Here is a 107,987-nt window from a genome sequence, read left to right as displayed (position 1 = left end):
AAGTATGTGTGCAGTGAATCGACGATGTACCGACTGCTCCATTGCGCCCAGCAGATGGGCCATCGCCGCCTGGAGCGTGTGCCGCGCAAGGTGAGCAAGCCGCGCGCATTGGTCGCTACCGAGCCCGATCAAGTCTATTGTTGGGACATTACCTATTTGCCCACTCAGGTGCGAGGAATGCATTTCTACCTCTACCTTTTTGTGGATATCTTCAGCCGAAAAATTGTCGGCTGGCAGGTATTTGATTGTGAGAGCGCACAGCTGGCCGCCGATTTGCTTCGTGATATCTGCGAGCGCCAATGCATTCCCGAAGGGCAGCTCACGGTGCATTCAGACAATGGCTCGCCGATGAAGGGTGAGACCATGCTGGCGACAATGTGGCGCTTGGGTATCACGCCTTCGCGCAGTCGGCCCTCAGTCAGCAATGACAACCCCTACTCGGAATCGCTGTTCCGAACTCTCAAGTTCCGCCCGCAGCTACCTCTGGGGCCCTTTACCGACATCTTGCATGCGCGCCGCTGGGTGACAGATTTGGTCCATTGGTACAACACCGAGCACAGGCACAGCGCCATTCGTTTTGTAACCCCAACTCAGCGCCACGCAGGGCTTGACGGGCCAATGCTTGCAAAGCGCGAGGATGTTTACGCTGCTGCACGACAGGCCAATCCGAACCGATGGTCCGCAACTGCACGCAATTGGCACCCGGTCAACGAAGTCCACCTCAATCCCCATACCCCTAAACCCACGGAGAATAAAAACTTACGAAAACCAGCCTGAACCACCAAAATAAATGCGACAACTAGCTTGAAAACGGCCGGTTCACGCTATGCGTTGTCTGATCGTTTGGCGTTTTCCAAAAGCAAGACAAACACCCTGATCGCGGGATTGTTGGATGTTGGCATGCTGCAAGAGTCTGGTTTGCGCAGATCAACGGGAGGTCGCCCTCCAGAAACGCTCACCTTCAGCCCTGAGCTGGGTGTCTTGATTGGGGTGGACTTGGGGGCTACCAGCATGGACCTTGCCATACTGCGCCCCGACCTCAGCGTTCTGGCGCGACACACCGAGGCCGCCGATGTACGTGCCGGACCAGGCGTGGTGTTGGCGCGTTTACGCCTGCTTCTAAGGCAACTGCTGGCCCAGTGTGGCTACAACGAAAAGCAGGTCATAGCGATCGGCATGGGGGTGCCTGGCCCTGTTGATTTTGAAAGTGCACAGTTGGTTGATCCACCTCTGATGCCTGAATGGGACAGCTTCTCGATTCGCGACTATCTACGTGAGGAATACAACGCCATTGCATTTGTAGATAACGACGTCAACCTGATGGCGTTGGGAGAACTTTGGCGTTTGCAAGGTGGGTTGCAAAACTTCCTGGTCATTAAGGTAGGCACAGGCATTGGTTGCGGCATCGTCTGCCATGGTGAGGTGCATCGCGGTGCCAATGGTTCGGCTGGTGACGTAGGTCATATTTGTGTCGACGTTGACGGCCCGCGCTGCCACTGCGGCAAGCTGGGGTGTTTGGAGGTGATGGCCGCGGCTCCGGCCATCGTGCGCTTGGCCACACAAGCAGCGACCTCAGGCGAAAGCGCTTTGCTCGCAGCCTCACTAGAAGCCAATGGTCTGCTCACGCCGGAGCTGGTGGGGCAGGCTAGCCGCAACGGCGACGCTGCGGCCAACCGCATCATTCAGGAATCGGGCAACCATATCGGGCAAATGCTGGCCTCAGTGGTGAACTTCTTCAACCCCTCGCACGTGTTCATCGGCGGGGGGCTGACGCGCTTGGGGCCACAGTTGCTGGCTTCGGTGCGGCAAAGCGTGTACCAACGTTCGCTTGCCCTGTCTACACGGCACCTGGAGATCCAGTACACACCGCTGGCCGAGCGCGCAGGTGTGGTGGGTGCTGGCGTACTGGCCATGCAAGAAACATTGAAACACCGATAGGCCAAGACATGAGCTTGGAGATTGAATTTCGCGGAACTACCAAGTCCTTTGGTCTGGTACAGGTGCTACACGGCGTGAACTTTGTTTTGCCTGCAGGCAAGGTTCTGGGCCTACTGGGCGAAAACGGCGCAGGCAAGTCCACGCTGATGAAGATATTGGCTGGGTTTGAGTCCGCCACCAGCGGCAGCCTGCTGGTCAACGGCTCAGCCCTGACATTTGCCAGCTCACGCGACGCAGAGGAACAGGGCATTGTGTTGATCCACCAGGAGTTCAGTCTGGCTGAAGACCTCACGATTGCGCAAAACCTATTTCTTGGACACGAAAAAACACGAGGTTGGGGCGGCTTGCTGCTGGACGAAGACACCATGCGGGTTGAGGCGCAGAACGCTATTGCGCAAGTCGGGCTCATCGCCGATGTGAACAACCGGGTGAAAGAACTGATCGTGGCGGAGAAGCAACTCGTGGAGATTGCCCGCGCCTTACTGCGTAAGGCACGTTTGCTGATCATGGACGAGCCCACGGCCACACTCACTCCTACCGAGACCGAGCGCTTGTTTGGCTTGATGCACCAGCTCAAAAGCGAGGGAGTGACCTTGGTCTTTATCTCGCACAAGCTGGACGAGGTGGAGCGCATGACAGACCAGGTAGTGGTGATGCGCGACGGTCGCTGTGTGGCGCAGCAACCCACGGCCAGCCTGAGCCGCCAACAGATGGCCAACCTGATGGTGGGCCGTGAGCTAGCCGACCTCTTCCCGCCCAAGGCCTCACCGCCTGCTGCCACCACTCCGGCGTTACGCGTGCAGGGCCTGAGCGTGCCGGGCTGGGCGCAGGACGTAAGCTTCGAAATAGGCCCAGGGGAAATTCTTGGATTTGCCGGCCTGGTGGGGGCAGGCCGCACGGAATTGTTCGAAGGCATCATGGGCCTGCGTACCTGCAGCTCTGCCACGGTGGAAATCCACGGCAAGACCCAAAACATTCGCAACCCGCGCGACGCAGTGCGCTTTGGTTTGACGTATCTCAGCGAAGACCGCAAAGGCAAGGGGCTGCACGTGCACTTTGGCCTGCGCGAAAACCTGACCCTCATGGCGCTTGAGCGCTACGCCACGCCACTGCTGCAGCCCGCGCTGGAAGATCAGGCGCTGGCCCACGCGGTGGACGAATTTGGAATACGCACGGGTAGCCTGCACATCAAGGCCTCCAGCCTTTCAGGCGGCAATCAGCAAAAGGTTGCGCTAGCCAAAGTGCTGCACCCCGGGCCCAAGGTCGTGGTGCTGGACGAACCCACCCGTGGCGTCGATGTGGGCGCGAAACGGGACATCTATTTGCTGATTCAGAAACTGGCCAGTCAAGGCTTGGCTGTCGTCATTATTTCCAGCGAGCTCATGGAGCTGATTGGCCTGTGTCACCGCGTGGCGGTGATGCGCGCGGGACGGCTGCAAACCGTTCTGGAATCCCAACAACTCAACGAAAAGGAGCTTATCGCCCATGCCACAGGAACCCACTAAAACCACGATGACAGCCAACGCAAGCCAATGGCTTGCCAAACTTCAAGGTATGGGTCCGGTGATTGGCCTGGTGCTGCTCTGCGTGGTGGGCACGCTGCTCAACAACAACTTCGCTACGTTCGACAACATCACCAACGTACTCACACGCACCGCCTTCATTGGCATCATTGCCGTGGGCATGTGTTTTGTCATTGTGTCCGGCGGCATTGATCTGTCGGTAGGCTCCATGGCCGCGCTGATTGCGGGCAGTGTCATCCTTGCTATGAACTACCTGGGGCCGCTGCTCGGTTCTCCAGTAGGAACCGTGGGGTTGGGTATGGCGCTGGCCCTGTTGCTGGGAGCGGCGTTTGGGCTGGCACACGGCCTGTTGATCACCAAAGGGCGCATCGAGCCTTTCATCGTGACCTTGGGTACTCTGGGCATCTTCCGCGCTTACCTGACGTACTTCTCCAACGGAGGTGCCATCACGCTTGACAACGACCTCACCGACATCTACAGCCCGGTGTACTACGGCAGCATGGCGGGTATTCCCATTCCCGTGTGGGTGTTTTTGGCCGTGGCGTTGTTGGGCGGCCTCATTCTGAATCGCACCACCTTTGGGCGCTATGTCCAGGCGATTGGCTCCAACGAACAAGTGTCGCGATACGCTGCAGTGGACGTGGACCGCACCAAGGTGCTGACCTATGTGCTGTTGGGCGTGTGCGTGGGCATTGCCACACTTCTATATGTGCCACGGCTGGGCTCAGCCTCGCCCACTACGGGTCTGCTTTGGGAGCTGGAAGCAATTGCTGCCGTGATTGTGGGCGGCACCGCGCTCAAAGGGGGGGCGGGCACCATCACGGGCACTGTGGTGGGAGCCGTGCTGCTCTCCGTGATCAGCAACCTGCTCAACCTCACCAGCATCCTCAGCGTCTACCTCAACGCTGCAGTGCAAGGCTTCGTGATCATCGCTGTGGCATTCATGCAGCGCAGCAAGAGATGACAAGCCCCGCGCTCCCCTCATTTCCCCAACCACAGCAACAGCTGTTTTTCTCAACCTGCAACCGGAGATATCTGAAATGAAAAAATTCACACGCAGACTCGCAATGACCGCCATGACCCTTGCGACATTGGCCAGCACTACCAGCTTCGCTGTGGAGAAAGTCGTGCTGGGCGTATCCATTCCGGCCGCGACGCACAGCTTCATGTCAGGCGTGGTGTTCTGGGCCAACAAGGCTAAGGCCGATCTTGAAAAAGCCAACCCCGGCCTGCAAATCATCGTCAAAACGGCCAGCGGCTCTCCTGAGCAGGCCAACCAGCTGCAGGACTTGCTGACCGTGAATAAGATCAACGCGCTGGTGGTGTTGCCGTTCGAATCCGCAGCCCTGACCAAGCCCGTGGCCCAGCTCAAGGGCAAGGGCGTGTACGTGACAGTGGTGGACCGTGGCCTCACAGATACCAGCGCGCAAGACGCCTATGTGGCACCCAACAACACCACCTTTGGTCAAGTGCCTGCCGCTTATATTGGCAAGGCATTGGGCGGCAAGGGCAATGTGGTGGTGTTGCGCGGCATTGCCTCCAACTTGGACAACGAACGCAACGACGCCTTTAACACTGGCCTGAAGGCCTTCCCCGGCATCAAGGTGTTGGACGCCAAATACGGCAACTGGAACCGCGACGATGCGTTCAAGGTCATGCAAGATTACCTGACCCGCTTCCCGCAGATTGACGCGGTGTGGGCTGCGGACGACGACATGTCGGTAGGCGTGCTCAAGGCTATCGACCAGGCCAAGCGTACTGACATCAAACTGGTATTCGGTGGTGCCGGTGCCAAGGGTTCGATCAAGACCTTAATGGACGGTAGCGATGCCCGCATCCAGGCCAACGTGTCATATTCGCCCAAATTCATCTACGACGCAGTGAAGATGACCGCAGAAGCCCGCCTGAAGGGTGCCAAGCTGCCTGCAACCACCATCATCCCGTCGGTGCTGATCACGAAGGAAAACGCGAAGAACTTCTATTTCCCAGACTCACCTTTCTAAGGCATCTGGTGTTTTATTGAAGAAAGAGGCCTGTAGCCCTCGTTGGTGTGCGCAAACAGCTATCAAAACCATAGCCAACTGACTCAGGCTTTCTCTCCCATTTTTGGAGCTTCTACATGGCAAGAGCTGTCACCTTGTTCACCGGCCAATGGGCCGACCTGCCCTTGTCCGAGCTAGCCCCGTTGGCCCAATGCATGGGTTACGACGGCCTGGAACTCGCCTGCTGGGGCGACCATTTCAATGTGCAGGAGGCCCTGGCCTCCCCCATGTATGTGCAAGACAAGCGAGACCTGCTGGCGCGTCACGGCCTGCAGTGCCTGGCTATTGGCAACCACCTAGTGGGTCAGGCTGTGTGCGATTTGATAGATGAACGTCACCAGTCCATACTGCCGGCCCATGTGTGGGGCGATGGCGAACCCGAAGGCGTGCGTCGCCGCGCTGCTGCCGAACTGCAGGACACCGCTCGGGCCGCCAAGAAGTTGGGTGTGAGGACCGTGACCGGATTTACCGGCTCGTCCATCTGGCATTCCATCTACGCTTTCCCACCCACCAGCCAGGCCTATTGGGACAAAGGCTTTGTTGACTTCGGCACGCGCTTCACGCCCATCCTTGATGTATTTGAGTCGGTGGACGTGAACTTTGCGCTGGAGGTGCACCCCACCGAGATTGCGTTTGACATTGCCACCAGCCAGCGCGCGCTGGCCGCGGTGAATCAGCACCGCCGCTTTGGCTTCAACTTCGACCCCAGCCACCTGGCCTACCAGGGGGTGGACTACATCCGCTTTCTGCGTACCTTCCCCGAGCGCATCTACAACGCGCATATGAAGGATGCCTGGTGGGGTAAGGGAGACGGCACCGTGGGCACATTTGGCGGCCACACCAGCTTTGGCGATGCGCGCCGGACTTGGGACTTTCGCAGCGTGGGCAGAGGCATGATCGATTTCGAATCCATCATCGTCGCGCTGAACGACATTGGCTACGCCGGCCCGCTGAGTGTGGAGTGGGAAGACAGCCGCATGGACCGCGTGCACGGCGCCACCGAGAGCGCAGGATTCTGCAAGCGCCTAGATTTCAAACCGGCTACCGGTGCGTTTGATGCCGTATTCGCCAAAGATCAATAAGCTCTATGACACTTGCTCACACCTCACGCCGCCTGCGCTATGCCATGGTGGGTGGCGGCCGCGACGCCTTCATCGGTGCCGTGCACCGCAAGGCTGCTGCGCTGGACGGCCAGATTGACTTGGTAGCCGGTGCCCTTTCCAGTGGCCCCGAGAAGGCCCGCGATTCTGGCCGAGACCTGTTTCTGGCCGATGACCGCAACCATGGCAGTTGGCAAGAGTTGCTGGCTGACGAGCTGCGACGCAGCCCAGAAGACCGAATCGACTTTGTGTCCATCGTCACTCCCAATCACCTTCATTACCCTATAGCCAAAGCCTTTGTGGATGCAGGTTTCCATGTCGTTTGCGACAAACCACTGGTGCACACCAGCGCGCAAGCTTTGGACCTGCAAAGAGCTGTTCAACGCCAAGGTCAAGTATTTGCAGTGAGCTACAACTACACAGGCTATCCCATGATCCGCCAAATGCGCCATATGGTGCAAAGTGGTGCCATTGGCAGCGTACAAAAGGTCGTGGTCGAATACCAACAAGGCTGGCTCGCAGGTGCTGCTGAATCCAGCGGCAGCAAGCAGGCAGCGTGGCGGGTAGACCCTGCGTTGGGCGGTATTGCAGGTGCCATGGGTGACATTGGCTCCCACGCCGAAAACCTGCTCACCACCGTAACCGGACTCACCATAGAGTCCCTGTGCGCAGACCTAAGCACCATGGGGGCCGGACGCACGCTAGACGACGACGCGAGCATTTTGCTGCGTGTTCATGGCACCGAAGGCAGCCTCAGTTGGTCTCAAGAAACCCCTAACCAACTATGGCACTCGGCCATTGGTGCGCCCGCCTCAGTCCTTACAACAGCATCCCATGGTCTATGTGAATCCGCAATGAAAGCGTCGCGCTTGCCCGCGGGACACCCCGAAGGCTTCATTGAGGCATTTGCCAATATTTATCTAGGCGTAGCTGAAGACATTCGTGCACGGCTGCAGGGACTACCCACGACGCCCGCGGCTGCCGGCTACCCCCAGATTGACTCCGGGGTTAGAGGAGTGCGCTTCATCGAGAAGGTGGTTGAGTCCGCGTTGAGTTCCAACAAGTGGACGTTGCTGACAAGCCATACTGACGCTTAGGTCTCACACCAACCCCAAAAGAGGCATTGACGAAGAACAGTTCGATGTTGCCGCCGAGTTCGCTTGCAGGGCGCTCCCCAATGGCACCACAAACCAGAAACCATGGGTTCGACAGCGAACAGACCGAGGGCAGCCAGGGCGCTACCTTGACTCTTTCTTCGCTTCTTGGAGTGTGCATGCTGATCACGAACGTCCCCCTCAACGACGGCCTCATCCGGCAGCTGATGCCCATCCAAGACAAGCCAGACGTGGTGCCGATCACCATCGCCTGTGAGTTGCAAAGTGGGCTGGACGGATCACCTGCACGCGGCGGCATCTCTGTGCGTCTTTTGGCAAGCACCACCCCTGAAGTGGCGCTGGTCTTAGCGAGTACGGTGCTGGCCAGGTCAATGGGCTGAGTCATCAGCAGGCTTAATGGGACGAATGAATAGCCCAGAAGCCATACCTCATTCATCACCAGCAGCGGGCCCTGCCAAGCTGGGCCTGGGGCTGCTGGTGGCGCTTGTGGTTGGCTCCATCATCGGCAGCGGCATCTTCGGTCTGCCGCAGAACATGGCTGCGGGTGCGGGAGCGGGTGCCATCCTGATTGGGTGGACTGTCACCGGCATCGGCATGCTGCTGCTGGTGCGCGTGTACCAGATGCTTTTGCTGCGCAAGCCCGAGCTCGACAACGGCGTCTACGCTTATGCCCGTGCGCTGTTGGGCGAGTATGTGGGCTTCAATTCCGCCTGGGGCTACTGGGTCAGCGCCTGGATTGGCAACGTCGGCTATCTGGTGGTGGCCTTTGGTGCGCTGGGCTACTTCTTTCCGGTGTTTGGCACAGGCAATTCGCCTGCGGCGATCGCTGGCGCTTCTGTGGTGCTGTGGGGCATCCACTTCATGGTGCTGCGCGGCATTCAGGGCGCCGCAGTGCTGAATGCGGTGGTCACTGCGGCCAAGATCGTGCCGCTGCTGCTGTTCATCGTGCTGGTGGCCATGGCCTTCCAGGTCGACACCTTCCGCCTCGACTTCTGGGGTGATGCACAGCTCGGCTCGGTCATTGACCAAGTCAAGAGCACGATGCTGGTGACGGTGTGGGTATTCATCGGCATCGAAGGCGCCAGCGTGTATTCGGCGCGAGCTAGGAAGCGCGAGGACGTGGGTCGTGCCACTGCCATCGGTTTCCTGATCTGCCTGCTGCTGCTGATGTCAGTGTCGCTGCTGTCGCTGGGCGTGTTCACCCAGCCCGCGCTGGCGGGGCTGAAGAACCCGTCCATGGCCGGTGTGCTGGAAAGTGCCGTCGGCACCTGGGGTGCCATGCTGATCTACGTCGGCCTGATCGTCTCGGTGGGCGGTGGCTTCCTGGCCTGGATGCTGTTGGCCGCCGAGTCGCTGTTCACGCCAGCCATGGGTGGTGTGATGCCCAAGTGGCTGGCACAACCCAACAGCAAAGGCGTACCCGCCAACGCGCTGTGGCTGACCAATGGCATGGTGCAGTTGTTCTTGTTGTTGACGCTGTTCTCCAAGGCTTCTTACTTGGCGTTGATTTCGCTGGCGACTGCGATGATCCTGCTGCCGTACCTGTTCAGCGCAGCCTATGGTCTTTCGCTGGCTTGGCGGGGGGAGGGCGTCCAGACGGCCCGCCGCCGCAGCGACACGCCCGTTGCTGCACTGGCCACGCTGTACTGTGTGTGGCTGCTGTACGCCGCAGGCTTGAAGTATTTGCTGCTGAGCGCCTTGCTCTACGCACCGGGCGCGCTGCTGTACGCCTGGGCCAAGCGACAGCGCCACGAGCGCGTGTTCACGGTCTGGGAGTGGGCGATCCTGGCCGCGCTGGTGGCGCTGGCGGTCGTGGCGGCCATGTTGCTGGCCACAGGAAAGCTGGGTCTATGAGCACGCTCTTCCTTCAAGCCTACAGAAAGTCAATCTCATGAGCTCAGGCGTGCATTCCGAAGTCGGCCGTTTGCGCCGCGTGCTGGTGTGCCGACCCGGGCTGGCGCAGCGGCGCCTGACGCCTGCCAACTGCCGTGAACTGCTGTTTGACGACGTCATGTGGGTGTCTCAGGCACGCAACGACCATGACTCCTTCACCAATGCGATGCTCAACCGCGATGTCGAGGTCCTGGAGCTGCACGATTTGCTGGCCACTGTCGTGGCCGACCCGGTGGCCCGCACCTGGCTGCTCGACCGCAAACTCGACCCGGGCACTGTGGACATCGAGCTGGCCTTGCAGCTGCGCCCCTGGCTGGAAGGCCTGCCGCCCATGCACCTGGCCGAGCACCTGATCGGTGGTCTGGCCCGCGCCGAGCTGCCGTTTGAGCCCGAGGGTCTGCTGGCTCGGTTTTCCTCGGCCACCGATTTCCTGTTGCCGCCCCTGCCCAACACGCTGTTCAGCCGCGACAGCAGTTGCTGGATCGGTGAAGGCGTGGTGCTGTGCCCGATGTACTGGCCCGTGCGCCGACAAGAGACCTTACTGACGGCCGCCGTTTACCGCTTCCACCCGCTGTTCACTGGCAAGGTCACCACCTGGTGGGGAGACCCCGATGAAGACCACGGCGGCGCGACGCTGGAAGGCGGCGACGTGATGCCGCTGGGCCAAGGCGTGGTGATGGTGGGCATGGGCGAGCGCACCTCGCCGCAGGCTGTGAGCCAGCTGGCGCGGGCGCTGTTTAAGCGCGGTGCCGCCACACGCGTGCTGGCCGCACAGATTCCCAAATCGCGCGGCGCCATGCACCTGGACACTGTGTTCACCTTCTGCGACGTGGACTTGGTGACGACCTTCCCGGAAATGGTGGACACCATCCGCGTTCACAGCCTGCGGCCTGGCGAGCGCGAGGGCAGTCTGGACGTGCGCACAGAGACAGGGTCTTTTCTTGGCGTCGTGGCCTCTGCCATGAACCTGCCGAAGCTGCACGCGGTAGCCACCGGCGGCGACGCTTGGCAAGCCGAACGCGAGCAATGGGACGACGGCAACAACCTGCTGGCACTGGCGCCTGGCGTGGTGATCGGCTATGCGCGCAACACGCACACCAACACCTTGCTGCGCAAGGCCGGGGTCGAAGTGATCACCGTCTCCGGCTCCGAACTCGGCCGTGGGCGCGGCGGCAGCCGCTGCATGTCGTGCCCGATCGAGCGCGACGCGCTCTGACCTTCCATCCCCTGACGAAAGTGCCGCATGAGTTTCAACCTTCATCACCGCAGTCTGCTCGCGCTGAAGGACTTCACGCCTGATGACATTCGCTTTTTGCTCGACCTGGCAGCTGAGCTCAAGCGCTCGAAGGCGGTGGGCAACGAACTGCCACGCTTGAAAGGCAAGAACATTGTGCTGATCTTCGAGAAGCCCTCGACACGCACGCGCTGCGCATTCGAGGTGGCCGTGCACGATCAAGGTGGGCACGTGACCTACCTGGATGCCGGCAGCTCCCAGCTGGGCCACAAGGAATCGCTCAAGGACACGGCCCGCGTGCTCGGGCGTTACTACGACGGCATCGAATACCGAGGTTTCCACCAAAGTGTGGTTGAGGAATTGGCGCGTTTTGCCAAGGTGCCAGTGTGGAACGGGTTGACGGATGAAGCGCACCCGACGCAGATCCTGGCCGACCTGATGACGATGCAGGAGTTCGGCGAGAAACCTTTGCACGATCTGAGCTTTTGCTACCTGGGCGACGCCAGCTTCAACATGGGCAGCTCGCTGCTGGTGGGCGGCACGCAGATGGGCATGGACGTGCGCATCTGCTCGCCCGCCGCGCTGCAGCCGCCGCCTGAGCTGGTAGCACAGATGCGCGAATTGGCCCGCACCACCGGCGCACGCATCACGCTGGAGACAGATCCGCTCAAAGCCGTGGTCGGCGCAGACTTTCTCTACACCGACGTCTGGGTGTCCATGGGCGAAGACCAATCGGTGTGGCAGCAGCGCATCAAGCAACTGCTGCCCTACCAGGTGACGAGCGCCTTGATGCAGGCCACCGGCAAGCCGCGCACGCGGTTCATGCACTGCCTGCCCGCCTTTCACAGCCTGGATACTGAAGTCGGTCGCCAGGTGCATGAGAAGTATGGTTTGAGCGAAATCGAGGTCACCGATGAGGTGTTCGAGTCTGACGCCTCGGTCGTCTTCACCCAGGCTGAAAACCGCATGCACACCATCAAGGCCCTCTTGGTGGCCACGCTCGGATGAGCGCGAGCGGAGCACCGTCATGAAGGTGGTCGTCGCACTGGGCGGCAATGCGCTGCTGCGGCGCGACCAGCTGCCCACGGCCGACAACCAGTTGGAGAACATCCGCAAAGCGGCCGCGCAGCTGGCCAGGGTTGCCCTGCAGCACGACCTGGTACTGACGCATGGCAACGGCCCCCAGGTGGGTCTGTTGGCGCTACAAGCCGCCGCCTACGTGAAGGTCGAGGCCTATCCACTGGACGTGCTGGGTGCACAGACCGACGGCATGATCGGCTACCTGCTGGAGCAGGAACTGGCCAACCGGCTGCCGGCCACGCGCACGGTGACAACGCTCATCACGCGGGTAGAAGTCGATCCTCAGGACCCGGCGTTCCAGCACCCCACCAAACCGATCGGCCCTGTGTATTCAAAGACCGATTCCGAGCGCGTGGCTGCGAACAAGGGCTGGGTCATGGCACCGAACGGCCAAGCCTTCCGACGCGTGGTCGCTTCGCCGTTGCCGGTGCGTGTGCTCGGGTTGCAGGCGATACGCTGGTTACTGGAACACGGCGCACTCGTCATCGCAGCGGGTGGTGGAGGCATTCCAGTTGCTCGCACCGGCAAGGGTGGCGATCAGAGTCTGCAGGGGGTATCAGCCGTGATCGACAAGGACCTGTGCACCAGCCTGCTCGCGCGTGAATTGCAGGCCGACGTTCTGGTCATCGCCACCGATGTGTCAGAGGTCTACCTCGATTGGGGCCAGCCCACCCAGCGCGCCATCGGCCAGGTGACCCCGCAGGCCTTGGCCGGGCACGATTTCGCAGCAGGTTCAATGGCTCCGAAGGTGGAGGCGGCATGCGCCTTCGTGCTCGCCACGGGTCGGCGCGCCGTGATCGGATCGCTCGACCGCATCGAGGACATGCTCGCAGGCCATGCGGGTACCCAGGTCTGCCTGGCGTCGGCCGGTGGTGCCGACACGCTGTGATGCCCGCCGACTGGCCCGCCGCGTGGTGTGGCGTGGGTTTCGGCGCGGCCGGCTCGCTCGTGATGGTGCTGCTGTGGGTCTACTTGTCAGCCCAGATCTTGCTGGTAGGCGCCAAGTTCAACTGCGCCTATGCCCGGACTTTCGGTTCCCACAAGACGGCAGGCAATTGAACCTTAGCACCTCGTCTCGTGTTTGGCGTATCTAAATTGGATCAATGACTCGTTTCGACGCAACAAGTCCGATAGGGTGGATATTGAGTTCGGTGTGAATTGAGGCGGTCGAGCGCCACTGGGCCACTTGTACAAAATCCTTTGGCAGGTCGAGTTGTTGTTGAAGTGGAAAACAGCACCTGCGCTTCAATAAATGATTGTGCAACCGCGAGAACAGGGTCAAAACGTCAATTTGGTGCGTCGTGTCCACCTTCGTGCTGATTGGCATTGTGATGAAGGTACTTCAACCCAACACCTTGCTGTACACATGGCTGCATATCTTGTCGATCAAAATATTCGTCAAAACCATGATTTGAAGCTGGGTCATCGCTTGCAAGTGGGGACTTCAGGCTTGCCCTCAGGTGCAGAACGCGTCATACCCAGGCGTTGCAGCAAGGCCACATCGGCGTTCGTGTCGGGGTTGCCTGTGGTCAGCAGCTTCTCGCCGTAAAAGATCGAGTTGGCACCGGCGAGGAAACACAGGGCCTGCACCGCGTCGCCCATCTGCTGGCGGCCAGCCGACAGGCGTACACGCGCCTTGGGCATGGTGATGCGCGCAACAGCAATCGTGCGCACGAATTCAAACGGGTCCATCGCCTCCTGACCGGCCAGCGGTGTGCCTTCGACCTTCACAAGGTTGTTGATTGGCACCGACTCGGGGTAGGGTGAGAGATTGGCCAACTCGGCCACCAAGCCAGCACGCTGACGCCGAGTTTCGCCCATGCCGACGATGCCACCGCAACAAACCTTGACACCTGCATCGCGCACACGTGCCAGGGTGTCGAGCCGGTCCTGGTAGTTGCGCGTGGTGATGATGTCACCGTAAAAATCTGGCGCGCTGTCGAGGTTGTGGTTGTAGTAGTCAAGGCCAGCGTTTTGCAGCGTCTGTGCATGCCCGTCTTCCAGCATGCCCAGGGTGGCACAGGTTTCAAGCCCGAGCGCTTTGACCGTGCGCACCAGCTCGGCGACTTTTTCAATGTCGCGGTCTTTCGGCGCGCGCCAGGCAGCACCCATGCAAAAGCGTGTGGCCCCCGCTTCTTTGGCGCGCTGCGCGGCTTGGCGCACTTCGTCGGGCTCCATCAGCTTGGTGGCCTCCACGCCGGTGTCAAAGCGTGCCGCTTGCGGGCAATAGTTGCAGTCTTCCGGGCACCCGCCGGTTTTGACCGACAGCAAGGTGGCGAATTCAACGCGTGAAGGGTCGAAGTTTTCACGGTGCACGGTTTGGGCCTGGTGCATCAACTCTGGAAAAGGCAGGTCAAACAATGCTTCTATGGCGTCAACGCTCCATCGGGCTTCGGGGCGGGGTGTGACGCTCTGTCGCGGGCGATGCAGGGTGACGGGTTGTTCAAAAACGCTGGACATGTCGTTGTTCATTGGAGCGATACACACTTCGTATCGGGTATCTGGGGTGGCGGGGAGGATGCGGGAATCTGCACGGCGTTGAAATGCTGTGAAGTCTAGTCGAGGGCATCCACGGGCTTCTGGACGGCAGTTCACCCAACGCATGGACTCGCTCGTCGTTATCAGCGCAGCGCCATTCGCTTTGTCACCCTAATTCAGCGGCCTGCAGGGCTTGGAGCCCCCCGACTTGCTAAGCGCAACGACAAGCAGCCCGAACCACCAAAGTTAATGTGACAGCCAGCTGAGGTCTGCCCTCAGGTCTATTGCTCCGATAGCGAGCTAACTGTAGGACAGGGTGCGAAGCAGCTATGCTGTTGATTCGGCGCGATGAGGTCTGAGCCCTGTGTTGCCAGTTGGGAGAATTTTTGTGGGAGCTTGCAGCCAAGCGAAAAGCCAGTGGTCCACAAGCGTCTGATCGCCAGCAGGGCTAGCGCCCACAAAATTCAAGATGGAAGACACCCTGCAGACTTCATGGTGCCAGATCAATAGCTACTGACTTTTGTATGAGGCCACGACATCAAGTGAATGACCAATACTTTGAAGATGACACCCTGGCACTGCATGCGCACGCCGATGCAATTCGGGCGCTGGATGAAGACCTCGGGACCGGAGACTTGACGGCTGGCCTGGTGGACCCTCGGCAACGCAGCCAGGCCCGGGTGATGGCGCGCGAGGCCGCGGTCATTTGTGGTCGGCTCTGGGTAGAGGCGACATTGCTGCGCCTGGACCCGCAGGCCGAACTGGTTTGGTATGTACGAGATGGCCAGTCGTGCAGCGCCAACCAGGTCATTCTGGAAATTCAGGGCAATTCTCGCGCACTGCTCAGCGGTGAGCGTACCTTGCTCAATTTCCTGCAACTGCTCAGCGCAGTGGCCACGCAAACCGCTGCTTATGTGCGGGCGGTGGAGCAGGTGCCAGGCAATCGTGCGCGCATTGTGGACACCCGCAAAACCCTGCCCGGTTTACGGCTGGCCCAAAAATACGCTGTGCGTTGCGGCGGTGGCAGCAACCACCGCATCGGCCTGTACGACGCGGTGTTGATCAAGGAAAACCATATTGCTGCTGCCGGTGGCGTCACAGCTGCTTTGCAGCGTGCTGCCGAAGTGGCTGCTCGTGCAAGTTTTGTAGAGATCGAGGTCGAGAGCCTGGATCAGCTGGACGAAGCACTCGCGGCAGGCGCTCAAATGGTGTTGCTCGACAACATGAACCTGGCGCAGCTGCACGAGGCGGTGCGCCTCACGGCGGGCCGGGCGATTTTGGAAGTATCGGGCGGCGTCGGGCTGCACACGGTGGCCGACATTGCCGCCACCGGGGTGGACCGCATTTCGGTCGGTGCCCTGACCAAAAACATCCAAGCGATTGATTTTTCCATGCGCTTGACGCAGCTGTGAGGCCCACCATGCGTGACACTGCAAGTGTTCCTGTCCAGCCCCTGGTGCGCATTGACTATGAGCAGCCTTTCTACCCGATGCGACATGCCTGGGCACGCGTTCCGATGGAACCGCCGCCTGACGAACGCGCAGCGCTCAAGGACCAGATCCGCCGCTTGCTCAAAGAGCGCCATGCCGTCTTGGTGTCGCATTACTACGTGCACCCCGACCTGCAAGACCTGGCCGAAGAAACCGGCGGGCTGGTCAGTGATTCGCTGGAGATGGCGCGTTTCGGGCGCGACCACGCGGCGACCACACTGGTGGTGTCGGGCGTTCGATTCATGGGCGAGACCGCCAAAATTCTCTCACCTGAAAAACGTGTCCTGATGCCCGACCTCGACGCCACCTGTTCTCTGGATCTGGGATGTCCGGCAGACGAATTCAGCGCCTTGTGCGACGCCCACCCGGACCGCACAGTGGTGGTTTATGCCAACACCAGCGCCGCCGTGAAGGCGCGTGCCGACTGGCTGGTGACGTCGAGTTGCGCGCTGGACATCGTCCGGGCATTGAAGGCGCAGGGCCAGAAAATCTTGTGGGCACCTGACCGCCACCTCGGCGCCTATATCCAGCGTGAAACAGGCGCCGACATGTTGATGTGGAACGGCAGCTGCATCGTGCACGACGAGTTCAAGGCCTTTGAGCTTGAGGCGCTCAAGAAGGAGCACCCCAAGGCCAAGGTGTTGGTGCATCCGGAATCACCTGCGGATGTGATCGCATTGGCCGACGCGGTAGGTTCGACCGCGGGCATCCTCAAGGCGGCTCGCGAGATGGATGCCCAGGAATTCATAGTGGCCACTGACAGCGGCATGATGCACAAGTTGCGCACGCTGAACCCCGGCAAGGTGTTTATCGAAGCCCCCACGGCTGGCGACAGCGCCACTTGCAAAAGTTGCGCGCACTGCCCCTGGATGGCGATGAACGGACTGGCTGGCGTGGCACAGGTGTTGCAAACATTGAGCCCGCAAGTGCAAGTGGACCCTGCCTTGGGTGCGCGCGCCCGCCTGCCGATAGACCGGATGCTGGCTTTCACCGCGTCGCAGCGTATGGGTCAGCCGCTGGCCGCACTGGTGCCGCACATCGGTGCGGCCTGATGCCGGCCTCCTCCGCCCGCACAAGGCTTCTGGTGCGTGAATGGCCTTGACTACGACGCCAGCGTCCATGAAGCGCTCAATGAAAGCACGCCAAGGGTTGGGCTTGGAGACAGTGCAGGCGGGTCGTTTGGTTTTGGTGTTCAGGCTTTGGGCGATGGTTTGCACATCGGGCAGTGGCGCGGCAGGCTCAAGCCACCCCAGACTCAAAGCCAGAGCGCGAAACTCGGCGACTTTGACGTGGCCCATGAGGCCTAGGCGTGTGATCTCGCGGTCGCGGTCACCTGCACTCAAGCGGATTAAAACGTGACGGTATTCATGGATTTCGATCTTTCTGCGGCCCCATGAAGTTTTCAATGCTCAAAGATGTTGTAGGTCGGCGGTCGAATACCCCGACATGGGCCTGTGCCGAAACCCATCATGTCGGACTCTTCGAGTACCGACCTAAGTGACGACATTTCTCGCTCATTTAAAACTTCAGCGTGCCAGATCAATAATTCAGAAAATTTCCCTGAATTTTTTATACTGTTGCCGCTCAGAAAGGGCGCAAGTGCACTGTCTATTGATTCGGCCCTGTGAAGTTTTCAATGCGCAAAGCTGTTGTAGGTCGGTGGTCGAAGACCCCGACATGGGCCTGTGCCGAAACCAATAACGTCGGACTCTGCGAGTGCCGACCTACGAGATGACATGTCTTACGCATTTCAAACTTCAGCGTGCCGGATCAATAATGAAGAGTTTTCAAGCCGCCATCAGCGGAAATAGCGCATGGTCCATCGGCACCCCGGCGGGTAGTTCCTGGTCCAGCCCGGGGAAGGGCGGCGAAGTCACCCAGGGTCGTGGGGAGTGGGTCATGTCGTCGCCCAAAAAGCGCACCGAGTACACGCGCCTGCGCTGCGTGCCGTCCACGCCTGCTGAGGCGTGCAGGCTGAGCATGTGAAAACACACCAAATCACCCGGTTGCAGGTCCCAGCCGAGAATGGGGAAGTCTTGGCGGTGCTTGTCGATGTCGGGCAACTCCGTCAGCGAGCCTTCGGGGAACCACTTGGCCTGGTTCGTCATGAAGGTACGTGGCATGAGCCAGGGACCACGGTGTGAGCCCGCGACAAACTCCAGCGTGGACGGTCGGGACACCGGGTCCACCGGAATCCAGAAGCTGATGTTTTGCAGGCCGTCCACGTTGTAATAGGGCTGGTCTTGGTGCCAAGGCGTGCGCTGGCGCGTGCCGGGCTCCTTGACCAGCAGGTGGTCGTGGTACAGGCGCACCGTCTGGCTTTGCATCAGGCGCTGGGCCAGGGCGGCCAAGGGTGTGTCAAAGATGAAACGCTTGAACTGCGGGATGTCCTGCCAGTTGCAAAAGTCTTCAAAAAACCGACCCGGGTCGTCCGGCCGACTGGCCACCATGCCGCGTGGGCTGGGGTGGGCCAGGTTGGCCTCGATGCCGTCACGCAGCAGGGCCACTTCTTCGGGGGTGAACAAGTTGCGGATGCACACTGCGCCATCGCGCTGGTAATCGGCCACGTCCTGGTCGGTGGTGCAGGCCTGCACGCGCTGGCGCAGGGTGGTGAGGTCAGGTGAGGTCATTTCGTTCAAGGTAGGTGGAAGCGGGCACAAACGGCGTAGTCAACTCGGGATTTTGCCTGCGTGCAAGGATCAGATCGCGAACAAAAGCGGTTGGTAAATCTGGGTTGTCGAGCCCAGCTTTACCAACCATGGCCCAGAGATTGATCTGTTCAGCGATGGTTTGACCCCCAGCCATGGCATGGGCCTTGGCTTGGCCGTAAAGCCCATCATGGATGTTCACTGCTTTGCCCATGGCGTTCACCTTAAAAGGAAAAATGGCGTGGCGCTGAAGTTGAAAAGTTAAGCGTGCTTTCTCAAGGTGCGTAAGCACCTTCAGTTTCAAGCCAGCAAATCCAGCAACGTCCGCGCCACCACCTTGGTCGCCCGGCGCAGGTCTTCCAGCTCGACATGCTCGTCGGCGCGTTTGGCGTTGGACTCGCGCACGGTGCGGGGGCCTGCGCCGTAGATCACGCCGGGGATGCCGCGTTCCACGTACAGGCGCACGTCGGTGTAGAGCGGGGTGCCCAAGGCGGGGATGGCTTCGCCGAAGACTTGTTCGCCGTGTTTCTGGATGGCGCTGACCAGCGGTTGGTTGCCCGCCAGTGGCTTCATAGCGTTGGCCAGCAGCATGCGGCGCACGTCCACTTGCAGTGTGTTGCCGCCGCGTGGGGGCTTGAAGCTGGCGGCTGCGTCGGCAATGGTTTGGCGGATGCTGGCTTCCACTTCGGCCGGGTTCTCTTCGGGGATCATGCGGCGGTCGAGTTTGAAGCTGACTTTGCCGGGCACCACGTTGGTGTTGGTGCCGCCTTCGATCAGGCCCACGTTCAGGTAGGGGTGGGTGATGCCCTCGACTTGGGACGTGACCTTCAGGTATTGCGTGTTGAGGGCGTGCAGAGCGCTCAGGATGTGCACCGCGCCTTGCAGGGCGTCGGTGCCGCTGTCGGGAATGGCGGCGTGGGCCATCTCGCCATGCACCGTCACTTCCATTTGCAGGCAGCCGTTGTGTGCGGTGACCACTTGGTAGCTGAAGCCTGCCGCGATCATCAAATCAGGCTTTGTGAGGCCCTTGGCCAGCAGCCAGCCGGGGCCCATTTCGCCGCCAAATTCTTCGTCGTAGGTGAAGTGCAGTTCCACGCCGCCCTTCAACTTGGCGTTCAGCGATTCCAATGCGCGGGTGGCAAAGGTGAAGGTGGAAAAGTCGCACTTGCTCACGGCGGTGGCGCGGCCGTACATCGCGCCGTTGTGGATTTCGCCGCCGTAGGGCGGGTGCGTCCAGCCTTCGCCGGGGGGCACCACGTCGCCGTGGGCGTTCAGGGCAATGGTTTTGCCTTCGCCATATTTGCGGCGCACGATCAGGTTGGTGACCGACTCCAGGCCGTAGGCTTTGACTTCGGAGGCAGGCACAGGGTGCTTTTCGGCCACAAAGCCCATGGGCGCGAGCAGCTCGGCGGTGCGCTCGGCGTGCGGCGCGTTGTTGCCGGGTGGGGTGTCGGTGGGCGCCTGCACCAGCGCCTGCAAGAACTTGACCTGTTCGTCAAAGTGCGCGTCGATCCAGGCGTCGAGTTGTTGGTATTGTTGTTCGTGGTTGACGTGGGTAGCGCTCATGACAATTCCTGAGAGAGTTGGTTCAAAACATGGGTGAAGGCGTCGACGCAAAGTTGCATGTCGTCGCTGGTGGTGGATTCGCGTGGGTTGTGGCTGATGCCCCCGTTTTCGCCGCGCACAAACAGCATGGCTTGTGGCATGACTTCGTGCAGCTTCATCGCGTCGTGGCCTGCGCCGCTGGGCAGTTTGAAGAGCGGCACGCCCAAGGCGCTCACGGCGCGTTCCCAGCGGGCTTGCCACGCGGGGGCGCTGGGCGCGGCGGCGGCGCTCATGGTCAGTTCGGCTTTGACGCGCACGCCACGGCGCTCGGCAATTTGGTCGAGTTGCGCCATCACATCCGCCACCAGCGCGTCGCGCTGTGCATCGGTGGGCGCACGCATGTCCAGGCTGAACAGGCAGCGCCCGGGCACCACGTTGATCGAGCCGTTGGGCACTTGCAGCTGGCCAATCGTCGCCACGCTGTCGCCGTCTTGGGCAGCGCGTTGCTCCATGTAAAGAGCCAGTTCGGCCACGGCGCAGGCCGCATCGCGGCGGCGGTCCATGGGGGTGGTGCCTGCGTGGCTGGCGGTGCCGAAGACCTCGCACAGGTAGCGCACGCTGCCGTTGATGGAGGTGACCACACCCAGCGGGATGTTCACTTCGTTGAGCACCGGGCCTTGTTCGATGTGCACTTCGATAAAGCCGAGGTACTGCGCCGCGTCGCGCTGGATTTTGGGGATGTCGTCGATGTTCAAGCCCGCGTGTTGCATGGCCGCACGCATGGTGATGCCGTCGGCATCTTGCTGGTCCAGCCAAGCGGGGTTGAACTGGCCAATGAGTGCGCCAGAGCCCAAGAATGTGGCTTTGTAGCGTTGGCCTTCTTCTTCGGCAAAGGCCACGACTTCGATGCCGAAGGGGAGACGTTTGCCTTGTTGGTGCAGCTGCTGCACGCAGGCCATGGGCACAAAGATGCCCAAGCGCCCGTCGTACTTGCCGCCGTTGCGCACGGTGTCGTAATGGCTGCCCGTCATCAGGTATTTGGCACCCGCTGTGGCGGGGTGGTAGCGACCTACCACGTTGCCCACCGCATCGGTATAGACCTCGTCAAAGCCGCAGTCGCGCATGTTTTGTGTGATGCGCTGGGCGCAGGCGCGGTGCGCGTCGGTGAGGTAGGTGACGGTGAGTTGGCCCAGTTCGGCAAAGCCGGGATCACTGTGCTGCCCCAGTTGTTCTTGCCAGTCCCAGACCTGGTGGCCCAGAGTGGGTTCCACACCGAACTTGTCGTTCAGGCGGATCTCGACGATGCGGTGAATGTTGCGCAGGCACTCTTGCAACTCAATGTCAGGGTGGCCGAACAGGCGGCGCTCAAAGGTGTCGATGATCTGTTTTTTGTTCAAGCCCACGCCACGCGGGCCACGCACCGCCAGGATGAAGGGCCAGCCAAATTTGGCGTTGTAGTCGGCGTTGAGCTTCTGGATTTTGGCGAACTCTTCGGGCGTGCAGTCGGTCAGGCCCGCCTTGGTTTGTTCGTGGGTCGATTCGGCCGTGAGCGACTTGCTGACCATGGCCTTGCCCGCCAACTCGGGGTGGGCGCGGATCAGGCCCAGTTGCGCGTCGCGCCCGGCATGTGCGAGTACTTCGCACATGGTGTGCTTGAGGTGGGCCAGCGAAGTGAAGGGGCGTTCGTTCAGCGCCTGCTCGGCGATCCACGGCGAGTGCTCGTACAGGCCGCCGAGCATCTGCGAAGCGTCTTCGCGTGATGCACTGTTGAGTTGTTCAAGGGTCAAAGGCATGTTGTTCCTGGGTACTTTTGAAATGTCATGGCGAGCGTAGCCAAGCCATACATGGATTGCCGCGTCGCTGCGCTCCTCGCAATGACGGTAGAAACGTCATCGCGAGCGAAGCGTGGCGATCCAGTGTTTTCAGTCGGCATAGGGATGCACGGCCTTCCAATGCCGTGCAATGTCAATGCGCCGCGCCACCCACACCTTGTCGTGCGACTGGATGTGGTCCATAAAGCGTTGCAGCGCGGTGATGCGCCCTGGGCGGCCGAGCAGGCGGCAGTGCATGCCGATGCTCATCATCTTGGGGGCGTTGTCACCATTCGGGTCACCTTCGGCATACAACGCGTCAAAGGTGTCCTTCATGTATTGAAAGAAGGGGTCGGCGTGTGAATAGCCTTGGGGTAGGGCAAAGCGCATGTCGTTGCAGTCCAGGGTGTAGGGCACGATCAGTTGCGGCGCATCGGTGCCGTCCGACTTGCGCACCTTCATCCAAAACGGCAGGTCGTCGCCGTAGTAGTCGCTGTCGTACTCAAAGCCGCCAAAGTCGGCCACCAGGCGGCGCGTGTTGGGGCTGTCGCGCCCGGTGTACCAGCCCATAGGGCGTTCACCGGTCAGCTTTTGCAAAATGTCCATGGCCTCGGCCATGTGGGCACGCTCGGTGGCTTCATCGACATGTTGGTAATGGATCCACTTGAGGCCGTGGCAAGCGATGTCGTAGCCCAGTTCCTTGAATGCGGCGGTCACGTCCTCGTGCTTTTGCAGCGCGGTGGCCACACCAAACACCGTGAGCGGCAGGCCGCGTTTTTCAAACTCGCGCAACAAGCGCCACACGCCAGCACGCGAGCCGTATTCGTAAATGCCTTCCATGCTGATGTGCCGTTCGGGGAATGACGCAGGGTTGAACATCTCGGACAAAAACTGCTCGGAGCCCGCATCGCCGTGCAGCACCGAGTTTTCGCCGCCTTCTTCATAGTTCAAGACAAACTGCACGGCCACGCGGGCACCACCGGGCCATTGTGCATGCGGCACATGGCGGCCGTAGCCCTTCAAGTCACGGGGGTAGGGGAGGGTGCTGTCGTAGGTGCTCATGCTGTGCTCTTGCGGGTGCTCAAAGGTTCAGGCCAGGGCCAGAGAAATGTCGTGCGTGGGCACTTTGCGGTCAAAGGTCAGGCTGGCCTCGACGTGCAGCAGGTGCTCGTGCATCAGGCGCACGGCCAAGTCCGAGTCCTGCACCTCCAGCGCGGCCACGATGGCCACATGCTCGTCGGTCGAGTGCTCTGCCTCGTTGCGCGACTGGTACATCAGCGTGATCAGCGCGCAGCGCGAGATCAACTCGCCCAGCACCTGGGCCAGCACGTCGTTGTTCATGAGCTCGGCCATGCGCACATGAAAGTCGCCCAGCAACTCGGTGCGGCCGGTGATGTCGCCCTGCGTCACGGCTTCGCGCTCTTGTTTGATGTGGTCTCTGAGGGCCACGATTTGTTCAGGCGTGACCTGCTGCACAAAGGCGCGGGTCATCTCGGCTTCGAGCATGCGGCGCACGGCAAAGACCTGCTGGGCTTCTTCGACCGATGGGGCGGCCACAAACGCCCCGCGTGCGGGTTCGAGTTTGATCAAACGGTTTTGCGACAGCTGAAACAGCGCCTGTCGTACCAGCGTGCGCGACACACCAAAGTGGTCGGCCAGCTTTTGCTCGGCCAGTTTGGAGCCGGGCAAAAGCCGGTGCTCCACGATGGCGCGGGTCAGCGATTCGACGATGTGGTGCGTGGTGGAGGTTTCCATGTCTCGCGGTCCCTTGGGGCTGTTGGCCCGGGTGTTTTTGTGTCGGTGGCGTAAATCATAGCCACCAAATGCAAAATTGTATACACTTCGGTCGACTGGTTTAAAGGGCTTTTCAAAGCCTTGCCAAAACCCCCTTTTTTGACCCCCATTCAAGACAAGCGAGCACACCATGGGATTGAGCACACACGTTCTGGACACCATGCACGGCTGCCCCGCCGCAGGCATGCAGGTGGCCCTGTACACCACACAAGGCGATCAGGCCACTTGGGTCAAAAGCTTCACCCTCAACCACGACGGCCGCAACCCTGACGGCATGCTGTACGACCACGCCAGCCTGCGCAAAGGCACTTACCGCTTGGTGTTTGATGTGGCGGGCTACTTCAAGGCCAAGGGGGTGGAACTTCCCGAGCCCAACTTCCTGAACAAAGTCAGCCTCGACTTTGGCGTGGCCCATGAAGACCAGCACTACCACGTGCCGCTGCTGGCCAGCCCCTGGAGTTACTCGACTTATCGAGGGTCTTGAGGTTCGTGAGGAGCAGATCTGATCCCCAGTAAGCCCTCCGCATGCTTCTTCACCTGATACATCATGTTTGACTGGAATTCAACTTTTCTTCGGTAAGTTCCGTTAGAGTCCCTTGATGGCACCGACTGTTGTTCGCGATGGCGCATTTCGTTTGTTCTTCTTTTCGAGAGAAGAGTCTCGTATCCATGTGCATGTTGCGCACCCAGACGGAGAGGCAAAATTTTGGCTTACACCGGTGGTTGCCCTTTCAACGTCCACCGGGTTGTCAACAAAACAGCTCAAGGAAGCCCAATCAGTCGTTGAGTTACACCTAAAGGAAATTCAAGATGCATGGAATCACCACTTCGGTGGCTGAAGTCACCAATGTGTCCAAACACGGCTTTTGGCTGCTGTTGGGCGATGAGGAGCTGCTTGTGCCTTTTGATCAATTCCCATGGTTCAAGCAGGCCACCGTTGAGCAGTTGACAACTGTGGAGTGGCCAACGCCGGACCACTTGTATTGGCCGCAGCTGGATGTGGATTTGTCTGTGAGCTCCATTCGCAGACCGCAAGATTTTCCCTTGGTTTCGCAGCACTAGCCTGCGCAATGCCATGGAAGTTTGGACGAACCGAATTTTGAGGCTTCGTTCAACCGCCTGACTCGGCTAAGCTGCTGCCATGTTGAGGCCTTTGTTTTTCGTTCTTGCGGTGGCTTTGTCGGCATGCGGCGGCGGGGAAGGCTCGAGTTTTGCGCCTGCATCGGGCAACACGCATTGCGGCGTCAGCGTGGGCACGCAGCGCATCACCGGCAAGGTCACATCGGTGCACGATGGCGACACGATCACCGTGGGCGGCGAGTCGATTCGGCTGGCCAGCATCGACGCCCCCGAACTGGATCAAGCCTATGGCCCATCCTCACGCGCGCATTTGGCTGCCATGGTCTTGGGTCAGAGTGTCACCGTCACTTATGCCCAAAAAGACCAGTACGACCGGGTGGTGGGCACTGTCTTCAAGTCTGATTGCAGCCCAGTCAATTTGAACCAGGTTGCGTCGGGTGCGGCTTGGTATTACGAAGCCTACCAATGCGAAATCGACATCCGGCAGCGCCAAGCCTATGCAGCGGCACAGACAGCGGCCCGCACCGCCAAAAAAGGTTTGTGGGCCGCCACTGCTGTAGCCCCTTGGGTGCACCGCAACGGGGTGGAGACCAAAGTGCCCGTTTCTTGCCCCAACGGGGATGCGGCTTCGGATTAATTGGGATCTGACCCCAATTAATCCGTCGAAAAAGCCTGCCATGCTGGCGATGCTTCTTTAGAATCGCAGTCTTACCGTTTATTTACCTCCCCCCCCGCACCATGACCCAAGTCACCAACACCGTGCGCTTTGTGCTCGACGGCCGTATCGTCGAAGCCCAAGGCGAGCGCCGCACCACCACTGTTCTGGACTATTTGCGTGAGCAAATGCACCGCACCGGCACCAAAGAGGGCTGCGCTGAAGGCGATTGCGGCGCTTGTGTGGTCATGGTGGGTGAGCTCAACGCCGCAGGCACGGGCGTGGACTATGTGGCCACCAACGCCTGCATCCAGTTGCTGCCTTCGCTGGACGGCAAATCGGTCAAAACCGTTGAGAGCCTGAAAAAAGCCGACGGCACGCTGCACCCGGTGCAGGCAGAAATGATCAAGTGCCACGGCTCGCAGTGCGGCTTTTGCACCCCCGGCATCGTGATGAGCCTGGTGAACCTGGTGCAGGTCTTGCCCATGCCCAACCGCCAGCAGATCACCGATTCGCTCAGCGGCAACCTGTGCCGCTGCACTGGCTACAAGCCGATCATCGAATCGGCCACCAAGGCTTGCGCCAAGCCCGAGGCGCTCAAGATCGACGACAGCGCCGATGTGCCTTTGCTCAAAGAAATCAAACGCGCCAGCGTGCCCACACTGAGCCTGGACGGCGACATCATCGTGCAGCCGGTGGTGCGCACCCGCAAAGGCAACGAATTCGTCTCGCCCGCCACCATCACTGAAGTGGCCGACTATTTGGTCAAGAACCCCAGCACCACGCTCTTGGCAGGCAGTACCGAAATCGGCCTGCAGGTCAACAAACAGTTCAGCCGACCCGAGCACATCATGTATTTGGGCAACGTCAATGAGCTGCGCCAAGTGACCGAGACCGCCAGCGCCTGGCGCATTGGTGCGGCCGTGTCGCTCACGCAGGTCGAAGCGCTGGTGGCCCAGGCTTACCCCGACTTCACCGAAGTGCTGCGCCGCTTTGGCTCACCCCCCATCCGCTCCACGGCCACGCTGGCGGGCAACATCGCCAACGGTTCACCCATTGGCGACACCATGCCATGCCTGATGGCGCTGGGTGCCAGCCTGGTGCTGCGCCGAGGCGACAAGACCCGCAAGGTGCTGCTGGACAACTTCTACACCGGCATGAAGAAAAACGTGATGGAGCCCGGCGAGTTCATCGAAGCCGTCGAATTGCCCAAGCCCGTGGCCGGTCAGGTGTTCCGAGCCCACAAGGTGAGCAAGCGTTTTGAGCAAGACATTTCGGCCACCTGTGCGGCCATCAGCTACATGCTGAAAGACGGTAAGTTGAGCGGCGTGAAGCTGGCCTACAACGGCCTGGCCCCATCGCCTTGCCGTGCGCCCAAACTGGAAGCCGTGCTCGAGGGCAAGTTGCCCGCTGATGTGAAATCGGCCGATTTGGACGCAGCGATTACCGCCAGCTTCACCGCCCGTGACGGCTTGCGCGCCACGTGGGCATATCGCGCCTTGGTGGCCCGCAACTTGGCTTTGGAATTCATCGAAGAACAGAAAGAGGTGGCTTGAATGAACGCTCCTACCCCCATCAAAAACCTGTTGCCTGCTTCTGACGTTCAGCAGGGCAAAGAGCTGGTGCATGAGTCTGCGCACTTGCATGTGACTGGATCTGCCACTTACATCGATGACATCCCTGAACACGCGGGCACTTTGTATGCCGCGCTTATCTTGTCGCCCGTGGCGCATGGCGAGTTGATGGGCGACGGCATCGACCGCGCAGCCATCCTCAAGGAACACGGCGTTGTCGCGGTCTACACCGCCAAAGATATTCCCGGCGAAAACAACTGCGGCCCCATCATCCATGACGATCCTTTCCTCGCCGATGGCAAGGTCGAGTTCATCGGCCAAGCCGTGGCCGTTGTCGTGGCGCGTGAAATGCTCTACGCCCGCGAAGCCGCCAAAAAGGCCAAGGTGCTGGTCAAAGAACTCACACCCATCTTGACCATCGAAGAGGCGATGGCCGCCAGCAGCTTCATCATGCCGCCAAAAGGCATCACGCGTGGTGACGCCGCCGCAGCCATTGCCAACGCGCCTCACAAAATCAAAGGCAGCACCAACACCGGCCAGCAAGAACAGTTCTATCTGGAAGGCCAGATCACTTATGCGGTGCCCAAGGAAGACGGCCAGCTCACCTTGTACGTGTCGACCCAGCATCCTGATGGCAACCAGCGCGAAGCCGCACACGCCTTGAACCTGCACACCAACGATGTGGAGGTGATCTGCCGCCGCATGGGTGGTGGCTTTGGCGGCAAAGAAGGCAACGCCAGCATCTTCAGCCAAAGCGCCGCCTTGGCTGCGCACAAGCTGCAAAAACCGGTCAAGCTGCGTGTGAACCGCGACGACGACATGACCATCACCGGCAAGCGCCACGATTTCCGCATCGACTACGAAGTGGGCTTTGACGACAACGGCCGCGTGCTGGGTGCCAACATCACGCTCATGTCACGCTGCGGTTACAGCACCGACTATTCTGGCCCTGTGAACGACCGTGCTTGCTTGCACATCGACAACACTTACCATCTGCCAGCGCTCAAGCTGGTCAGCCACCGCTGCAAAACCAACACCCAAAGCGCCACAGCTTTCCGGGGCTTCGGCGGCCCACAAGGCATGTTCGGCATCGAGACGGTGATGGACGAGATCGCCATGACTTTGGGCAAAGACCCACTGCAAGTGCGCAAACTCAACCTCTACAAAGACCCCGCCATCAGCGGCACGCCCGACACTATGACCACCCAATACAACCAGTTGATTGAAGACTGGGTGGGTGACAAGGTGATCGACCAGGTCGAGCACGAGTCGAAATACGCCGAGCGCCGTGCCGCCGTGCATGCCTTTAATGCCAAGAGCAAAACCCGCAAACGCGGCATGGCGCTCGTGCCTTTGAAGTTCGGCATCAGCTTCACCGCCACGCACCTGAACCAGGGCGGCGCGCTGCTGGTGGTTTATATGGACGGCTCGGTCAGCTGCAACCACGGTGGCACCGAAATGGGCCAGGGCCTGAATACCAAGATGGCGCAGGTCTGTGCCGATGGTTTGGGCATCAGCGTGGACCATGTGCGGATCACCGCGACCGATTCGCAAAAAGTGCCCAACGCTTCGGCCACTTCGGCTTCGAGCGGTGCCGACATCAACGGCGCGGCCATCATGAACGCGACGATGCAGATGCGCGAGCGCTTGAAGCCCGTGGCGGCCCGCATGTTGGGCTGTGCTGAAGTTGATGTGACTTTCGCGAACAACGAAGTCCACGGCGGTAGTAAAGCTGTGAAGTGGGCCGACTTGACCAAACAAGCGTACATGGAACGTGTGGGTTTGTCGGTCACGGGTTTCTATATGACGCCCGAAATCAAATACGACTTCGCCACCCTGAATGGCCGTGCGTTCTATTACTACTGCTACGGCGCTGCCGTGAGCGAAGTGGAAATCGACACCCGCACGGGCGAGTGGTGGCTCAAGGCCGTGGACATCGTGCACGACGTGGGCCGCAGCATCAACCCCGCATTGGACAAAGGCCAGATCGAAGGCGCTTATGTGCAAGGCATGGGCTGGCTGACCATGGAAGAGTGCATTTGGGACAAGAAGGGTAAATTGCTCACGCACGGCCCCAGCACGTACAAAATTCCGGTGGCGGGCGACATTCCAGAGCACTTCAATGTGAGCTTGTTCGACAACGCCAACCTCAAACCCACGCCTTTCAACAGCAAGGCCACGGGCGAGCCGCCTTTGATGTTGGGCTTGTCGGCCTTCTTCGCCTTGCGCGATGCGGTGGCTGCCAGCGCTGACCACAAAACCGTGGTCTACATGGACGCTCCGGCCACGCCCGAGCGCATCCTGATGGCGTGCGAAAAAGCAAAGGCCACTGCAGGGATGTAATGTCCCATGTGGGATGCCTGACACGATTTCAGGCATCCTGCAGACCATCACTCAATACGTTTCAGGAGCAGGCCCATGTCAGACGATCCACGGTGCTGCGGCACTGGCACTTGCATCATCAACGCCGAAGGCCTGTGCTGGTGTGGCCAGCGCTGGGATGGCGAGAAGATGTGTTTCATGGCCGAGCCTGCGCCAGCGAAATCCCCATCTCAAAACGACGAGCCCTCCCATCAGTCTTCTCGGGCTGGGCAAGACTGATCGCAGCCCCAGCATGACCCGCAGCCCATACCCGCTTGAGGTCTTGCAGAGTTTGCAGCTGGGCACAAGGCCGCCACGTTGACCTCTTCAGCCTCCCCGGCCACAACCCCACCTGCCATGCACTGGCGCGACCCGTTCCGGGTCCGGAGTTTCCGCTTTCAGTGGCCTGCCGACCTGGCCACCTCCTGGGCCTTCGAGATGGAGTCCATCGTGCTGGGCTGGTTCATCCTGGTCGAGTCGGGCTCGGTCATGATGCTGGTGGTGTTTGGCTCCTTGCAGTACCTGGGTTCTTTGGTCTCGCCCTTGTTTGGCGTGGTGGGCGACAGGCTGGGGTATCGGCGCATGCTGGTCCTGTCGCGAGCACTCTATGCGGCGCTGGCCGCCACTTTCATGCTGCTGGCCTGGTTGCAAGCCCTCACGCCCATGATCGTGTTGATGATGGCCGCTTTGGCTGGCCTGGTGCGGCCGTCGGACATGATGATGCGCAATGCGCTGATCGCGCAGACTTTGCCGCCCCGACATTTGCTGGGTGCCTTGGGCATCTCGCGCATCACCTCGGATTCGGCCCGCATTGCGGGCGCTTTGGCCGGTGCCGGTGTGGTGGCCTGGCTGGGCATGACCTGGGCCTATGCCCTGATCACCGCGCTCTACACCCTCAGTTTTGTGCTCTCTCGCGGCGTGTCTGACGTGCCCGCCTCAGCCCATGACGCCGTGCGTGTGTCGCCCGTGCGCGACTTGCAGTTGGCTTTTGGCTATGTGTGGACGCGACCGGTACTGATGGCGGCCATGGCTTTGGCGTTTTTGGTCAACCTCTTGGCCTTTCCCTTCTCTTTGGGTTTGTTGCCCTATGTCGCCAAAAACATTTACCTGACCGACCAGACGGGGCTGGGCTGGCTGGGCGCAAGCTTTGCCTTTGGGGGCCTGGTGGGCTCGGTGGTGCTCAGTTCCCACCGCTTTGCGTTTCGCGCTGCGCAAACCATGGTGCTGGCCGGGGCGGTGTGGTTTGCGGTGGATGTGCTGTTCGCCTTCAGCACCCATTTGGGCGTGGGCATGGCCTTGCTGTGGGTGGCGGGCCTGGCGCAAAGCCTGAGCATGACGCCGCTGGCGGCCGTGATGCTGCGCGCCACAGAGCCCGCCTACCGGGGCCGGGTGATGGGCATGCGCATGCTGGCCATCTGGGGCCTGCCTTTGGGTTTGCTGCTGTCGGGCCCCTTGATTGACCGTTGGGGTTATGCCACCACGGCGGGGGCATATTCGGCCCTGGGCCTGCTGCTCACAGGTGCCATGGCGGTGTATTGGCGATCGAACATCTGGGACGCCAAAGCCCCAGCCAACGCGCCTTTGTGAATGCAGCCTGATGCTCTCACGCTGTGACCAAAGCGACAGCGTTCAAGCGTCCTTCGGCGCACAGTGTTGGTGCCTATTGGCGGGGATGAGCGTCACCTGGCCTGAAAGCTGACCGTCGCAAGCAATGATTGATCCGGCCCTGTGAAGTTTGCAGGGTGACTTCAATCTTGCACCTTGTGGGAGCTAGCCCTGCTGGCGATCAGACGCTTGTGGACCACGGGCTTTTCGCTTGGCTGGCAAGCTCCCACAAAATCCTCCCAATGGGCAACAAACGGCTCAGACTTCATCGGGCCGAATCTATAAGCAATGTAGGCGCAAAAAACTCAAACTTGAGCGTGCCGGATCAATCATCGACCATGACAACCTTGACCACTTCTGCCGCCCCCGGACCCGAACAAGCTGCCGACCACCCCCGTGTGGTGCGGGGCCTGCTCAACATCGCGCACGCGCTGGACCATTTGTTTTTGCTGATTTTTGCGGCGGCGGTCAGCACCATCGCCCTCGACATGGGCCTGGCCCAATGGCAAGACCTGATGCCTTACGGCGCGGGCGCGTTTTTCATGTTCGGTCTGGGTTCTTTACCCGCCGGGCGCTTGGGTGATTTGTGGGGCCGTCGCAGCATGATGCTGGTCTTCTTTTTGGGCATTGGTGCGGCCTCCATCCTCACGGCCTTTGCACAAACACCCTGGCAGCTGGCTGCATGCCTGACGCTGATCGGCGTGTTCGCATCCATTTACCACCCGGTGGGCATTCCCATGCTGCTCGAGCGCGCAGCCAACCCCGGTGCCACCATTGGCTTCAATGGCCTGTCGGGCAACCTGGGCGTGGCGGTGGCGGCTTTGCTCACGGGCTTTTTGATCCAGTGGCAGGGCTGGCGTGCGGCCTTTGTGGTGCCGGGTGTCTTGGCCTTGGTCTGCGGCTGGGTGTTTGCCCGCGCTTGTCCGCAAGAGTTGACGTCGCCCGCCAAGCGCAAGGGCGGCGCCAAAGTGAGCCTGCCCGCACCCATGTTGGCGCGTGCGCTGGTGGTCATGACGGCAGCGGCCATCACCAGCAGCGTGCTGTTCAATTTCACGACCAACGGCAATGGGCCTTTGATCACCGAGCGCTTCAAGGGCGTCATGGAAGACCCGGCCAGCTTGGGCCTCTTGCTGGCCTTGGTCTACGCCGTGGCCTCAGTCGCCCAAGTGGTGGTGGGGCACCTCATCAACCGGTTTCCGCTCAAACGCTTTTTCATGTTCATGGTGATGGCGCAGATCCCCATGTTGGTGTTGGCCTCCCAGGCGCAAGGCTGGTGGCTGTTTGCGGCGCTCATTGGGGTGATGGTGTTCATCTTCGGGGCGATCCCGTTTACCGATTTTCTGATCGCCCGCTATGTGGACGACCGCTTGCGCTCGCGCGTGTCGGGCATGCGCCTGGGCGTGTCGTTTGCGGTCAGCTCCTTGTCGGTCTGGGCCTTGGGGCCGGTGGTCAAGGCCATGGGCTTTGGCAGCTCACTCTTGCTGCTGGCTTGTTTTTCGGTGGCCACCACGCTCATTTTGACTTTGTTGCCCAGCGCGGCCCACGAGCAGCAAACACCCGCATGACAGAGGGTTTTTGATCAGGGAAAACACCCTTATTTGAGGCGGTGTTTCAGGGTTTTTTCAGTCCGATCGCGTCAATAATGGCCGCTCTCTCAGGCGGCCGTTTTTTGTGGGTGTCAAACCCGTACCAAGTGGCGCAGCGAGTCTCTTTGCAGCCACTCTTGCACCGCCTTGTCCATCCCAACTGTTTCATCTCTGACCCCAAGGACCTTCATGAGCTCGACCCCAGACCCCACGAGCGCCTCACGCCCGTGGCAAGCGGTTTACCCCCTGGTGGGCATTGCCCCCGATTTGCCTGCGCCCGAGTACCAGAGCCTGGCGCATTTGATCCACGACCACTGCACCCGCTGGGCGCGTGACAGCCAGGCCAAGGCGGCCTTCACCTGCGTCGTGCCCAACGGCATGAACGGCAGTTTGAGTTTTGCGCAAGTCGATGCCTTGTCGGACGCGTTTGCCGGTTATTTGCGCGGTACTTTGGGTTTGGCCCGGGGTGACCGTGTGGCGGTGCAGTTGCCCAACAGCTTGTCTTATCCGGTGGTGGCTTTTGGTGTGCTCAAGGCCGGTTGCGTGCTGGTCAATACCAACCCCTTGTACACCATCAATGAGATGGTGCACCAGTTCAACAACTGCCAGGCCAAGGCGCTGGTGGTGGTCGACATGTTTGCCGACAAACTGCCCGAGGTGTTGGCGCAAACGGGTGTGAAACACATCGTGCTGGCGGGCGTGCCCGAGTTTTTCCCGGCCATTCCGCGCGGCATCATCCGCGGCGTGCAAAAGGTCTGGAGCAAGGTGCTGCCGCCCGTGACGGTGCCGCATGTGCGCCTGCAAGCGGCGCTGGCTCAGGGCCGCGCCAGCTTGGCCCAGCAGCCTGCCAAAAATTATTGGCAAGACCTTCAGCCGAACGATCTGGCCCTGCTGCAATACACCGGCGGCACCACCGGCGTGAGCAAGGGGGCCATGATCAGCCATGGCAATTTGCTGAGCAACGTGCAGCAAATGCTGTCCATGGGCGCAACCCACATGAGCCCCGGTCAGGAGTGCGTGCTGACCGCGCTGCCGCTGTACCACATCTTCGCCTTCACGGCCAATTTGCTGGGCTTCCTGGCCATCGGTGCGCACAACATTTTGGTGCCCAGCCCTCGCCCGGTGCAGAACTTGCAACGTGCCGTCGAAAACTACCCGCTGACCTGGATGACGGGCGTGAACACCTTGTTCAATGGCCTGCTCAATGAAGAGTGGTTTCTGGCCTACCCGCCCAGGCACTTGAAGGCCTCGATCGCAGGCGGCACCGCCTTGCACAGCGCCGTGGCGCAGCGTTGGCGCGAAGTCACTGGCACACCCATCGCCGAAGGTTATGGCCTGACCGAAACATCGCCCGTGGTGAGCTTCAACCCGCTCAGCGGCGAGCCGCGTGTGGGCAGCATCGGCATCCCGGCCCCCGGCACCGATGTGCGCTTGGTGTCCGAGACCGGTCAAGACGTGCCCGTGGGCGAGCCTGGCGAGATCTGGGTGCGCGGCCCGCAGGTCATGCAAGGCTATTGGCAAAACGAGGCTGAAACCGCCAACGTGATGCATGGCGGATGGTTTGCGACAGGCGACATCGGGGTGATGGATGCCGAGGGCTTTTTGCGCATCGTGGACCGCAAGAAAGACATGGTGCTGGTCTCGGGCTTCAACGTTTACCCCAGTGAAGTGGAAGACGTGATCGCGCAGATGGATGCGGTGCTCGAGGTGGCCGTGGTCGGCATGCCCGACGATCGCACGGGTGAGGCCGTTCGCGCCTATGTAGTGCCCAATCCTGATCATGCTGGGCAACTGAGCACCGAAGACGTGCTGGCGCACTGCAAGCAACACCTGGCCGCGTACAAGCGTCCCAGCTCGGTGGTGCTGCGCGATGAGCTGCCCAAGTCCCCGATTGGCAAGGTGCTGCGCAAGGACCTCAAAGCCGAAGTCAAAAATGAATTCAACCGCGCCTGAGCGCTACAGCGGAGTTTGATATGGTCACCGAATTTGAAACCAAACTGCTGGGCGTGATGATGATGATCATCATGCTGGGCATGGGCGCATCCTTGACCCTCAAGGACTTCATGATCGCGCTCAAGAGGCCGGTAGGCATTGGCATTGGCGTGGTCACCACCTACTTGCTGACCCCGATTGTCGGCTTTGCGCTGGCCCATCTGGTGCTGCTGCCCAATGCCTCACAGGAGGCCTCCCAGTGGTATGCCTATGCCGTCGGTCTGATCCTCATGGCCTGTTTGCCTGGTGGCACCACGAGCAATATCTTCAACTATTTCAGCAAGGGTGTACTGTCGCTGTCCCTGTTGATGACGATTGTCTCGACCTTGCTGGCTGTGGTGATGGTGCCCCTGACTTTGGGTTTCTTCAGCATGGGCATCGATGGCAACTGGAAGATCCCCCCTGAAAATGTGGCACAGGTGCTGTTTGTCTTGCTGGTGCCCACTGCCATCGGCATGGGCCTGCGCAAGCTCAACCCCAACATGGGCGCCACATTGGAGTTGCTGGGTGGCGTGCTCGGGGTGCTCGTCATTTTCTTTCTGATGGTTTCCTGGGTGCCTCGCAACTGGCAACTTCTGCTCACGACGCCGTGGCAGGTGTACTTCGGGGCGATCGGTCTGGGCGTGTTTGGCTTTGCCGTGGGCTACACCTTTGCCCGGCTGGTGCGACAGGACAAGCGTCGAGCCCGAACCATTGCGCTGGAGACAGGTATTCAGAACGGCCCACTTGGTGTGCTGATCGTCACCTTAACCTTTACCGGTATGCAGCAGCAACAGGTGCTGTTGATTCCGGTGCTCTATTCCCTGTTCATCATCGTCACCTCGAGCCTGGCCACCTTGTGGTTCCGGCGCATTTCTGACCGTGAAGCCCTTTCCCGTGACCGCGCCAAGGTGGGCACCATGAAGGCTGTTTGAGGCCCCGGAAGAAAAGTGAGGCTTTGGTTCGAGAAAAAGCCTTGTCGTGGCAATTTGCGACGAGTGAAAGACCCCGCTGTTGATGTCGCAAGCCCTTCACATGGGCTTGCTGCTGTGCGTGACTTCAGTCCTGACCTTCAGTCAAAGTGTCGAGCTGAAATTTCCCGCTTTTGTGCCACAGCCACACATCGGTGTAGGTGACCTGGCTCATGTGCTTGGGCACGGGGTAGGGCGCTGAAGCTTTGACCATGCGCTCGATCTCGGCCATGACGTGGGGTACATGCTTGGGTGCACGCATCCAGTTCACCGCCTTGACCGAGCCTTTTTGATCGATGTCCACATTCAGGACCCCCACAGCTTCGAGCAAGGGCGGCATGCGGCCTTTGTAAATGCGGTCCGCGTGCATGCCGTACAAATGGCCAGCAGCATCTTTTCGGTATTCTTTGCTGTTTCGGGCCAAGGATGTGGGGCCGTTAGGTGCCACGCCGGGTTCTGGCATTTTGGCTGCAGGCTGAGGTGCTGGTGGCGGTGGGGGTTTCACCGCAGGCGGCGGCGTGTTGCAGCCGCTCAATAAGGCCAAGGACACAGCGCCCACGGCCAGCAGGCTGTGGGTCAGGGGGCGGTGAATGGGGTGTGAACGTGGTTTCATGGCTAGCCATTGTCCTTGGCATACTCGGTGGTGGCAACGATTGTGGCACCGTCCCGCCTGGATGAGCAAGCCAGAGGCCATACCCAACTTTGAATGGATAAATAGCGTGAATTGGATCGAGCAAGCCCTCAAGCGGCTGAACACTGAGCAGGCTGTGCTGGTGACGGTGAATGCCACGCAAGGCTCTGTGCCACGTGGGCCTGGTACGCACATGCTGGTGTTCGTCAACGGCGAATTGGGCACGATTGGCGGCGGACATCTGGAGTTTCAGGCCTTGTCGCATGCAAGGCGCTTGTTGGCCGGGCAGACCGAGCAAACGGCCTTGCGCCAAGTGCTGGGCCCCAGTTTGGGGCAGTGCTGCGGCGGGGTGGTGGAATTGACCATGGAGCGGGTGGACGCAGCCGACATGGCGCGTCTACGCACCTTGCTGATGCCCCCGCGCACCCCGCTGGCGCTGTTTGGTGGGGGGCATGTGGGCAAGGCTTTGGTGCACACACTGGCCTCATTGCCCTTTGCGGTGCGCTGGATCGACAGCCGCGACGAGATTTTTCCGGCCGATGTTCCAAAAGATGTGGACTGCGAGCATTCCAATCCGGTGCAAGCTGCGGTGGCCGATCTGGCCGCGGGCAGCCGGGTGCTGATCATGAGTTTCAGCCATGCCGAAGACCTGGACATTGTGGTGGCCTGCCTCAAGCGACTGCGTGCGCAGGACGATTTGCCCTTTGTCGGGCTGATTGGCAGCCAGACCAAATGGGCCACCTTCAGGCACCGCCTGGAGGACCGGGGTTTCACGGCCGAAGAGATCGCCCGCATCACTTGCCCGATTGGCGTGCCGGGCATCACGGGCAAAGAGCCCGAAGTCATTGCCGTGGCGGTGGCGGCACAACTTTTGCAAACGCTTTGAGTCAGGCGCACTGGTTTACCCTGAGTCCATAGGGGACCGAGGCGCTGGATTCGCAGCTTAAAACTGTATACACTTCGGTGCACTGGTCGCAGCGGCGCAAGGATTTTCGGATTCATGTTCGCGACCGAATACCCACTCACAGGGCCCGCGGTGGTGAGGGGGTTGGAGAATCCTTCATGGAAACGTATCTGCTGGAATGGGCCAATTTGTTGCTGCGATGGGTGCATGTCATCACCGCCATCGCCTGGATTGGCTCCTCGTTTTACTTTGTCTTTCTGGACAACAACCTGCAAAAACCCAACTCACCCGACCTGCTCGAAAAAGGCGTGGGTGGCGCGATGTGGGCGGTGCACGGCGGCGGTTTTTACAACCCCCAAAAGTACATGGTGGCCCCCAAAAAGATCCACACCAAGCTCCATTGGTTCTATTGGGAAAGTTACTCCACCTGGCTGAGCGGCTTTGCGCTGTTCACCGTGCTGTACCTCTACAACGCGGGTACTTTTCTGATCGACAAATCGCTCATGGACTGGACGCCCGTGATGGCCGGATCGGCCGCCGTGGGCATGTTGGTGGCCTTCTGGTTCGTGTACGACATCATTTGCCGCGTGTTTGGCTTCCGCAAAAACGGTGAGCTGATCGTCGCGGGCCTGATGATCGTGGTGGTGGCGTTTTGTTCCTGGTTGGCCAATGAGCTGTTTGCAGGCCGGGCCGCTTTCTTGCTGGTGGGCGCGATGATCGCCACCGCCATGAGCGCCAACGTGTTTTTCTGGATCATCCCTGGCCAACGCAAAGTGGTGGCGGCCATGACCAGCGGCGAGACGTATGACGCCAACGCGCTGGCCATCCACGGCAAGCGCGGCAAGCAGCGCAGCGTGCACAACACCTACTTCACGCTGCCCGTCATCTTTGCGATGCTGAGCAACCACTACAGCTTTTTGTACACGCACGAGCAGCGCTGGGTGCTGCTGTTTGTGATGATGCTGGCCGGTGCCTTGATTCGCCAATTCTTTGTGCAACGCCACGCCTACCACCTGGGCCGCGCGTCCAACCCTTGGCCTTTTGCAGCGGTGGGCGTGGTGATGATTTTGGGCGTGATCGTGGCCTTGAAACCAGCCCCTGCGCCAGTTTCCGCAGTGCCCGCAGCGCCCGTGAGTTTTGCGCAGGTTCAAAGCCTGGTGAGTCAGCACTGCATCAGCTGCCACGGTGCACAGGTGCAGATGAAAAACGTGCGCCTGGACAGCCCTGAGCTGGTCAAGCAGCACGCCCAAAACATCTACCAGCAAGTGGTGGTGACCAAGCAAATGCCCATGGGCAACGCTACGGGCCTGACCGAAGAAGACCGTGCCATGCTGGGGCGCTGGTTCCAGGCGGGTGCCAAGACCGATTGAGTGTGTTGTGGATGTGCCCTTAGCGGGTCATATCGATCAAACGACCCATGCTCACGCCGATCAAGGGTGTGAGCATATGAGACTTAAGGGTTCTCAGGTGGCGTTTCAAACTGGTCTGCGTTTTTACCCTTGAAAGGCGCATAAAACGCCTTGATGGCGACCATGTCTTTCTCGATGTCCCCTGTAGGGTAGAACAGCGGGCCCAGGCCGCTGAGTTTGCGCGAGTAGTCCATGTAGGCCATCACGATGGGCACCTGCGCTTGCAGCGCGATGTAATAAAAGCCGGTTTTCCAATAGCGGGTTTTGCTGCGTGTGCCTTCGGGGGGCACCACCAAGTGCACCGCGCCATCGGCTTTGACCAATTCTTGCGCACAAGAGTCCACCAGGTTCGAGGCTTGCGATCGGTTGACCGCAATGCCGCCCAGCCAGCGCATGAGCGGTCCAAAGGGAAACGAGAAGATGCTGCTTTTGCCCATCCAGTAAATCTGCAGGCGCAACACATACGCCACCATCAGGGTGTAGGGCAGATCCCAGTTGCTGGTGTGCGGCGCAGCAATGACCACGCATTTGGTGACACCGGCAGGCAAACTGCCCTCGATCTTCCAGCCTGTGACTTTGAGAAATGCCAGCGAGATGCCGCGCAAGGTGGTGTTGACGATGGGGGTGTCAAAAATGGTACGGTGCATGGCGCTGTTCGGTCATCGGAAATCGGCGAGGGCGACACGCGGGCGCGCATGGCTCGGGGAGCACCGATTATGTCTTTCAAATTAACCTAAATGACTAAATTGCGCAATTTGACACCGCGTTCAAAACCACCAGGCCACCGCATACGGAATCAGCACCGCACCCGCAATACCGTGCAGCCCCATGCCCAAGCTGGCATAGGCACCGGCCTCGGCATTCACGCTGAAAGCGCGTGAGGTGCCAATGCCGTGTGCGGCCACGCCCAGGGCAAAGCCGCGTTGCCACCAGGCCGTCACGCGCAGGGCGTCGAGCACATAGCGGCCCAGCACCGCACCCAAGATGCCTGTGCTCACCGCAAAGATGGCGGTCAGGGTGGGTGAGGCTTGTACGCGTTCGGCAATGCCCATGGCAATCGGCGCAGTGACCGATTTGGCGACCAGCCCGCGCACCAACGCTTCATCCACGCCCAGCCAACGCGCCACCCCCACGGCCGTCAGCACCGAGGTCACGCCGCCCGCCATGAGCGACAGCAGCAACACACCCATGCGCCCCTTGAGCGAGGCAAAGCCTTTGTAGATGGGAATGGCCAGCGACACCGTGGCCGTTCCCAGCAAGAAGTGCACAAACTGTGCGCCTTCAAAATATTGGGCATAGGGCATGTCGATCACGCTGATGCCGATGCACACCACCACCACCGCGATCAGCACCGGGTTGGCCAGCGGGTTGCGCTGGCTGCGTTCGTACACGGTCAGACCCAGCAGGTAAGCGCTGAGCGTGAGCACCAAGGCCAGCAGCGGGCTGCCCGAGAGGTAGACCCAAATGTCGGAAATCGGCGGCAGGGTGTTGTTCATGGTTCGCTGTCCTTTTTGGCGAACAGTTTGAGCACCAAGGCGGTCACCGCCACTGTGGCCACCACGCTCAGCACCAGCGCCGCTGTGATGGCCCAGGCGTTGGCCTGCAACAGGGGCAGGTAAAGCACCACACCCACCGACGCTGGAATGAACAAGAGCCCCAGGTGCTGCAAGATGCCGCTGCCCACCATGTCCATGGACGCAGGCACATGGCCGCGCAGGGCCAAAAATGCCAGCAGCAAAACAAGGCCCAGCACGGGCCCCGGGATGAAGGGCAGGGCGAATTTGGACAGCAACTCGCCGAGGGCTTGAAAGAGGAAGAGTTGGACGAGGCCTTGGATCATGGCCTCAGTGTAGACAGCTCGGCGGGCGGATCATCAGCCCCTTGGTCAGTTTTGTTGTTACCCCAACAAGGCATTCCAGAAAATGCGCGGCATTTTCAGCAAGCTGGGACGGTGCTGAAACGCCACCAGCAATTGGCCCAGAATGGCCCCTTTGCGGTTGGTCACAAACCAGGGTGGGCGCGGCAGCAGGGTGAACGACAAACTCAGCAGGTTGCGCGGGAAGGGGCGAAACGGCGCTTCGACCACGGCGCGTTCGGTCTTGTCGAACAGCATGGTGTTGTGCACAACGCCGATGCCGCTTTGCACATCGTCCAGCGAGTGCCCCGGAAACGCGCCCCAGGGGGACTGCGCCGACAAAAAGCCCAAGCCCGTCCAGGCGTTGATGGCGATGGTGCCGTAGCGCAGATCGGCCAAGATGGCTTCAAAGCGCGGGCGTCCGATCTGGGCGATGGTGCTGGGGTGGATCACGATGTTCGCGCCCAAAGTGCCGTACAGCTGGCTGTTGGCCATCTCGATCGCGGCGATCAGATAGGCCTCGGCGTCTTGCCCGCCGATTTCGACCACGTTGAGCGCAGGCGCAAACACCTCGGTGCTGCGCGCTTTGGCGTTGCCCAGGTCCAGCGTGGACATGACCAGATCTTGTCCATCGGGGCGCTTGAGGGTTTTGAAGGTGGGGTTGTTCGTGCAGAACTCGGCCAGGCGCTCGGGTGCGCCGGGGTAGTACAGGCCACGAGGGAAGGCGTTTTGGATCACGCCTTCGAGTGCCTGCACAAAGGCAGATTTTTGCGCCCAGTCTTTGGGCAGCACCAGCACTTGGCAAGCCACGCAGTTGAAGCCCGAGTTGTGCAGTTTTTGCGTGGCCACTTGTTCGGCCTGAAACCGGATGTCGGCCGCCGACCAAGGGCCTGGCACCACGATGGTCGGGCACACCGCGCCCAACTCCGAGGTGATCTGGCGGGTGTTGATGGGCGTATTGGCAGCCTTGTTGGCGCGGCCCTGTTCACCAGGGCCCCAGACGATGGCGTCGTGTGATGCCCCAGCACCCGTGATGTGCAGCGTCTCCACCAGCGGGTGATTGCACAGGTATTGCCCCACATCGGTGCCGCCGCGCACGATGCGCACAAAGCCCCGGTCGATCAGCGGTTTGAGCGCGGCATCCAGAAACTCGATCAGGTAATCGTTGACCGGGTTCATCTTCAGCATCGCCACTTCGTTTTCGGCAAACAGCTTGTGGAACACATCCAGCGGTGCGATGGCCGCGATGTTGCCCGCGCCCAGCACCAGCCCCAATTTGCCAGTCTTGTGCTGCGGGCTGGCCGGGTCGTAAATGGCGGCCGTGTGCTGGGCCAGGTTGGCGCGGGTCACGCCCGGCTGCATCCACACATCGAGCTTGACGCCGCTCAGCAGCAAATGGTCCCACAAGGAATGCGGCAACACGCGGGCGGCCAGTTGCCCGTTGGGCAGCTCGCGCAGGGGCAGGCCGCTCAGGTGCTGCTTGCCTTGCACCTGGGACAGCGTGGCCATCATCTGGTTGCAATACGCCATGACGGTGTAAGGCCCCGACAGCCACTCCTCGCCTTCGAGCGGCGAGCCAGCCGGAATGCCTTTTTGGCGCGAAGCTTTCTCGGCCCAGGCCTGCGCCACAGGCAGCAGGGCATCCTTGATCTCGTTCAGGATGGCGATGCGCTCGGCCACCGAGGTTTGCACCCAGCGGCTGCGGTGCTCGGCCAGGGTCTGCAGGTCAAGGTCCAGACTGGATTGGCACTCGGCCAGGGTGGGCAGTGTTTGCATGTCAGGCGGTCTTGGTAGGGGTTTCAGGCTTGGCGAATCAGATCGGCGGCTTTCTCGCCAATCATGATGGTAGGCGCATTGGTGTTGCCACTGCACACCGTGGGCATGATGGACGCATCCACCACGCGCAGGCCTTGCAGGCCGTGCACGCGCAGCTGGGCATCGACCACGGCCAGTGGGTTACTGGCCGGGCCCATCTTGCAGGTGCCCACCGGGTGGTATTGCGTGTCGGCGCGGCGGCGGATGTCGGCCGCAATGGCGGCTTTGTCGTTCTTGTCCACCGGGTAGAGCATCTTGCCGCGAATGGCGTCAAAGGGTTGGGACTCGATGATGGTTTGCTGGATCTGAACGCCTTTGACCAGCAGGTCCAGGTCGCGCTCGTCGCCCAGAAAGTTCGGGTCGATCAGCGGCGCGGTGCGCACATCGGGGCCGGCCAGCGTGACGCTTCCCCGGCTGTGCGGGCGGATCACGTCGACGTGGCAAGAAAAGCCGTGGCCCAAGTGCATCTTGCGGCTGTGGTCGTCCACGATGCCGACCACAAACACCAGCTGCAGGTCGGGCGTTTGCACCTCGGGTGAAGACCGAAAAAACGCGCCCGATTCGGCAAAGGTGCTGGTGACCAGACCCGTGCGTTTTTTCTTCCACTCGCCAATGGCCTTTGTGACCTTGACGGTACCCGTGGCCGACACGCCAAAGGTCTCGGAGTTGCTGGGCGCACGCCAGGTCTGCACATGGTCGATGTGGTCGTGCAGGTTTTTGCCCACGCCTTCGAGCGCGTGCACCACCGGGATGCCGTGGCGCTGCAGCTCGGCCGCTGGCCCCACGCCCGAGGCCATGAGCAGTTGCGGCGAGCCAAAGGCCCCGGCCGACACAATCACTTCGCGGCGTGCGCGTAATTCGCTCACCTGGCCGCCTTGGTCGATGCGCACGCCCACCGCGCGCGTGCCTTCAAACAAGATTTTCGTGGTGACGGTGTTTGTCTTGACGCTCAGGTTGGGGCGCGACAGGTGGGGCGTGATGTAGGCCTTGGCCGCGCTGTGGCGCTCTCCGTTTTTGTGGAAGACCTGGTACATGAACGCGCCAAACTGCTCGGCCCCGTTGTAGTCAGGGTTGTACGGAATGCCGTGCAGGGCGCAGGCGTCGAGGAACATTTTGTTGACCGCGCTGGGGCTGCGCAGCTCGGCCACGTTTTGCGGGCCGCCCGTGCCGTGGTATTCGCTGTCGGTGTGGGTTTCGTTGTGCTCGGCTTTTTTGAAGTAAGGCAGTACATCCTGGTAAGACCAGCCGGTGTTGCCCAGCTCGGCCCAGTGGTCGTAGTCTTGGCGGCCGCCCCGCACATAGAGCATGGCGTTGATGGAGCTGGAGCCGCCCAGCACCTTGCCGCGTGGCTGGTAGCCCTGGCGACCGTTCAAGCCCTTTTGCGGCACGGTTTTGAAGGCCCAGTTGTTGAACGGAATCGGCAGCATGGCCACGACACCGGCAGGCGCATGAATAAAGATGCTCTTGTCCGGGCCGCCCACTTCCAGCAGGCACACGCTCACGTTCGGGTCTTCGCTCAGGCGCGAGGCCACAACGCAACCGGCCGAGCCGCCGCCCACCACGATGTAATCGAATTCAGTGCTCATCAGGGTCTCCTGTTTTTATCGATGAAAGACCCTTGCAGTCTAGAAAGCGGCCAAGCGGCTGACTATCCAGATTTCGGCAAAGCCTGCGTTGTGCGCTGGGTATTTACCCTCGAATGGCGACCTTACTTGCGCCGCCGCATACGGGTCAGATCCGATTGACAGAGCTTGCACCCAAGCATCCAATTTCGGATTGTCTGCACACACCATGTCTTTGCCAACGCCTACCTCTGCCGGTTTTGTGACCCAACTGAACGCCTTCGATCCGCAGGCCTTGGTGCTGGCGTTGCAAGAGGGTTTTCTTGAGCATGTGCAACTGCAGCCCGGGCGCTTTGGCGGGCAGATCGTGCACAGCATCAGCGCCCAATGCCGTACTGACTGGGGTCAGTACAACTTGGCCCTGCTGGCCCAGGGTGACCTCTCGCCCGAGTGGCTGTCGGTGGGCATTTTTTTGCATGGCCACGGTGTGTGGCGCGTGCAAGGCCAGGAGCTGCGCAACGGCGACCTGGTGGTCTATGCGCCTGGCCGCGACATGTGCATCAGCCTGCCGCCGCAGGCGCAGTGGGTGGGCGTGCAAATGCCGCCGCACAAACTAGAGGCCCTGGGCCTGCACATGGCCCCGGGCGTGAGCGCCTTGCATCTGCCCGGTCAGCTGCCGCCGCAGGCGCTGCAGCAACTGGTGGAGTTGTCGAGCGTGTTGGGCCCCAATCGGCAGCTCGACCTGGACGCGGCTTTGGTGGACCAGGCGCACGAGCAGCTGCAGCACATCCTGTGGAGCGAGTTGGCCAGGCGCTGGCGTCAGCCCAGCAGCAGCGCTGCGCTGAGCCTGCAAACCCGAGAGCGCTTGTTGCAGTCGGTGGACCAGTGGGCCCAGGACAACACCACCACACCGCTGCGCATCGACGCGCTGTGCGAGGCGCTGGAGGTGCCCATCTGGCAACTGGAGCGTGCCTTCTTGCAAACCTACGGCATGGCCCCGCAGCGCCTGATCACCCTGCGTCGCCTGGCCAAAGCCCGCCGGGCTTTGCAACTGCAAACCGGCAGCGTGACCGAAGTCGCCATGGGCCACGGCTTCTGGCACTTGGGGCGCTTTGCAGGGCTGTACAAAAACTACTACGGCGAAAGCCCGTCGGAGACGGTGCGGGCGATGGGGTGAGGGAGTTGTGCGGCTTTGGAGCCTATTTTCCCAGCACTTGAAGAGCTGGATGAAGGTGAATGTGCAGCCCCGTAGCCCATGAATTTGGTGTTGATCAAATTTCTGAACTCACAATATCCATGGCTGCGACTGGCTTTGCCAAGGGCGCAGGTCTGCACCAGGGATGCTTTGTTTTTCGACCCAGCAGTTTTGAGCCGCAATCGAGTCGGCAAATCCGGTTTCAAATTTTTTTGCGCAGCCAGACGGGTGTTGTTCTGGTTGGCGTGCAAAGCGCGAAAGTGATCGACCAATGGGATGATGGTGTCAATTTGCCCTTCTTTCTCTGCAAACACCGGTTCCCGCTCGGCGAGTACGCAAATGCTTTCAATACGGTTTTTGGCTTTGGTGGCGGTGATTTGCAGGGTGGGCTCCTGATGAATGGCTATTTTGCAAAATGCGTCCAAGGTGTGGAAACTTATGGGTCCGGCCCGATGATGTTTGAGCCGTGTGTTGCCAGTTGGGAAGATTTTGTGGGAGCTAGCCATGCAAGCGAAAAGCCTGTGGTCCACAAGCGCCTGATCGCCAGCAGGGCTAGCGCCCACAAGGTGCAAGATTGAAGTCATTCTGCAGACTTCACAGGACCGGATCAATAAACTGCCCCCAACGCCAACTGCAAAGCCAACTGGTTGTGCCGCTCGATCAGCGGCCCCATGTCCACCGTGGTGATCTGGCCTTGATGCACCACCACGCGGCCATTCACGATCGTGTAGTCGGCGTTGTCACTGGCGCACAGTAAGAGCGCCCCCACAGGGTCGTGCACAGCACCACCCGCCATGCTCAGCGTGTCGGTGAGGAACATGGCAATGTCGGCGCAATAGCCTTCTTTGATTTGCCCCAGCTCATGGGCGCGGCCCAGCACCTCGGCGCCGCCGCGTGTGGCCAGGCGCAGGGCGTCGCGAGGGGTCATGTCGGCGGGGCCGTGGTCACAACCGAACGGTTCTAAAGCTTTGCCCACACGCGCCAGCAGCATGGCTTGGCGGGCTTCGTTCAGCAGGTGCGCCGCGTCGTTGCTGGCGCTGCCGTCCACGCCCAAGCCAATGGGCACGCCTGCGTCGAGCATTTTGCGCAGGGGCAAGATGCCGCTGGACAGCCGCATGTTGCTGCACGGGCAGTGGGCGATGCCGGTGCGCGTTTTGGCAAACAGGTAGGTGCCTTCGTCGTCCAACTTCACACCATGGGCGTGCCACACATCGTGGCCCACCCAGCCCAAGTCTTCGGCGTATTGAGCGGGGGTGCAGTTGAACTTCTCGCGGGTGTAAGCGATGTCGTGGTCGTTTTCGGCCAAGTGGGTGTGCAGGCGCACGCCGTGGGCGCGGGCCAGCTTTGCCGATTCGCGCATCAAGTCCTGGCTCACACTGAAGGGCGAGCAAGGGGCCACGGCGACATGCGTCATCGACCCGAAGCTGGCGTCGTGCCAGGTTTCGATCAGGCGCTGGGTTTCTTTGAGGATGGCGGGCTCTTGCTCGACCACGCTGTCGGGCGGCAAACCGCCTTGGCTTTCGCCCACGCTCATGCTGCCGCGTGTGGCCGTGAAGCGCATGCCGATGGTGTGCGCCGCTTCGATGCTGTCGTCCAGCCGCACGCCGTTGGGGTAAATGTAGAGGTGGTCACTGCTGGTGGTGCAGCCGCTCAGCAGCAGCTCGGCCATGGCCACCTGGCCCGATACGCGCACCATCTCGGGCGTGAGACCCACCCAGATCGGGTACAGGCCCTTCAGCCAACTGAACAGCTCGGCGTTTTGCACGCCCGGTATCGCCCGCGTCAGTGATTGGTACATGTGGTGGTGCGTGTTGATCAGGCCCGGCACCACCACATGGCGGCGCGCGTCGATCGCTTCGTCGACTTGCTTGAGCAGTTCTTCGGTGTTTTCAGTGGCGGGAATGATGCGTTCGATGCAGCCGTCGCGGATCAAGATCGAGGCGTCATTCAGTTCGGTGTTCGCATCGTCTTGAGTGGCGATGCAGCGGGCGCGGTGGATGAGCAGCGTGGTCATGGACTTGTCCTGGGCAAAGGGTGAAACAAGTCGCGGCCGAATCCCCTGTCCCCCGTGCACACAGGGGAGGGCGAGCACCACGTTGCCGCGCGTCCCGGGCTGTGCAGTGGGGCGATTTTAAGCAGATGAGCGTTCGTGAAGCGCTGGCGCGTTGGCGTTTTCGCAAGACCTGAAGATGAACGGGCCTATTCTTCTGAAGCCCATCACTTGGCAAAACCCACCAGAGTCAACAAGGCTTGAATGCCCCACAAAATCGCGTCCCCACCGACAGATAGACCCGGGGTGTGAGTGCCATGCTGGAGCGGTCTTGCCAGGCTTCGCCTGTTCCGTCAGCGTAGTGGCGATCGCGGTTAAAGCGGGCGTTGCCGATGTTGTACACCCCCACGCGCCAGTAACCCCAGGTCGGCTGCACACGCCCGATGTAAACATCCAGCGCCGCACGGGCGTGGTCTTGTCCGGTGATGCCGGCAGAGGTGTTGAGTTGGGTCGGTCCCGTGAGCGATAAGGTGACGCCACCAAACAAGCCGCCTGTGCTGCGCAGGGGTTTGGCCACGTTCACGCTGGCGGTGTAGCGGGCTTGGCCAGGAATGCGGTTGCCCTCACTGGGGCCACTGGTCATCCGCGACTGCAACACACTGGCGTTGCTCGACAGCGTCCAGTCCCGCCCCAAACCCGCCCAGGCCAGTCCGGTTTTGACATCGGCCTCCAAGCCCCAGACCGTCGCTTCGCCCACATTGGCACGGGTTTGTAACCAGCGGCCATTGATCGGCGTCACCAAGGTGGCCAGTGTGTCGCTGAGCTGACGCACAAACAGGTTCAAGCCCAAATGACCTTGCTCACTCAGGCGTTGGTCCAGCCCGGTGTCCAGACTCCATGCCACTTCGGGACGCAGGTCGGGGTTGCCTGCGTTGTCCGGGTTGGTGATGCTGTTGCCCCCCACACTGGGGCTGGTGCGGTTAAACAAATCGCGAACAGCGGGGTTGCGTGTGACCCGGGCAAGGTTCCAACGCCACTGCATGTCTTTGCCAATGGCGGTGCGTGTGTGCAGCGAGGGTTGGATGAAGTGCATGCGCCGCTCAGGGATGACGCTGGCATCGGCACTGGTCAGGATCATCGTTTCGGAGCGCAAACCGCCCGTCAGGGTGGTTTTGCCCGGTAACGCCCATTCGTTTTGCCCCCAGATGATCTGGCGTTGCAGCTTTGCGCCCATCTCCACGCGGTTGCTGCCGCGCAGGGTGTCGGTGTTCTGGGTCAATGCGTCCAGGCTCAGCGCATCCAGCTCCACCCCGGTCGACCACAGCAAGGGGCTGTCGGTGCCTGTGAGTTTGGATTTGAGCGTCCACTGCCTGTCGCGCTGCTCGTCAGACAAGGCGTAGTCGGAATTGGGGCTGCCCTGGGACTGCACGATGCCCTGGCGGTTCAGGCGGTAGTTGCTGCGGGCACCATGCAGTGTGGTGTCGAGCTTGCTGCGGTCAAAGCGGTGCGTCCAGTCCGCTGCAACTTGCAGGTATTGGCGCTGGTAGTCGTTCATGTCTTGGCTGTTGAGTGCATAGGGGGTGCCGTCGCGCCACAGGCTTCCAGAGGCCAGGGCGGTGCCGTCAAATTCGGTCTGGCTTAAGGTCGCACGCAGGGTGAGCTGATCACTGGCACCCATGCGCCCACTCACCTTGGGAAGCAGCATGGACTCGCTGCGGCGGTAGCGGCCCGCGGTATCGGTTGTCGAAGTGAGCCGCCCGTCCGACAGAGTTTGCCGCTGGGTATCGGAGCCAATCAAGTAATCGATGCGGCTGGCCGCGACAAAGTAAGTCCAGGGTTTGACGGGTGGCGTGTCCGATGCCGCATCGGCTTTGGGGTGAACGGGGTCGGTGCCCAAGGGCCCTGACTGCGAGAAGTACAGCTGCCCCGCATTTTGACCCCAGACATGGTTGTTGGTCAGTTGCAAGGTGGTTTCGCGCTTCACGGTGGCGGCACGCAAAACGATGTTCAGTGTGCCCCCGGTGGCCCCAGAAAATTCAGCCGTCGGTGCGCGCACCACCTCAATGCGCTCGATCAGCTCAGAGGGCAGCTGGTCCAGTGGCAGGGAACTCTTGCCGCTGCTGACACGCTGACCGTCAATCAGCAATTGCGTTGCACTGGCTTCCATGCCGCGCATGCGAATCTCAACGCCCCCTTGCCCGTTGGGCGTGACTTGCACACTCGGCAGCTGCCGCAGCACATCCACGACAGAAAATGCGCCCAAGGCGGCAATGTCTTTGCGATCTACCACCACCAGCGATCCTGTCGCATCAAAACGCTGCTCGATCGCCCGCCGGGCAGACACCGTGACCGTGTCCGTTGGCTGCTCCTGCGGCGTTGCCCGTTCATCGGGCAAGGTTTGAGCGATGACGAGCAGGGGCACGCCGATCACAGAAAGCACTGAAAAATGCAAAAAAAGAGGAGGAGTTCTCATGACACTTGGCGTTGACCTGCCATGCCAACAAGGCATGCAGGGGTTATTGACTTCAATGGCGGCAAACGGACCCTGTTGAGCTGAACCGCCACGGTCATGTATTGAACCATCATGGGATGGAGGGCACAAGCGCCCGCTGAAGTATGAAATGTGTGAGACATGTCACCTCGTGGGTCGGCACTCGAAGAGTCCGACGCTTGGAGCTTGAGCGCTGAACCTGATTCAACTTTGGCGGGCTTCACCAGGCCCATGTCGGGGTCTTCGACCACCGACCTACGAATACATCGCTTCCGTAGGTCGGCACTCGAAGAGTCCGACGTTTGTGAGCTTGGGCGCTGATCCTGATTCAACTTTGGCGGGCTTCAGCAGCCCCACGTCGGGGTCTTCGACCACCGACCTACAAATACATCGCTCCCGTAGGTCGGCACTCGAAGAGTCCGACGTTTGTGAGCTTGGGCGCTGAACTTGATTCAACTTTGGCGGGCTTCAGCAGCCCCACGTCGGGGTCTTCGACCGCCGACCTACGAATACATCGCTCCCGTAGGTCGGCACTCGAAGAGTCCGACGTTTGTGAGCTTGGAAGCTGATCCTGATGCAACTATTGCGGGCGTCAGTAGGCCCACGTCGGGGTCTTCGACCACCGACCTACGAATACATCACTCCCGTAGGTCGGCACTCGAAGAGTCCGACGCTTGGAGCTTGAGCGCTGAACCTGATTCAATTTTGGCGGGCTTCAGCAGCCCCACGTCGGGGTCTTCGAGCACCGACCTACGAATACATCGCTCCCGTAGGTCGGCACTCGAAGAGTCCGACGTTTGTGGGCTTGGAAGCTTAACCTGATTCAATTTTGGCGGGCTTCAGCAGCCCCACGTCGGGGTCTTCGACCACCGACCTACGAATACATCGCTCCCGTAGGTCGGCACTCGCAGAGTCCGACGTTTGTGAGCTTGGGCGCTGATCCTGATTCAACTTTGGCGGGTTTCAGAAGGCCCACGTCGGGGTCTTCGACCACCGACCTGCGAATACATGGCTCCTGTAGGTCGGCACTCGCAGAGTCCGACGTTTGCTGGATTGGGCGCTGAACCTGATTCAATTTTGGCGGGCTTCAGCAGCCCCACGTCGGGGTCTTCGACCACCGACCTACGGGGCTCTGCCTTGTAGGTCGGCACTCGAAGAGTCCGACGTTTGTGAGCTTGGGCGCTGATCCTGATTCAACTTTTGCGGGCTTCACCAGCCCCATGTCGGGGTCTTCGACCACCGACCTACGAATACATCACTCCCGTAGGTCGGCACTCGAAGAGTCCGACGTTTGCTTGCTCGGGCTCTGATCCTGATTCAACTTTGGCGGGTTTCAGAAGGCCCACGTCGGGGTCTTCGACCGCCGACCTGCAACATCTTTGAGCCTTGAAAACTTCACAGGGCCGAATCCATAGTCGCAAGCGCCTGATCAAGCGCCCAATGGAGTGAACGCCTCGGCCGCAAAGTCCACAAACGCCCGCACCCGCGCCGCCGATTTGTGCTGCGCGGGGTAGACCGCATAGATGTCGGCATCGGGTGTGTGGTGCTGCGGCAGCACTTGCACCAGCTGGCCACTGGCCAAGTGCTGGCGGATGTCCCATTCGGCCCGCAGCAAGAGGCCGTGGCCGTCCAGCGCCCATTGCACCGCGATGCTCCCGTCGTTGGTGGTCAGGTTGCCGCGGGTCTTGATGGCCTCGCTTGAGCCTTGCTTGCCGCGTGTGAGTTTGACCACGCCATAGGCCTCGCCGCCTTGGCGGATGCTGATGAAGTTGTGTCGGGTCAGCTCGGCAGGGGTTTTGGGTTCGCCATGCGCCTGGAGGTAAGCGGGCGAGGCACACAGCAGGCGCTGGTTGCTGGCGATTTTGCGTGCAATCACGCGGGTGTCGGGCGGCGGGCCAAATCGGATGCACACATCAAAGGCGTCGTCGGTGAGCGCTGGCGGGTCCACCGACAGTTGCAGTTGTGCATCGACCTGCGGGTATTGCCGCACAAAGCGGCTGATGAGCGGGCCGATGTGGCTGCGCCCAAAGCCCAACGTGGCGTTGACGCGCAGCAGGCCACTGGGCGTGGAGCGGCTGGCACCCAACTGCTGTTCCAGATCGGCCATCTCGGCCAGGATGCTGCGGGCGTGGCGCAGCGTGGTTTCGCCTTCCACCGTGAGGCTCATGCGGCGCGTGGTGCGGTTGACCAAGGGCACCCCCAGGCGCGACTCCATGTGCGACAGGCGTTTGCTCACGGCGGCGGTGGTGATGCGCAGCTCACGCGCGGCGGCGCTCAGGCTGCCCGCCATGGCCAGTGCAGAAAAAAAGCCGAGATCGGCCGCTTGCAGGCGTGGTTCCATTGTTGATCACAGGTTAACAATGGCTTGAATTTTAGGGTGTTTGTTGATCTGATTAGGCTCCAGAATGTCCGCACCGTTCAACACCCATCCCGCATTCATCATGAAAACCTACCGCATCGCCACCATCCCCGGAGACGGCATTGGCAAAGAAGTCATCCCTGCAGGCCAGCAAGTCATGCAGGCCTTGGCGCAAGCCTGTGGCACGTTTGCTTTCGAGTTTGAAAACTTTGGCTGGGGCGGTGACTACTACCGTGAGCACGGCGTGATGATGCCCGCCGATGGCCTGGACGCCCTTCGTGGCAAAGACGCGATTTTGTTCGGCTCGGCCGGTGACCCGGACATCCCTGACCACATCACGCTGTGGGGTCTGCGCCTGAAAATTTGCCAGGGCTTTGATCAGTACGCCAACGTTCGGCCCACGCGCATCTTGCCGGGCATCGATGCGCCTCTGAAGCGCTGCACACCCCAAGACCTGGACTGGGTCATCGTGCGCGAAAACTCCGAAGGCGAATACTCGGGCGTGGGCGGCCGTGTGCACCAGGGTCACTCGATCGAGGCGGCCACCGATGTGTCCATCATGACCCGCGCAGGCGTGGAACGCATCTTGCGATACGCCTTCAAACTGGCGCAGTCTCGCCCTCGCAAAATGCTCACGGTGGTGACCAAGAGCAATGCCCAGCGCCACGCCATGGTCATGTGGGACGAGATCGCCGTGCAAGTGTCCAAAGAATTCCCCGATGTGAAGTGGGACAAAGAGTTGGTCGATGCCGCCACCGCCCGCATGGTCAACCGCCCGGCCACGCTGGACACCCTGGTTGCCACCAATTTGCATGCCGACATCCTGAGCGATCTGGCAGCCGCTTTGGCGGGCAGCTTGGGCATTGCGCCCACGGGCAACATCGACCCCGAGCGGCGCTACCCCAGCATGTTCGAGCCCATCCACGGCTCGGCGTTTGACATCATGGGCAAAGGCTTGGCGAATCCGGTGGGTACCTTCTGGTCGGTGGTCATGCTGCTGGAGCACATTGGCGAGCCGGCCGCCGCCCAGCGCCTGATGGCGGTCATCGAAAGCGTGACGGCCAACCCTGCATTGCACACCGGCGACCTGGGCGGGAAAGCCCTGACGGGCGATGTCACCCAGGCTGTATGCAAAGCCCTGGCTTGACGTCATGATGCAAAACTGGATGCAGTCTGTCCTTTGTACATGAATGTTTTTGGTTCCTTCAATTTTGAAAGGTTTGAACATGCGCTCCAAGTTTCTCCCCGTCGCCATCGCCTGCGCCCTGTTGGCGTCCGTGAATGCTTTTGCACAGGAATACCCTGTAGCCAACAAAACCATCACCTTCGTGCTGCCCTATGCCGCAGGCGGGCCGACTGACAAAGCCGCACGCGACCTGGCCCAGGCCATGAGCAAAGCCATGGGCGGTCACAGCATCGTGATTGACAACTCGGCCGGTGCTTCGGGCTCGATTGGGGCTAACAAAGTGGCCAAGGCCTCAGCCGACGGCTACACGCTTTTGTTCACACACATTGCGCAAGCGACCTTGCCGACTTTTTTCCGCAACCTGCCTTACAACGTGGAAAAAGATTTTGAGTACATCGGCTTGGTCAGCGAAAACCCGATGAACCTGATTGGCCGCCCCAGTTTGCCCGCCAACACCATGGGTGAGTTGGTCACCTGGATTCAGGCCAACAAGGGCAAGATCAACATCGCCAACGCAGGCCCCGGTTCAGCCTCGCACTTGTGCGGCATGTTGTTCCAGTCCACCCTCAAGGTGGACATGACCTCGGTGCCCTACAAAGGCACGGCCCCGGCCATGACCGACCTGATCGGCGGTCAGGTGGATTTGATGTGCGACCAGACCACCACCACGATCCCGCAGATCGAGGGCAAAAAGGTCAAATCATTTGCCGTGACCACGCCCACCCGATTGACGGCAGTGGCCCTCAAAGACTCTCCAACCATGCAAGAGGCCGGACTCAAAGACTTTTCGGTCACCATTTGGCAAGGCTTGTATGCACCCAAGGGCACGCCTGCTGCGGTGTTGAAAAAGCTCAACGATGCCCTCAAGGTGTCGGTCAAAGACCCGGAGTTCATCCGCAAGCAAGAAGGCGGCGGTGCCACGGTGATCATGGATGCACGCAACGACCCTGCAGGCCACAAAGCCTTTATCGTGTCTGAGCTGGCCAAGTGGGCACCCGTCATCCGGGCCGGAGGCATTTACGCAGATTGATGTGGTGATGGAAGGGGGCCGGGTTTGTCCCTGCGATGAGCTGGCCAGGGGTGTTGATTCGGCTTTCCAAGGCCCCCCTTTCATTGACATTACCATTGCATGATGACTTCATCGCCAACTCCAAGCGCTCCTCTGGCGGGCGCGCTGCTTGATCCGATTCAATCACCGTTGGCTTTTCTGCGCCACCTCTACGACGAGGCCGTGCAACGCGCCTTGCCCCTGCACAACACCGCCGCCCATTTGCCTGCCCCGCCAGATCCTGCCAAAGGCCGCACCCTGGTGCTGGGCGCTGGCAAAGCCGGGGGCGCGATGGCACAAGCCGTGGAGGCTTTGTGGCCCGCAGATGCCCCGCTGTCGGGTCTGGTGGTCACACGTTATGGACACACGCCGCCGCGCCCGGCGGGTTTGCCCGAGCGCATCGACGTGGTCGAGGCCGCGCACCCCGTGCCCGATGCATCGGGCTTGCAGGCGGCCGAGCGCATTTTGGAATTGACGAAAGGATTGACGGCCGACGATCTGGTGCTGTGTCTGATCTCGGGCGGCGGCTCTGCATTGCTGACTTTGCCTGCGGAGGGCATCAGTTTGCAAGATAAACAAGACATCAACCGCCAGTTGCTGGCCAGCGGGGCCAACATCGCCGAGATGAACTGTGTGCGCAAGCACCTCTCGCGCATCAAAGGCGGGCGTCTGGCGGCGGCATGCAGCCCTGCGCGGGTGGTCACGCTCACCATCAGCGATGTGCCGGGCGACGACCCTTCCATCATCGCCAGCGGCCCCACGGTGGCCGATGCCAGCACCTGCGCCGACGCCTTGGCCATCTTGCAGCGCTATGCGATTGCAGTGTCGCCAAAGGTGGAACAAGCTTTGCGATCGGGCGCATGGGAAACACCCAAACCCGGCTCGCCCATGTTCGACGGGCACAGAGTGCACATGATCGCCACCCCCCAGCAGTCGCTGGAAGCCGCAGCCGCAGCCGCGCGTGGGATGGGGCTGAATGCCTTCATCCTGAGCGACGAGATGGAAGGCGAATCGCGTGAGGTGGCCAAGGTGCATGCCGCGCTGGCCCGCGCTGCCGCCAAGGGGGCGGGGCCGTTCGTCAAGCCTTGCGTGATCCTGAGCGGGGGCGAGACCACCGTCACCATCAAGCCGCAGCTTGCAGGCACGCCGCGTGGGCGCGGGGGCCGGGCGGGCGAGTTTTGCATGGGCCTGGCCCAGGCTTTGCAAGGCCAGCCCGGTGTTTGGGCGCTGGCGGCAGACACGGATGGCATTGACGGTGTTGAAGACAATGCCGGGGCGCAAGTCACGCCCGATACCTTGGCGCGCGCCCGGGCGCTGGGCCACAAGGTCGAAGAGCACTTGCAGCGCAACGACGCCTACGGCTATTTCGACGCACTGGGTGATCTGGTGATCACCGGGCCCACACACACCAATGTGAACGATTTCAGGGCCATGCTGGTGTTGTGAAGCCAGCCTGGCGCAGGCCAGTTTGTGGGGCGCTTGCACATGGCGTGCGGCGAGTTGATGTGTGTCAAAACCGCAGCCGACATGCTCTGGCACAGTGGAGCCCATCATGTTGGCATCCGTTTCTTCCCTCACCTCCCATCCAGGCGTGACCGTGGCGGCAGGCACCGTTTTGCTGCACCGGGGCGATGCGGTGGACCGCATCGTCCACGTCCGCAAGGGGCGTGTCACCTTGGGGGTGTTGCAGCACGGTGTGCTGGAGCATCAGCTGGGTGCGGTGGACGGGCCGTTCTGGCTGGAGGCCGCTTCTGGTTTGCTTGGCCTGACCCATGCGGTGGACGCGGTGGCACAAACACCCGTGGAGTTGCAATTCATCAGCGTGCAGGATTTTCTGGCCGAGGTGAACACATTGCCTGCCGGCACGCAAAACTTGCTGAAGGACTTGGCCAAAGCCCAGCGACAGCAAACCGATCTGGCCGTGAGCCGTTTGTCCAAGGACGCAGATGCGCGTTGCGCCGAATGGTTGCTGCAGCATGCAGCGCCCCAGGACGATTCGGGGGGGCTGGCCGTCACCTTGACAGAGCGCAAATGCACCATCGCGGCGCAATTGGGCATCGCCCCGGAAACCTTCTCTCGCGTGCTGCGCCATCTGCGCGAGCGCCAACTCATCAGTGGCGGCGGCCGTGTGTTGTGCCTGCCCAACCCGCAAGCGCTGCGCGAGCTGGCTGGGGTTTGATGATTTGCAAGTCGGCGGTCGAGGGCGACCGATAGGGGAATGTCTGTTTTGGGGCGGCGGTCAAAGACGACGGATAGGGAATGTTTGTTGTAGGTCGGTGGTCGAAGACCCCGACGGATGTGCGCAGACCGGCAAGGCCTGAACGAGGCATGTGGGTGAGCATGCAAACGGCGGACTCTTCGAGTACCGACCTACCAAGGAATGCCTGTTGTCGGCGGTCGAGGGCGACGGATAGGGGCTGTCTGTTGTGGGTCGGCGGTCGAGGGCGACGGATGGGGGCTGTCTGTTGTGGGTCGGCGGTCGAGGGCGGCGGATGGAGGAATGTCTGTTGTAGGTCGGCGGTCGAAGACCCCGACGGATGTGTGCACACAGGCAAGGCCTGAACGAGGCATGTGGATGAGCATGCAAACGTCGGACTCTTCGAGTACCGACCTACGAGGGAATGTGTGTTGTCGGCGGTCGAGGGCGACGGATAGGGGAAGGCCTGTTTTGGGGCTGCGGTCAAAGACGACGGATGGGGGATTGTCTGTTGTAGGTCGGCGGTCGAAGACCCCGACGGATGTGCGCATACCGGCAATGCTTGAACGAGGCATGTGGGTGAGCACGCCAGCGTCGGACTCTTCGAGTACCGACCTACGAGGGACGGCCTGTTGTCTGTGGTCGAGGGCGACCGATAGGGGAATGTCTGTTTTGGGGCGGCGGTCGAGGGCGACGGATGGGGGAATGTCTTTTGTAGGTCGGTGGTCGAAGACCCCGACGGATGTGCGCAGACCGGCAAGGCCTGAACGAGGCATGTGGGTGAGCATGCAAACGTCGGACTCTTCGAGTACCGACCTACCAAGGAATGCCTGTTGTCGGCGGTCGAGGGCGACCGATAGGGGAATGTTTGTTGTGGGTCGGCGGTCGAGGGCGGCGGATGGGGGAATGTCTGTTGTAGGTCGGTGGTCGAAGACCCCGACGGATGTGTGCACACAGGCAAGGCCTGAACGAGGCATGTGGGTGATCACGCGGGGTTTGATTTGCCTCAGTCGCCCACGATCTTGCGTTCGCGGATGATGGCTCCAAAGCGTTTGGAATCGTCAGCTGCACGGGCTGCAAACTCTGCGGGGGTCAAAGGCAGGGCTTCGCCCCCCAAATTTTGAATGCGGTCTTTCAGCGCCTGGGTGCCCAAAATGCGGTTGATCTCGCGGTTGACGCGGTTGACCACATCGGCGGGTGTGCCCGCAGGCGCGTAAAAGCCGAACACCGAATCGGCATCAAAACCCGTCAGGCCCGCTTCATGCAGCGTGGGCACGTTGGGAAAAAGGGGCGAGCGCTTCATGCTGCCTACGGCCAGCAGCTTGAGCTTGCCCGCCCGCACTTGGCCCAGGCCAATGCCGGGGTCAAAGTAAAAGTCCAGTTGTCCTGCCAATACGTCTTGCAAAGCGGGTGCCGCACCCCGATACGGCACATGCACAGCAAACAGTCCGGCCTGGCTTTTCATCATTTCGCCAGCCAGGTGCGGCGAGCTGCCGTTGCCTGCCGAGCCATAAGACAAGCGACCGGGGTTGGCCTTCACATGGGCCAGAAATTCCTGAATGGTGTTGGCCGGGAAGTTGGGCTTGGCCACCAGAAACACCAACACGCGGGCAGCCGATGCCACGGGCATCAGGTCTTTGGCCGGGTCAAAGGGCATGCGGGCGTAGATGTGCGGGTTGACCGACACCATGCCGCCTGAGCTCATGAGAAGCGTGTAGCCGTCGGCCGGTGATTTGGCGACCATTTCACCACCGAGTTTGCCGTTGGCACCGCCCCGGTTTTCCACCACCACAGGCTGGCCCAGCGCCTCGCCCAGTGGCACGCCAATGGCGCGGGCGATCTGGTCGGCTGCGCCACCGGGTGGAAAGTTGACCACGATCTTGATGGGCTTGGTGGGCCAGCTTTGCGCGGCTGCGCTCAGGCACAGGGCTGGCCCGGCTGCGATGGCCAGCAGCGCAGCGCTGACTGCGCGTCGTGATAAGAAACCGGTTGTTTTCATGCGTGTCTCCTTGGGTTTTGATGGGGCCGATGTCGATGATGGGGCTGCTCAGGATTTTTGCAACCGGGGATTTTTCATCCAAAGCACCGGTTGTGCCTTGACCGGACGCGCTGGCGCACCATGTTGCAACAAAGCCTGATCGAGCGCTTGACCGGCTTCGTCTTGCAAGGCCGCCTGGCGGATGCGGGCCACGGCCTCAGCTTGCTCGGCCACAGGCACGGCTGAAGCTGGGCCGCACACATGGCGCAGGATGTGCAGCAGGTTGTCCTTGCCACGTTCGTTGGTGCTGCCGTAACCCTTGATGAGTTGCCCACAACGCGCCAGCTCCAGGCCCAGTGCGGGGGACAGGCGTGTGGCGGTTTCGATGCCGCCCAGCCACTCTTCGATCAACGTTTGCTCGGCCTGATAGCGGCTGCCCAGCGGGCGCAGCACGCGCAAGCTGGCCAGTACGCGCAAGCTGGCCATGCCCGACAGCGCATGACGCGCCACCTTGAGTGGCATGGACCACGGCGCTTTGCCATTGGCCACGCGGGCCCGGTCCCAGCGCAGCAGTTTGTTGGCCAGGCCTTGGGGCAGCAGGGCGGCCAGCTCGGGCACGCCGGGCTTGAAGTGGTCGTAGACCTTGAGCACGTCGCCCTCTTTGGCTTTGACTTCTTGCGTCACGCGGTCCCAGCGGCTGGCGCGGCTTTTGAGGTCGGCCACACGGATGATGTCGTCAAACGCCATCCACAGGGCCAACCAGCGGGTGGTCTCGGCGGTCACTGGGCGGGTGCTGTCGGGTGAGTTGGACTCTGCACTGAGCAAGCGTTCGAGCCGCTGCACATACAGGTGGGCATAAGCGGGGCCTTGGTATTCCACCAAGCGTTGGTGCGCCAAGCCCATGAGGGGGTGCAACGCTGCTGGAAACTTGGCGCCCACTTCTGCAGGCAAGGCCGCCGCTGCGACAGGCGCAGCCGGCTTCATCACATGCTCAACATACTGCGCCTGTTCGCGCTGGCGCGTGACCAGCTCAAAGGCCAACGCAAAGCCGCGCAAGCTGGCCTTGGCCGAGCTGCTTGGGCCCGCCAACACGGCTTCGTAATGCGACCGTGTAAATGGCAGCAAGCCACTGCCCGCAATGCCCCCCAACATGACGGCGCTGACCATGGTGCCGCTTTGCTGGCACAGGCTGGCCATGTCCATCACATGGTGGCGCTGGCTGTGGGCGGCGATCACATCGAGCAGCGGACCTTCGGGGCGGCGGCCATCGCCCATGGTCATTTTTTCGGCGGTGGTGAGCGCCCGCGACGAGGCACTGATGACCAAAGTGCGGTCGTTTGAAGCCAGGCCGTTGCCAATTTGGCGTGCGGTCTCCAGCAACTCGGACGACACCAGTGCATCGAGCCTGCCCGGCAACGGGTTCAGGCCCAGCACCGGCAAGCGGCCTTGCAGTTGGCTGTGGGGCAGGGGGTAGACCTCGAGGTAATAGGTGGTGGCCCCGGTGCGTTGCGCCACGCCGGGAATGGAGGTGGCTTGCGCCGGGTGGCCTGCGTGGCGGGCCACGTCGACCAGCCAGTCGGCCAGCACGCCGCCGCCTTCGCCGCCCAAGGCGCACAACAAAATGGAAATCGGTTGGGTCATGGTGTGTCTCTGAATGGGGCGAATCAAGCGGGTTGCAGCCAACGTGTGGCCAGGCCTTGCCAGCGGGCCCACAGGCGCTCGTGCAGCTTGGGGTTTTGCACCACTTCGGCCCGGTAAAAGGACGGGCACAGCGTGGCCGCATGCGCGTTTTCACCGCACAGGCCGCAGCCCACACAGCCGTCGATCACGGTGGCCACCGGGTCCACCTTGAGTGGGTCGGGGTTGTCTTTGAGCGTGAGGGTGGGGCAGCCCGACAGGCGAATGCAGGCGTGGTCGCCGTTGCACACATCTTCGTCCACGCCGTATTTCACGCGCTCCACCCGCTTGCCTTTGGACAGCAGCGAAGCCAGCCAGGGCTTGATGCGGCGCTGGCGTTCGAGCTGGCATTCACCTTCGGCCACGATGACTTTCAGGCCCTGAAACTCGGTGGTGAAGGCCTCGGTCAGCGTCGCCTGCATGTGGCTCACTTCGTAGGTGTGGACCGTGCGCAGCCACTGCACGCCCAGGCCTTTGAGGGTGGACTCGATGGTCTGGTTGGTGTGCACCATGCTCTGGCGCTTGTCGCCCGCCAGTTCTTTGGCGATGTCGGTGGGCGTGTTGATGATGTCTTGCGTGCCGGTGGCTGAGGTGTAGCCGTTTTTAAAGATCAGCAGCACCGCGTCGTCGCCGTTGAACAGCGCACTTTGCACGCCCGTGAGCAAGCCGTTGTGCCAAAAACCGCCGTCGCCCATGACCGACAATACGCGCCGCTTCATGAGGGGCGACACACCCGCCCGGCTGGCCAGGCTCATGCCATAGCCCAGGATGGAGTGGCCCACCGAAAACGGCTCAAAAGTAGCCAGGGCATGGCAGCCGATGTCGCCTGAAATGTGCACCGGGCCGACATCTTGCTGGGCCAACTTCAGGGCCGAGAACACCGGCCGTTCGGGGCAGCCAATGCACATGCTCGGTGGCCGCGCAGGCAAGGGGCTGCCCAGAAGACTTTGCACTTGCTGGCGGCGTTCGCCATTGGTGGCCAGCCATTGCCGTGTGGCTTCGGGCACAGCATCGGCTTGGTGGCGGTCCAGAAATTTAAGCAGGCCCTGGGCCATGACCTCGGCGGTGTACTCACCACCCGAGGGCAGCATGTCTTTGCCGTGCAGCGGGGTTTGCAGGTCAAGGCGGCGCAGCATCAGCGCAAGCTCTTGCTCGATGTATTCGGGCTGGCCTTCTTCGAGCAGCAGCACGGCCGATTTGTCCTTGCAGAAATTCACCAATTCACCCGGCACCAGCGGGTAGGTCACGTTCAGCACCAGCACCGACAGGCTGGTCACACCAAAGGCATCGGCCAGATCGAACTGCTGCAGGGTGCGCATCAGCGTGTTGTACAAACCGCCTTGCACGATCAGGCCCAGGTGGCGGTGGGTGCTGCCTTCAAAGTGTTCGTTCAGGCGCTGCTCGGCAATGTATTGACGGGCAGCAGGCAAGCGGTGTTCGACTTTGCGTTTTTCTTGCGCAAAGGTCACAGGCGGGTGCGCCAGGCGCATGTAGTTGAAGCCTGCGGGTTCGTCGATCAGGTGTTTTTTGGAGAGTTTGGGGGCCTGGTTGTCCTTGGCCACAAACTGGCCGCGCACATGGCAGGCGCGGATGCGCAGCTCCATCATCACCGGCATGTTGGACGCTTCAGACAGCCGAAAACCGTGCTCCACCATGTTGACCATCTGGCCCAACTCGGGCCTGGGATCGAGCAGGCACATGCCCGACTTGAGCGCGTAAGCGTGTGTGCGCTCTTGAATGACGCTCGCGCCTTCGCCATAGTCTTCGCCCACCACGATCAGCACGCCGCCCGTCACACCGGGAGACGACAGGTTGGACAGCGCGTCGGCCGCCACGTTGGTGCCCACAATCGACTTCCAGGTCACCGCACCGCGAATCGGGTAGTGGATGGACGCGCCCAGCATGGCCGCAGCAGACGCTTCGTTGGAACACGCCTCCACATGCACACCCAGCTCGTCCATATAGGGTTTGGCCTGCACCATGACGTCGAGCAAGTGCGAGACCGGTGCGCCCTGGTAGCCGCCCACATAGCTCACGCCCGACTGCAGCAGCCCCTTGGTGATGGCCAGAATGCCTTCGCCATGAAAGACCTCGCCCGCGCCCATGCGCAGGGCCTTGATTTCTTCGTGAAATGAAACTTCCAAAGCACGCTCCTTGCGTTGTTGTGCCCGCGTTCAAGGGTCAAAGACCATCTTACGTATAAGTGCATAAAATATTCTGAATAAACGGTATGCATTGAATGAATATCAAAGACCTGGATCTGAACCTCTTGCGTTTGTTTGACGCGGTCTGGCGCACGCGCAGCGTGAGCCTGGCCGCGCAGCAGCTGGGCATGTCGCAGCCAGCGGCCAGCCAGGGCCTGGCGCGTTTGCGGGCCGTGTTAGGTGACGCTTTGTTTGAGCGCAGTGGTGCGGGCGTGCGGCCCACGCCGCGGGCTGACCGGCTGGCGCAAGCGGTGCAATTGGCGCTGGGCACCATTGAAGATGCGCTCAATGTCTCGCAGGTGTTTGACCCGCAGCGCTCGGCCCGCGTGCTGCGCGTGCACCTGAGCGACATTGGTGAAGCGCGTTTTTTGCCCGAGCTCGTGTTGGCGCTGCAGCACCACGCGCCGGGCATGCGGCTCGAAGCCAGGCCGCTGCCGCACGACCAAATTGCCCCCGCGCTGGACAACGGCCAGCTGGATCTGGCGATGGGGTTTTTGCCCGAGGTGAGTGACACCTTGCAACAGCCCTTGCTGAGCGACCGCTATGTGGTGTTGATGCGCCAGGGCCACCCGGTGGCAGGGCGTTGGAGCCAGCTGCAAGCGCATCAGACCACGCCTGAGGCGGCATTGGTGGTCTTGGCCGAGCTGGAGTTTGCCGCCGTGCGCACGCACGCCGACACGCTGCGCATTCTGGAGTTGATGCACTGGCAGCACCGCCTGCGTCTGACGGTGAGCCATTTCCTGTCTCTGCCCGGCATTGTGCGCAGCAGCGATCTGGCGGTGCTCATGCCCCGCAACTTTGCGCAAGGCTTTGCGCAGGCGGGCGAGTTGGCCATCATCGAGCCCGATTTGCCCTTGCGCGACTTCACCGTGTCCATGCACTGGAGCGCCCGCTTTGACAAAGACCCCTGCCTGCAGTGGCTGCGGGCCAATGTGTCCCGTTTGTTCAGCACCCCCTCCAACACTCCCCCAACACCACCGAGGTGAATTCATGAGCCCTTTCAAACCCTCTATGAGCGCCACTGAGGCCCCCAGCCTGACCGAAGTGCAGGCGCTGCCTGGCCTTGCGCTCTTGGAATTTGGCACCGAATGGTGCGGTCACTGCCGCGCTGCCCAGCCCCTGATCGCGCAGGCTTTGGCCACGCCCACCCTCACGCCCACGCAGTGGCAGCACCTCAAAATCGAAGACGGCCCTGGCCGTGCGCTGGGCCGCCACTACCGCGTCAAGCTTTGGCCCACGCTGGTGCTGCTGCGCGATGGGCAGGAAGTGGGGCGGCTGGTGCGGCCTGCAAGCGCGCAGGACATTGAAACCGCAATGTCCAAGGCCTGAGTCATGGCCAAGCTCTTTGTTTCAATGTGCTTGCCGCCCATCGAAGCGGCCTTGCGTGCACAAGCCGATGCGCAGCAAGCCGTGCCCATGAAGGCCTATATGCTCGGTCAGTTCGAGTTTCTGGGCGTTCCCGCAGGCCCTCGTCGCGAAGCGCTGAAACATGCATTCATAGGCTTGCCCAAGTTCACCGGCACAGCCGATGAGCTGCTGGCGCTGGCCCAAGCGCTGTGGCAACTGCCCGAGCGTGAGTTCCGATACACCGCCATCGACCTGCTGGCCAAACACCACAAACGGCTGGATGTGAGCGCCTTGCCGGGTATCTTGCAACTGGTGCAGACCGATTCATGGTCGGACACGGTCGATGGGCTGGCCGGTGTGGTGGGCGATGTGGTGCTGCGGGCCAAGGCCAGCGACCCTGATGTGCAGCGGCACATGGACGATGCTCTGGTCCACCCCCACCTGTGGGTGCGCCGTGTGGCCATGCTGCACCAGCTGGGCTGGCGGGCGCAGACCGATCAGGCGCGTTTGTTCCGTTACGCGCTGGCCCTGGCCTCCGAGACAGACTTTTTCATCCGCAAAGCCGTGGGCTGGGCCTTGCGTGACCATGCGCGAAACCAGCCCGATGCCGTGCGCGCTTTTCTGACGCAGCATGCCGAGAAACTGTCGGGTCTGAGCCGCCGCGAGGCGGGCAAGCACTTGGGTTGAATCAGGGGGCTACTGATTTGCAGCGAGTGGGGGGCTTGGGGCGCCTTGTGGATCCGGTACGCTGAAGTTTGAAATGTGTGAGCCATGTCATCTCGCAGGTCGCCACTCGCAGAGTCCTACATGATGGGTTTGTGCACAGGCCTATGTCGGGGTCTTCGACCGCCGACCTACAGCATCATTGAGCCTTGAAAACTTCAGCGAGCCGAATCGATAGGGGCTCAGACGAGGCCCAATCGTTGGTGCAGCAGCGTAGACGTGGTCGTGTATTGCAGCAAGGTTTTTTCAGTCGGTCGCAGCAAGGCCAACGCGCCGAAAGCAGCCAGCGTGGCTTCGTGGAAGCCGCAGAGGATGAGTTTCTTTTTGCCGGGGTAGGTGTTGATGTCACCCACGGCAAAGATGCCGTGCTCCGAAGTTCCGAAGTTTTCGGTGTTGACCACCAGTTGCTTGCGTTCCATGGCCAGGCCCCATTGCGCCACAGGCCCCAATTTGGGCGACAGGCCCAGACAGGTTTGCAGCACATCGAGGCTCAGCCATTGGGCTTCGCCTTGCGGGTTGAGCAGTTCCAGTGCTTGCAGGCGGCCCTGCTCCACCTTCAGGCCGGTGGGCTGACCGGCCACAAAGCGCATGCGGCCTTGGGCGCAGGCCTGGCGCATTTGCTCGGTCAATTCGGGCGCGGCGCTGAACTGGTCGCGCCGGTGCAGCAGGGTGACACTGGCTGCGGCTTGCGGGCCTGTCATGGCATCCAGGCAGGTTTGCAAGGCGGTGTCGCCGTCACCGGCCACCACCAAGTGGTGTCCTGCCCAGCGCTCGGGCGCAGGGTGTTCGGCAAACACCTGCGTGCCTTCAAAAGCGCTCAGGCCATCGAGCACCATGCGGCGCGGCACAAAAGCGCCGACGCCCGCCGCAATGAACAAGGTGGAGGTGAGAAAGTGTTGTCCGCCATCGGTGGTGATGGCCAGGCGCTGGTCGGCTTGGCGTTCGATGTGGGTGACTTGCTGGCCCAGGTGCAGCGTGGGTTTGAAGGGCGCCATTTGCTGCTGCAAGCGCTCGACCAGGTCCTGGCCGGTGCAAAACGGGATGCCCGGGATGTCGTAAATCGGTTTGCCCGCATACAGTTCGGCGCATTGGCCACCCACATGGGGCAGGGCGTCGACCACATGGCAGTGCACGCCTTGCAGACCCAGCTGAAACACCTGAAACAGACCCACTGGGCCTGCGCCAATGACCAGTGCTTCAGTCTTGATGGGGGCCTGGGTCATGGGAGGGACTTGAAGAAAATGGCCGAAAAATCAGCCCCATGTTTGAAGGGGCTGGGCAAACGGTCAGCGCATGTGCGCTGCCGTTCAGCGGATCAACTCAGCCAGCTTGCCGGTTTTGTCTTTCCACTCATCAGCGCTTGGCAGGGGCGCTTTGCGCTTGGTGATGCTTTTCCAGCCAGGCAGCAAAGCCAACTCGGCGTTCAGTTGGGTCATGTGCTGTTGGTCGGCCGGCAGGTCTTCTTCAGCGTAGATGGCGTTGACGGGGCACTCGGGGATGCACACGGCGCAGTCGATGCACTCATCGGGGTCGATGGTCAGGAAGTTGGGGCCTTCGCGGAAGCAGTCCACAGGGCAAACGTCCACACAGTCGGTGTATTTGCACTGGATACAGGATTCGGAAACAACGTGGGTCATGATGGACTCGGAAAATGGAGTAGCGCGGAGGGATTGGCGCGGAAGCTCGGATTTTAAAGGAGATCGTTGGCCTCCCTCTGGAGGCGAACCCCTGCTCACGACAGGGACGATGGTGAATCAAACCACCAGCACAGCCCCTGAGGTCTTGTGGCTGGCGGTGTCCACCAGCACCAGTGCGCCCAAAATGCGCGACTGGGCAAAGGGCAGAGTAGCCAGCGGCTCTTGCAGGGCCAGCGTGACATGGCCGATGGCATTGGGGGGCAGCTCGGTGGCATCTTCCTCGGCCAGAGTGTTCACGTTAAGGCGGTGCACCACACGCTGCACTTTCACCTTGACCCAGCGGTGGCCATGCAGCGCCCAATACAGGCGACCGGCCACCAAAGGCTCGTCGTCCATCCAGGCGATGGTGGTGCTCAGCTGGCGCTGGCCTTCGGGGCTGCCGTGTTCCGCCAAAAGCCAGTCGCCACGCGACACATCCACTTCTCGGTCGAGCACGATGCCTGCGCTGTGGCCGGCGGCCTTGCCTTGCGGCTGGCGAGTGGCCGACAGCACTTGCGAGACCACGGCGGTTTGGCCGCTCGGGAAGACCTTGACGGTCTGGCCTGGCTCGACGCTGCCGGTGGCCACGCGGCCCCAGAACACGCGGCGGCCCTGGGTGGTGACGCCGGAGTCATGGAACTTTTCGACCCACTGCACCGGGAAGCTGAAGGCCACATCGGTCTCAGCGGGCGTGACCGGCAGGTCTTCGAGGATGCTGAGCAGGCTGGGGCCGCTGTAGCCGCACCAGTCAGCTTGGTCATGGTTCTCGGTGGTCACCACGTTCCAGCCTTTGAGGGCCGACACGGGCACCATGGCGGCGACCGTGATCCCGGCTTCTTTGGCGAACTGCTTCAATGCGCCTGAGATATTTTTGTAGGCCACGGTGGCATCGGCCACGGCGTCAAGCTTGTTGATGGCGAACACGATGGAGGGCACGCGCAGCAGATTCACCAGCAGCGAGTGGCGGCGTGTTTGTGGCAGCAGCTGCAGGTCGGGGTTGGCCCAGTCGAGCTTGATGGCGTCGACCAGCACCACGGCGGCGTCGGCACTCGATGCGGCCGTGACCATGTTGCGGGTGTACTGCTCGTGGCCGGGTGCGTCGCCGATGATGAATTTGCGCGCTTCGGTGTTGAAGTAGCGGTAGGCCACGTCGATGGTGATGCCTTGTTCGCGCTCGGCGCTCAAACCGTCGGTCAGCAGGGCCAAATCGGTTTCGCCTGAGCGCTGCACGCCCGCCAAGTGGTCTTGCAGCACGGCCTTGGTGTCGACCAGCAGGCGGCCAATCAGCGTGCTCTTGCCATCGTCGACCGAGCCGCAGGTGATGAATTTGAGGGCGCTGGCTTGATTGGGGATCTTCATGTTTTTGTCCTGGATCGTGAAAAAAGTAGCTGTCAGGTTTGGCTAAAGCCCGTCATCGCGAGGAGCGAAGCGACGTGGCGATCCATGGGTCTTTGACCTTGCACAGATGCTGGATGGCCACGCTTTGCTCGCCATGACGAAGAGCGCGTGTCAGAAGTACCCATCTTTCTTGCGCTTCTCCATGGAAGCCTCGGACGTCTTGTCGTCCATGCGCGTGGCCCCGCGTTCGCTCACATCGGCGGCCAGCGTCTCGATCACGATCTGCTCAGGCGTGGCGGCTGTGCTCTCCACCGGGCAGGTGCAGGTGATGTCGCCCACGGTGCGAAAACGCACGTCGCGCACCACCACTTCTTCGCCGTCTTTGGGCGGTGTCAGCTCGGTCACCGGCACCAACAGGCCACGGCGGTCCACCACTTCACGTTTGTGGGTGTAGTAGATCGACGGCAGCGCAATGCGTTCGCGGGCGATGTATTGCCACACGTCCAGCTCGGTCCAGTTGCTGATCGGGAACACGCGAAAGTGCTCGCCGGATTGCAACTTGTGGTTGAACAGCGTCCACAGCTCGGGGCGCTGGGCCTTGGGCTGCCACTGGCCAAAGCTGTCGCGGTGGGAAAAGATGCGTTCCTTGGCGCGGGCTTTTTCTTCGTCGCGGCGGGCACCGCCAATCAGCGCGTCAAAGCGAAACTCTTCAATCGCTTCGAGCAGTGTGACCGACTGGTGCACGTTGCGGCTCTCGCCCGGGTGGGCCAGGCGCACGGTGCCTTTTTTCATGGAGTCTTCGACGCTGCGCACGATCAGCTCGGCACCCAGTTCTTTAGCCCGTGAATCGCGGAAGTCGGTCACTTCAGTGAAGTTATGGCCGGTGTCGATCATGAGCAGGGGATACGGAATGCGCCCCGCGCCAAAAGCTTTTTCGGCGCACTTGAGCATGACCAGCGAGTCCTTGCCGCCCGAAAACAGCAGGGTGGGGCGCTCGAAAGCGGCGGCGACTTCGCGCAGGATGAAGATGGTTTCTTCTTCCAACGCGTCGAGGTGAGCATTGCTCAGGGTGTGCAGTTCGGTTGGGGTGATTGCGGTCATGTTTGGCTTTTCGTAGATGTCTTTGTAGGTCGGTGGCTTTAGCCCCGACGTTGTCTGGTAACCAAGCTTGCATGTCGGAGCTCAAGCTGCCGACCTACGCGGTCCATGCATGTCGGGGCTGAAGCCGCCGACCTACGGGGACTCACTTTTTGACGTGCAGGCCACATTCCTTGGCCGCTTCGTCCTCCCACCACCAGCGCCCGGCGCGGAACTCTTCGCCCAGGCTGATGGCGCGGGTGCAGGGGGCGCAGCCGATGCTCGGGAAAAACTGGTCGTGCAAGGGGTTGTAGTCCACCTGGTTCGTGGCGATGTAGTGCCACACGTCGCCCCAGGTCCACCTGGCCAGCGGGTTGAACTTGGCCAGGTTTTTGGAGGCTTCTTCGCTGGTGTCGAGCAGGGGCACTTCGGCGCGGGCATTGGATTGCTCCTGACGCAGACCCGTGATCCAGGCGCGTTGGCCCGTCAAGGCGCGGGCCAGCGGCTCCATTTTGCGGATGCCGCAGCAGGCCTTGCGCAAGTCCATGCTCTGGTACATCGCGTCCTGACCTTTTTCACGCACGAACTGGATGACCGATTCGGGCACCGGGCGGAACACCTTGATGGGTGCGCGCGAATGCGCCTGGGTGCGCTCCAGTAAGGCCAGGGTTTCGGTGTGCAGCGCGCCGGTTTCGAGCACAAAGACCGGGATGCCCAGCTGCAGACGGTTGATCAGGTGGGTGATCACCACGTCTTCGGCACCCAGGCTGGAGGCTTGGGTCACAGGCGCAAATTCGGCGGCAGCGCGTTGCAGCAGCGCCTGCGTTTCGGCCAACTTGGCGGCAAAGTCGGGGCTGGCCTTGGCGTGCAGCTCTGTGGCTTTGGCTGGGGTGTTGCGGGAGGAGATCAAGGAAGAGGTCATGGTCTTGCGTTGTAGGAGCCAGCCTGCTGGCGATCAAGGTGGAGGTGGTCTCTGCGCGCCATCGCTTGCAGTCAAGCTCCTACAGGGTCTGTGTCAGGCGGCTTTGGCAAAGTGCGGTTGCGTTTCGACAGCCGAGCCTTGGTAAAACCCGGCAAAGCGCTCAAACTGGCGCTGCGCTGCCGAGGCGTCCACGCCCTCGCGCAGCACGGCCACGTCAAAACCGGTGCGCTGCATCTGCACCAGCTGGTCGATCAGCACGTCGCCTGTGGCGCGCAACTCGCCCGCAAAGCCCAGGCGGCGGCGCAGCAAAAAGGCCTGGCTGTAGGCGCGGCCGTCGGTGAATTTGGGGAACTGCAGATCGATGCGCGTCACACCTTTCAGGTCGAGGGTGCGAGGATCGGCGTCGTTGGCCAGTGTGAGGACCACAGGCGATTCAACAGCTTGGTGTTCTTGGGCGGAAATGATTTTCATGGTCGTTTGCTTGTGTTGTAGAGTCAGCCTGCTGGCGTTGCTTGTGCTTGGGTCTATCGCTTGCAGGGCAAGCTCCTACAGAGTCCTTGTTCTTGGGTGAGGTCCGTCGTGTCTTTTGTAGGAGCCAGCCTGCTGGCCATGGCCATGGCTGTGCTTGGGTCTATCGCTTGCAGGTCAAGCTCCTACACAGGGAGGGTTTCAGACGGTGGTTTCCTCGGCGGGGTGACGGGCGGCATTGGCTGCTGCCTTGAATGGGTCTTGCCCCACGCGGCGCAGGGTGTCGATGAAGGCTTCGGCCTTGTGGCCTTGGCTGGTGCGCAGGGCCTTGTAGGTGTCCAAAATCGCTTCAATCACATCAGGCACTTCAAACGACGAGAACGAAGGCCCGACCACTTTGCCCGCCACGGTGGGGCCTGACAGGTCTTTGCCGTCCGAGCCGCCCAGCGTGACCTGGTACCACTCCTTGCCGTCCTTGTCCACGCCCAAAATGCCGATGTGGCCTGAATGGTGATGACCGCAGGAGTTGATGCAGCCGCTGATGTGAAAGTCGATGTGACCCAGGTCGTTCAGCTCGTCCAGGTCTTGATAGCGCTCGGTGATGGCGGCGGCCAAAGGCAGCGAGCGGGCATTGGCCAAAGCGCAGTAATCGCCGCCGGGGCAGGCGATCATGTCGGTCAAGAGGCCAATGTTGGGCTGGGCCAGGCCCAGCGCTTTGGCTTCGAGCCACAGGGCGTGCAGCTGGTCCAGGCGCACCCAGGGCAGCACCAGGTTTTGGGTGTGGGTCACGCGGGCTTCGCCAGCGGAGTATTTGGCCACCAGCGCCGCAGCGGCATCGAGCTGGTCGGCGGTGGCGTCGCCCGGTGCCTGGCCCACGCGCTTGAAGGACAGGCTCACGGCACGCAGGGCCGGGTTTTGATGCGGCTTGACGTTTTGCGCCAACCAGCGTGAAAAAGCGGGCGTTTTGGCGGCTTCGATGCTGACATCGGCTTCGGCTTTAGCTGCCCACTCACCCTGATCTGAAGGCAGGTTCAGCGCCGGTGCCGCAAAGCAGGCGGCCACGCGGTCGAATTCGGCTTGCGGGATGGTGTGCAGCCCGCCGTCCTTGACCAGAATGTCCTGGTACTCGGCTTCGACTTCGTCAAAGTAGCGCTGGCCTTCGGCCTTGACCAAAATCTTGATGCGCGCCTTGTACAGGTTGTCGCGGCGACCCCAGCGGTTGTACACGCGGATCACGGCTTCGAGGTAATTCATGATCTGGTTCCAGGGCAGGAACTCGCGAATCTGCGTGCCCACCACAGGCGTGCGGCCCATGCCGCCGCCCACCAGCACCTTGAAGCCCACTTCGCCCGCGGCGTTCTTGACCATTTGCAGGCCCACGTCGTGCCAGCCAATGGCAGCGCGGTCTTCTTGGGCACCCGTGATGGCGATCTTGAATTTGCGCGGCAAAAAGGCGAATTCGGGGTGCAGCGTGCTCCACTGGCGGATCAGCTCTGCGTAGGGGCGTGGGTCGACCACTTCGTCCACCGCCACACCGGCCAGCTCGTCGGTGGTGGTGTTGCGGATGCAGTTGCCGCTGGTCTGGATGCCGTGCATGTTCACGCTGGCCAAAAGGTCCATCACCTCGGCCGATTTGGACAGCGGAATCCAGTTGAACTGCACGTTTTGGCGGGTGGTGAAGTGACCGTAGTTGGTGGTCAGCTTAGGGGCCAAGCCTGCAATTTTGTCTTGTGTGGCCTGGGCTTCGGCCAGCAGGGCGGCGTCGGGCGTGTCGTACTCGCGGGCGATTTGGGCCAGCACTTTGAGCTGGGGTGCCGAGATTTCGCCGTAGGGCACGGCCACGCGCAGCATGGGGGCGTAGCGCTGCACGTACCAGCCGTTTTGCAGGCGCAGGGGCTTGAATTCATCGCCGCTGAGTTGCCCGGCCTGATAGCGCTCGAGTTGGTCACGGTGTTGAGCAGCGCGGGCGCGCACGAACTGTTTGTCAAATTCGGTGTATTGGTACATGAGGGTTCTTCTTCAGATCAAAACGAGTTTGGTGCCAGCCCAGGCCAGCAAGACGGAAAGCAAGGAACGGATCACGCGGTCGGGCGTGTGGTGAGTCAGGCGCGAGCCCAGCCAGATGCCGGGGAGTGATCCCGCCAGCAGCTTGGCCAGCAAAGGCCAGTCGACAGACCCCAATGAGGCATGGCCCAAGCCCGCCACCAGCGTCAGCGGCACGGCATAAGCGATGTCGGCCGCCACGATGCGCGGCAGGGGAAGCATGGGGTAAAGCAAGAGCAAAACGGTGACGCCAATGGCACCTGCGCCGACCGAGGTGAGGGTGACCAAGGTGCCAATCAGGGCACCGAACACCACCGGCAGGCTCCAGTGGCGTGGGGTGCTGGCATGGGCTTCGTCGCTTGCGGCCAGGTGGCGAGGCACTTGCTTGCCACGCACGGCCTTGTAGAGCATGGCTGCCGCTGTCAGCAGCAGGGCCACGCCCAAAGTGCTGGTCATCAGCGACTGAATCTCAGGGGAGGCCGGTCCCACCCCATGCAAAAAGCCCAGGGTGACCAAGCAGGCCGGAATGCTGCCCGCACTGAGCAAGCCCACCACGCGCCAGGGCACGATGCGCTGGCGGGCAAAGCTCACGGTGCCGCCCAGTTTGGTGAAAGCCGCAAACAGCAAGTCGGTGCCCACGGCCATGTAGGGCTTGACACCAAAGAAAAAAATCAAGATCGGCGTCATCAAGGAGCCGCCACCCACCCCCGTCAGGCCCACGATGGTGCCCACGAAAAAACCTGCAAAGACATAAGCCAAATCAACCATGGGGGCGACTTTAAGCGCGCTTTATGCCAAAACAAACGATTTTTTAGTTGGGTATATATTCCATGGGCTTATAAAGATGGCGTTTGCGCACACCCGCCAACCCTCTGGGTGTGTGTATTCAGGTCTGGTATTGCAGACGGCCCTGTTGCGCTGTGCGAGGGCTGACAGGGCCGTCCTGTGGTTGTGAGGGGCTTGGCGCGGGCAGGCTTGGGTGCAGGAGGACGCCAATGGGGGGGCTTGGATGAGCCCCTTGCGGGCCAAGGCTCAGCGGTTTTTTTCCGCCTGTTTGGCTTTGCTGCCCGGGGCTTGGCTGTTTGCCAGGACGTTGGCTCGGGAGCGGATTTTGCTGGTGCTGGGCAGTTCCTGGCGTGATTTGAAGGTCTGGGCGCGCTCTTGTGACCTGAATGGGCCGGTGAGTACGCTGAACTGAAGGGCACCCTGATCGCGTTCGTACACGGGAACGATCCGGGCATTGGCCAACCAGGTTTTGGATTGAATCAGTTGTTGCGCCTTGCTTGCCGTGCTGAATTGGCCGTGTTCGATCAGGAAACTGTCTTTGGGCAGCGTGTTGACCCATTGCAGCCCCTTGACGGCAACCTTGGGCAGGGGCTCCTGACTGGCCGCCGCAGATGGGGCCGTAGCGCTCTGGTTGTTTGGGGTCTGTGCAGATGCAGTCAGGGCCGCTTCAGCAGCGCCAGGCGTAGTTTTGCTGGGCACTGGGGGTGTCACCGCGGTTGCGGGCGTGACTTGTTGTTGCAAAGCCTCGGATGCCGTGGGCAGTTGTGAGGCGGCCATAGCATCAGATGCGGCACCTGCTTCGGACGCTGCCGTGGCTTCGGAGGCTGCTGTTGTCGGGGCAGCAGGCATGTCCGTTGCTGACTGGCGGGGTGCCTTCTCAGCCGCACCTGGAGCCAGTGTTTGCCAGGTCAAGCCGGCCACGATGAGCGAAAGCCCCCCGGCCACTGCCGCCCACGAGGTGCCTGACAGGTTCATTGCACCCGAGGCCTTGGGTTGGCTGGGCGGTGTCCATGGAATGTTCCAGCTTTCGATGCGGGTGCCCGGCTCCAGGCTTTGCGGCAGCGCTTGTTCGGGACCCGTGAACAGCAAGATCAAGCCGACGCCAAAGCTGGGGAAGTGTTTGAGCAAGCGCTGCAGCAGCGACAACTCGTGTACCGCCAGCAATTGGGCCTTGTCGATCACCCAGATCTTGACCGGGGTGCCGGTGGCACCGGGCTTCATGGCCAGATCAATTGACAGATCGGCCAGCCGTTCATTGATTTTGGCCAACAGCGGCTGGCTTTTTTCACCCGAAAAGTACTTGACCGTGAGCTCTGGGTTTTGCGCTGTCAGTTGGTTCACCAGCATCTGGCTGTTGTGGCTCAAAAAGTCGGACGAGGTGCAAAACAGCGCCAGGCTTTGGTTGTGCTGCATCAGGGATGCGGCACATTTTTCGATGCGCAGCCGGTCCGAGGGGCTCCAGGGCCATGGTGGGGTTGTTGCATCGGTCGATGCAGTCAAGGAATTCATGAGAAGAGGGGCAGTTTCTGGAAGTGATGACACCGAGGTATTAAACAATATGACCAAGGCGTCTTAACGTTGTTGATTTTGTCGTTTTATGAAACGTTCGGCAAGCAAAGATTTCGCCAAGGAAGGCGACAGGGGCAAAGGCTCATTTTCCAGCAAAGCGGCCGTCATTTCGCCACACAAGACCGCCAAACTGATGCCTCGTGCCCCCATGCCTGCACTGATCCACAAGCCGGGCCACGTTGTGGCGTCGATGGGACCCACCACGGGCAAGCGGTCGGGCAAGGTGCAGCGCAGGCCCGCCCAGCCTTGCACTTGGGGCGCAGAGAACTGCCCGGCCATGGCGGCGCTCAGCGTGGGCAAGAGCGTGTCCAGGCGCTTGTGGTTGGCGCTGTGGTCTTCTTCCCGAAGGGGGGCCTGGGTGCAGTTGCGCTCAAAAGTCGATCCCATAAACCAGCCGTCGGCCCCCTCAGGCGTGGGCACGCCAGCGATGAAACTGCCGTGGCCGTTCACCGGGAAGGGCGGCAGTTGCTGCGTGGCGGCCTGGGGCAGTCCCGCCAATTCGCCAAAACTGATTTGTCCGCGCAGCGGGTTCAACGGGATGGCGGGTTTGTCGGCGTCCGGCGGCAGGCTGTTGAGCATGTGCAGGGTGTCAAACCCCCCCGAAAAAACCACCCATTCAGCCTGCGCAATGGGCTGCCCAGCCGCGTCGCAGGCTTGCCATTTGTTCGAGGTGAGCGGGGTCTGCCCATCTGATGCACCTGATGCGTCTGGCAGGCGCTGCAAGTGCGCCATGCGCTGGCCCCACAGGGTGACGACGCCGGGGGTATTCAATTGGGCGGCGACCAAGGTCTGGGGGCGAAGCCAGCCCGCCAGCTTGTGCCAAAGCGCGTTGTCGCTGGGCACCAAGCCCGCTTGGCGAAGGTGTTCGGGGGTGGCCTGCGTGCTCCATTCATGGGCTGCCTCGGGCCAGTCCGAGCCTGCGGGCAAGCTGCGTTTGCCTTCCACACGGTGTTCCAGCACGCCTGTGGGGGACCAGTCGGCACCCGGTTTCAGGAGTTGTTCAGCGCGTTGCAGCGTGGCACGCACACCTGAGCGGGTGATGCGCGAGAGCACGTTGTCGTCGGGCGACACATGGGGCGCGGTCAGCCCGGCGGGCAGGCCGGAAGCCCCGGCACCCGGGCCGCTGCCCTGCTCGATCACGGTGACCGCCCAGCCACGCAAGGCCAGGCTGTGGGCCACCGCCGAGCCCGACAAGCCCGCGCCGATCACCAATGCCTGGCGAGATGTCGGTGGGGCCGCATGCCGCAGGCGGCTGCGCGGCTGCCAGGCGGGCGCATACAGGGCGCTCAGGCAGGGGGCTTCTTGCAAATCTTTGTGCGGCAGGGGTTGAAAGCCGCATTGCAGCCATTCTTCAGCCGATGGCATGTCGCTCGTCCGCTCCATGGCCAGCCGTGTGCCTGGGCGGCACAGGCGAGAGACTGCTTGCAGCCTTTGCAGGCGTGTGGTGCCTTGGTGGGTGTCGCGGCTCGGGGCGGCTTGGTGCGGCACGCTGCCCAGCAAGACGCTGTCAGCGGCCACATCCATCTCGCGCAGGGTTTTTTCGGGATCGCCCAGGTGCAGCGTCAGCTGAACGCGGCCTGCTTCAAACACCAGTCGGTGCGTGCCGGGCATCAGGCCCCGCCACTGCTTTCTGAGTGACGCGCTCAAGTCCTCGAGTTCCGGATAGTTTTGAGCGATGGCTTGCAGGTCTTGCAGGGCGCTGGGCCGGTTGGCCAGCACGCTGAAAAAAAGGCGATCAGGTCGGCAGGGGTCTTGAAGCCAGGCCTGCCAAGTGGCCAAAAAGGCCAGACCGTGTGCAGCATCACCTACCTGCATCACATGCCATTGGCGCAGGTCAGCCCACTCGGGCATGCCGCTTGGTTGGGGCAACAGACCGCATGCGTGCAGGAGTTGTGCAGGAGTAGCGCCTGATAACCCAGCTAAATGGGCTGCACTCACTGACCGAATCAAGCCGCAGGAGGCGGCACGTAGCCTTGCGCGGCGTCAGCACCGTCACCAAAGAAATGGTTTTCCATCTGGCGGGCCAGGTACTGGCGGGCGCGCAGATCGGCCAGGTTCAGGCGGTTTTCATTGACCAGCATGGTCTGGTGCTTGAGCCAGTCGGCCCAGGCTTGCTTGCTCACACCCTCCCAAATGCGTTTACCCAAATCGCCAGGATAGGGCGGAAAATCCAGACCTTCGGCTTCTTTGCCGAGTTTGATGCATTGAACGGTGCGTGCCATGGTGGTGTTGAGCCTTGAACAGTCTTAAGAAGCGCTGGTTATACGGATATAGAATTTCAGTATTTCCAGTTGTGAACAAATCCCACGAAAATACGCGTTGTTGCCCAGCGGCCGCGCCATCTTCGTGTTCTTGCAGGCCGCAACTGTAGCAAGCTTTCAGCATCCCTTAGCGGCATTGGGGCTCTGGCCCCGGCCCAAACCGACACAAATCAAATGAGTGCATTTCTCGAAGAGCGCGTTTTGAGCGTTCACCACTGGACGGACCGCTTGTTCAGCTTCACCACCACCCGCGATCAGGCCCTGCGCTTTTCGAATGGACACTTCACCATGATTGGCCTGCGCCAGGAAAGCGGCAAACCGCTTTTGCGCGCCTATTCGATTGCCAGCGCCAACTACGAAGAGCACCTCGAATTTTTGAGCATCAAGGTGCCCGATGGCCCATTGACCTCCAGGTTGCAACACATCCAGGTGGGCGACATCATCGTCGTGGGCCGCAAGCCCACAGGCACCCTGCTGTGCGACTATTTGCTGCCTGGCAAAAACCTGTATTTGCTGTCCACCGGCACGGGTTTGGCGCCGTTCATGAGCATCATCCGCGACCCCGAAACTTACGAGCGTTTCGAAAAAGTCATCCTGGTGCATGGCGTGCGTCAGGTCAACGAGTTGGCTTATCACGACTACATCACCCAAGAACTGCCCGCCAACGAGTTCCTGGGTGAGATGGTGACAAAGCAGTTGCTGTACTACCCCACCGTGACCCGTGAGGCCTACAAAAACCAGGGCCGGGTGACCGAGTTGATGGAAAACGGCAAACTCTTTGCCGACCTGGGCCTGCCCCCGCTCAATGCTGAAACCGACCGCGTCATGATTTGCGGTTCCCCCGAAATGCTGCGCGACTTGAAACGCATCTGCGAAGAACGTGGCCTCAAAGAAGGCAACACCAGCACACCGGGCGCCTTTGTGATTGAGCGGGCCTTTGCCGACGCCTGATGCGCAGCACATGGCTGTGCAATGCTTGATCGGGATGGGGCCATGTGATCTGCCCCACCCAGTCAGTCACCCCTCGGGCGCACAATGCGCCCGTTTGTTTTTGTAACCCCCTTTGCCCATGAACATGAACACCATCACCCCCCCACGCTGGATGGCCTTGATCGCCTTGTCGGGCATCGGCATGCTGGCTTTTGGTCTGTATTTGCAGCATGTGGTGGGCCTGAACCCCTGCCCCATGTGCATCGTGCAGCGCTACGCCCTGATCGGTGTGGTGGTGGTGGCGGCTGTGGGCTGGCGTGTGCGCGGCTGGGGCCTTGCGGTGTCGGCTTTGCTGCTGGCGCTGGTGTCGGGTTTTGGTGCCTTCACAGCCGCACGCCAAAGCTGGCTGCAGTGGTACCCGCCCGAGATCGTGACCTGTGGCCGTGACTTTTACGGCATGGTCGAAAACTTCCCCATCAACCGCGCCATTCCCATGATCTTCAAGGGCAGCGGCGACTGCACCAAGATCGACTGGACCTTTTTGGGCGGCTCGATTGCCAACTGGTCGTTTGTGTGCTTCGTGGCGTTTGGCCTCTTGGGCCTGTGGGTGGCCTTCAAGTCGCGTCAGCCAGCGGCGTAATTGAGCGGCACGGCCGTGGTGTATTTCAGCTCTTCCATGGCAAAGCTCGAACTCACATCTGACAGCGGCACCTGCCGAATCAACTGCTTGTACACCTGGTCGTAAGCGGCAATGTCGGGCACCACCACCCGCAGCAGGTAGTCCACATCACCGCTCATGCGGTAGACCTCGACGATTTCCGGGATGGCCTGCACCGTGGCCCGAAACTTCTCCAGCCAGGGCAGGTCGTGGTCACGTGTGCGCACCGCCACAAACACCGTCACCCCCAGATTCACCTTTTGTCGCTCCACCAGCGCCACCTGCTGCGAGATCACGCCCAGATCCTTGAGCCGCTGAATGCGTCGCCAGCAAGGCGTGACCGTCAGGTGCACGGCGGCGGCCAGCTCGTTGATGGGCAAGTCGCAGCTCTTTTGGAGCAACTCCAGTAATTTTCGATCTATTGCATCCAGTTTCTGTTTCATGGCTGTATTGTAGAAAATTATTCCAAAAATAAGCCATTCCTTGCGTGATTTTGAAACTTCATGCTGGTCGTCTGGTGGCAAACTTCGAGACTCATTTTGCAAAGAAGGCGGGCATGAAAAAAATCGGTTTGATTGGCGGCATGAGTTGGGAATCCACGGCGCTTTATTACCAACACATCAACCGCGAAGTGGCCAAGCGCCATGGCGGATTGCGCTCGGCGCGGGTGCACCTCATCAGCCTGGACTTTCAGGAAATTGCCGATCTGCAAAAGCAGGGTGACTGGCTGCGCATGACAGAAATTTTGCAAACGGCAGCTCGGCAACTCGAAAGCAGCGGTGCCGAGGTCTTGCTGATCTGCACCAACACCATGCACCGCATCGCGCAGGAGGTGCAATCAGTGACCGCTTTGCCCTTGTTGCACATTGCCGACGTGACCGCCGACGCGATTTTGGCTGCTGGTTTACACAAGGTGGGGCTGCTGGGCACCCGTTTCACCATGGAGCAAGCCTTCATGCGCGATCGTCTGGCGGCAAGGGGCATCGCGTGCGTGGTGCCCGATGAGCCCGGGCGCATCGAGGTGCACCGGGTCATTTTTGAAGAGCTGTGCCAGGGCGTGGTGAAGGAGGATTCGCGCCAGAAGCTCGCGGCACTGGTACGCGATCTGGCGGCCCAAGGCGCGCAAGGCGTGATATTGGGCTGCACCGAACTGACCATGATCTTGCAACCTGGTGACGGCGGCTTGCCCAGCTTTGACACCACAGCGTTGCACGCCATGGCAGCGGTGGATTTTTCCTTGTCCTGAAGCTCGACATGTGCCAGCTGATGGGCATGCGCTGCAACAAGCGCGCAGCCAGCACCTTTTATTTCACAGCTTCTTGACCAGCACCTGGCTCTTGCGGTCCCAGTTGTATTTGCGTTTGCGCGCTTCGGGCAGCCAGTCCGGGTCCACCTGGGCAAAGCCGCGTTTGATGAACCAGTGCATGGTGCGGGTGGTCAGCACAAAGATGCTCTTGAGGCCCATGGCGCGGGCGCGTTGCTCGATGCGCTTGAGCACCTTTTCGCCATCGCCCTGACCCTGCGACTGCGGCGACACGGTGAGCGCGGCCATCTCGGCCGTCTTGGATTCGGGGTAGGGGTAGAGCGCGGCGCAGGCAAAGATCACGCCGTCGTGGTCGATGATGGTGTAGTGGTCGATGTCGCGCTCGATCTCGGTGCGGTCGCGCTTGACCAGGGTGCCGTCTTTCTCAAACGGCTCAATCAACTGCAAAATGCCGCCCACGTCGTCGGCCGTGGCTTCGCGCAGTTCTTCGAGCTTTTCATCGATGACCATGGTGCCGATGCCGTCGTGCACATACACCTCCAGAAGCAAAGCGCCATCCACCGCAAAGGGCAGGATGTGCGAGCGCTCCACGCCTTCTTCGCAAGCCTTCACGCAGTGCTGCAAATAAAAGCCGATGTCGGTCGGCTCGGTCGGGGTGGGGAGCGATGCCAGCAACTGTTTGGCCGCGGCCAGTGGCAGTTCGGTGTCGATGGGGTTGTCTTCACTGGCCGGGGCATGGGGCTCGATGCGGATGCCCGGCACCTCGGTCACAAAAATCAGCTTGTCGGCCTGCAACTCGGCGGCCACGCTGGTGGCCACTTCTTCCATGGCCAGGTTGAAGGCTTCACCCGTGGGCGAAAAGCCAAAGGGCGAGAGCAGCACCATCGCGCCCATGTCCAGCGTGCGCATGATGCCGTCCACATCGACCTTGCGCACCAGGCCCGAGTGGATGAAGTCCACGCCGTCCACAATGCCCACCGGCCGTGCGGTGATGAAGTTGCCTGAAATCACTCGCACCGTGGAGCCCGCCATGGGCGTGTTGGGCAAGCCCTGGCTGAAGGCCGCTTCAATCTCGTAGCGCAATTGGCCCGCAGCCTCTTGGGCGCAGTCGAGCGCCACGCTGTCGGTGATGCGGATGCCGTGCGAATATTTGGGCGTATGACCTTTGGCGGCCAGCTGCTCATTGACCTGTGGGCGAAAGCCGTGCACCAGCACAACCTTCACGCCCATGCTCTGGATCAGTGCCAAATCTTGCGCCAGGTTTTGCAGCTTGCCCGCCGCAATGGCCTCGCCTGCGATGCCCACCACAAAGGTCTTGCCCCGGTGCATGTGGATGTAGGGCGCCACTGACCGGAACCAGGGCACGAAGGTGAAGTTGAAGACTGTGGACATGGGCGTGAGGTGTCAGGGCTTGAGCAAAAGAAGTTGGGCTGAAGGCAGCAATCGGGAGAAATCCCGATCGAATGTGCAGAGTGTCTCACCGGATTGCATCACCGTTGCGGCGATCCAAGCGTCGGTGATCAAGTTGCCTGTGGCTTGTTGTGCCAGACAGACTTGCCTGAGGTTGGGCCAGGTGGCGCTCTGCGGCTGAAATTGCACGCCGGGGCAGCTGAGCAGGCTGTCCACAAAATCTGTCACGTCTTGGAGCGGATCTATTTGTTGAAAAATTTTGGGGTGGGTGGTGATCCGTATCAAACCTGTCATCACCATGCCCAGCAGCATCAGGCTGGTGCGTCCGTTGGCTGCTTGCACAACCGCATCGTCCAGCCAGGCGCGGGCAGGCAAGTGGTGCGGGTGGTCGGGCCGGTAAGCGGCCACCAGCACGTTGACATCAGGCGTCATGACAGCCGAGTCAGGACCATGTCCGCGTCCATCGCGTCATACATGGAGAGGTTACTGCTCGGGTCAATGCCCGCTTGCAGGCCGCCCCGTGCTTTGGAGACAGGCAGTTTGGGAATCACGATGGGGGCAGCGGGTGTGTCTTGCCGGACATACAAGGACAGCAGTTCGCGCATCTTTGCGCTCAGCGATGTGCCTTCTTGGATGGCTTTGATACGAGCTTGCTTAATCAGGTTATCGTCAATGGATAGGGTGATGTTGCTCATGAAAACCTCTTTCTAGAAAAACACGTAAACCAGTGTAGCACGTGTTCACGTGAACTTTTTCGACAACAAAATATGTCCCCTGGGGTAACAAATTCATACGGTAAAATTCCGTACCCATTGACCCACGAGACCTTCACACCCCGCTTCAAAGGACCGCACCATGACCGCTTCTGCTGCCCGACTGGACCTGAAAATGGACGCCGCTGAAAAAGACGTGGTCTCGCGTGCAGCTGCGCTCATGGGCACGACCATGTCGGCCTTCATGCGGGCGGCAGCCAAAGACAAGGCGCTGGAGTTGCTGGAGCGCGAATCGCGCATCACCTTGAGTGACCGCGATTTTCAGGCCTTTGCGGCCGCACTGAATGGCGATTTCGCGCCCAATGCCGCCTTGCAGGACGCGCTTGCCGATGCGGCAAAGGTCAAGCGTGCTTGAAGAGCAACTGCTCGAAGCCCAGCGCCACGACCGTTCATCTTTTGACTGCGGCGTGCCGCCGCTGAACGACTACCTGCACCGACTGGCCGCGCAGCACCAGAAAAAAGGCATCAGCACGGTGCGCGTGCTGGTGGACAGCGATGTCCCGCAAACCATCCTCGGCTACTACAGCCTGAGCGCAGCCCATGTGGCCTACGCCGAGCAACCTGCCGACACCCGCAAAACCTTGCCCGCATACCCCGTGCCCTGCTTCAGGCTGGGGCGCTTGGCGGTGGACCTGCGCTTTCGTGGGCAGGGCCTGGGCCAGGTGCTGGTGGGCTTGGCGGTGCAGCGGTGCCTGCAAGCGCGCCAGCATGTGGCGGCCTTTGCCATGCTGGTGGACGCCAAAGACACAGCTGCCCAAAATTTTTACCTGCATTACGGCTTCACGCCCTATGCCGACAAACCCATGACTCTGTATCTGCCTTTGGGTCGTACTTTGTAAGCGCTGCTTGTTCGTGCCATTACCCTTTCATTTGACCCATGTCTGAACTCCAAATCGACTTCCCCGAAGGCCTGCCCGTCTCGGCCCGCCGTGACGAAATCATGGCCGCCATGGACCAGCATCAGGTCATCATCGTCTGCGGTGAAACCGGCTCGGGCAAGACCACGCAGCTGCCCAAAATCGCGCTGATGCTGGGGCGCGGCAAGCTCAACGCCAAACCGGGCGAGCGGGCCCGGATGATCGGCCACACCCAGCCCCGGCGCATTGCGGCCAGCTCGGTGGCCAAGCGGATTGCCGAGGAATTGAAGACCCCGCTGGGTGAGGTGGTGGGTTTCAAGGTGCGGTTTCAGGATCGACTCTCCAAAAACGCCTCGGTCAAGCTCATGACCGACGGCATCTTGTTGGCTGAAACCCAGACCGACCCGCTGCTGCAGGCCTACGACACCATCATCATCGACGAGGCGCATGAACGCAGCCTGAACATCGACTTCTTGCTGGGTTACCTGCGTCAGATCTTGCCGCGACGCCCGGACCTCAAAATCGTGGTGACTTCGGCCACGATTGACGCCGACCGCTTTGCCAAGCACTTTGCGTCTCGCAACGGTCCTGCCCCGGTCATCATGGTGTCCGGCCGCACTTTTCCAGTCGAGCAGCGCTACCGCCCGTTTGAAGAGTCGCGTGACTACGGCTTGAACGAGGCCATGGCCGACGGTGTGGACGAACTCTGGCAAGGCGGGGCAGGGGGTGACATCCTGATTTTTTTGCCGGGCGAGCGCGAGATCCGCGAAGCCGCCGACCACCTGCGCAAACACCTGTCGCACCAGCCGCTCACGCGTGGTGCCGAGGTTTTGCCTTTGTTTGCCCGCCTGTCGCAGGCCGAGCAAGACCAGATTTTTGAAGCGTCCATCGGCCGCCGCATCGTGCTGGCCACCAACGTGGCTGAGACTTCTTTGACGGTGCCCGGCATCCGTTATGTGATCGACGCCGGCACCGCCCGGGTCAAGCGCTACAGCCTGCGCAGCAAGGTTGAGCAGCTGATGGTCGAGCCCATCAGCCAGGCCGCGGCCAACCAGCGAGCCGGCCGCTGCGGCCGTGTGGCCAACGGCATTTGCATTCGCCTGTACGACGACAAAGACTTTGCCGGCCGCCCGCGCTTTACTGACCCGGAAATTTTGCGGTCATCCTTGGCGGGCGTGATCTTGCGCATGAAGAGCCTGCACCTGGGCGTGGTGGAAGACTTCCCGTTCATCGAAGCGCCGTCCAAACGCGCCATCACCGACGGCTACCAACTGCTGGCCGAGCTGGGCGCGGTGGATGACGACAACGAACTCACCCCCATCGGCCAAGAGCTTGCCCGCTTGCCGCTCGACCCCCGCGTGGGCCGCATGATTTTGGAGGCCCGTGGCCGCAACGCCTTGGACGAAGTGCTGGTGATCGCCAGTGCCATGAGCGTGCAAGACGTGCGTGACCGCCCCATGGACTTGCAAGCCCAGGCCGACCAACAACACGCCAAGTTTGACGACGACAAAAGCGAGTTCACCGGCTACCTCAAGCTGTGGAAATGGATTCACGACGCTCGGGGTGGTGAGCCCCATGCCCGCTCTGCCGTCAACTCAAGCGCGAGCATGCAAAGCGGTCAGAAAACCATGGATCGCTTCGTACCTCGCGATGACAGACCCTCCGTCATGGCGAGCGAAGCACGGCAATCCAGTGGTATTCAGGCTGGATCGCCGCGTCGCTCCGCTCCTCGCGATGACGGGGTGCGCACCACCCAGCCGACCCACAAACTCAGCAACCGCCAATACGAGCAGCTGCTGCGCCAAAACTTCATCAACATCCGCCGTGTGCGCGAGTGGCGCGACACGCACACCCAACTGCTCACCGTGGTGGCCGAACACAAGTGGCGCATCAACACGCAGCCTGCCACGTATGAGCAGTTGCACCTGTCCATGCTGGCGGGCCTGCTGGGCAACGTGGGCTACAAACTCGAAGACGAAGAGGCCTATCTGGGCGCACGCGGCATCAAGTTTCACAAACACCCCGGTGCACACCTGAGCAAAAAACCGGGCCGCTGGATCGTGGTGGCAGAGCTGGTCGAGACCACGCGCCTGTTTGGCCGGGGCATTGCCGCCATCGAGCCGCAGTGGCTGGAGCAAGTTGGTGCGCACCTGCTGCGCAAACAAGTCCTCGACCCGCATTGGGAAAAGAAGTCGGCCGAAGTGGTTGCGCTGGAACGCGCCACGCTCTATGGCCTGGTGGTCTACAGCGGGCGGCGCACGGCCTACAGCCGGGTGGACCTGCACGGCGCACGCGACATCTTCATCCGCGAAGCCTTGGTGGGTGACCAGTGGGAAACCAAGCTGCCGTTTTTGGCCGCCAACCACAAGATGATCGCCAAGGTCGAAGAGCTGGAACACAAGTCGCGTCGCCAAGACGTGCTGGTGGATGACGAGCTGATCTACGCTTTTTACGACCAGCAGATCCCGCCCGATGTGTGCAGCGGCCGCTTGCTGGAAGACTGGTACCGCCATGAGAGCGCCAAGCAGCCGCGCCTGTTGCTGCTGACCCGCGAAGAGCTGATGCGCCACGAAGCCGCAGGCATCACCACGCAGGCTTTCCCCAAACAGATTCGATTGGGCGGCACCGATTGCACGGCGGTGTATTTGCACCAACCGGGCGACGCCCGCGATGGCGTGACGGTCACGGTGCCGCTGTTTGTGCTCAACCAAGTGAGTGAAGACCGCTGTGAATGGCTGGTGCCCGGCTTGCTCAAAGACAAGATCCAGGCCCTGCTCAAAAGCCTGCCCCAGCGCCCGCGCAGCCGCTTTGTGCCACTGCCCGAATCGGCCACACGCTTGGCCGCCGAGTTGTCGGTGCCCGAGCTGTTTGGTGCTGGATCGCTCACCGACGTGCTGCTCAAGAAAGTGCGCGATGAAACCAGCTTGGATGTGAAGCGCACCGACTTCAAACACGACATGCTCAGCCCGCATTTGTTCATGAACCTGTTGGTGGTGGACGAACACGGCCGCCAGCTGGGTATGGGCCGCAACCTGGGTGCGCTCAAAGGCGAGCTGGGTGCCAAAGCGCGGGGTGCGTTCCAGGCGCTGGCGCAGTTGAAAGTGTCCTCCGTCAGTGCGAGCGTCACTCAAAACAACGTAAGCCCGTCTCCCGCCACTGCAAGCTCTTCTTCCGTCATTGCGAGCGAAGCGCGGCAATCCAGCCAACGCGCACCCGCAACGGCCAAACCTGCCGCCGCGCCCAAGCCCCTGGCCCCCCAGCGCTACACCGCCTGGACCTTCGGCGAACTCCCCGAGCTGATGGAAATCAGCAAAGGCGGCCAGACCTTGATTGGCTTCCCCGCGCTGGTGGACGTGCAAGACGCCGTGACCATCGAGGTGTTTGACGAGCCCGACGTGGCCGCCAGCAAAAACCGCGCGGGCCTGCGCCGCCTGTTTGCGCTGCAGATCAAAGACGCGCTCAAGTACCTTGAGAAAAACATCCCTGACCTGCAAAAAATGGCCGTGGCCTACATGCCGCTGGGCACGGCCGACGAGCTGAAAACCCAGATCATCGACGTGGCCCTGGACCGCGCCTTCTTGCAGGGCCCGCTGCCCAACGACGAAATCACCTTCAAGCGCCGCATCGAAGAAGGCCGGGGCCGCTTGACCCTGATCGCCAACGAAGTGGCTCGGCTGGCGGGCAGCATCTTGCTGGAGTTTGGCGCGGCCACCCGCAAGATCAAAGACACCAAAAACGCCCCCGATGCGACGGCAGACTGCACCCAGCAACTGCAACGCCTGATGCCCAAAAACTTCATGTCCGCCACCCCGTGGCCGCAACTGCAGCACTATGCCCGCTACCTCAAGGCCATCACCCTGCGCCTCGATAAATACCGCGCCGACCCCGCCCGCGACGCCCAGCGCCTGACCGAGCTGAAACCGCAAGAACAACGCTACTGGCGCCTGGTGGCCGAACGCAAAGGCGCCCAAGACGCCCGCATGCTGGAGTTCCGCTGGCTACTGGAAGAGCTGCGCGTGAGCTTCTTCGCGCAAGAGCTGCGCACCCCGCAGCCCGTCAGCATCAAGCGGCTGGAGAAGGCTTGGGGGCAGTTGAACCATTGAGAATTTTTGCTCAGTTGAGCATTTAGTCGTTGTCAAAAAGACATCGCTGTTGTCATTCAGACAATGGGGTTCAGGCTAATGTTTTTTAACCAGGTTGAATAATATGTCACTAAGTGGCATACTTTGATGCATGCGCCGCGTCTTCAAAACCCGTCAATTTGCCAAGTGGATGCGTAAAACCGATCTGACGGATGACGCTTTGTGCTTGGCCGTGAGCGAGATGGTCGGCGGACTGGTGGATGCCGATCTGGGTGGCGATGTGCTCAAGAAGCGTGTTGCCTTGCCCGGTCGTGGCAAGCGTGGGGGCGCCCGCACTTTGGTGGCCACGCGCAGGGCCAGCCGTTGGTTTTTTGTGTTCGGATTTGAAAAGAACGAAAAGTCCAATGTTTCCCGTACCGAGCTGGAAGCTTTGCAGTGGCTGGCCAAACAACTGCTGGACTTGACCGGGCGTCAGCTTGAAGTCGCGGTACAAGACGGTTCATTACAGGAAATTTGCCATGAGCACTAAACCGAAAACACAGACCAAGGCCAAACCCCAAGCTGCCAGCCGTGTGTTGGAAACGGTTTATGAAACAGCAGCCGACTTGGAGCGTTTGGGATTCATCGACAAGCGCAAGATGCAAAAGCTCGACGCGCTGTGCATGGAGCCGATTGCGCCTTATGACAGCGCCCAAATCCGCGCTCTGCGCGAGCAGCACAATTTGAGTCAGACAGTGATGGCGACGGTGCTCAACACCAGCGCCTCTACCGTGCGCAAATGGGAGATCGGTGAAAAGCACCCCAGCGGCCCATCGCTCAAGTTGCTGAACTTGCTGGACCGCAAAGGGTTGGATGCGTTGTTGTGATGCCCCAGATAAATACCGCGCCGACCCCGCCCGCGACTCCTAGCGCCTGACCAAGCTGAAACCTCAAGAGCAACGCTACTGGAGCTTGGTGGCCCAACCCAAAGGTGCGCAAGACGCCCGCATGCTTGAGTTCTGTTGACTACTGGAAGAACTGCCCACCCTACAGCCGGTGAGCATCAATCGGCTGGAAAAGGCTTGGGGGCAGTTGAATCATTGACTCATTCAACTTTAATTTGTGTCAATGCAGTTAAACTTTTGAAATGCCTCAAACCAATACCACGGACGTTTTATTGCAAAAATTTCGAATTCACTTAATTCGACCAGATTAGGATAATTTTTCTTTGCGAATTTAAAGGCGTCGATATTTTTTTGAATTGACAGCGAACCCCTGTGTAAAAGTGAGTTTCTAGCGATAATTATTTCCAATAGATGCTGTTTGTATTTTTTGGAAATTTTTAAAGACTCAATTTTTTCATATTTATTCTTGCTGTCTTTGCTAATTTCTTCGATGCGTTGGTCCATCAATATGGTTGCCTGCGCATAGTTTAATTTGTGCATGTATCCTTCAATGTAATTGTTTAATGAAAATGTATTTTTTGAAAATAATTTATGTTGAATTTTTGTGAAATCAATTTCATGAGATCCTGAATAGCTGTCGATATAGCTTTGTGATCTGAATTTTGCATTTATCGGATCATTGAATTTTGAAGAAATCAAGCCATCACGAAATTCAGCTGTTGAGTATCCAGAGACTTTTTTCTGTTTGCTTGTCATGCCTCCATAAATGATAATAAATGAATTTAATGCCCATAGGGCGCGATATTCAAAATCATTTAAATTAATTATTGGTGCATTGTTTTGATTTTCGAAAGCATTGATTTTTTCATTTTCTGTCTGGCTTCTGTATTGACTATAAATGCTTTCTGAGTCCAAGTTGTATTGTGCATCTAGAGAAATATCTTCCGTGAATGGGATTCTTATTTCTACAACGCCTTTCGGGAGCTGCTTGTCTGCACCGGTATTGTCTGGGCCTATCTCGAAGCCTTGCTTATTGTTGCCTAATGCCACAATAATTGATCCATTTGGATGAATAAAAGAGGCAATGTCTGCTGTGTGGACCTCAAAAGGTAATTCTTTTCTATATATATACCAGCCCTTAATAATGGAGGGGTCTTGATTGATGTTGTGAATTCTAGTGTTGTTAATATTAATAGAGCTGCATTGATAATTTTCCGTCAGGCCAATCTGTAAAGGTAAAAATCCAACTTTCACTGAAAAATCACTTGGAAAAATTACATTAATATTTTCTTTTATTGGAATTGTTGGGTATGTTCCGCTAATAATATTTATTGAGTCTCCAGATGAGGATTCAGTAACTGCGATACCAAGCTCAATCCAGTTTGTGACCGTGAATTCTTTCATTTTGAAAATACTCTATTTATACAAATACCGCTGCATCCCCACAAACGCCTGCCTCACCTGCACCGCATCCCCCAACTCCGCCATCGCGTCGTTCAGCGCGTTGTAGCGGAGCTTGAGCAGCGGGGTGAGTTTGTCGGCGTCGAGTTGGTCCACGCCTTGGGTCACGTACTGATCCAGAACAAACGCCAAGAAGGCTTGCTGCTTTTGGCCGTAAGTCGCCGCGTTGTGGGCCTTGGCGCGATCCGCACGGGTGGCGCGGGTTTCGGTGGGCAGGGCAAAGGCCACGTAGGCCAGCACGTCGAAGAGGTCGCTTTTTTCGGCTTCGATGATGCGTTGCATTTCGCGCAGCGGGTCGCGGCCAAAGCCTTTGTCGGCCAGGCCGCCGAGCAGCGCTTTGCGCGTGGTCGGGTCGGCCCACAGGGTGCGCAGCTCGTCTTCGTTCTTGAAGAACTCGGGCAGGGCGCCAAACAGGCTTTCCAAAAACTGCGCGGGTGACAGCGGTTTGCCGTCTGGACCCCAGTAGCTGGTGGATGTGATGTGCTGGATGGTGCGGGTTTTGCCGTCGGCCAGTTTGACCACCAGCTTGGCCGGACGGTCTTCGCCAGGCTCGCGCACCTTGGGTGGCTCGGTTGGATCTTGCGGTTGCCAGCTCGGGGGCAAAGGCTTGTCGGTCGGTGGCTCGGGTTCCACGGGTTCGCCGTCCCATTCCGGGTCGCTGAACAGGTGGTGCGCCTTCACAAAGTCGTAGATCGTGAAGTAGTCCTTGCCGTCATACAGGCGCGTGCCGCGCCCGATGATTTGCTTGAACTCGATCATCGAATTCACGGGCCGCATCAGCACGATGTTGCGCACGTTGCGGGCGTCCACGCCTGTGGAGAGTTTTTGCGACGTGGTCAGGATGGTGGGCAGCGATTTTTCGTTGTCCTGAAACTGGCTCAGGTGCTGCTCGCCCAGCTTGCCGTCGTTGGCGGTCACGCGCACGCAGTAGTCGGGCGCGGGGCTGATCTTGATCTGGTTGATCAGGTCGCGCACCAGCAGGGCGTGCTGCTGGGTGGCACAAAACACGATGGTCTTTTCGCGCTGGTCGATGCTGTCCATGAACAGCTTGACGCGGTAGGCCTCGCGCTCTTTGATCTCGATGCTGCGGTTGAAGTCTTTTTCTTCGTAGCGCTTGCCTTGCTGCACTTCGCCGTCCAGCACCATGTCGTCGGCGGTGTAGACGTAATCGTCCAGCGTGGTCACGATTTGTTTGACGCGAAACGGCGTCAAAAAGCCATCGTTGATGCCGTCCTTGAGCGAGTAGGTGTAAACCGGGTCACCAAAATAGCCATAGGTGTCGGCGTTGATCGTGCGCTTGGGCGTGGCCGTCAGGCCCAGCTGCACGGCGGGGCTGAAGTACTCCAAAATCGCCCGCCAGCTGCCTTCATCATTGGCACCGCCCCGGTGGCACTCGTCGATGATGATGAAGTCAAAAAAGTCCGGCGGGTATTCGCCAAAGTAGGGCGTATCCCCCGGCCCACTCATGAAGGTCTGAAAGATCGTGAAGAACACGCTGCCGTTCTTGGGCACGCGGCCTTTCTTCTTGATGTCGCTGGGGTCGATGCGCACCACCGCATCTTCCGGGAAGGGCGAGAACGCGGTGAACGCCTGATCGGCCAGGATGTTGCGGTCTGCCAAAAACAAAATGCGTGGGCGGCGGCTGGGCTCTGTGCCTTCTTTCCAATCCTTCAAATTCCAGCGGCTGTGAAACAGCTTCCAAGCCAGCTGAAACGCGATGAAGGTTTTGCCCGTGCCTGTGGCCAGCGTCAGCAGCACACGGTCTTTGCCATTCGCCACCGCCTCCAGCACGCGGGTGATGGCGCTCTCCTGGTAATAGCGGCCCATCCAGGTGCCGGCTTTGTCTTCGAGCGGCACGGCGGCAAAACGTTTGCGCCAAGCGGCAGCTTGCGCCTCGCTCTCGCCAAAAGCCATGTTCCACAACTCGTCGGGTGTGGGGTAGCGGGCCACTTCACCTTCGGCCCCCGTGTGCATGTCGATGCCGTAAATGCCTTGGCCGTTGGTGGCGTAGGTGTGGCGAATGGACAGTTTGGCCGCGTAGCTCTTGGCCTGGCCCACGCCCTCGGTCAGCGGCTTGGCCCAGGCTTTGGCCTCGATCACCGCCAGCTTGGTGTTGCGGTAGACCAGCACATAGTCCGCAATGTCGGCCCGCGCCCGCTTGCCCGCGCCCTGCAGGCGACCCGCCGTGATGTTGTGCTCACGCAGAACGCGGCTGCCATCCACCTGGCCCCAGCCTGCGGCGGCCAGGGCGGGGTCGATGTGTTCGGCGCGGGTTTCGGCTTCGTTTAAAGGCTTGGTCATTGACTATGAATTTATTGGTTTTGGCTGTTATTCGGCTTTGGGTCTGCTCAAGAGCTTTACCTGCAGGTCAAAGAATCCGATATACTTTCATGCAAGTGGATTGGGGGTTCCTGGTCGGCGCTACAGCCTCGGTGAGTTTCATCGGGGCTTTTCGCTTTCTAGGGGTGGATAAACCTTCAAGCCCCAATTCTCAAAGCCATTGCCCACCTGCTTTCGGCCACCGCTGCAGAAGAACTTTTTCTTCAGCACATCGAATGCACGGTTTGGCTGCTCCGGTCGGATCACGCTCAAGCCTACAGGTCGGGCCACCAGGTCGGCCAGTTGCAATCCTGCTGAGTTGGTTTGTTTGCTGGCAAATATGATGTCAAAGGGCAAACGCTTGCCCAATTTGTCCGAAGCATCGCAGACGCGTCGAAATTCCAGCTCAAGATCTTTGTCTTCTTTGTCCCCACGGCACTCCACTACGATGTGGGTCAGGGCGTCAGCCTGGTTCTTTTCCAGCATCAGTTCATAAAGCGTTTCCACGCAAAAGCCCAGCGCCAAGTGATAAGGGTTGCTGCCCACGCCGTGCTTATCCTTCAACTGGCGTTTATCAATTACTGCGCTGATCAATATGAAGTTACTGGCCTCGATGATGGAGGTCAAGCCATCCAGAAATTCACGCTTGTGCTGCTTGTTGTTGAACTTGAAGCTCCCCTTTTCCTTGCGGATCTCATGTTCGTGCAAAACGACAAGATCATGGCCAAAGTGGTTGAACTTGAACTTTTGAAGCGCGGGGACGATTTTTTCGCTGTAGTGCCCTTTGTAGAAAACACAAAAGGCCAGGGCAAAGACCGGGTAATTGGCATCCACTGTTTGCATGCCGTGATCACCACTTTCATCGACATAAACGATGAAGTTACTGTAGGGCCCGGCAGGTGTTTGGCTGGCGTGTGTTTCTTCAGTGTGGGAGTTTTCAATGTCGAACAGTGGAAACTGCTCTTGACGTAACCAGACAGTTCCACCGCTTTTCTGGACCTCCACCGCACCGCTGTCACCTTGATAAATGGCACGTTTGCTTGTGTCGGTGGTGTTGGTGGGCATGGGCGTTGGTTTATTTGAGCAATCGAATGAGTGTAGTCAGTTTGGATTCAATATTGAGAAAATTTTCCATTTTGGCGCAACTGGTGACAGATTGTCACCAGTCCAACCGTACGTTTTTTTCGTACGGTTGAACCGAGTCAGTCGGTTACAGCGGGTAACCGACTGAAACCCACTTTGTAAGCAGGTTTACCTTTGTGATAGCGCAACCGTCGACAAGATGTCGGCGGTTCATATCAACCCGTGGTCAGAGCTGCCCGCTGAAGGCTTGGTGCAGCAGGGATTTTTTGAGGTCGTCGAGGGCGGTGAGTTTTTGGCGGTAGATGGTTTCGAGGCGGCGGCATTCAGCTTCGACACTTCTCAGTGTTTCAATATAAGCCAATTGATCTTTGAGGGAAATCCTTGGTACTTGAAGATTACGCAGAACCTTGAGTGACACTGTTTTTTGTGCGGTGCCGGTAGCCCCATCTGCTGCTTGGTTAAATACCTGTGGCGATTGCAGCAGGTATTGGAGCCAAGTGCTGTCAACTTCTGCTTTGGAGCGTATCAGGCCAATGTGGCGTTGAAAGCAAAACTCTGTGTCGTCTTCCACTAAGACAGGAATGCCAAATGAGCCTGTGACCGTGTAAAGCACATCGCCGCGCATGGGCTTCTTGTTGGCTTTCAGCGCATCAAAATATTCACGAGGAACTTTGAAGGTGTCTGAAAAATCGATGGTTCTTGTCTGCTTATCGATGTTTCCAATGGTGATGAACGGTAAGCCATGTTCAACCTTGGGCGGTGGCATGTGATCGCCATCGGTGATGTCAGTGGCCAATTCACTCAAAGCGACTATTTCGCCATTCTCTTGAGCGTGGACAACGATGGCGTCGAGATGACTGTTGAAAAGCTCGCGGGCGTTTTGGAGATTCTTTTCGGCGTTGGCTTTGGCGGTGGCGATGTCGGCAAAGGCTTCGTCGAGGAGGCTGACGATGCGGCGTTGCTCTGTCACGCTGCTCGGGTATTCAATAGCGACCTGCGCGATGTCTTGTTGGTTGACGCTGGCTTGATTTACTGATTGCTTACACCTTTTTAACCAATAACCGCTTTCGAATAAAGATTTCAGATAAAGCTCTAGATAGGCTGGCAAGACTTCTTCGTTCGGTCTCATCAGCAATAAATTTACGCCATGGTAGACATCCTCATCCTCATTAAAAGTTGCAGTTTTTCCAACGTGAATTGGGCTGTTGATATGACTGAAAAGAATGTCGCCTTTTGAGAGCTTAAATTTTGCTTTGTCCGATTCACTAATTTCTGAAAACCCGACTCGATTTATGTCGAAGCTTGCCGTTGAGATTGACTCAATTCTTGAAATTTTTTGACCAGCTATATCTTTGCTTTGCTTGCAGTTAAGTCCATTTTTTAATGTGGATAGGACATTTCCAAGCGTGCTTTTTTTCCAATCTGCCTTCACGCCAACAACCCCCGAATATTCCCCAACACTTCCGCCGCCTCAGCATCCAGCGCCGCAATCTCGTCGAGGATGTCCGCCGGGCTGCGGTGCACCACTTCTTCGCCGCCGTTCGGGTTTTTCACCGACAGGTCAAACGTGTCCAGGTTCACGCTGTCGGCTGCCACGCTCCAGCTTTTTGGCGAGTCGGCTTGCGCCTTTTGAAGCTGCACAAACTCCACCAAGTCCGCGTCGTTCAGCGGGTTGGTTTTACCCATGTTGCGGCCGGGCTCCAATTGATAAAACCAAGTCTTTCGGGTGGGCTCGCCTTTGGTGAAGAACAGCACCACGGTTTTGACGCCTGCGCCCTGAAAGGTGCCACCGGGGCAGTCCAGCACGGTGTGCAGGTTGCAATCCGTCAGCAGCTGTTTGCGCAGGGCCACGCTGGCGTTGTCGGTGTTGCTGAGAAACGTGTTTTTGATGACCACCGCCGCACGGCCCCCGGCACGCAGGCTTTTGATGAAGTGCTGCATGAACAAGAAGGCGGTTTCCCCGGTTTTGATGGGGAAGTTTTGCTGCACCTCTTTGCGCTCTTTGCCGCCAAAGGGCGGGTTGGCCAGGATCACGTCGTAGCGGTCACGCTCTTGGATGTCGTTGATGTTTTCGCCCAGCGTGTTGGTGTGCACGATGTTGGGCGCTTCGATGCCGTGCAGGATCATGTTCATGATGCCGATCACGTAGGCCAGGCTCTTTTTCTCTTTGCCGTAGAAGGTGCACTTTTGCAGCGTGTCCAGGTCGTCGGCCTTGGTGGCTTTGGGGCTCAGATACGCAAAGGCTTCGCACAGAAAGCCGGCCGACCCGCAGGCAGCGTCGTAAATGCGTTCGCCAATTTGGGGCTGCATCACCTCGATCATGGCGCGAATCAGTGGGCGCGGTGTGTAGTATTCGCCGCCGTTGCGCCCGGCGTTGCCCATGTTTTTGATCTTGGCTTCGTACAGGTGCGACAGCTCGTGTTTTTGCGCTTGGCTGCCAAAGCGCAACTCATCAATGCGGTCGATCACGTCGCGCAGGTTGTAGCCGCTTTGGATTTTGTTGGTGATCTCGCCAAAGACTTCACCGATTTTGTATTCGATGGTCTGCGGCCCGCTGGCGCGTTGCTTGAAGCCCGCAAGATACGGGAACAGTTTGGCGTTGACAAAGCCCTTGAGGTCGTCGCCCGTCATGGCGGCGTTGTGGTCGATCTTGCCATCCGCAGCTTTGGGCGCAGCCCATGCGGCCCAGCGGTAGGGTTCGCTCAAGATGAATTGGTAGTCACGCCCCTCCAGCACCGCCTCGGTTGCTTTGTCGGCTTCGAGGGCGTCAAGGTACTTTAAAAACAGCAGCCAGGAGGATTGCTCGGTGTAGTCCAGCTCGCTGGTGCACCCCGCGTCTTTGTGCAGGATGTCATCGATATTTTTAAAGGTTTGTTCGAACATAGGTTTGCATTTTAGGGGGCTGAGTGGCGGCGTCAGCCCGTGAAAAAGGCACCCGAAGGTGCCTTTGCGTTGGTCTTGTTGCGGCTCAAGCCTGTTTATCGGCCCACCCACTTCATCACATGCTGCCAGCCGCGCAGCAAAAAGCCCGAGCGTTCCACCTCGGCTTGCGCCACCAGTGGGGCTTCGCCAACGGGTTTGCCGTTGGATGTGGCGATCACTTTGCCGATCACAGCGCCCTTGGCCACGGGGGCTTCCAGGCCGGGCTGGAGTTCCACGGCGGTTTGTACTTGGGTGCCGCGTGGCACGGTCAAGAGCCACGGCGCGCCCAGGCCTGCGGCCACGGTGTCGGCCTTGCCGAAGCTGACTTTGACCGTGTTGACCACGGTGCCTGGCTGAATCGGGGTGACTTTTTCGAAGCTGCTGAAGCCCCAGCCCAGAAGGGTGCGCGATTGGTCAGCACGCGCCTGGGGGCTGTTGGTGTTGAGGATGACCGAGATCAGGCGCATGTCGTTGCGCTTGGACGAGGTGACCAGGCAGTAGCCCGCTTCTGCGGTGTGGCCTGTTTTCAGGCCGTCCACGCTGGGGTCGGTGTAGAGCAGGGCGTTGCGGTTGCCTTGCTTGATGCCGTTGTACTTGAACTCGCGTTCCGCGTAGAGGGGGTAGTACTCAGAGCCGTCGCGGATGATGGCGCGTGCCAGGATGGCCAGATCTCGCGCAGACGATTTGTGGGCCGGGTCGGGCAGGCCCGTGGGGTTCACGAAGTTCGTGTGCGTCATGCCCAGGCGGCGGGCCTCGGCGTTCATCAGCTTGGCAAAGCCTGCTTCGGAGCCGGCCATGTGCTCGGCAATCGCCTTGGAGGCGTCGTTGCCCGACTGGATGATGATGCCGCGCAGGATGTCGATGACGGTGGCCTGGCTGTTGAGAGGCAGGTACATGCACGACTCGGCGCTGGTGCCCCGGCACCAGGCGTTCTCACTGACCGAGACGAGATCGGTGGGCTTGAGCTTGCCCGAGCGCAGCGCTTGCTCGATCAGGTAGCTGGTCATCATTTTGGTGAGCGATGCGGGCGGCAGCGGTTCGTCGGCGTTGGCCGAGGCGAGCACCTGGCCGGAGTCGAAGTCCATCAGCAGCCAGGCTTTGGCGGGCAGCGCAGGGGCATTGGCCGCCAAAGCGGTTTCAGCCGCCAGAGGCGGCAGTGCGTTGGCGGCTGCAGCGGCCTTTTTGTTGGAGGCGGCCTTTTGATGGGCCGCAGGCTTGGCCGCTTTGTGGGGGGCAGCGAAGGTGGCCGAGTGGGGGATCAAAGCGCCAGCAGCGATGGCGAAGAGGACAGGGAGGAGGGAGGAGGTCTTGGTTTTCATGGTGATCGCAGGCAGGGTGTCGATTGTCACCGATTGGCGATGGTGCGCCAGTGGTCTGCCGCTCAATGGGCTTAACTTGCTGGACTGAGGTCACCAGTCCGTGCTTGCCCCAAACACCCCGCCCAATACATCGCGTAGGTCGGTACTCGCAGAGTCCGACGTTATGGGTTTTGGCACTGGCCGATGTCGGGGTCTTTGACCGCCGACCTACAACATCTTTGCGCATTTATTTCGTAGGTCGGTACTCGCAGAGTCCGACGTTACAGGTTTCGGCAATGGTCCATGTCGGGGTCTTTGACCGCCGACCTACAACATATTTGCGCATTTATCTCGTAGGTCGGTACTCGCAGAGTCCGACGTGATGGGCTTTGGCACAAGCCCATGTCGGGGTCTTCGACCGCCGACCTACAACTTATTTGCGCATTGAAAACTTGACAGGGCTGAATCAATAGGCGGCCTCGGCGCGCAGTGCTACCTCTTTTTGAAGTTTGTGGTCATCTCCGATCAGCAGCAGTTGCTCAACACCCCCGTTCTTGTCAAGCAGCAAACGGGTTTGCAGTGGCGCATCTCTCTTCCAGTCGAGGACGTAGACCACGGCGTTGTGGTCTTGCTCAAAGCCCTTTTCGGTGTTGACGTCGCCCTCCATGCGCAGACCGTCCTTGACCATTCGGTAGGTCTGGAAATCGTCCCGGATTTGCAGATGCACTTGTTGGCCATCAAGCGTACCGGTGTAGACAGGCCCGGTGTAGACCGAGAATTTTTCAGCGGACTCTTCGCTTTGGTGGAGGTTGCAGGTTTGCCAGCGCTCTTCGTAGCTGCCGCCAGCGTCCAGGCAGCGGTCAACGGCGATGAATTCTTTGGCCCATGAAAAATACAGCGCCACACAAGCTGCGCCAAAGCAGATGCCGATCAGCAGCCACAGGGGTGTGCGCGGGGTCATGGCAAAACCTTCAGCAGTGTGTAGCGGGTGTTGGACGCATCGGCGGGCGGGTTTTCAATGTGGTCTTTGCGCACGCGCAATGTGTAGCGTTTGCCGGGTACGTGTGTGAACCCTGCGATGTTGCCAAACAGGGGTTCCCATTTTGGTGTTGGCTGGCCGGGAACGCGTTCGCGCACCAGGAGGCATTGCATCTCTATCAAGCCGGTGCAGGTGCGGCGATGGGGCGCCACCTCCAGCGTGATGGCACTGCTCATCCAGGGGCGCACGCATTGGTTCAGTTCTTGGTTCCATTGAAAGCCTGCAGAGCCTTTGCAGCCGTGGGCGTCCACGTCAGAGCCGACCATGGGCGAGGGCTGGGCTGTGCATTCGCCTTGAGACACCACGGTGGCTTTGGCCGCGTCCAGCAGGCAGCGGTTGGCAAATGTGCGGGGGGCGGGGTCACCCGCCACCTGACCGCACACGGGGGCGTATTCGCGGGTGCAGATTTGGGCGAAGGATGTGCCGCAATTGAGCAGGCCCATGAGGGCGATAAGGCTGACGCAGAGCGCTTTGTGGGACATAAGTTTTTTCATGGTGCTGTGTGATGGCGTTAGGTCATCCATGCAAGGGGGTGGATGGTAGCCGCTTTGAGCTGATGAGATTTTTTGCCAATGTGAAGCAGTTGACCGACACCGAATGGGGCCTGTTGCAGCATTGTCTTGATGGAAAGCGTCTGGCAGGCGTGCCCCCCAAAAAAAGACGTTACAAAAGTCGTGACTCTTTGCAACACGGAAGATGCGCCATTGAGTACCACATCGGGTCAAGCCCACAGCTCGGTTGATGTTGCCAAGGTGCAGCAGGCGGTGTTTCACCTGGATCACATTTCCAAGGTGTACCGCATGGGCGACAACGAGATCCATGCGCTGCGCGATGTGGATCTGGATTTGCAGCCAGGTGAGTTTGTGGTGTTGCTGGGCGCATCGGGCAGTGGCAAGTCCACGCTGCTGAATATTCTGGGTGGGCTGGATCGGCCCACATCGGGGCGGGTGCGCTACCGCGACCATGAATTGACTTCGGCCACGGTGGGCGAGCTGACGCAGTTTCGGCGCGAGCATGTGGGATTTGTTTTCCAGTTTTACAACCTGATCCCAAGTCTGACCGCTTTTGAAAATGTGGCCTTGGTGACCGAAATCGCCGCCAGTCCCATGGACCCTGACGAGGCCTTGGGCCTGGTGGGCATGGTGGAGCGGCGCAATCATTTCCCCTCGCAATTGTCCGGGGGCGAGCAACAGCGGGTGGCCATTGCCCGCGCCATTGTCAAGCGCCCTGATGTGCTGCTGTGTGACGAGCCCACGGGGGCACTGGACTACCCCACGGGCAAGCTGGTGCTCTCGGTCCTGCAGCACGTCAATCAAACACTGGGCACGATCACGGTGGTGATCACGCACAACGCGGCCATTGCGGCCATGGCAGACCGGGTGATCCGCATCAGCAGTGGCCGCATTGTCGAGGTTCAGCGCAATGTCACCAAGGCGTCGCCCGAGGAGATTTCGTGGTGAGCATGCTGGGCCGCATGCTCTGGCGTGACCTGTGGCATTTGCGCGGGCAATTGGTCGCAGCGGCTTTGGTGGTGGCCTGTGGCATTTCGGTGCTGCTGGCCCTCAGGGGCACTTACCAGTCACTGTTGCTGGCGCAAACCGATTACTACCAGACGCACCGTTTGGCGGATGTGTTTGCCCACCTGCGGCGTGCCCCCGATTCGCTGGCCGAGCAGATGCGCCAATGGCCTGGGGTGGCCCAGGTGCAGACGCGCCTGGTGGTCGAGGTGACGGTGGATGTGCCAGGACTGGCCGAGCCGGCTATTGCCAAGCTGGTCTCGGTGCCCAGCACGCACAGGCCTTTGCTCAATGATTTGCAGTTGGTGCGTGGCCGTTACCTGGATGCAGGGGCCTCGGATCAGGTGCTGGTCAGCGAGGTGTTTGCAACGGCCAATGGCTTGCAAGTGGCAGACAAGCTGGGCGTGTTGTTGCATGGTCGTAAAAAGGAGCTGGTGATTATGGGCATTGCCTTGTCGCCCGAGTTTGTTTATGAGGTGGGCCACGGGATGGTTTTTCCCGACAACCGGCGTTATGGGGTGATGTGGATCGCACACGAGACGCTGGCCCCGGCGTTTGACATGCAGGGGGCTTTCAACGATGTGAGTTTGTCCTTGTGGCGGGGTGCGAGCGAGCAAGCGGTGATGGCTGCGCTGGACGGCTTGCTGCTGCGTTATGGTGGCCTGAATGCCCATGGCCGCGATACGCAGCTGTCGCACCGTTTTTTGACCGACGAATTGGGTGAGCTGGGTGTCATGACCACGGCCTTGCCGAGCTTGTTTTTGGCGGTCTCGGCTTTTTTGTTGTACGTGGTGCTGTCGCGCCTGGTGGCCACACAGCGCCCGCAGATCGGCTTGCTCAAGGCTTTTGGCTTCACGGACTTTCGCGTGGGCCTGCATTACTTCCAGTTTGCTTTGGTCACGGTGGTGATCGGTTTGTTTCTGGGCGTGCCGCTGGGTTTGGTGTTGGGACAGAAGTTTGTGGACATTTACCGCGCTTTTTTCCACTTTCCGTCCTTGCGCTTTGTGGCCGATCCCGCGCTGATCGGGCTGTGTGTGGGCGTGAGCTTGTTGTCTGCGGGAGCAGGGGCCTGGCTGTCTGTGCGCAAGGCGATCTTGTTGGCACCGGCCGAGGCCATGCGGCCTCAAGCGCCTGCAAGGTATCGGGCGGGCACTTGGCTGCAGCAGCGCTGGGCCCTTGGTTTGCCCGCTTCGGTGCGCATGATTGCGCGCAATCTGGTGCGGCGCCCCTGGCGCGCCCTGGGGTCTGTGTTGGGTATTGCGTGCGCGATGGGCTTGCTTCTCATGGGCCGTTTTGCCATGGATGCGCCCAATCACATGTTGTCGGTGCAGTTCAATCAGGTGCAGCGTTACGACGTGATGGTGACCTACAACGAGGCCCTGGGCCCTCGGGCCTTGATGGCGATGGGGGGGATGGATGGGGTCATCCAGGTGGAATCCTTTCGTGCGCTGCCTGCTTGGCTGGTGCATGGCCATCGGCGCAAGCGCATCGACGTCATGGGGCTGATGCAAGGCAAGGGGCAACACCAGTTGCTGGGTGCCGATGGGCATGCTGTCGATCTGCCGCCGCAGGGTCTGGTGCTGTCGGCCAAGCTCGCCGACATTTTGGGTGTTGTGCCAGGTGATCGGCTGACCCTGGAGGCCCTGGAAGGGCGCAGGCCCGTGCTGGACATTCCGGTGGTCTCGGTGGTCGACGAGATGCTGGGGCTGGGGGCCTACATGGATGCACGGGCTTTGGCGCGCTTGCTGGGTGAAGAGAACACCAGCTCGGGTGCTTTTTTGCGCATTGAGGCCGACAAGGCGCTGCAGGTGTATGAGCGCCTCAAGCGCATGCCTGTGGTCGCGGGCATTGCCGTGGCGCACGCGGTTCAGCAAAGTGTGCGCCAGACCATGGAGCGGGCCTTCTTTTTCTTCAGCAGCATCTTGCTGGTGTTTGCCTGCGTGATCATCGCAGGCATGGTCTACAACAGCGCGCGCATTGCCTTGTCTGAGCGGGGCAACGAGTTGGCCAGTTTGTCTGTGCTGGGTTTCACCCAGCGCGAGGTGGTTTTTCTCTTGTTGGGTGAACAGCTGGTGTTGCTGCTGCTGGCCATTCCTGCAGGCTTGGCCATTGGCTACGGTTTGTGCGCGATGCTGGTGCCGATGTTTGACCGGGACATGTTTCGGGTGCCCTTGGTGCTCACGCCATGGTCCTATGCCTATGCGGTGTTGGCGGCGCTGGTGGCGTCGGCTTTATCGGGTGTGCTGGTGTCAAGGCGCATTCGGCAACTGGACCTGATCGCGGTCCTCAAAACAAGAGAGTGAAGAGGGGGTGAACATGAACTGGAAGCGGATGGGTTTGGTCTTCGCCGGTGCTGTCGCTGTGGTGGCGGTGGTGTTGGTGCTTTGGCCTGCGCCTTTGGCGGTGGATGGCGTGGCGGTGCAGACCGGGCACATGCAAGTCACGGTGGACGATCTGGGGGAGACGCGCAGCCATGATCGGTTCTTGCTGTCTGCGCCTGTGTCAGGACGCCTGGCGCGCATTGCACTGCGCGATGGCGATTGGGTGGATGAGCAACAGTTGCTTGCGCGCATTGCGCCCCTGCCTTTGTCCGAGCGCGAGCGCATCGAGTTGACGGCACGCGTGGCCTCTGCGCAAGCCCTGCAGCGTGAAGCGCAGCAGCGCGTGCGCCAGTCTGCCGATGAGCTGAGCCAGGCGCAGCGTGATTTGCAGCGCATGCAGCAGCTGCAGACACAGGGCTTCATTGCGCCGCAAGGCCTGGAGCAGGCCACCCAAAAAGAATTGTCGGCCACTTCGGCACTGCAGGCGGCGCGGTTTCGTGCCCTTGCGGCAGCGGCCGATGTCCAGGTTGCGCAAGCGGCCATGGACGCCATCCGGGCTGCACAGGCAGGCGCGCAGGGTTGGCTGGAGGTGCGTGCTCCTAGGGCCTCGCGGGTGCTGCGCATCATCGACCCCAGCGAACGGGTGGTGGCCATGGGCACACCCTTGATGAGCCTGGGCGATGTGGCTCAGCTGGAGGGCGTGGTCGAATTGCTGTCGACCGAAGCGGTCAAAGTCGCGCCCGGCATGCCGGTGCTGATCGAAGGCTGGGGTGGCCAGCAGGTTTTGCACGCCCGGGTTCGCCGGGTGGAAAACTATGCCTTCACCAAGGTGTCGGCTTTGGGCATTGAGGAAAAGCGCGTCAATGTGATCGTTGATTTGGATGACCCACCGCCAGCTTTGGGCGATGGTTTTCGATTGACGGCGCGCATTGTGGTCTGGCAGGCCGACAAAGTGCTCAAGGTGCCTGCCAGCGCCTTGTTTCGCTGCGGGCAGACCTGGTGTGTTTTTGTGATCGAAGATGGCCGGGCACGCCAGCGCCCCCTCACGCTGGATCACCGGAATTTGCAGGAAGCTGAAGTGACCGAAGGGCTTGTGCCGGGCGAGGTCGTGGTGCGTTACCCGGGCAATGAACTCCAGGATGGGGCCAGGGTTCGTTGGCGCAAATCATGATGGGCTTGGGCCTGCAAACGTGTATTGACGTTCAGCATGGCTTGTAGGCGTGATGGATGGCGTGATGTATGGCGTGATTCAAGCGCTCAGTGGCTCATGCCGGTGGCAACTGACCAAGTGGTCGTTGACCATGCCGGATGCTTGCATGAAGGCATAGCAAATGGTGGAGCCCACGAACTTGAAGCCCGCCTTGCGCAAGGCTTTGCTCATGGCGTCCGATTGCGGGGTCTGGGCGGGCACTTCGCTCAGGCTGTGGCGCTGGTGCTGCAGGGGCTGGCCATCTACAAACTCCCAGACGAAGTGGCCAAAGCTTTGGCCGCTGGCTTGCAGCGCCAAATAGGCTTGGGCGTTGCTGATGGTGGCGGCCACCTTCAGGCGGTTGCGCACAATGCCGGGGTTGGCCAGCAGTTCGGCCACTTTGTGCGCGTCGTAGCGGGCGATTTTTTCCGGGTCAAACTGGTCAAAGGCTGTGCGGTAGGTCTCGCGCTTTTTCAACACCGTGGACCAGGACAGCCCGGCCTGTGCGCCTTCGAGGTTGATCAGCTCAAACAAGGCCCGGTCATCGCGCAGGGGCACGCCCCATTCGGTGTCGTGGTAGTGGCGGTAAAGCTCAAAGCCTTCGCACCAAGGGCAGCGTTGCATACATCTCCTCAGGTTGAGGTGGAGTTTACCGGGGGTGTTTCCTGATGCTGAATACGCCTGTCAACCCCATCACTACAAGCCGAGCCAGCCCAAGCCGAGCGCACACAGCAGACTCAAAGGTAGCCGACCGATCAAGAGCCCTGATTTGATGTGTCCAGGGCGGTTGAGTTCAAAAAGCGGTGTGGCCATTACATCCGTCGTTCGTTTTGAGAGGGTGAGCTGCCGTTTACACTGCTTGCCTTTGCATCAAATTCACTTCGCATTGCGCGCAGCGCTCTTACCGAGATTGCTTTGACCCATGTTTCAAGAAAACCTCGACAACGCCATCGGCCGCATATTGGGTGGCGAGTCCCTGAATGATTTTTGTGACTGGTTTGTACAGGCTCAAATGTCGGACCTACAACCCCTGAACAAGTCATCCACGGGCGCAGACGCTGATGTGGCGCGCAGCTTGCGCCATGTGGCCCGCCAACTTTGGGGTCAACTGCCTTATCCCCCCAACCGTTGGCGCGCACGCGGCTTGCCCAAATTGGAGCGCAATGCCCCCTGTCACTGCGGCTCGGGGCGCAAATTCAAGCAGTGTTGTGCCGAGTTTGAGCACATGCCCTTTCCCCTTGAGCCCGAGTCTTTGCAAGTGCTGGCGCTGGAGGCTGCATCGCCCGAGTGGCTGACCGGTGACAAGCTCAATGAGGTGCCAGCCTGGGCCTTGGGTCATGCAGCCATGGCCTGGAACGATGCGGACGAGCAAGACCGCACGATCAGTCTTTTGGGGCCTTTGTTTGCTGACTTGAAATCGCAGAACGAGCGCCACGAAATGGCCTTTGACGCTTTTGTGGATGCTTTGCAGCAACAAGGTCAAGAGCGTGAGCGGCGCGACTTGATCGACCACATGACGCAGCACCCCAACAAGGCGCTGGCCACCGCGGCACGCACCCGGCTGGTGAGCATCCTGGCCGATGAGGGCGAGATGGACAAGGCCTGGCAGCTGTTTCAGGAAACCAGCCGCTTCAACCCCAATGACCCGCAGCTGTGGCACCTGGAGTTGAATTTACTGCTGTCTCAGGGGCGGCAGGAAGAGGCTCGTTTGCGCGCGCCCTTGCTCGCTGCCCGTGCGCGGCAGGCGGGCATGCCCGACTTGGCCGAGCTGCTGGTGGGCATGGCCGAGGAAGGCATAGGTTTCTTGCGCGATGCAGTTTTTGATGAGGTCGACGACCCCGATGAGCAGTCGCTGATCGATCTGGCGGATGCGGTGCCCGAGCAGCTGGATGCCAAAACCTTGCACAGCCTCTACAAAGTCGAAAGCTCGTCTCAGGTGGAGGATGGTGTGCGTGTGGATGTCGCCAGGGTCGAGCCTGTCCAAAAAATGGCCGATCTGAACCGCCGCTGGCAAAAAACATTTGCGGTGGGCAAACCGGAAATGACTTGGTTCAACGGTGATGTCGACCACTTGATCGAGGCCTTGCCCGAGGCTCTGGAATTTTTGCAAAAGCACCCGTACGCCTGGTTCAGTGCAGAAGTGCTGGACGATCTGTTGATGACGGCCCTGGCCTTGTGCGACGACGAATCGCCAACGCCCGTGCTTGACGCTGCACAACGCTTGGCTGACCACGCTGTGGCCGTTTTGCGCAGCCTGGCTGGAGACGCGCAGCTGCACTGGAGTGTGCCCGGGCACCGCCCTTTGCTGCGATGCCTGGCCATTGCGCTGGAGCTGGCTCAGATGCAGATCGACGAAGAATCGGCTCTTCAATGCCTGACTTTGGGCTTGGCCCTCAACCCCCACGACAACCATGGCTGGCGCACCATGCTCGCGACTTTGTGGATGGCGCAGGGCGACTACCAAGCTGCGCTGGACCTGATGGACCGTTATCCGCAGGACATGCCGCCAGCCGAGCATCGGCGTGCTTTGGCCCTGTTCAACCTGGACCGCCAGTCCGAAGCCGAGGCCGTTTTGCGCGAAGCCCACAGTGTGTATCCCCGATACTTCAAGGCCTTGCTGCCCAATGTCATGGATGCGCCGCCGTCTGAGGACGAGCGGGGGTATGTGTTGGGCGGTGACGAGGCGGCCTGGTATTTTCGGCAAGAGTGCCGTCACCTCTGGGTGAGCACTGGCGCACTGGCTTGGGCGCAAGGCCTGAAGTTGTCAAGCACCAAGCCTGCCAAGGTGACCAAACCCGCCCCCCCAAAAAAGGCTGCGAAAAAGACGGCCTCGGGTTCCATGGGCATGGATGATGTGACGCCCACTTTTGGCAGCAAACAAGAAAAGCATTTGCGCAAAATTTGCAGCGACTACCCGCGTTTGCATGGCTTTTTTCAAGCCTTGGCTTGGTCGCCCCAGTTGATCATGCCCAAAGCCTGGCTCGGCACCGTCATGGACATGCACGACCGCATGCCCAACAGCCGAACAGAAGCCACGGCCAACAAGGCCTTGCAAGATGCTCTGGAAGCCACAATGATTTTGTACAACCATCTCCAAATTCAGGTGATCGACCATTTGAGTCAGGCCACGCCTGAGCTTGACTCGGTGTTGGCCGTGGTCGGTGAAGACGAAGGCGCGGCCATGTCATGGGCAGCTGGCTTTGTGCAAGCCAGCGAAAACGCTGCAACTGCCTGGGCGCGCCATGGCCACAAAGTCATGGGGGTGACCGGCAGCTTTGGGCGTTTGCGTAGCCTGGCCGCGCGTGGTGAGGTTTTGGATGTTCGCGCGCAACTGCGCGATGAACATGGCAAGCTTGATTCGCTGGAACTGTCCGACCAGCCTGCGGCCTGGTCAGACCTGCAAGCCGCTTTGCAAGACCTTTGGCCTGTGGTCAGGCAGGCCCGCTCAGCGGGCATGAATAAGGGTTGAATGCCAACAATGCGCCTTTGGGGCATCAGAGGCTCGATCATGCACTGGCTGCTGAGTCCCATGAGTCTGGCCTAACTTCATCTCTTGACAGCATTGATTGGATAGAACCATGAGCACCTCACCCAAAACGAATGTGACCTGGAGTTTTCGCGCTCGGTTCCGGCGCGATGCTTTCGGCTGGAAAGGCTCCAAGCTGGCCAGTCAACGCATCAAAGAGGCTTTGATCGAAATCCACACCGTGGCCAGGCATGACCCCGTGCAAGGGGCCGAAGGCGCGGTGCTGCTGCTCGAAAAACTTTCTCCGGCCCTGAGTCAGATCGACAGTTCCTCGGGGGCCATTGGCAGCGCCTGCTATGGGGCCATTGAAGCACTGGTCCCCTTGATCGCGGGGGCACCCGCCAGCACCGCTTTGCGCAAAAAGTGGCTGGACCGCTTGTTTGAGGCGATTCAAGCAGACCAAGTTCCCTACATTGAAACACTTGGCGAGCATTGGGGTGAGCTGTGTGCCACGCCAGAATTGGCTTCAGAATGGGCAGACCAGCTTTTGCCCGGCCTGCGCCTGATGTTGGGGGATCGCGCCATGGGCACTTTTGCGACCTTTACGGGCACCAGCCTATGCTACAGCGCGCTGTTCACAGCGGGCCGTCACGACGAGTTGTTGCAGTTGCTGAGCCTGCACCCGCATCCGATTTGGCCCTATTTTGTTTGGGGCGCGCGGGTACTCGCGGCCAGAGGCCAAACCGACCAGGCCATAGCCTATGTGCGCGAACACGCTGGCAGCACCACAGGCTTGGTCACCATGGCCCGTTTTGCCGAAGACCTGTTGCTTCGTGCCGGTCGACGCAGCGAAGCATTTGAACAATATGCCTTGTTGGCCAATCAGAGCAACTCGAATCTGTCGACATTCAGGGCCTTGGCCAAGAAGTATCCCGAGTGGGAATCCGACAAGCTTCTGGCTTACTTGGTGGCGCTAAGTCCTTCAGAGTCGGGTAAATGGTTTGCCACGGCGAAGACCTTGAAATTGTGGGATCAGGCCATCCAATTGGCCTGGGCATCGCCTTGTGACCCGCTCACACTCACCCGTGCGGCGAGCGACCATCTGAACAAGCGTGCTGATTTTGCAATGCATTGCGCCTTGGCGGCCCTGCATTGGATGTCCATGGGGTATGGCTACGATTTAACCGCTCTGGATGCCAGACAGGCCTACCTGCTGGCCCTGGAGGCCGCTGCGTTGGCGCAGCAAAGCGAGCATGCCCAGGCGGTGATGGCGCAAATCTTGGCACAGGATCGGCCGATGTCCGCGTCGCTCAATCGCTCGCTGGGCTTGACACCTGCAGCCGGTCAATTGGGGAGCTCGGGTCCCCAAAATCCCCCTATTCATTGAGGCGCAGTGGCGCAGCTGCTTAAGCCCTGAGCCTGTCTGAGCTGCCTGGTGCCATCCGCCATCCATGTGCATTGGCGACGCTCAAGCCAGCAAGGCCCCGGCATCTTCGTACCAGAACATCAGCGCGGCGTCGTAGCTTTCCCACACACAACCATTGCAGCCTCGCCCGCAGCACGAGGTGGGCTCGGGAGGCGGCTCTCTGAAGTCGTGGCCTGCGGCTTGCAGGCGTTCCTGAAACTGCGCAATGCCCCGGCGCACCGAAGCGCGTTGGGCCTGGTTGGGGTCGATGATGGGGTGCTCTTCGTTCGAGGTCATGCCGTATTGTCGATCAGCTATTGCATGGTTTTTCGTAGGTCGGCGGTCGAAGACGCCGACTGTGGGTTTTCGTAGGTCGGTGGTCGAAGACCCCGACATGGGCCTGCTGAAGCCCGTAATGGTTGAATCAAGATAGCGCCCAAGCTCGCAAACGTCGGACTCTTCGAGTACCGACCTACAGGGCAAGGCCTGTGGGTTTTCGTATGTTGGCGGTCGAAGACCCCGCCTGTGGGTTTTCGTAGGTCGGTGGTCGAAGACCCCGACATGAGCCTGCTGAAGCCCGCAATGGTTGAATCAAGATAGCGCCCAAGCTCGCAAACGTCGGACTCTTCGAGTACCGACCTACAGGGCAAGGCCTGTGGGTTTTCGTATGTTGGCGGTCAAAGACGCCGACTGTGGGTTTTCGTAGGTCGGTGGTCGAAGACCCCGACATGGGCCTGCTGAAGCCCGCAATGGTTGAATCAAGATAGCGCCCAAGCTCTCAAACGTCGGACTCTTCGAGTACCGACCTACAGGGCAAGGCCTGTGGGTTTTCGTATGTTGGCGGTCAAAGACGCCGACTGTGGGTTTTCGTAGGTCGGTGGTCGAAGACCCCGACATGGGCCTG

General features: G+C 60.4%; 94 protein-coding genes and 2 pseudogenes. 52 read left to right on the top strand and 44 right to left on the bottom strand.

Going from position 1 to position 107,987, the window contains the following annotated elements:
• The 13 genes and pseudogenes from H663_RS31990 to H663_RS41625 all read left to right on the top strand — a co-directional run.
• Positions 1–678 (top strand): annotated as a pseudogene (locus tag H663_RS31990) (IS3 family transposase); the annotation flags it as partial.
• 126 nt (positions 679–804) lie between these two features.
• Positions 805–1,938 (top strand): ROK family protein, encoded by a 1,134-nt coding sequence (locus H663_RS31985; RefSeq protein WP_240620508.1) that lies wholly within the window; start codon positions 805–807, stop codon positions 1,936–1,938.
• An 8-nt stretch (positions 1,939–1,946) separates the two neighbouring features.
• On the top strand, positions 1,947–3,443 hold the full coding sequence (locus tag H663_RS31980; protein ID WP_053174845.1) for a sugar ABC transporter ATP-binding protein: 1,497 nt from the start codon (positions 1,947–1,949) through the stop codon (positions 3,441–3,443).
• 7 nt (positions 3,444–3,450) lie between these two features.
• Positions 3,451–4,425, top strand: coding sequence for an ABC transporter permease (locus H663_RS31975; RefSeq protein ID WP_240620507.1), 975 nt, complete (start codon positions 3,451–3,453; stop codon positions 4,423–4,425).
• A gap of 103 nt (positions 4,426–4,528) precedes the next feature.
• A complete protein-coding gene (locus tag H663_RS31970; RefSeq protein WP_240620511.1) occupies positions 4,529–5,464 on the top strand; it encodes a substrate-binding domain-containing protein in 936 nt (311 codons plus the stop codon).
• Positions 5,465–5,580: 116 nt separating this feature from the next.
• Positions 5,581–6,585, top strand: a complete 1,005-nt coding sequence (locus H663_RS31965) for a sugar phosphate isomerase/epimerase family protein (protein ID WP_053174854.1) — start codon at positions 5,581–5,583, stop codon at positions 6,583–6,585.
• A 5-nt stretch (positions 6,586–6,590) separates the two neighbouring features.
• Positions 6,591–7,700: a Gfo/Idh/MocA family protein gene (locus H663_RS31960; RefSeq protein ID WP_053174857.1), complete on the top strand. Its 1,110-nt coding sequence runs from the start codon at positions 6,591–6,593 to the stop codon at positions 7,698–7,700.
• Positions 7,701–7,876: 176 nt separating this feature from the next.
• Positions 7,877–8,098: a hypothetical protein gene (locus H663_RS31955; protein ID WP_053174860.1), complete on the top strand. Its 222-nt coding sequence runs from the start codon at positions 7,877–7,879 to the stop codon at positions 8,096–8,098.
• A gap of 25 nt (positions 8,099–8,123) precedes the next feature.
• Complete coding sequence (arcD, locus tag H663_RS31950) at positions 8,124–9,572, top strand: arginine-ornithine antiporter (RefSeq protein WP_240620506.1); 1,449 nt, start codon at positions 8,124–8,126, stop codon at positions 9,570–9,572.
• Between the two features lie 37 nt (positions 9,573–9,609).
• Positions 9,610–10,827, top strand: coding sequence for an arginine deiminase (locus H663_RS31945; RefSeq protein WP_053174865.1), 1,218 nt, complete (start codon positions 9,610–9,612; stop codon positions 10,825–10,827).
• A 27-nt stretch (positions 10,828–10,854) separates the two neighbouring features.
• Positions 10,855–11,853 carry an ornithine carbamoyltransferase gene (gene argF / locus H663_RS31940; RefSeq protein ID WP_053174868.1) on the top strand — a complete coding sequence of 333 codons (999 nt, stop codon included), beginning with the start codon at positions 10,855–10,857 and terminating at the stop codon, positions 11,851–11,853.
• Between the two features lie 19 nt (positions 11,854–11,872).
• Positions 11,873–12,814, top strand: coding sequence for a carbamate kinase (gene arcC, locus H663_RS31935; protein WP_053174872.1), 942 nt, complete (start codon positions 11,873–11,875; stop codon positions 12,812–12,814).
• Positions 12,814–12,984 (top strand): hypothetical protein, encoded by a 171-nt coding sequence (locus H663_RS41625; RefSeq protein ID WP_165803905.1) that lies wholly within the window; start codon positions 12,814–12,816, stop codon positions 12,982–12,984. Before arcC ends, H663_RS41625 begins: the two co-directional genes overlap by 1 nt.
• A 363-nt stretch (positions 12,985–13,347) precedes the next feature.
• Here H663_RS41625 and bioB read toward each other — a convergent pair whose 3' ends face one another.
• Complete coding sequence (gene bioB, locus H663_RS31930) at positions 13,348–14,385, bottom strand: biotin synthase BioB (protein ID WP_053176828.1); 1,038 nt, start codon at positions 14,383–14,385, stop codon at positions 13,348–13,350.
• A gap of 542 nt (positions 14,386–14,927) precedes the next feature.
• Between bioB and nadC the strand changes: the two genes are divergently transcribed.
• The 3 genes from nadC to H663_RS31915 all read left to right on the top strand — a co-directional run bounded on the left by nadC (position 14,928) and on the right by H663_RS31915 (position 17,200).
• On the top strand, positions 14,928–15,815 hold the full coding sequence (gene nadC / locus H663_RS31925) for a carboxylating nicotinate-nucleotide diphosphorylase (RefSeq protein ID WP_053174875.1): 888 nt from the start codon (positions 14,928–14,930) through the stop codon (positions 15,813–15,815).
• Between the two features lie 77 nt (positions 15,816–15,892).
• The gene (gene nadA / locus H663_RS31920) at positions 15,893–16,945 is read left to right on the top strand and encodes a quinolinate synthase NadA (protein ID WP_240620510.1); all 1,053 of its coding nucleotides are present in this window, start codon (positions 15,893–15,895) and stop codon (positions 16,943–16,945) included.
• 36 nt (positions 16,946–16,981) lie between these two features.
• On the top strand, positions 16,982–17,200 hold the full coding sequence (locus H663_RS31915; RefSeq protein ID WP_116695863.1) for a hypothetical protein: 219 nt from the start codon (positions 16,982–16,984) through the stop codon (positions 17,198–17,200).
• Between the two features lie 480 nt (positions 17,201–17,680).
• Here H663_RS31915 and H663_RS31910 read toward each other — a convergent pair whose 3' ends face one another.
• The 6 genes from H663_RS31910 to H663_RS31885 all read right to left on the bottom strand — a co-directional run bounded on the left by H663_RS31910 (position 17,681) and on the right by H663_RS31885 (position 23,652).
• Positions 17,681–18,523, bottom strand: a complete 843-nt coding sequence (locus H663_RS31910) for a phytanoyl-CoA dioxygenase family protein (protein WP_053174881.1) — start codon at positions 18,521–18,523, stop codon at positions 17,681–17,683.
• Complete coding sequence (locus H663_RS31905) at positions 18,510–18,845, bottom strand: TA system antitoxin ParD family protein (RefSeq protein ID WP_240620504.1); 336 nt, start codon at positions 18,843–18,845, stop codon at positions 18,510–18,512. The genes H663_RS31910 and H663_RS31905 overlap by 14 nt, the downstream gene beginning before the upstream one ends.
• On the bottom strand, positions 18,842–20,107 hold the full coding sequence (locus tag H663_RS31900; protein ID WP_053174884.1) for a M20 family metallopeptidase: 1,266 nt from the start codon (positions 20,105–20,107) through the stop codon (positions 18,842–18,844). Before H663_RS31900 ends, H663_RS31905 begins: the two co-directional genes overlap by 4 nt.
• On the bottom strand, positions 20,104–21,879 hold the full coding sequence (gene uraD / locus H663_RS31895; RefSeq protein ID WP_053174887.1) for a 2-oxo-4-hydroxy-4-carboxy-5-ureidoimidazoline decarboxylase: 1,776 nt from the start codon (positions 21,877–21,879) through the stop codon (positions 20,104–20,106). Before uraD ends, H663_RS31900 begins: the two co-directional genes overlap by 4 nt.
• A gap of 129 nt (positions 21,880–22,008) precedes the next feature.
• The gene (gene puuE / locus H663_RS31890; protein WP_053174889.1) at positions 22,009–22,959 is read right to left on the bottom strand and encodes an allantoinase PuuE; all 951 of its coding nucleotides are present in this window, start codon (positions 22,957–22,959) and stop codon (positions 22,009–22,011) included.
• 27 nt (positions 22,960–22,986) lie between these two features.
• Positions 22,987–23,652: a GntR family transcriptional regulator gene (locus H663_RS31885; protein ID WP_053176832.1), complete on the bottom strand. Its 666-nt coding sequence runs from the start codon at positions 23,650–23,652 to the stop codon at positions 22,987–22,989.
• Between the two features lie 169 nt (positions 23,653–23,821).
• Here H663_RS31885 and uraH point away from each other — a divergent pair, with 169 nt between their 5' ends.
• The 11 genes from uraH to H663_RS31830 all read left to right on the top strand — a co-directional run bounded on the left by uraH (position 23,822) and on the right by H663_RS31830 (position 35,458).
• The gene (gene uraH / locus H663_RS31880) at positions 23,822–24,175 is read left to right on the top strand and encodes a hydroxyisourate hydrolase (RefSeq protein ID WP_053174892.1); all 354 of its coding nucleotides are present in this window, start codon (positions 23,822–23,824) and stop codon (positions 24,173–24,175) included.
• A gap of 115 nt (positions 24,176–24,290) precedes the next feature.
• Entirely contained in the window at positions 24,291–24,530 is a 240-nt protein-coding gene (locus H663_RS42515) for a DUF4160 domain-containing protein (protein WP_083451275.1), read from the top strand.
• The gene (locus H663_RS31870; protein ID WP_053174896.1) at positions 24,502–24,753 is read left to right on the top strand and encodes a DUF2442 domain-containing protein; all 252 of its coding nucleotides are present in this window, start codon (positions 24,502–24,504) and stop codon (positions 24,751–24,753) included. The genes H663_RS42515 and H663_RS31870 overlap by 29 nt, the downstream gene beginning before the upstream one ends.
• A 79-nt stretch (positions 24,754–24,832) precedes the next feature.
• Positions 24,833–25,408 (top strand): thermonuclease family protein, encoded by a 576-nt coding sequence (locus tag H663_RS31865; protein ID WP_053174898.1) that lies wholly within the window; start codon positions 24,833–24,835, stop codon positions 25,406–25,408.
• 101 nt (positions 25,409–25,509) lie between these two features.
• Positions 25,510–26,982, top strand: a complete 1,473-nt coding sequence (gene xdhA / locus H663_RS31860; protein ID WP_053174901.1) for a xanthine dehydrogenase small subunit — start codon at positions 25,510–25,512, stop codon at positions 26,980–26,982.
• Positions 26,983–29,343: a xanthine dehydrogenase molybdopterin binding subunit gene (gene xdhB, locus H663_RS31855; RefSeq protein WP_053174905.1), complete on the top strand. Its 2,361-nt coding sequence runs from the start codon at positions 26,983–26,985 to the stop codon at positions 29,341–29,343.
• 75 nt (positions 29,344–29,418) lie between these two features.
• Complete coding sequence (locus H663_RS31850) at positions 29,419–29,601, top strand: hypothetical protein (RefSeq protein WP_083451276.1); 183 nt, start codon at positions 29,419–29,421, stop codon at positions 29,599–29,601.
• Between the two features lie 78 nt (positions 29,602–29,679).
• Complete coding sequence (locus H663_RS31845; RefSeq protein WP_205872718.1) at positions 29,680–30,948, top strand: MFS transporter; 1,269 nt, start codon at positions 29,680–29,682, stop codon at positions 30,946–30,948.
• Between the two features lie 356 nt (positions 30,949–31,304).
• Positions 31,305–32,531 (top strand): MFS transporter, encoded by a 1,227-nt coding sequence (locus H663_RS31840; RefSeq protein ID WP_053174911.1) that lies wholly within the window; start codon positions 31,305–31,307, stop codon positions 32,529–32,531.
• A 210-nt stretch (positions 32,532–32,741) separates the two neighbouring features.
• Entirely contained in the window at positions 32,742–34,505 is a 1,764-nt protein-coding gene (locus H663_RS31835; protein WP_053174914.1) for an AMP-binding protein, read from the top strand.
• 20 nt (positions 34,506–34,525) lie between these two features.
• A complete protein-coding gene (locus H663_RS31830; protein WP_053174917.1) occupies positions 34,526–35,458 on the top strand; it encodes a bile acid:sodium symporter family protein in 933 nt (310 codons plus the stop codon).
• 124 nt (positions 35,459–35,582) lie between these two features.
• On the opposite strand, the gene H663_RS31825 is transcribed toward H663_RS31830, so the two are convergent.
• Complete coding sequence (locus tag H663_RS31825; RefSeq protein WP_053174920.1) at positions 35,583–36,107, bottom strand: hypothetical protein; 525 nt, start codon at positions 36,105–36,107, stop codon at positions 35,583–35,585.
• A 106-nt stretch (positions 36,108–36,213) separates the two neighbouring features.
• Here H663_RS31825 and xdhC point away from each other — a divergent pair, with 106 nt between their 5' ends.
• Both xdhC and H663_RS31815 read left to right on the top strand, forming a co-directional pair.
• Complete coding sequence (xdhC, locus tag H663_RS31820) at positions 36,214–37,011, top strand: xanthine dehydrogenase accessory protein XdhC (RefSeq protein WP_116695862.1); 798 nt, start codon at positions 36,214–36,216, stop codon at positions 37,009–37,011.
• 176 nt (positions 37,012–37,187) lie between these two features.
• Positions 37,188–38,399, top strand: coding sequence for a urate hydroxylase PuuD (locus H663_RS31815; protein ID WP_053174925.1), 1,212 nt, complete (start codon positions 37,188–37,190; stop codon positions 38,397–38,399).
• Between the two features lie 83 nt (positions 38,400–38,482).
• On the opposite strand, the gene H663_RS31810 is transcribed toward H663_RS31815, so the two are convergent.
• From H663_RS31810 to H663_RS31790, 5 genes are all read right to left on the bottom strand, one after another.
• Positions 38,483–39,085 carry a lysophospholipid acyltransferase family protein gene (locus H663_RS31810; RefSeq protein WP_053174929.1) on the bottom strand — a complete coding sequence of 201 codons (603 nt, stop codon included), beginning with the start codon at positions 39,083–39,085 and terminating at the stop codon, positions 38,483–38,485.
• Positions 39,086–39,205: 120 nt separating this feature from the next.
• Positions 39,206–39,934 (bottom strand): LrgB family protein, encoded by a 729-nt coding sequence (locus tag H663_RS31805; protein WP_053174932.1) that lies wholly within the window; start codon positions 39,932–39,934, stop codon positions 39,206–39,208.
• Positions 39,931–40,278 carry a CidA/LrgA family protein gene (locus tag H663_RS31800; RefSeq protein WP_053174935.1) on the bottom strand — a complete coding sequence of 116 codons (348 nt, stop codon included), beginning with the start codon at positions 40,276–40,278 and terminating at the stop codon, positions 39,931–39,933. Before H663_RS31800 ends, H663_RS31805 begins: the two co-directional genes overlap by 4 nt.
• 57 nt (positions 40,279–40,335) lie before the next feature.
• On the bottom strand, positions 40,336–42,069 hold the full coding sequence (locus H663_RS31795; RefSeq protein WP_053174936.1) for an aldehyde dehydrogenase family protein: 1,734 nt from the start codon (positions 42,067–42,069) through the stop codon (positions 40,336–40,338).
• A 23-nt stretch (positions 42,070–42,092) separates the two neighbouring features.
• A complete protein-coding gene (locus H663_RS31790) occupies positions 42,093–43,694 on the bottom strand; it encodes a GMC family oxidoreductase (protein ID WP_053174937.1) in 1,602 nt (533 codons plus the stop codon).
• Between the two features lie 205 nt (positions 43,695–43,899).
• On the opposite strand from H663_RS31790, the gene H663_RS31785 reads away from it, so the two are divergent.
• Both H663_RS31785 and H663_RS41620 read left to right on the top strand, forming a co-directional pair.
• Positions 43,900–44,847 (top strand): helix-turn-helix transcriptional regulator, encoded by a 948-nt coding sequence (locus H663_RS31785; RefSeq protein ID WP_133240013.1) that lies wholly within the window; start codon positions 43,900–43,902, stop codon positions 44,845–44,847.
• A gap of 59 nt (positions 44,848–44,906) precedes the next feature.
• Positions 44,907–45,443 (top strand): hypothetical protein, encoded by a 537-nt coding sequence (locus H663_RS41620; protein WP_165803908.1) that lies wholly within the window; start codon positions 44,907–44,909, stop codon positions 45,441–45,443.
• 29 nt (positions 45,444–45,472) lie between these two features.
• On the opposite strand, the gene H663_RS31775 is transcribed toward H663_RS41620, so the two are convergent.
• The 3 genes from H663_RS31775 to H663_RS31765 form a co-directional block, all read right to left on the bottom strand.
• A complete protein-coding gene (locus H663_RS31775; protein ID WP_053174946.1) occupies positions 45,473–46,879 on the bottom strand; it encodes an 8-oxoguanine deaminase in 1,407 nt (468 codons plus the stop codon).
• A 226-nt stretch (positions 46,880–47,105) separates the two neighbouring features.
• Positions 47,106–49,295: a TonB-dependent receptor plug domain-containing protein gene (locus H663_RS31770; RefSeq protein ID WP_165803907.1), complete on the bottom strand. Its 2,190-nt coding sequence runs from the start codon at positions 49,293–49,295 to the stop codon at positions 47,106–47,108.
• Positions 49,296–50,775: 1,480 nt separating this feature from the next.
• Positions 50,776–51,687, bottom strand: a complete 912-nt coding sequence (locus H663_RS31765; protein ID WP_053174952.1) for a LysR family transcriptional regulator — start codon at positions 51,685–51,687, stop codon at positions 50,776–50,778.
• A gap of 100 nt (positions 51,688–51,787) precedes the next feature.
• On the opposite strand from H663_RS31765, the gene H663_RS31760 reads away from it, so the two are divergent.
• From H663_RS31760 to H663_RS31745, 4 genes are all read left to right on the top strand, one after another.
• The gene (locus H663_RS31760) at positions 51,788–52,852 is read left to right on the top strand and encodes a tartrate dehydrogenase (RefSeq protein WP_053174955.1); all 1,065 of its coding nucleotides are present in this window, start codon (positions 51,788–51,790) and stop codon (positions 52,850–52,852) included.
• Positions 52,853–52,931: 79 nt separating this feature from the next.
• Positions 52,932–53,921 carry a Bug family tripartite tricarboxylate transporter substrate binding protein gene (locus H663_RS31755; RefSeq protein ID WP_053176834.1) on the top strand — a complete coding sequence of 330 codons (990 nt, stop codon included), beginning with the start codon at positions 52,932–52,934 and terminating at the stop codon, positions 53,919–53,921.
• Positions 53,922–54,023: 102 nt separating this feature from the next.
• Positions 54,024–55,385, top strand: a complete 1,362-nt coding sequence (locus H663_RS31750) for a glycerate kinase type-2 family protein (RefSeq protein ID WP_083451364.1) — start codon at positions 54,024–54,026, stop codon at positions 55,383–55,385.
• A 106-nt stretch (positions 55,386–55,491) separates the two neighbouring features.
• Positions 55,492–56,118, top strand: coding sequence for a Crp/Fnr family transcriptional regulator (locus H663_RS31745; protein ID WP_053176836.1), 627 nt, complete (start codon positions 55,492–55,494; stop codon positions 56,116–56,118).
• Between the two features lie 1,024 nt (positions 56,119–57,142).
• Here H663_RS31745 and H663_RS31740 read toward each other — a convergent pair.
• The 3 genes from H663_RS31740 to H663_RS31730 are packed head-to-tail and all read right to left on the bottom strand — an operon-like array spanning position 57,143 to position 61,935.
• Complete coding sequence (locus tag H663_RS31740; protein ID WP_053174960.1) at positions 57,143–58,135, bottom strand: Bug family tripartite tricarboxylate transporter substrate binding protein; 993 nt, start codon at positions 58,133–58,135, stop codon at positions 57,143–57,145.
• Between the two features lie 48 nt (positions 58,136–58,183).
• Positions 58,184–59,755, bottom strand: coding sequence for an indolepyruvate oxidoreductase subunit beta family protein (locus H663_RS31735; protein ID WP_053174963.1), 1,572 nt, complete (start codon positions 59,753–59,755; stop codon positions 58,184–58,186).
• Positions 59,756–59,778: 23 nt separating this feature from the next.
• Positions 59,779–61,935, bottom strand: a complete 2,157-nt coding sequence (locus H663_RS31730; protein WP_053174967.1) for a thiamine pyrophosphate-dependent enzyme — start codon at positions 61,933–61,935, stop codon at positions 59,779–59,781.
• 95 nt (positions 61,936–62,030) lie between these two features.
• Between H663_RS31730 and H663_RS31725 the strand changes: the two genes are divergently transcribed.
• The 3 genes from H663_RS31725 to H663_RS31715 are packed head-to-tail and all read left to right on the top strand — an operon-like array spanning position 62,031 to position 64,029.
• Positions 62,031–62,981, top strand: a complete 951-nt coding sequence (locus H663_RS31725; protein WP_053174970.1) for a LysR family transcriptional regulator — start codon at positions 62,031–62,033, stop codon at positions 62,979–62,981.
• A 4-nt stretch (positions 62,982–62,985) separates the two neighbouring features.
• Positions 62,986–63,324, top strand: a complete 339-nt coding sequence (locus H663_RS31720; protein WP_053174971.1) for a thioredoxin family protein — start codon at positions 62,986–62,988, stop codon at positions 63,322–63,324.
• Positions 63,325–63,327: 3 nt separating this feature from the next.
• Positions 63,328–64,029, top strand: a complete 702-nt coding sequence (locus H663_RS31715; protein ID WP_240620503.1) for a DNA alkylation repair protein — start codon at positions 63,328–63,330, stop codon at positions 64,027–64,029.
• A 218-nt stretch (positions 64,030–64,247) separates the two neighbouring features.
• On the opposite strand, the gene H663_RS31710 is transcribed toward H663_RS31715, so the two are convergent.
• The 11 genes from H663_RS31710 to H663_RS31660 form a co-directional block, all read right to left on the bottom strand.
• Positions 64,248–65,288, bottom strand: coding sequence for an NAD(P)/FAD-dependent oxidoreductase (locus H663_RS31710; protein WP_053174974.1), 1,041 nt, complete (start codon positions 65,286–65,288; stop codon positions 64,248–64,250).
• Between the two features lie 84 nt (positions 65,289–65,372).
• Positions 65,373–65,702 carry a ferredoxin FdxA gene (gene fdxA / locus H663_RS31705; RefSeq protein WP_053174977.1) on the bottom strand — a complete coding sequence of 110 codons (330 nt, stop codon included), beginning with the start codon at positions 65,700–65,702 and terminating at the stop codon, positions 65,373–65,375.
• Between the two features lie 117 nt (positions 65,703–65,819).
• Positions 65,820–67,100, bottom strand: coding sequence for a sulfate adenylyltransferase subunit 1 (locus tag H663_RS31700; RefSeq protein WP_053174981.1), 1,281 nt, complete (start codon positions 67,098–67,100; stop codon positions 65,820–65,822).
• Positions 67,101–67,250: 150 nt separating this feature from the next.
• The gene (cysD, locus tag H663_RS31695; RefSeq protein WP_053174985.1) at positions 67,251–68,180 is read right to left on the bottom strand and encodes a sulfate adenylyltransferase subunit CysD; all 930 of its coding nucleotides are present in this window, start codon (positions 68,178–68,180) and stop codon (positions 67,251–67,253) included.
• A gap of 142 nt (positions 68,181–68,322) precedes the next feature.
• Positions 68,323–69,078 (bottom strand): phosphoadenylyl-sulfate reductase, encoded by a 756-nt coding sequence (locus H663_RS31690; RefSeq protein WP_053174988.1) that lies wholly within the window; start codon positions 69,076–69,078, stop codon positions 68,323–68,325.
• A 93-nt stretch (positions 69,079–69,171) separates the two neighbouring features.
• Positions 69,172–69,549, bottom strand: coding sequence for a DUF934 domain-containing protein (locus tag H663_RS31685; RefSeq protein WP_053174991.1), 378 nt, complete (start codon positions 69,547–69,549; stop codon positions 69,172–69,174).
• 198 nt (positions 69,550–69,747) lie between these two features.
• Positions 69,748–71,553, bottom strand: a complete 1,806-nt coding sequence (locus H663_RS31680; RefSeq protein ID WP_053174994.1) for a nitrite/sulfite reductase — start codon at positions 71,551–71,553, stop codon at positions 69,748–69,750.
• A 12-nt stretch (positions 71,554–71,565) separates the two neighbouring features.
• Positions 71,566–72,357, bottom strand: a complete 792-nt coding sequence (locus tag H663_RS31675; RefSeq protein ID WP_053174997.1) for a sulfite exporter TauE/SafE family protein — start codon at positions 72,355–72,357, stop codon at positions 71,566–71,568.
• Positions 72,358–72,621: 264 nt separating this feature from the next.
• A complete protein-coding gene (locus H663_RS31670; protein WP_053175001.1) occupies positions 72,622–73,884 on the bottom strand; it encodes a hypothetical protein in 1,263 nt (420 codons plus the stop codon).
• Positions 73,885–73,947: 63 nt separating this feature from the next.
• Positions 73,948–75,795 carry an FAD-dependent 5-carboxymethylaminomethyl-2-thiouridine(34) oxidoreductase MnmC1 gene (gene mnmC1, locus H663_RS31665; protein ID WP_116695861.1) on the bottom strand — a complete coding sequence of 616 codons (1,848 nt, stop codon included), beginning with the start codon at positions 75,793–75,795 and terminating at the stop codon, positions 73,948–73,950.
• A gap of 95 nt (positions 75,796–75,890) precedes the next feature.
• The gene (locus tag H663_RS31660) at positions 75,891–76,166 is read right to left on the bottom strand and encodes an oxidative damage protection protein (protein WP_053175004.1); all 276 of its coding nucleotides are present in this window, start codon (positions 76,164–76,166) and stop codon (positions 75,891–75,893) included.
• Between the two features lie 213 nt (positions 76,167–76,379).
• On the opposite strand from H663_RS31660, the gene H663_RS31655 reads away from it, so the two are divergent.
• Positions 76,380–77,156: a ferredoxin--NADP reductase gene (locus H663_RS31655; RefSeq protein ID WP_053175007.1), complete on the top strand. Its 777-nt coding sequence runs from the start codon at positions 76,380–76,382 to the stop codon at positions 77,154–77,156.
• A 112-nt stretch (positions 77,157–77,268) separates the two neighbouring features.
• Positions 77,269–77,775, top strand: coding sequence for a disulfide bond formation protein B (locus H663_RS31650; RefSeq protein WP_053175010.1), 507 nt, complete (start codon positions 77,269–77,271; stop codon positions 77,773–77,775).
• On the opposite strand, the gene H663_RS31645 is transcribed toward H663_RS31650, so the two are convergent.
• Complete coding sequence (locus tag H663_RS31645; protein ID WP_053175013.1) at positions 77,760–78,236, bottom strand: Lrp/AsnC family transcriptional regulator; 477 nt, start codon at positions 78,234–78,236, stop codon at positions 77,760–77,762. The genes H663_RS31650 and H663_RS31645 overlap by 16 nt on opposite strands.
• Positions 78,237–78,349: 113 nt before the next feature.
• Here H663_RS31645 and H663_RS31640 point away from each other — a divergent pair, with 113 nt between their 5' ends.
• On the top strand, positions 78,350–79,039 hold the full coding sequence (locus H663_RS31640; protein WP_053175017.1) for an aspartate/glutamate racemase family protein: 690 nt from the start codon (positions 78,350–78,352) through the stop codon (positions 79,037–79,039).
• 63 nt (positions 79,040–79,102) lie between these two features.
• On the opposite strand, the gene argA is transcribed toward H663_RS31640, so the two are convergent.
• From argA to H663_RS31625, 3 genes are read right to left on the bottom strand one after another with little or no spacing between them, the layout of a single operon-like run.
• Entirely contained in the window at positions 79,103–80,449 is a 1,347-nt protein-coding gene (gene argA / locus H663_RS31635) for an amino-acid N-acetyltransferase (protein ID WP_053175019.1), read from the bottom strand.
• A 12-nt stretch (positions 80,450–80,461) separates the two neighbouring features.
• Positions 80,462–80,899, bottom strand: coding sequence for a TA system VapC family ribonuclease toxin (locus H663_RS31630; protein ID WP_053175022.1), 438 nt, complete (start codon positions 80,897–80,899; stop codon positions 80,462–80,464).
• Positions 80,896–81,162: a hypothetical protein gene (locus H663_RS31625; RefSeq protein WP_053175026.1), complete on the bottom strand. Its 267-nt coding sequence runs from the start codon at positions 81,160–81,162 to the stop codon at positions 80,896–80,898. The genes H663_RS31630 and H663_RS31625 overlap by 4 nt, the downstream gene beginning before the upstream one ends.
• Before the next feature lie 160 nt (positions 81,163–81,322).
• On the opposite strand from H663_RS31625, the gene H663_RS31620 reads away from it, so the two are divergent.
• From H663_RS31620 to H663_RS42510, 6 genes and pseudogenes are all read left to right on the top strand, one after another.
• Positions 81,323–81,595 carry a type II toxin-antitoxin system TacA family antitoxin gene (locus H663_RS31620; RefSeq protein ID WP_053175029.1) on the top strand — a complete coding sequence of 91 codons (273 nt, stop codon included), beginning with the start codon at positions 81,323–81,325 and terminating at the stop codon, positions 81,593–81,595.
• On the top strand, positions 81,588–82,079 hold the full coding sequence (locus H663_RS31615) for a GNAT family N-acetyltransferase (protein ID WP_165803906.1): 492 nt from the start codon (positions 81,588–81,590) through the stop codon (positions 82,077–82,079). Before H663_RS31620 ends, H663_RS31615 begins: the two co-directional genes overlap by 8 nt.
• Before the next feature lie 38 nt (positions 82,080–82,117).
• Positions 82,118–86,200: an ATP-dependent RNA helicase HrpA gene (gene hrpA / locus H663_RS31610; RefSeq protein ID WP_053175034.1), complete on the top strand. Its 4,083-nt coding sequence runs from the start codon at positions 82,118–82,120 to the stop codon at positions 86,198–86,200.
• A 130-nt stretch (positions 86,201–86,330) separates the two neighbouring features.
• On the top strand, positions 86,331–86,708 hold the full coding sequence (locus tag H663_RS31605) for a type II toxin-antitoxin system RelE/ParE family toxin (protein WP_053175036.1): 378 nt from the start codon (positions 86,331–86,333) through the stop codon (positions 86,706–86,708).
• Positions 86,698–87,045: a helix-turn-helix domain-containing protein gene (locus H663_RS31600; protein WP_053175040.1), complete on the top strand. Its 348-nt coding sequence runs from the start codon at positions 86,698–86,700 to the stop codon at positions 87,043–87,045. The genes H663_RS31605 and H663_RS31600 overlap by 11 nt, the downstream gene beginning before the upstream one ends.
• Positions 87,046–87,052: 7 nt before the next feature.
• Positions 87,053–87,262: pseudogene (locus H663_RS42510) on the top strand (hypothetical protein); the annotation flags it as partial.
• An 11-nt stretch (positions 87,263–87,273) separates the two neighbouring features.
• Here H663_RS42510 and H663_RS41325 read toward each other — a convergent pair.
• From H663_RS41325 to H663_RS31560, 8 genes are all read right to left on the bottom strand, one after another.
• Positions 87,274–88,467: a hypothetical protein gene (locus H663_RS41325; protein WP_053175042.1), complete on the bottom strand. Its 1,194-nt coding sequence runs from the start codon at positions 88,465–88,467 to the stop codon at positions 87,274–87,276.
• Between the two features lie 12 nt (positions 88,468–88,479).
• Complete coding sequence (gene hsdR, locus H663_RS31590; RefSeq protein WP_053175045.1) at positions 88,480–90,825, bottom strand: EcoAI/FtnUII family type I restriction enzme subunit R; 2,346 nt, start codon at positions 90,823–90,825, stop codon at positions 88,480–88,482.
• Positions 90,826–90,963: 138 nt separating this feature from the next.
• Positions 90,964–91,908, bottom strand: coding sequence for a DUF3800 domain-containing protein (locus tag H663_RS31585; RefSeq protein ID WP_083451280.1), 945 nt, complete (start codon positions 91,906–91,908; stop codon positions 90,964–90,966).
• Between the two features lie 244 nt (positions 91,909–92,152).
• Positions 92,153–93,358 (bottom strand): restriction endonuclease subunit S, encoded by a 1,206-nt coding sequence (locus tag H663_RS31580; protein WP_083451281.1) that lies wholly within the window; start codon positions 93,356–93,358, stop codon positions 92,153–92,155.
• The gene (locus H663_RS31575) at positions 93,355–94,809 is read right to left on the bottom strand and encodes a class I SAM-dependent DNA methyltransferase (protein ID WP_053175050.1); all 1,455 of its coding nucleotides are present in this window, start codon (positions 94,807–94,809) and stop codon (positions 93,355–93,357) included. Before H663_RS31575 ends, H663_RS31580 begins: the two co-directional genes overlap by 4 nt.
• Positions 94,810–94,904: 95 nt before the next feature.
• Positions 94,905–96,167, bottom strand: a complete 1,263-nt coding sequence (locus tag H663_RS31570; RefSeq protein WP_083451366.1) for a D-alanyl-D-alanine carboxypeptidase family protein — start codon at positions 96,165–96,167, stop codon at positions 94,905–94,907.
• A gap of 445 nt (positions 96,168–96,612) precedes the next feature.
• Positions 96,613–97,107: a hypothetical protein gene (locus H663_RS31565; RefSeq protein ID WP_053175052.1), complete on the bottom strand. Its 495-nt coding sequence runs from the start codon at positions 97,105–97,107 to the stop codon at positions 96,613–96,615.
• Positions 97,104–97,679 carry a DUF4377 domain-containing protein gene (locus H663_RS31560; RefSeq protein ID WP_053175055.1) on the bottom strand — a complete coding sequence of 192 codons (576 nt, stop codon included), beginning with the start codon at positions 97,677–97,679 and terminating at the stop codon, positions 97,104–97,106. The genes H663_RS31565 and H663_RS31560 overlap by 4 nt, the downstream gene beginning before the upstream one ends.
• 306 nt (positions 97,680–97,985) lie before the next feature.
• Between H663_RS31560 and H663_RS31555 the strand changes: the two genes are divergently transcribed.
• From H663_RS31555 to H663_RS31545, 3 genes are read left to right on the top strand one after another with little or no spacing between them, the layout of a single operon-like run.
• On the top strand, positions 97,986–98,645 hold the full coding sequence (locus H663_RS31555) for an ABC transporter ATP-binding protein (RefSeq protein ID WP_053176846.1): 660 nt from the start codon (positions 97,986–97,988) through the stop codon (positions 98,643–98,645).
• A 2-nt stretch (positions 98,646–98,647) separates the two neighbouring features.
• Positions 98,648–101,005, top strand: coding sequence for an ABC transporter permease (locus H663_RS31550; RefSeq protein ID WP_053175058.1), 2,358 nt, complete (start codon positions 98,648–98,650; stop codon positions 101,003–101,005).
• Positions 101,006–101,018: 13 nt separating this feature from the next.
• Positions 101,019–102,194, top strand: a complete 1,176-nt coding sequence (locus H663_RS31545) for an efflux RND transporter periplasmic adaptor subunit (RefSeq protein ID WP_116695858.1) — start codon at positions 101,019–101,021, stop codon at positions 102,192–102,194.
• Positions 102,195–102,272: 78 nt separating this feature from the next.
• On the opposite strand, the gene H663_RS31540 is transcribed toward H663_RS31545, so the two are convergent.
• A complete protein-coding gene (locus tag H663_RS31540) occupies positions 102,273–102,836 on the bottom strand; it encodes a DNA-3-methyladenine glycosylase I (protein ID WP_053175064.1) in 564 nt (187 codons plus the stop codon).
• Positions 102,837–103,134: 298 nt separating this feature from the next.
• On the opposite strand from H663_RS31540, the gene H663_RS31535 reads away from it, so the two are divergent.
• On the top strand, positions 103,135–105,681 hold the full coding sequence (locus tag H663_RS31535) for a UPF0149 family protein (protein ID WP_053175067.1): 2,547 nt from the start codon (positions 103,135–103,137) through the stop codon (positions 105,679–105,681).
• A gap of 109 nt (positions 105,682–105,790) precedes the next feature.
• Complete coding sequence (locus H663_RS31530; RefSeq protein WP_053175070.1) at positions 105,791–107,065, top strand: hypothetical protein; 1,275 nt, start codon at positions 105,791–105,793, stop codon at positions 107,063–107,065.
• Between the two features lie 81 nt (positions 107,066–107,146).
• Here H663_RS31530 and H663_RS31525 read toward each other — a convergent pair whose 3' ends face one another.
• Positions 107,147–107,380, bottom strand: a complete 234-nt coding sequence (locus H663_RS31525; RefSeq protein ID WP_053175073.1) for an oxidoreductase-like domain-containing protein — start codon at positions 107,378–107,380, stop codon at positions 107,147–107,149.
• Positions 107,381–107,987: the final 607 nt, after the last annotated feature.

The organism is Limnohabitans planktonicus II-D5 (genome assembly GCF_001270065.2).
Taxonomy (GTDB): Bacteria; Pseudomonadota; Gammaproteobacteria; order Burkholderiales; family Burkholderiaceae_C; genus Limnohabitans_A; species Limnohabitans_A planktonicus.
This window is presented reverse-complemented; position numbering and strand designations above follow the sequence as displayed.

Bases quoted from the DNA above. Each gene is read 5' to 3' on its own strand.
- H663_RS31980 (WP_053174845.1), top strand. From the start codon at position 1,947: ATGAGCTTGGAGATTGAATTTCGCGGAACTACCAAGTCCTTTGGTCTG.
- H663_RS31975 (WP_240620507.1), top strand. From the start codon at position 3,451: ATGACAGCCAACGCAAGCCAATGGCTTGCCAAACTTCAAGGTATGGGT.
- H663_RS31970 (WP_240620511.1), top strand. From the start codon at position 4,529: ATGACCGCCATGACCCTTGCGACATTGGCCAGCACTACCAGCTTCGCT.
- H663_RS31965 (WP_053174854.1), top strand. From the start codon at position 5,581: ATGGCAAGAGCTGTCACCTTGTTCACCGGCCAATGGGCCGACCTGCCC.
- H663_RS31960 (WP_053174857.1), top strand. From the start codon at position 6,591: ATGACACTTGCTCACACCTCACGCCGCCTGCGCTATGCCATGGTGGGT.
- H663_RS31955 (WP_053174860.1), top strand. From the start codon at position 7,877: ATGCTGATCACGAACGTCCCCCTCAACGACGGCCTCATCCGGCAGCTG.
- arcD (WP_240620506.1), top strand. From the start codon at position 8,124: ATGAATAGCCCAGAAGCCATACCTCATTCATCACCAGCAGCGGGCCCT.
- H663_RS31945 (WP_053174865.1), top strand. From the start codon at position 9,610: ATGAGCTCAGGCGTGCATTCCGAAGTCGGCCGTTTGCGCCGCGTGCTG.
- argF (WP_053174868.1), top strand. From the start codon at position 10,855: ATGAGTTTCAACCTTCATCACCGCAGTCTGCTCGCGCTGAAGGACTTC.
- arcC (WP_053174872.1), top strand. From the start codon at position 11,873: ATGAAGGTGGTCGTCGCACTGGGCGGCAATGCGCTGCTGCGGCGCGAC.
- H663_RS41625 (WP_165803905.1), top strand. From the start codon at position 12,814: ATGCCCGCCGACTGGCCCGCCGCGTGGTGTGGCGTGGGTTTCGGCGCG.
- bioB (WP_053176828.1), bottom strand. From the start codon at position 14,385: ATGTCCAGCGTTTTTGAACAACCCGTCACCCTGCATCGCCCGCGACAG.
- nadC (WP_053174875.1), top strand. From the start codon at position 14,928: ATGAGGCCACGACATCAAGTGAATGACCAATACTTTGAAGATGACACC.
- nadA (WP_240620510.1), top strand. From the start codon at position 15,893: ATGCGACATGCCTGGGCACGCGTTCCGATGGAACCGCCGCCTGACGAA.
- H663_RS31910 (WP_053174881.1), bottom strand. From the start codon at position 18,523: ATGACCTCACCTGACCTCACCACCCTGCGCCAGCGCGTGCAGGCCTGC.
- H663_RS31900 (WP_053174884.1), bottom strand. From the start codon at position 20,107: ATGAGCGCTACCCACGTCAACCACGAACAACAATACCAACAACTCGAC.
- uraD (WP_053174887.1), bottom strand. From the start codon at position 21,879: ATGCCTTTGACCCTTGAACAACTCAACAGTGCATCACGCGAAGACGCT.
- puuE (WP_053174889.1), bottom strand. From the start codon at position 22,959: ATGAGCACCTACGACAGCACCCTCCCCTACCCCCGTGACTTGAAGGGC.
- H663_RS31885 (WP_053176832.1), bottom strand. From the start codon at position 23,652: ATGGAAACCTCCACCACGCACCACATCGTCGAATCGCTGACCCGCGCC.
- uraH (WP_053174892.1), top strand. From the start codon at position 23,822: ATGGGATTGAGCACACACGTTCTGGACACCATGCACGGCTGCCCCGCC.
- H663_RS42515 (WP_083451275.1), top strand. From the start codon at position 24,291: ATGGCACCGACTGTTGTTCGCGATGGCGCATTTCGTTTGTTCTTCTTT.
- H663_RS31870 (WP_053174896.1), top strand. From the start codon at position 24,502: ATGCATGGAATCACCACTTCGGTGGCTGAAGTCACCAATGTGTCCAAA.
- H663_RS31865 (WP_053174898.1), top strand. From the start codon at position 24,833: ATGTTGAGGCCTTTGTTTTTCGTTCTTGCGGTGGCTTTGTCGGCATGC.
- xdhA (WP_053174901.1), top strand. From the start codon at position 25,510: ATGACCCAAGTCACCAACACCGTGCGCTTTGTGCTCGACGGCCGTATC.
- xdhB (WP_053174905.1), top strand. From the start codon at position 26,983: ATGAACGCTCCTACCCCCATCAAAAACCTGTTGCCTGCTTCTGACGTT.
- H663_RS31850 (WP_083451276.1), top strand. From the start codon at position 29,419: ATGTCAGACGATCCACGGTGCTGCGGCACTGGCACTTGCATCATCAAC.
- H663_RS31840 (WP_053174911.1), top strand. From the start codon at position 31,305: ATGACAACCTTGACCACTTCTGCCGCCCCCGGACCCGAACAAGCTGCC.
- H663_RS31835 (WP_053174914.1), top strand. From the start codon at position 32,742: ATGAGCTCGACCCCAGACCCCACGAGCGCCTCACGCCCGTGGCAAGCG.
- H663_RS31830 (WP_053174917.1), top strand. From the start codon at position 34,526: ATGGTCACCGAATTTGAAACCAAACTGCTGGGCGTGATGATGATGATC.
- H663_RS31825 (WP_053174920.1), bottom strand. From the start codon at position 36,107: ATGAAACCACGTTCACACCCCATTCACCGCCCCCTGACCCACAGCCTG.
- H663_RS31815 (WP_053174925.1), top strand. From the start codon at position 37,188: ATGGAAACGTATCTGCTGGAATGGGCCAATTTGTTGCTGCGATGGGTG.
- H663_RS31810 (WP_053174929.1), bottom strand. From the start codon at position 39,085: ATGCACCGTACCATTTTTGACACCCCCATCGTCAACACCACCTTGCGC.
- H663_RS31805 (WP_053174932.1), bottom strand. From the start codon at position 39,934: ATGAACAACACCCTGCCGCCGATTTCCGACATTTGGGTCTACCTCTCG.
- H663_RS31800 (WP_053174935.1), bottom strand. From the start codon at position 40,278: ATGATCCAAGGCCTCGTCCAACTCTTCCTCTTTCAAGCCCTCGGCGAG.
- H663_RS31795 (WP_053174936.1), bottom strand. From the start codon at position 42,069: ATGCAAACACTGCCCACCCTGGCCGAGTGCCAATCCAGTCTGGACCTT.
- H663_RS31790 (WP_053174937.1), bottom strand. From the start codon at position 43,694: ATGAGCACTGAATTCGATTACATCGTGGTGGGCGGCGGCTCGGCCGGT.
- H663_RS31785 (WP_133240013.1), top strand. From the start codon at position 43,900: ATGTCTTTGCCAACGCCTACCTCTGCCGGTTTTGTGACCCAACTGAAC.
- H663_RS41620 (WP_165803908.1), top strand. From the start codon at position 44,907: ATGTGCAGCCCCGTAGCCCATGAATTTGGTGTTGATCAAATTTCTGAA.
- H663_RS31775 (WP_053174946.1), bottom strand. From the start codon at position 46,879: ATGACCACGCTGCTCATCCACCGCGCCCGCTGCATCGCCACTCAAGAC.
- H663_RS31765 (WP_053174952.1), bottom strand. From the start codon at position 51,687: ATGGAACCACGCCTGCAAGCGGCCGATCTCGGCTTTTTTTCTGCACTG.
- H663_RS31760 (WP_053174955.1), top strand. From the start codon at position 51,788: ATGAAAACCTACCGCATCGCCACCATCCCCGGAGACGGCATTGGCAAA.
- H663_RS31755 (WP_053176834.1), top strand. From the start codon at position 52,932: ATGCGCTCCAAGTTTCTCCCCGTCGCCATCGCCTGCGCCCTGTTGGCG.
- H663_RS31750 (WP_083451364.1), top strand. From the start codon at position 54,024: ATGACTTCATCGCCAACTCCAAGCGCTCCTCTGGCGGGCGCGCTGCTT.
- H663_RS31745 (WP_053176836.1), top strand. From the start codon at position 55,492: ATGTTGGCATCCGTTTCTTCCCTCACCTCCCATCCAGGCGTGACCGTG.
- H663_RS31740 (WP_053174960.1), bottom strand. From the start codon at position 58,135: ATGAAAACAACCGGTTTCTTATCACGACGCGCAGTCAGCGCTGCGCTG.
- H663_RS31735 (WP_053174963.1), bottom strand. From the start codon at position 59,755: ATGACCCAACCGATTTCCATTTTGTTGTGCGCCTTGGGCGGCGAAGGC.
- H663_RS31725 (WP_053174970.1), top strand. From the start codon at position 62,031: ATGAATATCAAAGACCTGGATCTGAACCTCTTGCGTTTGTTTGACGCG.
- H663_RS31720 (WP_053174971.1), top strand. From the start codon at position 62,986: ATGAGCCCTTTCAAACCCTCTATGAGCGCCACTGAGGCCCCCAGCCTG.
- H663_RS31715 (WP_240620503.1), top strand. From the start codon at position 63,328: ATGGCCAAGCTCTTTGTTTCAATGTGCTTGCCGCCCATCGAAGCGGCC.
- H663_RS31710 (WP_053174974.1), bottom strand. From the start codon at position 65,288: ATGACCCAGGCCCCCATCAAGACTGAAGCACTGGTCATTGGCGCAGGC.
- fdxA (WP_053174977.1), bottom strand. From the start codon at position 65,702: ATGACCCACGTTGTTTCCGAATCCTGTATCCAGTGCAAATACACCGAC.
- H663_RS31700 (WP_053174981.1), bottom strand. From the start codon at position 67,100: ATGAAGATCCCCAATCAAGCCAGCGCCCTCAAATTCATCACCTGCGGC.
- cysD (WP_053174985.1), bottom strand. From the start codon at position 68,180: ATGACCGCAATCACCCCAACCGAACTGCACACCCTGAGCAATGCTCAC.
- H663_RS31690 (WP_053174988.1), bottom strand. From the start codon at position 69,078: ATGACCTCTTCCTTGATCTCCTCCCGCAACACCCCAGCCAAAGCCACA.
- H663_RS31685 (WP_053174991.1), bottom strand. From the start codon at position 69,549: ATGAAAATCATTTCCGCCCAAGAACACCAAGCTGTTGAATCGCCTGTG.
- H663_RS31680 (WP_053174994.1), bottom strand. From the start codon at position 71,553: ATGTACCAATACACCGAATTTGACAAACAGTTCGTGCGCGCCCGCGCT.
- H663_RS31675 (WP_053174997.1), bottom strand. From the start codon at position 72,357: ATGGTTGATTTGGCTTATGTCTTTGCAGGTTTTTTCGTGGGCACCATC.
- H663_RS31670 (WP_053175001.1), bottom strand. From the start codon at position 73,884: ATGAATTCCTTGACTGCATCGACCGATGCAACAACCCCACCATGGCCC.
- mnmC1 (WP_116695861.1), bottom strand. From the start codon at position 75,795: ATGCCCGAGTGGGCTGACCTGCGCCAATGGCATGTGATGCAGGTAGGT.
- H663_RS31660 (WP_053175004.1), bottom strand. From the start codon at position 76,166: ATGGCACGCACCGTTCAATGCATCAAACTCGGCAAAGAAGCCGAAGGT.
- H663_RS31655 (WP_053175007.1), top strand. From the start codon at position 76,380: ATGAGTGCATTTCTCGAAGAGCGCGTTTTGAGCGTTCACCACTGGACG.
- H663_RS31645 (WP_053175013.1), bottom strand. From the start codon at position 78,236: ATGAAACAGAAACTGGATGCAATAGATCGAAAATTACTGGAGTTGCTC.
- H663_RS31640 (WP_053175017.1), top strand. From the start codon at position 78,350: ATGAAAAAAATCGGTTTGATTGGCGGCATGAGTTGGGAATCCACGGCG.
- argA (WP_053175019.1), bottom strand. From the start codon at position 80,449: ATGTCCACAGTCTTCAACTTCACCTTCGTGCCCTGGTTCCGGTCAGTG.
- H663_RS31630 (WP_053175022.1), bottom strand. From the start codon at position 80,899: ATGACGCCTGATGTCAACGTGCTGGTGGCCGCTTACCGGCCCGACCAC.
- H663_RS31625 (WP_053175026.1), bottom strand. From the start codon at position 81,162: ATGAGCAACATCACCCTATCCATTGACGATAACCTGATTAAGCAAGCT.
- H663_RS31620 (WP_053175029.1), top strand. From the start codon at position 81,323: ATGACCGCTTCTGCTGCCCGACTGGACCTGAAAATGGACGCCGCTGAA.
- hrpA (WP_053175034.1), top strand. From the start codon at position 82,118: ATGTCTGAACTCCAAATCGACTTCCCCGAAGGCCTGCCCGTCTCGGCC.
- H663_RS31605 (WP_053175036.1), top strand. From the start codon at position 86,331: ATGCGCCGCGTCTTCAAAACCCGTCAATTTGCCAAGTGGATGCGTAAA.
- H663_RS31600 (WP_053175040.1), top strand. From the start codon at position 86,698: ATGAGCACTAAACCGAAAACACAGACCAAGGCCAAACCCCAAGCTGCC.
- H663_RS41325 (WP_053175042.1), bottom strand. From the start codon at position 88,467: ATGAAAGAATTCACGGTCACAAACTGGATTGAGCTTGGTATCGCAGTT.
- hsdR (WP_053175045.1), bottom strand. From the start codon at position 90,825: ATGACCAAGCCTTTAAACGAAGCCGAAACCCGCGCCGAACACATCGAC.
- H663_RS31585 (WP_083451280.1), bottom strand. From the start codon at position 91,908: ATGCCCACCAACACCACCGACACAAGCAAACGTGCCATTTATCAAGGT.
- H663_RS31575 (WP_053175050.1), bottom strand. From the start codon at position 94,809: ATGTTCGAACAAACCTTTAAAAATATCGATGACATCCTGCACAAAGAC.
- H663_RS31570 (WP_083451366.1), bottom strand. From the start codon at position 96,167: ATGAAAACCAAGACCTCCTCCCTCCTCCCTGTCCTCTTCGCCATCGCT.
- H663_RS31565 (WP_053175052.1), bottom strand. From the start codon at position 97,107: ATGACCCCGCGCACACCCCTGTGGCTGCTGATCGGCATCTGCTTTGGC.
- H663_RS31560 (WP_053175055.1), bottom strand. From the start codon at position 97,679: ATGAAAAAACTTATGTCCCACAAAGCGCTCTGCGTCAGCCTTATCGCC.
- H663_RS31555 (WP_053176846.1), top strand. From the start codon at position 97,986: ATGGGCGACAACGAGATCCATGCGCTGCGCGATGTGGATCTGGATTTG.
- H663_RS31550 (WP_053175058.1), top strand. From the start codon at position 98,648: ATGCTGGGCCGCATGCTCTGGCGTGACCTGTGGCATTTGCGCGGGCAA.
- H663_RS31545 (WP_116695858.1), top strand. From the start codon at position 101,019: ATGAACTGGAAGCGGATGGGTTTGGTCTTCGCCGGTGCTGTCGCTGTG.
- H663_RS31540 (WP_053175064.1), bottom strand. From the start codon at position 102,836: ATGCAACGCTGCCCTTGGTGCGAAGGCTTTGAGCTTTACCGCCACTAC.
- H663_RS31535 (WP_053175067.1), top strand. From the start codon at position 103,135: ATGTTTCAAGAAAACCTCGACAACGCCATCGGCCGCATATTGGGTGGC.
- H663_RS31530 (WP_053175070.1), top strand. From the start codon at position 105,791: ATGAGCACCTCACCCAAAACGAATGTGACCTGGAGTTTTCGCGCTCGG.
- H663_RS31525 (WP_053175073.1), bottom strand. From the start codon at position 107,380: ATGACCTCGAACGAAGAGCACCCCATCATCGACCCCAACCAGGCCCAA.